104 protein-coding genes and 2 tRNA genes (1 of these 106 only partly in view) are annotated in these 112,963 nt (G+C 57.4%); 64 read left to right on the top strand and 42 right to left on the bottom strand.

The features are described from left to right. The 6 genes from PJL69_RS02745 to PJL69_RS02770 form a co-directional block, all read left to right on the top strand. Positions 1–346 carry the final stretch of a DUF808 domain-containing protein gene (locus tag PJL69_RS02745; RefSeq protein WP_271308285.1) on the top strand. It extends 641 nt beyond the left edge of the window, so only the last 346 of its 987 coding nucleotides appear in the window; its start codon lies beyond the left edge, outside the window; it ends in the stop codon at positions 344–346. Continuing rightward, entirely contained in the window at positions 347–775 is a 429-nt protein-coding gene (locus PJL69_RS02750) for a hypothetical protein (RefSeq protein ID WP_271308286.1), read from the top strand. A gap of 261 nt (positions 776–1,036) precedes the next feature. After that, complete coding sequence (locus tag PJL69_RS02755) at positions 1,037–2,089, top strand: hemin-degrading factor (protein WP_271308287.1); 1,053 nt, start codon at positions 1,037–1,039, stop codon at positions 2,087–2,089. Then, positions 2,086–2,955: a heme/hemin ABC transporter substrate-binding protein gene (locus PJL69_RS02760; protein ID WP_271308288.1), complete on the top strand. Its 870-nt coding sequence runs from the start codon at positions 2,086–2,088 to the stop codon at positions 2,953–2,955. The genes PJL69_RS02755 and PJL69_RS02760 overlap by 4 nt, the downstream gene beginning before the upstream one ends. Continuing rightward, positions 2,955–4,031: a FecCD family ABC transporter permease gene (locus tag PJL69_RS02765; RefSeq protein WP_271308289.1), complete on the top strand. Its 1,077-nt coding sequence runs from the start codon at positions 2,955–2,957 to the stop codon at positions 4,029–4,031. The genes PJL69_RS02760 and PJL69_RS02765 overlap by 1 nt, the downstream gene beginning before the upstream one ends. A gap of 3 nt (positions 4,032–4,034) precedes the next feature. Beyond that, positions 4,035–4,820 (top strand): heme ABC transporter ATP-binding protein, encoded by a 786-nt coding sequence (locus PJL69_RS02770; protein WP_271308290.1) that lies wholly within the window; start codon positions 4,035–4,037, stop codon positions 4,818–4,820. A gap of 7 nt (positions 4,821–4,827) precedes the next feature. Here PJL69_RS02770 and PJL69_RS02775 read toward each other — a convergent pair whose 3' ends face one another. Then, the gene (locus PJL69_RS02775) at positions 4,828–5,067 is read right to left on the bottom strand and encodes a sulfurtransferase TusA family protein (RefSeq protein WP_271308291.1); all 240 of its coding nucleotides are present in this window, start codon (positions 5,065–5,067) and stop codon (positions 4,828–4,830) included. 92 nt (positions 5,068–5,159) lie between these two features. On the opposite strand from PJL69_RS02775, the gene PJL69_RS02780 reads away from it, so the two are divergent. The 3 genes from PJL69_RS02780 to PJL69_RS02790 are packed head-to-tail and all read left to right on the top strand — an operon-like array spanning position 5,160 to position 8,531. Continuing rightward, positions 5,160–5,912 carry a cytochrome c biogenesis CcdA family protein gene (locus tag PJL69_RS02780; protein ID WP_209095519.1) on the top strand — a complete coding sequence of 251 codons (753 nt, stop codon included), beginning with the start codon at positions 5,160–5,162 and terminating at the stop codon, positions 5,910–5,912. A gap of 55 nt (positions 5,913–5,967) precedes the next feature. Further along, complete coding sequence (locus PJL69_RS02785; RefSeq protein ID WP_271308292.1) at positions 5,968–7,188, top strand: hypothetical protein; 1,221 nt, start codon at positions 5,968–5,970, stop codon at positions 7,186–7,188. Continuing rightward, positions 7,185–8,531, top strand: a complete 1,347-nt coding sequence (locus PJL69_RS02790) for a cytochrome P450 (protein ID WP_271308293.1) — start codon at positions 7,185–7,187, stop codon at positions 8,529–8,531. The genes PJL69_RS02785 and PJL69_RS02790 overlap by 4 nt, the downstream gene beginning before the upstream one ends. Before the next feature lie 160 nt (positions 8,532–8,691). Here PJL69_RS02790 and PJL69_RS02795 read toward each other — a convergent pair whose 3' ends face one another. After that, complete coding sequence (locus PJL69_RS02795) at positions 8,692–10,512, bottom strand: extracellular solute-binding protein (protein WP_441347448.1); 1,821 nt, start codon at positions 10,510–10,512, stop codon at positions 8,692–8,694. Positions 10,513–10,864: 352 nt separating this feature from the next. On the opposite strand from PJL69_RS02795, the gene PJL69_RS02800 reads away from it, so the two are divergent. From PJL69_RS02800 to PJL69_RS02815, 4 genes are all read left to right on the top strand, one after another. Next, on the top strand, positions 10,865–11,638 hold the full coding sequence (locus tag PJL69_RS02800; RefSeq protein WP_209095526.1) for a 3-hydroxybutyrate dehydrogenase: 774 nt from the start codon (positions 10,865–10,867) through the stop codon (positions 11,636–11,638). Positions 11,639–11,672: 34 nt separating this feature from the next. Beyond that, the gene (locus PJL69_RS02805; protein WP_271308294.1) at positions 11,673–12,701 is read left to right on the top strand and encodes a patatin-like phospholipase family protein; all 1,029 of its coding nucleotides are present in this window, start codon (positions 11,673–11,675) and stop codon (positions 12,699–12,701) included. Positions 12,702–12,718: 17 nt separating this feature from the next. Next, entirely contained in the window at positions 12,719–13,393 is a 675-nt protein-coding gene (locus PJL69_RS02810) for a pyridoxamine 5'-phosphate oxidase family protein (RefSeq protein ID WP_271308295.1), read from the top strand. 402 nt (positions 13,394–13,795) lie between these two features. Then, complete coding sequence (locus PJL69_RS02815; RefSeq protein WP_271308296.1) at positions 13,796–15,313, top strand: CARDB domain-containing protein; 1,518 nt, start codon at positions 13,796–13,798, stop codon at positions 15,311–15,313. A 293-nt stretch (positions 15,314–15,606) separates the two neighbouring features. Here the strand turns inward: PJL69_RS02815 and PJL69_RS02820 are convergent, their stop codons facing one another. From PJL69_RS02820 to PJL69_RS02835, 4 genes are all read right to left on the bottom strand, one after another. Beyond that, positions 15,607–16,290 (bottom strand): DUF502 domain-containing protein, encoded by a 684-nt coding sequence (locus PJL69_RS02820; protein ID WP_271308297.1) that lies wholly within the window; start codon positions 16,288–16,290, stop codon positions 15,607–15,609. A 142-nt stretch (positions 16,291–16,432) separates the two neighbouring features. Then, complete coding sequence (locus tag PJL69_RS02825) at positions 16,433–17,335, bottom strand: pseudouridine-5'-phosphate glycosidase (protein ID WP_271308298.1); 903 nt, start codon at positions 17,333–17,335, stop codon at positions 16,433–16,435. Then, on the bottom strand, positions 17,332–18,225 hold the full coding sequence (locus tag PJL69_RS02830) for a PfkB family carbohydrate kinase (protein ID WP_271308299.1): 894 nt from the start codon (positions 18,223–18,225) through the stop codon (positions 17,332–17,334). The genes PJL69_RS02825 and PJL69_RS02830 overlap by 4 nt, the downstream gene beginning before the upstream one ends. A 26-nt stretch (positions 18,226–18,251) precedes the next feature. Continuing rightward, a complete protein-coding gene (locus PJL69_RS02835) occupies positions 18,252–18,875 on the bottom strand; it encodes a thiamine phosphate synthase (protein WP_271308300.1) in 624 nt (207 codons plus the stop codon). Positions 18,876–19,073: 198 nt separating this feature from the next. On the opposite strand from PJL69_RS02835, the gene PJL69_RS02840 reads away from it, so the two are divergent. The 3 genes from PJL69_RS02840 to PJL69_RS02850 all read left to right on the top strand — a co-directional run bounded on the left by PJL69_RS02840 (position 19,074) and on the right by PJL69_RS02850 (position 22,580). Continuing rightward, positions 19,074–19,817: an RNA methyltransferase gene (locus tag PJL69_RS02840; RefSeq protein WP_271308301.1), complete on the top strand. Its 744-nt coding sequence runs from the start codon at positions 19,074–19,076 to the stop codon at positions 19,815–19,817. 106 nt (positions 19,818–19,923) lie between these two features. Continuing rightward, complete coding sequence (gene ctaA, locus PJL69_RS02845) at positions 19,924–21,075, top strand: heme A synthase (RefSeq protein WP_271308302.1); 1,152 nt, start codon at positions 19,924–19,926, stop codon at positions 21,073–21,075. 29 nt (positions 21,076–21,104) lie between these two features. Continuing rightward, positions 21,105–22,580 (top strand): carboxypeptidase M32, encoded by a 1,476-nt coding sequence (locus tag PJL69_RS02850; RefSeq protein ID WP_271308303.1) that lies wholly within the window; start codon positions 21,105–21,107, stop codon positions 22,578–22,580. 126 nt (positions 22,581–22,706) lie between these two features. Here the strand turns inward: PJL69_RS02850 and PJL69_RS02855 are convergent, their stop codons facing one another. Continuing rightward, a complete protein-coding gene (locus PJL69_RS02855) occupies positions 22,707–24,248 on the bottom strand; it encodes a YARHG domain-containing protein (protein ID WP_271308304.1) in 1,542 nt (513 codons plus the stop codon). 311 nt (positions 24,249–24,559) lie between these two features. Here PJL69_RS02855 and PJL69_RS02860 point away from each other — a divergent pair, with 311 nt between their 5' ends. Continuing rightward, complete coding sequence (locus PJL69_RS02860) at positions 24,560–25,009, top strand: hypothetical protein (protein WP_271308305.1); 450 nt, start codon at positions 24,560–24,562, stop codon at positions 25,007–25,009. 180 nt (positions 25,010–25,189) lie between these two features. On the opposite strand, the gene gyrA is transcribed toward PJL69_RS02860, so the two are convergent. Then, complete coding sequence (gyrA, locus tag PJL69_RS02865) at positions 25,190–27,928, bottom strand: DNA gyrase subunit A (RefSeq protein ID WP_271308306.1); 2,739 nt, start codon at positions 27,926–27,928, stop codon at positions 25,190–25,192. 246 nt (positions 27,929–28,174) lie between these two features. Here gyrA and PJL69_RS02870 point away from each other — a divergent pair, with 246 nt between their 5' ends. Next, positions 28,175–28,915, top strand: a complete 741-nt coding sequence (locus tag PJL69_RS02870; protein ID WP_271308307.1) for a hypothetical protein — start codon at positions 28,175–28,177, stop codon at positions 28,913–28,915. A gap of 49 nt (positions 28,916–28,964) precedes the next feature. On the opposite strand, the gene PJL69_RS02875 is transcribed toward PJL69_RS02870, so the two are convergent. Then, on the bottom strand, positions 28,965–29,906 hold the full coding sequence (locus tag PJL69_RS02875) for a radical SAM protein (RefSeq protein WP_271308308.1): 942 nt from the start codon (positions 29,904–29,906) through the stop codon (positions 28,965–28,967). Positions 29,907–30,100: 194 nt separating this feature from the next. Between PJL69_RS02875 and zwf the strand changes: the two genes are divergently transcribed. Genes zwf through pgi form a run of 3 tightly spaced genes read left to right on the top strand, consistent with a single transcriptional unit; the run spans position 30,101 to position 33,830 of the window. Then, a complete protein-coding gene (gene zwf, locus PJL69_RS02880; protein WP_271308309.1) occupies positions 30,101–31,555 on the top strand; it encodes a glucose-6-phosphate dehydrogenase in 1,455 nt (484 codons plus the stop codon). After that, the gene (pgl, locus tag PJL69_RS02885) at positions 31,552–32,223 is read left to right on the top strand and encodes a 6-phosphogluconolactonase (protein ID WP_271308310.1); all 672 of its coding nucleotides are present in this window, start codon (positions 31,552–31,554) and stop codon (positions 32,221–32,223) included. The genes zwf and pgl overlap by 4 nt, the downstream gene beginning before the upstream one ends. Before the next feature lie 5 nt (positions 32,224–32,228). Beyond that, positions 32,229–33,830, top strand: coding sequence for a glucose-6-phosphate isomerase (pgi, locus tag PJL69_RS02890; RefSeq protein WP_271308311.1), 1,602 nt, complete (start codon positions 32,229–32,231; stop codon positions 33,828–33,830). 2 nt (positions 33,831–33,832) lie between these two features. On the opposite strand, the gene PJL69_RS02895 is transcribed toward pgi, so the two are convergent. Both PJL69_RS02895 and PJL69_RS02900 read right to left on the bottom strand, forming a co-directional pair. After that, positions 33,833–34,546, bottom strand: coding sequence for an enoyl-CoA hydratase/isomerase family protein (locus PJL69_RS02895; RefSeq protein WP_271308312.1), 714 nt, complete (start codon positions 34,544–34,546; stop codon positions 33,833–33,835). 132 nt (positions 34,547–34,678) lie between these two features. Beyond that, positions 34,679–34,752 (bottom strand) — tRNA-Gly (locus PJL69_RS02900). 111 nt (positions 34,753–34,863) lie between these two features. Here PJL69_RS02900 and PJL69_RS02905 point away from each other — a divergent pair. Next, positions 34,864–35,367: a nucleotidyltransferase domain-containing protein gene (locus PJL69_RS02905; protein ID WP_271308313.1), complete on the top strand. Its 504-nt coding sequence runs from the start codon at positions 34,864–34,866 to the stop codon at positions 35,365–35,367. Here PJL69_RS02905 and PJL69_RS02910 read toward each other — a convergent pair. Beyond that, positions 35,364–37,409, bottom strand: coding sequence for an ASKHA domain-containing protein (locus tag PJL69_RS02910; RefSeq protein WP_271308314.1), 2,046 nt, complete (start codon positions 37,407–37,409; stop codon positions 35,364–35,366). The two genes, PJL69_RS02905 and PJL69_RS02910, sit on opposite strands and share 4 nt — an antisense overlap. A 328-nt stretch (positions 37,410–37,737) precedes the next feature. Between PJL69_RS02910 and guaB the strand changes: the two genes are divergently transcribed. The 3 genes from guaB (at position 37,738) to PJL69_RS02925 (ending at position 42,733) form a co-directional block, all read left to right on the top strand. After that, positions 37,738–39,186, top strand: coding sequence for an IMP dehydrogenase (gene guaB / locus PJL69_RS02915; RefSeq protein WP_271308315.1), 1,449 nt, complete (start codon positions 37,738–37,740; stop codon positions 39,184–39,186). Beyond that, positions 39,186–40,343, top strand: coding sequence for an RsmB/NOP family class I SAM-dependent RNA methyltransferase (locus PJL69_RS02920; RefSeq protein WP_271308316.1), 1,158 nt, complete (start codon positions 39,186–39,188; stop codon positions 40,341–40,343). Before guaB ends, PJL69_RS02920 begins: the two co-directional genes overlap by 1 nt. An 89-nt stretch (positions 40,344–40,432) precedes the next feature. Continuing rightward, positions 40,433–42,733, top strand: coding sequence for an ATP-binding response regulator (locus PJL69_RS02925; RefSeq protein WP_271308317.1), 2,301 nt, complete (start codon positions 40,433–40,435; stop codon positions 42,731–42,733). Here PJL69_RS02925 and PJL69_RS02930 read toward each other — a convergent pair. Further along, positions 42,730–43,329 (bottom strand): sulfotransferase family 2 domain-containing protein, encoded by a 600-nt coding sequence (locus tag PJL69_RS02930; RefSeq protein ID WP_271308318.1) that lies wholly within the window; start codon positions 43,327–43,329, stop codon positions 42,730–42,732. The two genes, PJL69_RS02925 and PJL69_RS02930, sit on opposite strands and share 4 nt — an antisense overlap. A gap of 196 nt (positions 43,330–43,525) precedes the next feature. Between PJL69_RS02930 and recA the strand changes: the two genes are divergently transcribed. The 6 genes from recA (at position 43,526) to PJL69_RS02960 (ending at position 49,620) form a co-directional block, all read left to right on the top strand. Then, entirely contained in the window at positions 43,526–44,599 is a 1,074-nt protein-coding gene (gene recA, locus PJL69_RS02935; protein ID WP_271308319.1) for a recombinase RecA, read from the top strand. A gap of 20 nt (positions 44,600–44,619) precedes the next feature. Beyond that, on the top strand, positions 44,620–45,150 hold the full coding sequence (locus PJL69_RS02940) for a hypothetical protein (protein ID WP_271308320.1): 531 nt from the start codon (positions 44,620–44,622) through the stop codon (positions 45,148–45,150). Positions 45,151–45,246: 96 nt separating this feature from the next. Continuing rightward, positions 45,247–47,919, top strand: a complete 2,673-nt coding sequence (gene alaS / locus PJL69_RS02945) for an alanine--tRNA ligase (RefSeq protein ID WP_271308321.1) — start codon at positions 45,247–45,249, stop codon at positions 47,917–47,919. A gap of 78 nt (positions 47,920–47,997) precedes the next feature. Then, positions 47,998–48,285: a DUF1330 domain-containing protein gene (locus PJL69_RS02950; RefSeq protein ID WP_209095567.1), complete on the top strand. Its 288-nt coding sequence runs from the start codon at positions 47,998–48,000 to the stop codon at positions 48,283–48,285. Positions 48,286–48,304: 19 nt separating this feature from the next. Continuing rightward, positions 48,305–49,087 carry a class II glutamine amidotransferase gene (locus PJL69_RS02955; protein ID WP_271308322.1) on the top strand — a complete coding sequence of 261 codons (783 nt, stop codon included), beginning with the start codon at positions 48,305–48,307 and terminating at the stop codon, positions 49,085–49,087. A gap of 47 nt (positions 49,088–49,134) precedes the next feature. Next, entirely contained in the window at positions 49,135–49,620 is a 486-nt protein-coding gene (locus tag PJL69_RS02960) for a hypothetical protein (RefSeq protein ID WP_271308323.1), read from the top strand. Positions 49,621–49,627: 7 nt separating this feature from the next. Here the strand turns inward: PJL69_RS02960 and PJL69_RS02965 are convergent, their stop codons facing one another. From PJL69_RS02965 to PJL69_RS02985, 5 genes are all read right to left on the bottom strand, one after another. Then, positions 49,628–50,686: a hypothetical protein gene (locus tag PJL69_RS02965; RefSeq protein WP_271308324.1), complete on the bottom strand. Its 1,059-nt coding sequence runs from the start codon at positions 50,684–50,686 to the stop codon at positions 49,628–49,630. A gap of 208 nt (positions 50,687–50,894) precedes the next feature. Continuing rightward, the gene (gene typA / locus PJL69_RS02970) at positions 50,895–52,715 is read right to left on the bottom strand and encodes a translational GTPase TypA (RefSeq protein WP_271308325.1); all 1,821 of its coding nucleotides are present in this window, start codon (positions 52,713–52,715) and stop codon (positions 50,895–50,897) included. A gap of 70 nt (positions 52,716–52,785) precedes the next feature. After that, a complete protein-coding gene (locus PJL69_RS02975) occupies positions 52,786–53,121 on the bottom strand; it encodes a DMT family transporter (protein WP_209095575.1) in 336 nt (111 codons plus the stop codon). 15 nt (positions 53,122–53,136) lie between these two features. Further along, positions 53,137–53,781 carry a YitT family protein gene (locus PJL69_RS02980; RefSeq protein ID WP_271308326.1) on the bottom strand — a complete coding sequence of 215 codons (645 nt, stop codon included), beginning with the start codon at positions 53,779–53,781 and terminating at the stop codon, positions 53,137–53,139. A 134-nt stretch (positions 53,782–53,915) separates the two neighbouring features. Beyond that, positions 53,916–55,130, bottom strand: a complete 1,215-nt coding sequence (locus PJL69_RS02985) for an NADP-dependent isocitrate dehydrogenase (protein WP_271308327.1) — start codon at positions 55,128–55,130, stop codon at positions 53,916–53,918. Between the two features lie 326 nt (positions 55,131–55,456). On the opposite strand from PJL69_RS02985, the gene PJL69_RS02990 reads away from it, so the two are divergent. Together PJL69_RS02990 and PJL69_RS02995 are read left to right on the top strand one after the other, a co-directional pair. Continuing rightward, positions 55,457–57,220 carry a glycerophosphodiester phosphodiesterase gene (locus PJL69_RS02990; protein ID WP_271308328.1) on the top strand — a complete coding sequence of 588 codons (1,764 nt, stop codon included), beginning with the start codon at positions 55,457–55,459 and terminating at the stop codon, positions 57,218–57,220. Further along, the gene (locus tag PJL69_RS02995; RefSeq protein WP_271308329.1) at positions 57,213–57,776 is read left to right on the top strand and encodes a hypothetical protein; all 564 of its coding nucleotides are present in this window, start codon (positions 57,213–57,215) and stop codon (positions 57,774–57,776) included. Before PJL69_RS02990 ends, PJL69_RS02995 begins: the two co-directional genes overlap by 8 nt. A gap of 7 nt (positions 57,777–57,783) precedes the next feature. On the opposite strand, the gene PJL69_RS03000 is transcribed toward PJL69_RS02995, so the two are convergent. The 3 genes from PJL69_RS03000 to PJL69_RS03010 are packed head-to-tail and all read right to left on the bottom strand — an operon-like array spanning position 57,784 to position 59,269. Continuing rightward, on the bottom strand, positions 57,784–58,365 hold the full coding sequence (locus tag PJL69_RS03000; RefSeq protein ID WP_271308330.1) for an HD domain-containing protein: 582 nt from the start codon (positions 58,363–58,365) through the stop codon (positions 57,784–57,786). Between the two features lie 5 nt (positions 58,366–58,370). After that, positions 58,371–58,613: a hypothetical protein gene (locus PJL69_RS03005; protein WP_209095585.1), complete on the bottom strand. Its 243-nt coding sequence runs from the start codon at positions 58,611–58,613 to the stop codon at positions 58,371–58,373. Next, positions 58,613–59,269, bottom strand: coding sequence for an alpha/beta hydrolase (locus PJL69_RS03010; RefSeq protein WP_209095587.1), 657 nt, complete (start codon positions 59,267–59,269; stop codon positions 58,613–58,615). Before PJL69_RS03010 ends, PJL69_RS03005 begins: the two co-directional genes overlap by 1 nt. A gap of 161 nt (positions 59,270–59,430) precedes the next feature. Here PJL69_RS03010 and PJL69_RS03015 point away from each other — a divergent pair, with 161 nt between their 5' ends. From PJL69_RS03015 to PJL69_RS03080, 14 genes are all read left to right on the top strand, one after another. Beyond that, entirely contained in the window at positions 59,431–59,919 is a 489-nt protein-coding gene (locus tag PJL69_RS03015) for an Rrf2 family transcriptional regulator (RefSeq protein ID WP_271308331.1), read from the top strand. Beyond that, a complete protein-coding gene (locus PJL69_RS03020; protein ID WP_271308968.1) occupies positions 59,916–60,959 on the top strand; it encodes a cysteine desulfurase family protein in 1,044 nt (347 codons plus the stop codon). Before PJL69_RS03015 ends, PJL69_RS03020 begins: the two co-directional genes overlap by 4 nt. Before the next feature lie 36 nt (positions 60,960–60,995). Beyond that, on the top strand, positions 60,996–62,519 hold the full coding sequence (gene sufB / locus PJL69_RS03025; protein ID WP_271308332.1) for a Fe-S cluster assembly protein SufB: 1,524 nt from the start codon (positions 60,996–60,998) through the stop codon (positions 62,517–62,519). A gap of 28 nt (positions 62,520–62,547) precedes the next feature. Continuing rightward, positions 62,548–62,862 carry a heavy metal-binding domain-containing protein gene (locus PJL69_RS03030; RefSeq protein ID WP_271308333.1) on the top strand — a complete coding sequence of 105 codons (315 nt, stop codon included), beginning with the start codon at positions 62,548–62,550 and terminating at the stop codon, positions 62,860–62,862. A gap of 57 nt (positions 62,863–62,919) precedes the next feature. Then, on the top strand, positions 62,920–63,675 hold the full coding sequence (gene sufC / locus PJL69_RS03035) for a Fe-S cluster assembly ATPase SufC (protein WP_271308334.1): 756 nt from the start codon (positions 62,920–62,922) through the stop codon (positions 63,673–63,675). Next, a complete protein-coding gene (locus PJL69_RS03040; RefSeq protein ID WP_271308335.1) occupies positions 63,675–64,961 on the top strand; it encodes a SufB/SufD family protein in 1,287 nt (428 codons plus the stop codon). Before sufC ends, PJL69_RS03040 begins: the two co-directional genes overlap by 1 nt. Continuing rightward, on the top strand, positions 64,961–65,446 hold the full coding sequence (locus tag PJL69_RS03045) for a YIP1 family protein (protein ID WP_271308336.1): 486 nt from the start codon (positions 64,961–64,963) through the stop codon (positions 65,444–65,446). The genes PJL69_RS03040 and PJL69_RS03045 overlap by 1 nt, the downstream gene beginning before the upstream one ends. Then, positions 65,443–66,024, top strand: coding sequence for a YIP1 family protein (locus tag PJL69_RS03050; protein ID WP_271308337.1), 582 nt, complete (start codon positions 65,443–65,445; stop codon positions 66,022–66,024). Before PJL69_RS03045 ends, PJL69_RS03050 begins: the two co-directional genes overlap by 4 nt. Position 66,025: 1 nt before the next feature. Then, complete coding sequence (locus PJL69_RS03055) at positions 66,026–67,246, top strand: cysteine desulfurase (protein WP_271308338.1); 1,221 nt, start codon at positions 66,026–66,028, stop codon at positions 67,244–67,246. 54 nt (positions 67,247–67,300) lie between these two features. Continuing rightward, positions 67,301–67,377: transfer RNA gene (locus tag PJL69_RS03060), tRNA-Arg, on the top strand. Positions 67,378–67,677: 300 nt separating this feature from the next. Next, positions 67,678–67,950 (top strand): spike base protein, RCAP_Rcc01079 family, encoded by a 273-nt coding sequence (locus PJL69_RS03065; protein ID WP_271308339.1) that lies wholly within the window; start codon positions 67,678–67,680, stop codon positions 67,948–67,950. Next, positions 67,950–68,108: a hypothetical protein gene (locus tag PJL69_RS03070; RefSeq protein WP_271308340.1), complete on the top strand. Its 159-nt coding sequence runs from the start codon at positions 67,950–67,952 to the stop codon at positions 68,106–68,108. The genes PJL69_RS03065 and PJL69_RS03070 overlap by 1 nt, the downstream gene beginning before the upstream one ends. Continuing rightward, entirely contained in the window at positions 68,109–70,142 is a 2,034-nt protein-coding gene (locus PJL69_RS03075) for a sialate O-acetylesterase (protein ID WP_271308341.1), read from the top strand. It abuts the gene before it with no gap. Between the two features lie 546 nt (positions 70,143–70,688). Further along, on the top strand, positions 70,689–73,838 hold the full coding sequence (locus PJL69_RS03080) for a calcium-binding protein (RefSeq protein ID WP_271308342.1): 3,150 nt from the start codon (positions 70,689–70,691) through the stop codon (positions 73,836–73,838). A gap of 13 nt (positions 73,839–73,851) precedes the next feature. Here PJL69_RS03080 and PJL69_RS03085 read toward each other — a convergent pair whose 3' ends face one another. The 7 genes from PJL69_RS03085 to PJL69_RS03115 all read right to left on the bottom strand — a co-directional run bounded on the left by PJL69_RS03085 (position 73,852) and on the right by PJL69_RS03115 (position 81,389). Beyond that, positions 73,852–74,448, bottom strand: a complete 597-nt coding sequence (locus PJL69_RS03085; protein WP_271308343.1) for a nucleotidyltransferase family protein — start codon at positions 74,446–74,448, stop codon at positions 73,852–73,854. Between the two features lie 62 nt (positions 74,449–74,510). Beyond that, on the bottom strand, positions 74,511–76,928 hold the full coding sequence (locus PJL69_RS03090; protein WP_271308344.1) for a GcvT family protein: 2,418 nt from the start codon (positions 76,926–76,928) through the stop codon (positions 74,511–74,513). Positions 76,929–77,157: 229 nt separating this feature from the next. Further along, entirely contained in the window at positions 77,158–77,568 is a 411-nt protein-coding gene (locus tag PJL69_RS03095) for a Fur family transcriptional regulator (RefSeq protein WP_209095612.1), read from the bottom strand. A 103-nt stretch (positions 77,569–77,671) separates the two neighbouring features. Then, entirely contained in the window at positions 77,672–78,514 is an 843-nt protein-coding gene (locus PJL69_RS03100) for a PhzF family phenazine biosynthesis protein (protein WP_271308345.1), read from the bottom strand. A gap of 26 nt (positions 78,515–78,540) precedes the next feature. Continuing rightward, the gene (locus tag PJL69_RS03105; RefSeq protein WP_271308346.1) at positions 78,541–79,953 is read right to left on the bottom strand and encodes a protein adenylyltransferase SelO; all 1,413 of its coding nucleotides are present in this window, start codon (positions 79,951–79,953) and stop codon (positions 78,541–78,543) included. Positions 79,954–79,998: 45 nt separating this feature from the next. Next, positions 79,999–80,451 carry a GNAT family N-acetyltransferase gene (locus PJL69_RS03110; RefSeq protein ID WP_271308347.1) on the bottom strand — a complete coding sequence of 151 codons (453 nt, stop codon included), beginning with the start codon at positions 80,449–80,451 and terminating at the stop codon, positions 79,999–80,001. Next, positions 80,448–81,389 (bottom strand): nucleoside hydrolase, encoded by a 942-nt coding sequence (locus tag PJL69_RS03115; protein ID WP_271308348.1) that lies wholly within the window; start codon positions 81,387–81,389, stop codon positions 80,448–80,450. The genes PJL69_RS03110 and PJL69_RS03115 overlap by 4 nt, the downstream gene beginning before the upstream one ends. Before the next feature lie 297 nt (positions 81,390–81,686). On the opposite strand from PJL69_RS03115, the gene selD reads away from it, so the two are divergent. Further along, positions 81,687–83,882: a selenide, water dikinase SelD gene (gene selD, locus PJL69_RS03120; RefSeq protein ID WP_271308349.1), complete on the top strand. Its 2,196-nt coding sequence runs from the start codon at positions 81,687–81,689 to the stop codon at positions 83,880–83,882. Here selD and mnmH read toward each other — a convergent pair whose 3' ends face one another. After that, entirely contained in the window at positions 83,883–84,923 is a 1,041-nt protein-coding gene (gene mnmH / locus PJL69_RS03125) for a tRNA 2-selenouridine(34) synthase MnmH (protein ID WP_271308350.1), read from the bottom strand. A 230-nt stretch (positions 84,924–85,153) separates the two neighbouring features. Next, complete coding sequence (paaZ, locus tag PJL69_RS03130) at positions 85,154–87,169, bottom strand: phenylacetic acid degradation bifunctional protein PaaZ (RefSeq protein WP_271308351.1); 2,016 nt, start codon at positions 87,167–87,169, stop codon at positions 85,154–85,156. Positions 87,170–87,275: 106 nt separating this feature from the next. On the opposite strand from paaZ, the gene paaI reads away from it, so the two are divergent. The 4 genes from paaI to PJL69_RS03150 all read left to right on the top strand — a co-directional run bounded on the left by paaI (position 87,276) and on the right by PJL69_RS03150 (position 90,107). Continuing rightward, entirely contained in the window at positions 87,276–87,701 is a 426-nt protein-coding gene (paaI, locus tag PJL69_RS03135; RefSeq protein WP_271308969.1) for a hydroxyphenylacetyl-CoA thioesterase PaaI, read from the top strand. 22 nt (positions 87,702–87,723) lie between these two features. Then, the gene (gene paaK, locus PJL69_RS03140; RefSeq protein ID WP_271308352.1) at positions 87,724–89,028 is read left to right on the top strand and encodes a phenylacetate--CoA ligase PaaK; all 1,305 of its coding nucleotides are present in this window, start codon (positions 87,724–87,726) and stop codon (positions 89,026–89,028) included. Between the two features lie 4 nt (positions 89,029–89,032). Next, complete coding sequence (locus PJL69_RS03145) at positions 89,033–89,635, top strand: TetR/AcrR family transcriptional regulator (RefSeq protein WP_271308353.1); 603 nt, start codon at positions 89,033–89,035, stop codon at positions 89,633–89,635. Between the two features lie 97 nt (positions 89,636–89,732). Then, positions 89,733–90,107 carry a hypothetical protein gene (locus PJL69_RS03150; RefSeq protein ID WP_271308354.1) on the top strand — a complete coding sequence of 125 codons (375 nt, stop codon included), beginning with the start codon at positions 89,733–89,735 and terminating at the stop codon, positions 90,105–90,107. 13 nt (positions 90,108–90,120) lie between these two features. On the opposite strand, the gene PJL69_RS03155 is transcribed toward PJL69_RS03150, so the two are convergent. The 6 genes from PJL69_RS03155 to pcaF form a co-directional block, all read right to left on the bottom strand. Further along, a complete protein-coding gene (locus PJL69_RS03155; protein WP_271308355.1) occupies positions 90,121–91,191 on the bottom strand; it encodes a 2Fe-2S iron-sulfur cluster-binding protein in 1,071 nt (356 codons plus the stop codon). 10 nt (positions 91,192–91,201) lie between these two features. After that, positions 91,202–91,678 (bottom strand): 1,2-phenylacetyl-CoA epoxidase subunit PaaD, encoded by a 477-nt coding sequence (gene paaD, locus PJL69_RS03160; RefSeq protein ID WP_271308356.1) that lies wholly within the window; start codon positions 91,676–91,678, stop codon positions 91,202–91,204. A gap of 82 nt (positions 91,679–91,760) precedes the next feature. After that, a complete protein-coding gene (paaC, locus tag PJL69_RS03165) occupies positions 91,761–92,525 on the bottom strand; it encodes a 1,2-phenylacetyl-CoA epoxidase subunit PaaC (RefSeq protein ID WP_271308357.1) in 765 nt (254 codons plus the stop codon). Next, the gene (gene paaB / locus PJL69_RS03170) at positions 92,525–92,809 is read right to left on the bottom strand and encodes a 1,2-phenylacetyl-CoA epoxidase subunit PaaB (protein WP_271308358.1); all 285 of its coding nucleotides are present in this window, start codon (positions 92,807–92,809) and stop codon (positions 92,525–92,527) included. Before paaB ends, paaC begins: the two co-directional genes overlap by 1 nt. Positions 92,810–92,818: 9 nt before the next feature. Beyond that, complete coding sequence (gene paaA, locus PJL69_RS03175) at positions 92,819–93,796, bottom strand: 1,2-phenylacetyl-CoA epoxidase subunit PaaA (RefSeq protein WP_271308359.1); 978 nt, start codon at positions 93,794–93,796, stop codon at positions 92,819–92,821. 38 nt (positions 93,797–93,834) lie between these two features. After that, the gene (pcaF, locus tag PJL69_RS03180) at positions 93,835–95,040 is read right to left on the bottom strand and encodes a 3-oxoadipyl-CoA thiolase (RefSeq protein ID WP_271308360.1); all 1,206 of its coding nucleotides are present in this window, start codon (positions 95,038–95,040) and stop codon (positions 93,835–93,837) included. Between the two features lie 583 nt (positions 95,041–95,623). Between pcaF and PJL69_RS03185 the strand changes: the two genes are divergently transcribed. From PJL69_RS03185 to PJL69_RS03215, 7 genes are all read left to right on the top strand, one after another. Beyond that, complete coding sequence (locus tag PJL69_RS03185; RefSeq protein ID WP_271308361.1) at positions 95,624–96,160, top strand: ferredoxin-type protein NapF; 537 nt, start codon at positions 95,624–95,626, stop codon at positions 96,158–96,160. Between the two features lie 16 nt (positions 96,161–96,176). After that, positions 96,177–96,383 (top strand): chaperone NapD, encoded by a 207-nt coding sequence (locus PJL69_RS03190; RefSeq protein WP_271308362.1) that lies wholly within the window; start codon positions 96,177–96,179, stop codon positions 96,381–96,383. Positions 96,384–96,396: 13 nt separating this feature from the next. Beyond that, the gene (gene napA / locus PJL69_RS03195; RefSeq protein WP_271308363.1) at positions 96,397–98,886 is read left to right on the top strand and encodes a nitrate reductase catalytic subunit NapA; all 2,490 of its coding nucleotides are present in this window, start codon (positions 96,397–96,399) and stop codon (positions 98,884–98,886) included. Between the two features lie 69 nt (positions 98,887–98,955). Continuing rightward, complete coding sequence (locus tag PJL69_RS03200; RefSeq protein ID WP_271308364.1) at positions 98,956–99,390, top strand: nitrate reductase cytochrome c-type subunit; 435 nt, start codon at positions 98,956–98,958, stop codon at positions 99,388–99,390. A 23-nt stretch (positions 99,391–99,413) separates the two neighbouring features. Continuing rightward, positions 99,414–100,115, top strand: a complete 702-nt coding sequence (locus PJL69_RS03205) for a NapC/NirT family cytochrome c (RefSeq protein ID WP_271308365.1) — start codon at positions 99,414–99,416, stop codon at positions 100,113–100,115. A gap of 378 nt (positions 100,116–100,493) precedes the next feature. Continuing rightward, on the top strand, positions 100,494–101,414 hold the full coding sequence (locus tag PJL69_RS03210) for a YihY/virulence factor BrkB family protein (RefSeq protein WP_271308970.1): 921 nt from the start codon (positions 100,494–100,496) through the stop codon (positions 101,412–101,414). A 71-nt stretch (positions 101,415–101,485) separates the two neighbouring features. Continuing rightward, positions 101,486–103,087: an AMP-binding protein gene (locus PJL69_RS03215; RefSeq protein ID WP_271308366.1), complete on the top strand. Its 1,602-nt coding sequence runs from the start codon at positions 101,486–101,488 to the stop codon at positions 103,085–103,087. A 67-nt stretch (positions 103,088–103,154) separates the two neighbouring features. On the opposite strand, the gene PJL69_RS03220 is transcribed toward PJL69_RS03215, so the two are convergent. The 3 genes from PJL69_RS03220 to PJL69_RS03230 are packed head-to-tail and all read right to left on the bottom strand — an operon-like array spanning position 103,155 to position 105,495. Then, positions 103,155–104,222, bottom strand: coding sequence for a methyltetrahydrofolate cobalamin methyltransferase (locus PJL69_RS03220; RefSeq protein WP_209095652.1), 1,068 nt, complete (start codon positions 104,220–104,222; stop codon positions 103,155–103,157). An 11-nt stretch (positions 104,223–104,233) separates the two neighbouring features. Continuing rightward, positions 104,234–105,172 (bottom strand): methylenetetrahydrofolate reductase, encoded by a 939-nt coding sequence (locus PJL69_RS03225; protein ID WP_271308367.1) that lies wholly within the window; start codon positions 105,170–105,172, stop codon positions 104,234–104,236. 26 nt (positions 105,173–105,198) lie between these two features. Continuing rightward, positions 105,199–105,495, bottom strand: coding sequence for a virulence factor (locus PJL69_RS03230; RefSeq protein WP_209095654.1), 297 nt, complete (start codon positions 105,493–105,495; stop codon positions 105,199–105,201). A 310-nt stretch (positions 105,496–105,805) separates the two neighbouring features. Here PJL69_RS03230 and PJL69_RS03235 point away from each other — a divergent pair, with 310 nt between their 5' ends. After that, the gene (locus PJL69_RS03235) at positions 105,806–106,918 is read left to right on the top strand and encodes a Ppx/GppA phosphatase family protein (protein WP_209096714.1); all 1,113 of its coding nucleotides are present in this window, start codon (positions 105,806–105,808) and stop codon (positions 106,916–106,918) included. Between the two features lie 72 nt (positions 106,919–106,990). Beyond that, on the top strand, positions 106,991–107,707 hold the full coding sequence (locus PJL69_RS03240; protein WP_271308368.1) for an RlmE family RNA methyltransferase: 717 nt from the start codon (positions 106,991–106,993) through the stop codon (positions 107,705–107,707). Positions 107,708–107,715: 8 nt separating this feature from the next. On the opposite strand, the gene PJL69_RS03245 is transcribed toward PJL69_RS03240, so the two are convergent. Next, complete coding sequence (locus PJL69_RS03245) at positions 107,716–108,081, bottom strand: hypothetical protein (protein ID WP_271308369.1); 366 nt, start codon at positions 108,079–108,081, stop codon at positions 107,716–107,718. Continuing rightward, a complete protein-coding gene (locus PJL69_RS03250) occupies positions 108,044–108,952 on the bottom strand; it encodes a lysophospholipid acyltransferase family protein (RefSeq protein WP_271308370.1) in 909 nt (302 codons plus the stop codon). Before PJL69_RS03250 ends, PJL69_RS03245 begins: the two co-directional genes overlap by 38 nt. A 186-nt stretch (positions 108,953–109,138) precedes the next feature. Here PJL69_RS03250 and PJL69_RS03255 point away from each other — a divergent pair, with 186 nt between their 5' ends. From PJL69_RS03255 to PJL69_RS03265, 3 genes are read left to right on the top strand one after another with little or no spacing between them, the layout of a single operon-like run. Then, on the top strand, positions 109,139–109,843 hold the full coding sequence (locus tag PJL69_RS03255; RefSeq protein ID WP_271308371.1) for an acylneuraminate cytidylyltransferase family protein: 705 nt from the start codon (positions 109,139–109,141) through the stop codon (positions 109,841–109,843). A 13-nt stretch (positions 109,844–109,856) separates the two neighbouring features. Beyond that, positions 109,857–110,648 (top strand): SDR family NAD(P)-dependent oxidoreductase, encoded by a 792-nt coding sequence (locus PJL69_RS03260; RefSeq protein ID WP_271308372.1) that lies wholly within the window; start codon positions 109,857–109,859, stop codon positions 110,646–110,648. Next, entirely contained in the window at positions 110,642–111,577 is a 936-nt protein-coding gene (locus PJL69_RS03265) for a Gfo/Idh/MocA family protein (protein ID WP_271308373.1), read from the top strand. The genes PJL69_RS03260 and PJL69_RS03265 overlap by 7 nt, the downstream gene beginning before the upstream one ends. A 13-nt stretch (positions 111,578–111,590) precedes the next feature. Here the strand turns inward: PJL69_RS03265 and neuC are convergent, their stop codons facing one another. Then, positions 111,591–112,712 carry a UDP-N-acetylglucosamine 2-epimerase gene (gene neuC, locus PJL69_RS03270; protein ID WP_271308374.1) on the bottom strand — a complete coding sequence of 374 codons (1,122 nt, stop codon included), beginning with the start codon at positions 112,710–112,712 and terminating at the stop codon, positions 111,591–111,593. Positions 112,713–112,963 lie beyond the last annotated feature (251 nt).

Here is a 112,963-nt window from a genome sequence, read left to right on the forward strand (position 1 = left end):
GCGCGCGCTGGGGCGCAGCCTTGTTCGGGGCATGCCCTATTTCATGAAGCTGCTGACGCTGGTGGGAACGGCCGCCATGCTTTGGGTTGGCGGCTCTATCGTTGTGCATGGTCTGGAGGAGCTGGGGTTTGGCTGGCTTGGGCATCACATTCACGACTGGGCTTATGCGGTGGGGCATATGGTGCCTGCCGCCTATGAAGGCTTTGCGGAGTGGACAGCAAAGGCTGCGATGGATGGTGTCTTTGGAGTGCTTTTGGGTGCGGCATTGATCCCTGTGGCCACAAAGGTCATTGGGCCGATTTGGGGGCGCCTGTTTGGGAGCGCGGGCGCAGAAGGATCGCACTGAGTGTCGGAGGATGACACGCGTCCCGTTATTCGGGAAGTGCGCCCTTGGTACCGATGGATGAAGCTAAAAGAGGGTGTATACCCTGAGTTGAACGCACGGCTGCTGCGTGTTCAGTCGACGCGGTTTCGGTTTGGCGAGCGCATGACATCGCAGACGCGTTCGCTGCCCGAAATAGACGTCATCTTGCGTGTACGGCTGGCAATAGGTGAGGCCGCCATTATTCGGTCGCGGCATTGGCCCGGACGTTTGTACAATGCTGTTGTCGGTGAAAGCGCGCGGTACAGCCGTTTTAATGGGCATGAGGTGCGTGATGTCCTCAGCGTGATTGGCGCTGAGACGGAAGGTTTGGTTGATCCGAATGGGACGTATGATCTTCGCCTGGATTTTCTGCGTGACATTCTTTTGCGGATTGCTGAAGAGAGAGGTTAGGGTGCCTTTCTCATCCTATGGATGACTGTCCTTTGCTTTTGCGGCACTTGCATTCGACGGGCTAAGTTCAAAACAGGTTCGTTGCGCTGTTTGGTCTCGTTTGTGAGATGGCAGAGCCACTTGCACTCCCCTTGAAAGGTGACTAATTTTGTCGACAATGTGATTCAGTGGAGTCACGAATGTCAGCAAAGCCTTCCTCTGTGAATGCTAGCCAGAACGTTCTTCCGATACCGATACTTCGACGACGAATAGGAGAGCCGAATGGCCACCATAGCTGCTGTTTCCCCGCAGGACATCAGGGACGCCCGCAAGGAGCATGACAAACTGCGCGAGCGCGATCTGGCGGACAAGCTTGGCATTTCCGAAGCGCATCTGGTTGCCGCGCATGTTGGACAGGGTGTGACCCGCCTGCAGGCGGATATTGATGCGTTGTTTGCATCGTTTGAGCGGTTGGGAGAAGTGATGGCGCTGACCCGCAACCCATCCTGTGTGATTGAAAAAGTTGGTCAATACGCCAATTACACGCCGGGGCCACATGCCTCTATGGTGCTGAACGAAGAGATTGACCTGCGGATGTTTGGCAGCCACTGGGTGCATGCCTTTGCGGTTGAGAAAGTGACCGACAAGGGCACAAAGCGGTCTATTCAGGTGTTTGATGCGGCGGGTGATGCTGTGCACAAAGTGCATTTGCGCGATGCCTCTGTTCTGGAAGAATGGCACAGCATCGTCGATGCGCTGAAAAGTGCAGATCAGGGTGACGAGATCACCACAGAGGCGCGCAAGCCAGTGGACGGCCCCAAAGGCGACCCTGAGAAAGCTGATAAGCTGCGCACGGAGTGGGACAAGATGTCAGACACCCATCAGTTTCTGATCATGACCCGCAAGATGAAGATGAACCGGCTTGGGGCCTATCGCATTGCGGGCGCGCCTTATGCCCGTCGTATTGCACCAAAATCGGTGGAAACGCTGCTGCACCGTGCGGCAGAGAAGACCGTGCCGATCATGATTTTTGTCGGCAATGCGGGCTGTATCGAAATTCACACTGGCCCCGTGTCTCGGATTGTCGACATGGGCCCTTGGATCAATGTTCTGGATCCTGGCCACGATCTGCACCTGCGCAAGGATCACATTGCGGAGGTCTATGCTGTCACCAAGAGCACGCGGCGTGGGCCGGCGATTTCGGTTGAGGCGTTTGACGCAGAAGGCATGTTGATTGCGCAGTTCTTCGGGGTGACCAAAGACCCAGAGGCGGCAGCGGCATGGGCGGCGTTGATTGCAGAGCTTGAAGCCGATTTTGCGGAGCTTGCAGCATGATGAAACTGAGTGGGATTTCCATCACGCAGGGCGCAATGGCGGGGGCTTTGGCTCTGCTGCTGAGCACAACTTTGCGGGCAGATGAGCCCGCGCAGCGGATTGTCTCTGTTGGCGGTGCGGTGACAGAAATTGTCTATGCGCTGGACGAAGGCGACCGGCTGGTTGCGCGCGACACCACCTCCAACTACCCGGCAGAGGCACGCGATTTGCCCAATGTGGGCTATATCCGCCGCTTGTCAGCGGAGGGTGTGCTGTCGGTCAACCCTGACCTGATCCTGAGCGAAGCGGGCGCGGGCCCGCTGGAAACCATGGAGTTGCTGCGCGAGGCGGCGATCCCGGTGGCCGAAATCAACGAAGGCTTCACGCGTGAGGCGGTCAGCCAGAAGATCATGACCGTGGCTGACGTGCTTGGCGTGCCTGAGAAAGGTGCGGCGCTGGCGCAAGAAACCGATGCGGCAATTGCTGAGGCGCTGGCCAAGGTGGATACCGCGAACCGGCCGAAAGTGTTGTTCATTCTGTCCACCGCCGGTGGGCGCGTGATGGCGGCAGGCACCAACACAAGCGCGGGCGCGATCATTGAGCTGGCTGGCGGCGAAAACGCAGCGAGCGGGTTTGAGGGCTTTAAGCCGATGACCGATGAGGCGATTGCCACGAGTGGGGCGGAAGTGATCCTGATGATGGATCGGCGCGATGATCACGGGGCCTCTAACGATCAGCTGCGTGCCCATCCGGCGATTGGTCAGACCCCTGCGGCGCTGAACGATGCCATCGTGCGGATGGACGGTATGTTGCTGCTGGGCTTCTCTGTGCGCACCGGGCAGGCGATCTCTGAGCTTGCGGACGCGTTGGTGGATGTCCAGAGCTGATGGCTTATGCAGGAGTTTCATCCGTAGCTGACACCACGGAGGGGGACCGCAGTCAGACCGCGCATCGGCTGACCTATGTGTTACTTGGGGTGCTTGCGGTTGCCATGCTGGCCTCGCTGGCAATTGGTGCCTCTGGCACGTCGTTGTGGCAGGCGTTGTGGGATGTGGCACGTGGGGCGGAGCTGTCGCTGCGCGACCGTGTGGTGCTGTTTGATATTCGCCTGCCGCGCACGCTGATGGCGGCGGCGGTGGGCGCGGCGCTGGCAGTCTCAGGCGCGATGATGCAGGGGTTGTTTCGCAACCCATTGGCGGATCCGGGACTGATTGGCGTGAGCGCCGGTGCCGGGTTTGGTGCCATTGTTGCGATCGTGCTGGGCGGCATGCTGCCGTTGGCGCTGAGTGACGCGCTGGGATATTATCTGGTGCCGCTGGCAGCGTTTCTGGGCAGTTGGGCCACAACACTCATTCTCTATCGCGTGTCCACCCGCAAGGGGCGTACATCGGTGGCCACCATGCTGCTGGCCGGGATTGGTCTGGGCGCGCTGACCGGGGCGGTATCTGGCATTCTGATCTACATCGCAGATGATGCGCAGCTGCGTACTCTGACCTTCTGGGGCATGGGCTCGGTAGCGGGGGCGACCTGGTCCAAGTTCTGGACGGCCGTGCCGTTGATTGCGGTGGCGATGCTCACCATTCCCTTTATTGCCAAAGGGTTGAACGGGCTGGCGCTGGGTGAGGCGGCGGCGAGCCATATGGGCATTGATGTGCAGCGCACCAAAAATGTGGCAATCCTTGCTGTGGCGGCGGCGGTTGGCGCTGCGGTGGCAGCGAGCGGCGGCATTGGTTTTGTTGGCATTGTGGTGCCGCATCTGCTGCGCCTCGCGGTGGGGCCGGACCACACCTATCTGCTGCGCAATTCGGCGCTACTGGGGGCGGCACTGCTGCTGGTGGCGGATATTATCAGCCGGATGATTATTGCGCCTGCGGAATTGCCGATTGGCATTATCATGGCCGTCATCGGTGGGCCTTTCTTCCTTTGGATTTTGCTGCGCCGTCGTGGCATTGTGGATATGTGAGCCATGTTGAAAGCCGAAAATATCACTGTGTCGTTTGGCCGCCGTGAGGTGCTGCATGACGTGTCCTTTGCGGCCAAGCCCGGCGCGTTGACGGCCATTGTGGGCCCCAATGGGTCCGGCAAGACCACATTGCTCAAAGCGATGATTGGCGAAGTGGCACATGGTGGCACGGTGCGGCTCAATGACGTGGATATTGCGCGTGCCAAACCCTGGGAGCTTGCGGCCATGCGTGGCGTGCTGCCGCAGGCGACGCCGCTGGCCTTTCCCTTCACTGTGGCCGAGGTTGTACGCCTTGGGCTGATGAATGGCACATCCGGTGGGAAAAATCAGCTGGTGCCCGCTGCGCTCGCGCGTGTGGGGTTGGGGGGCTATGCGGCGCGCTATTATCAGGAACTGTCAGGGGGCGAGCAGCAACGTGTGCAGCTCGCTCGTGTGCTGACGCAGGTGTGGGAGTCAACACAGGATGGCGTGCCGCGCTGGCTGTTTCTGGATGAGCCGGTGTCTGCGCTCGATATTGGTCATCAGCTTCTGGTGATGCAGATTGCCCGTGACTTTGCAGATGCGGGGGGCGGCGTGGTGGCGGTGATGCATGATCTGAACCTCACCGCAATGTATGCTGATGAGGTTGCACTGATCAGTGATGGCCGCGTTCTGGCGCAGGGCGCGTCTGAGGCAGTGTTTACTGACGATTTGCTAAGCAAAGCCTACCACTGCCGGGTGCAGGTCAACACCACACCACCGTCAGGTACGTTTTTGTTGCCGCATGTGGCACAGGCTGGGGCGGCCTGATTTCGGGTTATGCCTCTGATGCGGCGGCACCTTTTTGAATGGTGAAAAACAGGGTGCCGTCTGTTTCACTCATGCCAAGAAACTGGTGTCCCGCTTCATTGCAGAAATGCGGCACGTCCACGATGGCGGCAGGGTCATCCGCGATGAGCTGCACTTTGGCGCCATCTTTGAGAGGTTCCATACGTTTGCGCAGGCGCAAGACGGGCAGGGGGCACAAGAGGCCGAGAGCGTCGATTTCCAAATCCATAAAATCACATAAGCGCGATGTTTCGGTGTGTCCACAAGGTTGTTACCGAAGCATGGGTGACCTTGGGCGAGAGATGACCTAAGTGTGGCAGCATGTTTGGAATTGATATCATCGACGCAGGGCTGCTCCCTGCCATGTTCGTGGCGCTGATGGCGGGGACCATCTCGTTTCTGAGCCCCTGTGTGCTGCCGATTGTGCCGCCCTATCTTGCCTATATGAGCGGCATGAGTATGTCGGAGATGACGACGCAGCAGGAAGCGCGGCGCAAAGTGATCCTGACGGCGCTGTTCTTTGTGCTGGGGCTTTCCACTGTGTTCCTGTTCCTTGGGTTCACGGCCTCTGCATTTGGGGCGTTTTTCCTGCAAAATCAGGAGCTTTTCAGCAAGATCGCGGGCGGCATCGTGATTGTATTTGGCCTGCACTTCCTGAATGTGTTCCGCATTCCATTTCTGGATCGTGAGGCGCGGATTGAGACCGGAGATTCCGGCGGATCGGCCTTTGGCGCTTATGTTCTTGGGTTGGCCTTTGCCTTTGGCTGGACGCCCTGCATTGGGCCACAGCTGGGTGCGATTCTGTCGATTGCGGCGAGCGAAGCCTCGATCACGCGTGGGACCGTGCTGTTGGGTGTTTATGCCGCAGGCTTGGGTATTCCATTCCTGCTGGCGGCGGTGTTCCTCAATCGGGCTATGGGCGTGATGAACAAAATCAAGCCGCATATGGGTACAATTGAGAAAGTGATGGGCGGACTGCTGTTGTTTGTTGGCGTGATGCTGGTGACCGGTGCATTCTCCACCTTCTCTTTCTGGTTGCTGGAAACCTTCCCGGCACTTGCAACACTCGGATAAGACTTAATTTTGCCGAAGTGACGGGCTATGCTCTCTTCAAAGGAGAGAGCAGCCCATGGGTGAGACCCCCCAACACCAGAGCGTGCGCAAGCGCCGTGTGTTTTACATTCCCGGATATGACCCGATCCACCCGCGCCGCTATCGCGAGCTTTATCGCAAAGAGGGCGCGGCGCAGGCGGGTATTTCGGGCTATGCGCTGACGCTTTCTCCAAAAAAACCAGGGGCTGGGCCGTTCGGCTGGCATGTGACTGGGTGCTTTCAAGGCGTTGAAAGCGAAGCAGATTTTGAGGTTTTGATCTGGTCCGATATTGTCAAGGACAGCATGGATCAGGGGATTGCGGCAACTTACGTGCAACTCGTGCGCACCGCCTGGGTCTATATCGGCAGTGGGGCGCTGTGGCGGCTGATGAAACTGCGCAAAGGCCCGGTGATTGCCGCGCTTTATCCGGTGATCTTCCTGATTTTGCAGCTGATGTTTGCTTTGGCCGTGGCCTGGGGCATTGGGGCGCTGCTCGCGCTTGTGCTGCCGTGGTGGAGCAAGCTGTTTGGCCTTTTGGTGGTGGTGCCAATCCTCAAGTGGTTTCAAAAGCACGACGGGAAGGTCTTTGCCTATTACTTGATGCATGACTACGCCTATTCGGCGGCCACGAAAGGCGCGAATGCGCCAGAGCTTGAGGCGCGAATGACGACGTTTAAAGACCGCATCGCAGAAGCGCTTAGAAGTGATTGTGAGGAAGTTCTGGTGGTGGGCCATTCCAGCGGGGCGCATCTGGCAGTATCGGTGTTGTCCGATCTGATCCGCGACGGTCTGTTGCCCCAAGATGGGCCGAGGTTGGCGTTTCTGTCGCTTGGACAGGTTGTGCCGATGGTGTCATTTTTGCGTGATTCCAATCGGTTGCGGGGGGATCTTTCATATCTGTGTCAGCGGGAGGACATCACTTGGGTGGATGTGACCGCGCCGGGAGATGGCTGTGCCTTTGCCCTGTGCGATCCTGTGTCAGTGACAGGGGTTGCGCCAGAGAGCGGCAAGCGCTGGCCGCTTGTTGTGTCAGCGGCATTTACGCAGACGTTGAGTGAGGCGCGGTGGAAAGAGCTGCGCTGGCGGTTTTTTCGCCTGCACTTTCAATATCTTTGTGCCTTTGATCGGCCGGGAGACTATGACTATTTCCAAATCACGGCTGGGCCGATGAGCTTGGCAGGGCGGTATGAGGGGCGACAGCCGTCGAAATCGCGGATTGAGACGCCGGTGAACCGATACACACAGGGGGCGCAATGATCCCGCCCAAACCCACACCGCGGCCGGATAGAGTCTCGCTGCGTCAGTATGTTAGACTGTTTCGGCAGGATCTGTTGTCTGCGCAGCCACAGCGGCTGTATCGTGCGTGGATGGCAGAGTTCCGCACGCCGTTTTTCCGCTCCTATATGATCAATCAACCCTCGCTGATCCAGACGGTGCTGAAAGAGCGGCCGGATGATTTCCCAAAGTCGGAGCGGGTGAGCGAGGGCTTGCGGCCGTTGCTGGGGCAATCTGTGTTTTTGACCAATGGCGAGACGTGGAAGCGGCAGCGGCGGATTATTGACCCGGCGTTTGAAGGGGGGCGGCTGCGTGACACCTTTCCGGCGATGTGGGCGGCAGCGGAGTCTGCGGTGGCGCGGATCGACAAGCGCGTTGATCAAGATATTGAAATAGAAGAAGAAACCAGCCATGCGGCGGCGGATGTGATTTTTCGCACGCTGTTTTCGATCCCGATCGAACATGAGGTGGCGGGACGTGTGTTCAGCGAATTTCGCAGCTATCAGCGCAGTGCGCCGATCGTGAATCTGGGGGCATTTTTGCCGCTGCCGCGTTGGTTTCCAAGGTTTTTTCGCAAAGATACCAAACGCACCGCTGCCAGCATTCGGGCTTTGATTACGGGGCTGACTGAGGCGCGTATGGCAGCGATTGCGGCCGGGACGGCGCCCAATGATCTGGCCACCAAGATCATGACAACGGTAGATCCGGAAACGGGAAAACCGTTTGATACCAATGAGATGGTGGATCAGGTGGCGATCTTCTTTCTGGCTGGGCATGAGACCAGCGCCTCTGCTTTGGCCTGGGCGCTGTATTTATGTGCGCTGTATCCGGAGTGGCAGGAGATGATTGCAGAGGAAGCACAGGGATTGGAGGCAGATTTTGCTGCGATCAGCCGTCTGAAAATCAGTCGGGATGTGTTTCGCGAAACCCTGCGGCTCTATCCGCCGGTGCCGATGATGGTGCGGGAGGCAACCTGCCCGGAGCAGTTTCGGGATCGGGAGATTCGTGAAGGATCTCAGATTGTTATCTCCCCCTGGCATTTGCACCGGCAGGAGCGGATTTGGGACAATCCGGACGGGTTTGACCCAACGCGCTGGCAGACGGAGAACGGCAAACACTGCGCGCGGGAGGCTTATGTGCCTTTCTCGGCGGGGGCACGGGTTTGTACCGGTGCGGGCTTTGCCATGGTGGAAGGGGTGTTGATGCTCTCTATGATCTTGAAGCATTTTAAGCTGACTCCCGTGGGCGCGCCGCCCGTGCCGATTGCCCATCTGACGGTGCGGTCGCGCGATGGTATTAACCTTCGGATTGAGCAGCGCAGGTGAATCGGGAGAGAGGGGCGCTGCCCCTGACACCGCAAGCGGTGTCCACCCCGGGATATTTCAAGAATGAGAAACCGGGGTGTGTTTTGTGCTTAGCCCGTTCGCTCTGGCCCGGTATCGCTGGTCAGTCACGCTGCGGGCGCAGGGGGAGGCGCGCCTGTGATCACTTGCTCTCTTCATACCACCAGACGCTCGGCAACCATTCGACGCCGTCGCCGTAGATGGGGAGCGTGTCTGGGAAATGCAGGTTTTTGTCATGCGCGACGCGGCCCACGGCATAGTTCCAGATCGGGATCACATAGCGGCCGGTGCTGAGCACGCGATCCAGTGCGCGGGTGGCGGCGATGAAATCTTCCTGAGAACCGGCGGTCAGCATTTCGGTGATCATCGCGTCAATGGCCGGGGACTGCACGCCCATGAAGTTGCGCGAGCCGTTCTGCTCTGCTGCGTCAGAGCCCCAATAGAGGCGCTGTTCATTGCCCGGGCTGAGCGAGAGCGCGCGGCGGTAGTTGGTGATGTCAAAATCAAAAGCGCCGGTGCGCTGTTTGTATTGTGCGCCATCCACCAGTGTGACGGCGACATCAATGCCGAGCGCCTCCAGCGCCTTTTTGTAGATGTCGATGATGGCTTTGTTCTCGGTGTCGCCTTGCGTGAGCAGGATCTCCAAGGTGAGGTCTTCGCCAGCGCTGTTTTGCATTTTGCCGTCGACCACGCTGTAGCCTGCGGCCTCCATCAGCGACATGGCCTTGCGCAGGTTTTTGCGGTTGCGCACAGAGCCATCTGATTGGGGCAGGCTGTAACCCTCCAGCGCCTCAGCAGGCAGATCTGCGGCGAAAGGTGCCAACAGTTCGGCAACGCGGCCTGTGGCCGGGCCGTCTTGCATACCAAGCTGAGAGCCGGAGAAGAAGGAGGTGATGCGCGGCTGACGCCCGCCTGTCATGGTGTCGTTGATGAATTCAAAGTTGAACACATGCATCAGCGCGTCCCGCACGCGGATGTCATCGAGCGGCGCGCGGCGGGTGTTGAGCACCAGACCGGTGATGCCGGACGGTTTTTCATGCGGGATTTCTGATTTCACCACATCGCCGGACTGGGCCAGCGGAAAGTCGTAGGCCGCTGCCCATTTTTCGGCGTTGAACTCGCGCACATAGGAAATTTCACCCGCTTTGAAGGCTTCAAACATCACAGAGGTATCGCCGAAGAAATCAATTTTGATTTCGTCAAAGTTGTGTGTGCCATTGCGGAAAGGCAGGTCTGCGCCCCAGTAATTGTCATCACGACTGAGCGTGACAAAGCGGCCTGCCTCAAAATCCGAAACCACATAGGGGGCCGTGCCCAAAGGGATTTCCTGCAAAGTGGTGTCTTCGAAAGATTTCCCGTCAAATTGCGCCTTCTTCAGAATGGGGCGCAGACCGGCGATAAGGGCGAGCTCACGATCGTCGGTGTTGAAGGTGATGCGCACAGAACGCGGGCCTGTGGCTTTGATGCTGTCAACCTGTTGCCAGAACCCGAGATAGCGGGGGTGCCCGACGGTGCCGAGAGTTTCGTAAGACCAGATCACATCTGCGACAGTGACCGGGGATCCATCAGAGAATCGCGCCTCTTCGCGCAGGGTAAATTCCACCCATGAGCGATCTTCGGGTGTCTCAATCGATTCGGCCAGGAGCCCGTAAAGGGCGAATGGTTCGTCCCAGTTGCGCCCCATGAGAGATTCGTAAGCAAAGAAGCGTAGCTGCCAGGGCACAGTGCCTTTGCGCACAAATGGGTTGAGGGAATCAAAGCTGCCGCCATTGCCGGTGACCACACGCCCGCCCTTTGGGGCCTCTGGGTTGGCATATGGGAGGGACACAAAATCCTGTGGCAGGGCTGGGTCGCCATACATAGCGATGCCATGACCTGGCTCCGCATGGCTGGAAACCCCAATAAAAGAGAGCGCAAGCACAGTGGCTGCGTGAGTGACTTTGGGGAAACTGATTGGTGCCATCGCCTGAACAATCCTATGGGTGGTTTCTTGTGGTTGTTCAAAAAGTAACGAGGGATTTGAGGCTTATCAAACTTTTAGCTTGGAGGTCGGCGCGAGAACGCTTATAACAAGATCACTGCTCGATAGGTTTCTTGCCTGTATGAAACCTGCCTCAATAACTTCACGCCCGCTTCGCGCGGGCGTTTTTTTTGGCTTACTGCCCGCCGTTTGAGCATGCAAATCACAAGGTCCGGAATGGGCGGTCTGCCGCCTACGTAAGACTACGGTGCAAGGTGGAATTCCCTTATTTTGCGAGTGCAGCATGGTATGGTGCGGCCAAGATTTTGACAGTCGCAGAGGGAAGGGCTGAGGCATGACTATGAAAGGCAAGAGCGCAATCATCACCGGATCCAATTCGGGAATCGGTTTGGGTGTTGCGCGGGAGCTGGCGCGAGTCGGTGCGGATGTGGTGCTCAATTCATTCACGGATCGGGAGGAAGATCACGCGTTGGCGGCGGATATCGCAGCCGAGTTTGGCGTGTCTGCGCGCTATATTGCGGCAGATATGTCACAAGGCGATCAGTGCCGGGCCTTGATTGAGGAGGCTGGCGGTTGTGACGTGTTGGTCAACAATGCGGGCATTCAGCATGTCGCTCCGATTGATGAATTCCCGACCGAAAAATGGGATGCGATCATTGCGATCAATATGAACTCGGCGTTTCACACCACGGCGGCGGCGTTGCCGCACATGCGCAAACGGGGCTGGGGCCGGGTGATCAATATCGCCAGCGCTCATGGGCTGACGGCCTCGCCCTATAAAGCGGCGTATGTGGCGGCCAAACATGGCGTGGTGGGCATGACCAAGACTGTGGCGCTGGAAACCGCAGAGGAGCCGATCACATGTAATGCGATTTGTCCGGGTTATGTGCTGACCCCATTGGTAGAGGCGCAGATTCCTGACACCATGGAGAAATACAACATGGGCCGCGAAGAGGTGATCAAGAAGGTGATGCTGGAGCGTCAGCCGAGCCGGGAATTTGCCACGGTGGAGCAGCTGGGCGGCACGGTGGCCTTTCTGGCGAGTGACGCCGCCGCGCAGATCACCGGCACCACAATCAGCGTAGATGGCGGTTGGACTGCTTTGTAATTTTTCAATTATTTCAATTTTTTAGGAGGGTTTCATGAAGCGCATCAATCTGGCCTTGCAGGGCGGAGGCGCGCATGGGGCCTTCACCTGGGGTGTTTTGGACGCCTTGTTGCAGGACGAAGAGATCGAGATTGCCGGGATCACCGGCACCTCGGCGGGGGCGATGAATGGCGCGGCGTTGAAAGCGGGCATGCTGAAAGGTGGTCGGGAGGGCGCGCGCGCAAATCTTGACTGGTTCTGGAGCCAGCTGGGCGCGGCACAGGTGCCAGGGCTGGATATGTGGTTCGCCGCTGTTCCGCCCGGTATGGTCAGCCGCAGCATGGAATACAGCTGGCCGTTTATGGCGGCGGATATGATGCAGCAGATGACCTCGCCTTATGCGATGGGGCCGTTTTATGCCCATCCGCTGCGCGACATTGTGGATGAGATGAGCTTTGATCTGATCTGTGCAGATGAAGGACCGGCGCTGTTTGTCTGTGCGACCAATGTGCGCTCTGGCAAGGCGCGGGTGTTTTCGGGATCTGAGATCAGCACCGATGCGCTTTTGGCCTCGGCCTGTCTGCCGACGATGTTTCAGGCGGTGGATGTGGAGGACCCCAAGACCGGGCGGACGGAGGCCTATTGGGATGGGGGCTACACGGGCAACCCCTCGCTCTGGCCGTTGTTTGACCGGCAGTTTCCGGATGATGTGGTGATTGTGAACATCAACCCGCTTAGGCGCGAAACCCTGCCGGTGACGCCGCAGCAGATTGCCAACCGGATCAATGAGATCAGCTTTAACGCCTCGCTGATGAGCGAATTGCGGGCGGTGGCGTTCGTGCAGCGCTTGATTGCGCAAGGCGCGCTGAAGCAGGAAGAGAAACGCGATGTGAAGGTGCATATGATTGCCGATGATGCCTTGATGAACAGCCTGTCGGTGATGACCAAAAGCTGGCCGGTGAGCTCGGTGCTGTTGCAGTTGAAAGAAGCGGGGCAGGCGGCGGCGAAATCCTTCCTGAGTGCCCATAAGGACGATCTGAACACGCGGGGCACGGTGGATCTGGCGGCGATGTATAGCGGCTGACACGCAAAGCTTGCATCATGGCGGCAGACACGCTTCAAGAGCGAGGAGGTGCAGTGGTGGACGCTGTGCTCTGGGCGAAGGGAGAGACCGGCATGATGACACCTGAGAAACTGAGAGAGATCTACGGGGATGTGTCGCCACATGCGGCGCAGAAGGTGATTGCGCAGTTTGATGCGCACTGCAGAAATTTCATCGCCCACGCGCCGTTTCTGGTGCTTGTGACCTCTGATGGTCAGAATCTGGATGCATCGCCCAAAGGCGACCCGGCGGGGTTTGTGGAAGTGGAAAGCGACACCACGCTGTTGATCCCTGACCGGCCGGGCAACAACCGGATTGACGGGCTGCTCAACATTCTGGCGCATCCGAAGGTGTCGGTGCTGTTTATGATCCCCGGCGTGGCGGAAACACTGCGGGTGAACGGGGTGGCGGAGATCAGCGATGATGCGGACCTTTGCGCGCGGTTCGCCATCAAGGGGCGGTCTCCCAAAACCGTGCTGCGGGTGACGGCAGAAGAGGTGTTTTTGCATTGCGGCAAGGCCCATGTGCGCTCTGGACTTTGGAAGCCTGAGACCTGGCCAACAGAGCGCCCGGTGCCCTCGCTTTATGCGATGATTAAGGATCATGCGGAGATGGAGGTGCCGTCAACAGAGCAGTCTTATGCCGAGCAGCGGTATCGTGAGACGTTGTATTGAGAAAGGGGCCGTGAGGGTGCGTGGCACCTGTGGTGGTCAGACTGTGCGCGCGGTAAGGACTCGATGGGAAAGTTGACACGTTTGTGGAGTGAAGAAGAGTGGCTGCTGTGAGCCCTCTTCGACCGATGCTGCGATGTGCATGAATGCCGACTCTTATCTAATGGCGACCATTATTTGGCCTGACTTTTCCGACATGAGTGCGAGTGACAGCCTTGGAATGTGACTTGAACAACTCATCGGAGTAGGCTCGACCGATTTAAGTTGTCGAAAATAAGACGCACAAACTTCCTGACAGTTAAATTTGGCAGGGTTCGGTTAACTCGAAATTAACCCGCATGACTAATGTAGGTCGCAAATAATTCAATCATAAGTACAATTGAAACTGCATATGGAGACTGCCGAATGGCAACAACAAATTCCGACCTGGCCACTTACAAATACGAAATCAAACTGCTCGGCAACAGAGTGACCAACGGTGTTCATGAGGCCGATCTGCAATTTAGGGTCGACAACACTGGCAACGATGCCGCCGAAGCATCTCGCTACAAGATTGTTGTACTCAACCCTTTTGACCGCAACAGCGAAATTGTCGTTGCCGAAGGGGACATCCCAACTCTCGGACAGTACCGCTCGGCAACCATTACCGCACGTGATGTCACTGCTGTCCTGCAAGAAAGCTATCCCGAATTGATGGGATTAGACTTGGAATTTCAGGTCATTGTCGACAGCGACAATATCATCGTTGAGAGCAACGAAAACAACAACACCGCATCCCGGGTATTCGACATCCCTCATCTCGATCCGGACCTGGCCACTTACAAATACGAAATCAAACTGCTCGGCAACAGAGTGACCAACGGTGTTCATGAGGCCGATCTGCAATTCAGGGTCGGCAACACTGGAAACGATGCCGCCGAAGCATCTCGCTACAAGATTGTCGTACTCAACCCCTTTGACCGCAACAGCGAAATTGTCGTTGCCGAAGGGGATATCCCAGCTATCGGACAAAACCGCTCAGTAACCATTACCGCACGCGATGTAACTGCTGTCCTGCAAGAGAGTTATCCCGAATTGATGGGATTAGACTTGCAATTTAAGATCACTGTCGACAGCGACGATATCATCGTTGAGAGCAACGAAAACAACAATACCGCATCCCGGGTTTTCGACATCCCTGAAATTCGGCCCGACTTGTCAGTTAAAAACCTCGCACTTATAGGAGGTGAGGTTATCGACGGCATAAAGAACTTCGACCTAGAGTTTGACTATACGCTAAACGGCGTATTTGAGCGACATGGGGATATTGGCTACAAAGTCGTCGTCTACTCAACCAACACCCCAGATGCGGAGTTTGTCATCAGTGAGGGTCAAATCCCCTACACACAATCTGTTGTGGCAGGAAACATCGTGATCGAGGATGTTGGACGAAGTATTTACACGGGTTCGGGTTTTGATCTCGGTGATGACTTTGAGTTCCGAGTTGAAATCGACCACGATCAACTCGTTTCAGAATCAAACGAAAACAACAACTTCGACACCTTGGAAGAATTTCTTCCTAACATTATCACGGATGCGTATGTAACCGGTGCAAGTGTTTCCGACCTGTCTGAAGGAGATTCATTTGTATTTACAGCGACGTTGGGGGGTAACAATAATCTCAGCACAACAATTGATTACGATGTTGTGGCTGTTGACCAGACTACAGGCGAAATCTATTCGATTGCTTCCGCTACTTCTGGCTTAGATACAGCGGGAGAAAGCGAAGTCATCGAAATTCAGAACCTGAGAGCGCTGCTCGACGATGCTGGTGCGCCAGATGGTCCTCGAGACTACGTAATCACTGCGATTTTGGATCCAGAGAATTTGATCGTGGAATCCTTCGAATTCAACAACTCAGGATCTGCACTATATGACTTGTAGTGTAACTGGGTTTTGGTGTGATCCTCTGAGGAACATCTGATCTTTCTGAGGCCCGCACAAACGAAACAGTATAGATCGCTTGGATAAGAGAGGGTTTCTGTCACATCGCAACTGCCAACGAGTGGAGATGAGACGGAAACCCGGTATCAAGTAGAGGCATGGCGAAAGGCCATCCAGCACACCCGCAGCGAATGGGGGCTCTGTCCCGCACAGTTGCTCTTGGGCACAAAATGTTTCTCTCGGGCTTCCTCCAGCGCATCAATTGAATGTCGCTCTGAAAAACCCGCGACGTGTTAGCTGCCCTCAGGCACGCTCGGGTCTTTGGGGTTTGGGTAAACCAGACCGGCGGAGATCACCAGTTTGGCGGCATCCTCAACCGACATCTCAAGTTCGATGATGTCGTCTTTGGGGAAGAACAGCAGGAAACCTGAGGTTGGGTTGGGTGTTGTCGGGACAAACACACTGACCAGACCATTTGTGGTGGCCGCAGACTCGGCGACCTCACCTTTGGCGGTGGTGGAGATAAAGCCAATCGCCCAGATGCCGCGACGGGGGTATTCGATCAGGCAGGCTTTTTCAAAGCTGCGCTCGCTTTGGGCAAAGACGGTTTCGGCGATCTGTTTCACGCCGGAATAGATCGAGCGCACCACCGGCATGCGGTCGACCAGATCTTCGGCAAAGCGCAGCAGAGAGCGGCCAATCAGACCTTTGGCGATCCAGCCAACAAGCACGGTGAACACCAGAAAGATGATCAGGCCGACGCCGCGCAGATTGATGCCGATGTATTTTTCCGGCTGAATGGTGCTGGGCACCAGAGGCAGGACAAAGCCGTCCACCCAGCCGATCAACGTCCAGACGAGCCAGATGGTCAGCGCGATGGGCAGAATGACGACAATGCCAGTGAAGAAGCTGGAGCGGAGGCCGCCCAAAAAACCAACACGGTGTTTGTTTGGGTCTTCGTCAAATGGGGTCGTCATGCGTGGGTCCTGCGAAAGTCTGATACCTAGTTAGGCATTTGTGGCAGGCGCTGCAATGACGTTTACGCTAGGGCGGCGTGAGAGGGGCCGCTGTGTGATACAGCGGCCCGGTGTCTGCACGCTGAGCAGGCAGTTTTAGGGGTCACACCAGTGCCGCGGCGATGTCGGCAGCCAAACGGGCGTTGTTGCGCACCAGCGCGATGTTGGCCACGAGCGAGCGGCCTTCGGTCAACTCAAAGATGCGCTGCAGTAGGAAGGGGGTGACGCCCTTGCCAGTGACGCCCTGTTCCTCGGCTTCGCGGGTGGCTTGCGCGATCACTGGGGCCAGATCTTCGGCGGGGATTTCATCAGACGCCGGGATTGGATTGGCGACCAGCTGGCCACCGGGAAGGCCCATGGCACCACGCATTTTGTGGGCGGCGGCAATTGCGGCGGCGTCATCCATGCGCAGCGGCGCGGTGAGGTCAGACTGTGCTGACCAGAAGGCCGGGAAGCTGTCCTGACCATAGGCGATCACCGGTACGCCGTTGGTTTCCAGCACTTCGAGTGTTTTGGGCACATCGAGGATGGCTTTGGCGCCTGCGGCGACAACGGTGACGGGTGTGTGGCCCAGCTCGGTGAGGTCGGCGGAGATGTCAAAGCTCTCCTCTGCGCCTTTGTGCACTCCACCGATGCCGCCGGTGGCAAAGACGGAAATGCCAGCCAGATCGGCGGCGATCATGGTGGCGGCGACGGTGGTGGCACCGGTGCGGCCCTGCGCCATGATCACGGCCATATCGGCGCGGCTGACCTTGGCCACGTCTTTGGCTTGTGCCAGTGCTTCGAGCTGCTCATCTGTCAGACCTGCGTGCAGGGTGCCGTCGATCACTGCCATGGTGGCCGGGACAGCGCCTTTTTCACGGATGTCGTTTTCCACCTGACGCGCGACTTCGAGGTTTTGCGGGTAAGGCATGCCGTGGGTGATGATGGTGCTTTCCAGCGCCACGATGGGTGTGCCGTTTTTCTTGGCCTCAGACACTTCGGGGGACAGAGTGATCAGGGTCATGTGGCGTGTTCTCCAGAAACGTATTTGGCGGCAGCGTTGAGGGCGCGGGACAGCGCCTCGTCACGGCTGGCGCCTTGGGATTCGGCCACGATGTGCGCGGCCATGAAAGTGTCGCCTGCGCCGGTGACGCGAGTCACCAGAACGGCAGGCGGTTGTTGGGTGATGATGCCTGCGGCGGTGCCGTCAGAGGCAGAGTTTCCGCCATCGGTGACGAGGGCGCGGGCGGCGCCGCGGGCCAGCAGGCCCTCGGCGGCGGCTTCGGACGAAGTAAACTCGGTCTGACAAAGGTAGCCGGCTTCCTCAAGGTTCACATAGAGCACCGCGCGGGAGTGCATCAGGAACGGCATCAGACGCTCGGCCTTGCCCGGAGAGGCGGGCGCGACGCGCAGGTCGGCGGCAGAAAACAGCGGGCTGCGGGCGATCTGATCGAGCAGGCGCTGGGTGAGGTTGCCATCCAGAGCAATGAGCCCGCCATAGGGCGCCGCCTCTGAGCCGAGGGTGCCATCCTCAAGCGGGATCAGTATTTTGTCGCCTGCCGCCTCAAGCGAATGGGCATCGGCGATGGCGGCGATGAGGCCGTTTTTGCCTTCGACCGCCATATAGGTGTCGGTGGGCAGATCGGCGGAGCGATAGACGTGATCCATGATCGCGCCCATTTCACGGCAGGCGGTCATCAGCTCGTCGCCTTCTGCGTCGCGACCAATGGCCGAAAGCGCCGCAGGTCGCAGGCCAAAGCGCGCGAGCGTCATGGCGATGTTCCAGGCGACGCCGCCGGGCAGGCGGGAGATGCGGCCTGGAACGTCCGAGCCCTGTCGCATGTGGCTGGGCGCGCGGCCAATGATGTCCCAGAGGACGGAGCCGATGCAGAGAATGTCAGGCGTGGCGGTCATGAGAACCTCACGGAGATGGGGGCGGATCAGGCGGTGAAGGCGGCTTCGAACTCTTTGAGTTTGGCGGCCGGATTTTCGGCGCGCCAGATTTCCTCGCCGATGCCAAAGAAATCGGTGTAGGGCGCAAGGGTGCGAATGATATCCGTGTCGAGCGCGCCTTCGGCGACAACCGGCACTTCGATCATCTGAGACCACCATTCAAACAGGTCTTTTTCCGCCAATGTGCCATCCCCCAGAGGGGTGGTGCCGACCGGACCGAAGCTCACGTAGTCCGCCCCGTTTTCACCGGCGGTCATGCCCTCGTGAGAGGAGGCGCCACAGAAAGCGCCAACAATGGCGTCTTTGCCAAGTTCCTTGCGGGTTTTGGCAACCGAGCGCGCGGCATCTGTGAGGTGCACACCATCAAGGCCGAGGCGTTCGGAAAGAAGGACATGTTCGTCAATCACGATGGCCACATCTCGGGCGTGGGCCACTTCGCGCAGCGCGTCCGCGGCGCGGGACAGGCGGTCTTCGTCACGGGTGGCGAGGGCGAGGCGCACGCAGGCGATGTCGCTGGCGTCCAGAACAGAGGCCAGTTGATCAGGAAACTGGGAGAGTTCGATCTCTGGCGGGGTGATCAGATAGATCTGGGGCAGCTCTGTCTCGGCCATGCGCGTGTTCCTCGTGTCTAGATCGCGCCGCTATAGCGCGGTTTTTTTGGTTTGGCTATCGGGAGTTTGGCCAGCAGGCCGGCGGTGTAAAAGAGATTTCGAGCCTCCGGCGGGGATATTTGCGGCAAGAGGAAGGCGCATGGCTTGTTTTGAGCGCGGCGCGCGGGTATGAGCAGGCGGATTTTTCAGGAGAAAGCCATGACATCCGCCACACCGCAACCTGCCTTTGTTCTTGTGCGCCCACAGATGGGGGAAAACATCGGTGGCGCAGCGCGGGCGATGCTGAATTTTGGGCTTGATAAGATGCGGGTGGTGGACCCGCGCGATGGCTGGCCCAATGAGCGCGCGGTGGCGATGGCCTCTGGTGCGGGGCGGGTGCTGGATGCGGCGTTCCTGACTGAGACCACCGAGGCGGCGCTTGAGGATTGTCACTATGTCTTTGCCACCACGGCGCGGGCACGTGGGTTGACCAAACCGGTGGTGACGCCGGAAGTGGCGATGAAACAGGCGGCAGAGATGATTGCGCGCGGCGAGAAAGTGGCGGTGTTGTTTGGGCCGGAGCGGTCTGGCCTGGAAAACGAAGACATTGCGCGCGCCAATGCGATCATCAATGTGCCGGTGAACCCGGAATATGCCTCGCTGAACCTTGCGCAATGTGTGCTGCTGACCGCCTATGAGTGGCGGCGTCAGAGCGCGGACATTGTGCACGAGCGCGTGGACATGACCAAGACCGACTGGGCCACGCACGCGGAGATGGAGGCGCTGGAGCGCCACTACGAAGAGCGGCTGGATGATGCTGGGTTCTTCTTTCCGCCTGAGAAGGCAGAAGGCATGAAGATCAATCTGCGCAATATGTGGAGCCGGATGCGGCTGACACGTGCGGATGTGCAGATGTTGCACGGGGTCATGCGACAGATGGTCCGCTGGAAAGAAAAAGGGTGATTTTTCGCCTATTTTCAACGTCTGAGGCGGGTTTGCATCCGTAGTCTTGAGTGGTTGCAGCGCGTGGATCGCCAGATTAGGCTCCCGCGCAATACAGGAGCGAGCGATGAGCCAGAAACGCAGCATTTTCGAAGAGGTTGGCAGCGAAGGCCCCAAAGAGGCGCCGAAAGCTGTTGGGGTGATTGACGCGGGCACCAAAGGCGCGCGGCGGGGCATCCGCATCTGGCTGATGATCCTGTTTGCACTGGTGGTGGTGATGATCGCCGTGGGCGGCCTTACACGGCTGACTGACAGCGGCTTGTCGATCACCGAATGGCGCCCTGTGACCGGGGCTGTGCCGCCGATGAACGCGGCGGACTGGCAGAGCGAGTTTGAGAAATACCAGCAGATCGACCAATGGGCGATTGAGAACAACTGGATGACGCTGGAGGACTTCAAGACCATCTATTGGTGGGAATGGGGGCATCGCCAGCTGGGGCGTGTGATTGGCCTCGTCTGGGCGGTGGGTTTTGCTGGGTTTGCACTGGCGCGCCAGATCCCGACAGGCTGGACCGGGCGGCTATTGCTGATCGGCGCCTTGGGCGGGCTGCAGGGTGCGATTGGCTGGTGGATGGTGGCCTCTGGCGTGACATCCGGCGAAGGTGTGACCACGGTTGCGAGCTATCGACTGGCCACGCATCTGGGGCTGGCGTTTCTGATCCTGGCCTTCATCACCTGGTACATTCTGATGCTGGGGCGCAGTGAGCGTGACCTGATGCAGGCACGGCGCGGCAAAGAAGCCAAACAGTTTTCCATGTCCACCGGGCTGTTGCATATGACATTTGTGCAGATCCTTCTGGGCGCGCTGGTGGCGGGCATTGATGCGGGGCGGTCCTACAATGACTGGCCGTTGATGGCGGGGCAGATCTTTCCGGCGGAAGCCTTTGATCTGGAGCCGCTGTGGCGCAATTTCTTTGAGAACGCGGGGCTTGTGCAGTTCATTCACCGCAGCTGGGGCTATCTGCTCTTGATCTTTGCGGTTGTGGTATGGCGGCGCGGGCAGGGCTCTGCCCATAAATCGACCCGTTTTGCCTTCAATATGGCGTTGGCGGCGATGTTCCTGCAGATCGTGCTGGGCATTGTGACGGTGCTGACATTTGCGCATATGCATGTGGCGATCACCCATCAGGTGATGGCGGTGATTGTTGTTGTGCTGATCCTGCGGGCGCGGTTCCTGAGCAACTATCCTATTGCCACGTCGGTGCGCGACGCAGCCTGAAGACTTCATCCTGAGAGAGGGACCAAATTATGTCTGCATATGAGCAGTTGATGGCGTTCAGCCACACCACAGAGGCGCTGGGTCAGGTGGCCGGGCGTCTGGGCTGGGATCAGGAAGCGATCATGCCGGAAGGGGCTGCGCCGCAGCGGGCCGAGGAAATGGCGGCGATGGAAAGCGTATTGCACGCGCGTCGCACCGACCCCAAAGTGGGTGCCTGGCTGGCGGAGATTGATCCGGCCACGCTGGATGAGGTGGGCCGTGCGCAGCTGCGTCACATCAAAAAGAGCTTTGAGCGGACCTCCAAAGTGCCCGCCGATCTGGCGGCAGAGATTGCCAAAGTCACCAGCCGCGCGCAGGGGATCTGGGCGCAGGCGCGTTCTGACGAGGATGTGGCGGCGTTTCTGCCAACACTGAAGGAAGTTGTGAACCTCAAGCGTCAGGAAGGGCAGGCGCTGGCAGCCGGTGGCGATGTCTATGACGCCATGATTGACGACTATGAGCCGGAGATGACGGCAGCAGAGATTGCGGCGATGTTTGACGCGATGCGGCCGCGGCTGGTGGCGTTGCGTGCTGCTGTGCTGGCAGCGGAAGCTCCGGCGAAGCTGAGCGGCACCTTTGCCAGCGACACGCAGATGGCGCTGACCGCCAAACTGGCAAAATCCTTTGGCTATGATTTTGACCACGGTCGCATTGATTGTGTGACCCATCCGTTCTGCTCGGGCAGCGGGCTGGATGTGCGCATCACCACACGTACGAGCGAGCGCGATCCGTTCAACTGTTTTTACTCCACGATTCATGAGGTGGGCCATGCGGCTTATGAGCAGGGCATTCACCGCGACTATCTGCTGACGCCGATCGGGCATGGGGTTTCCATGGGGGTGCATGAGAGCCAGAGCCGGATTTATGAGAACCAACTGGGGCGCGGGCGGGCCTACACGGGCTGGCTGTTTGAGCAGATGAAGGCGGAATTTGGCGATTTTGGCATTGAGAGTGCTGAGGCGTTTTATGGCACCGTGAATCGGGTGAATGACGGCTATATCCGCACCGAGGCGGATGAGGTGCAGTACAATCTGCACATCATGCTGCGCTTTGATCTGGAGCGCGCACTGATGCAGGGTGATCTGGCGGTGGATGATCTGGAAGCGGCCTGGAATGAACGCTTTGCCGCTGATTTTGGCTATGCGGTGGACAAGCCGTCCAACGGGGTGTTGCAGGATGTGCATTGGTCGGTGGGGCTGTTTGGCTATTTCCCGACTTACTCGCTGGGCAACGTCTATGCGGGTTGCCTGAATGAGGCGCTGCGCAAGGCTGTGCCGGATCTGGATGCGCAGCTGGCGCAGGGCGATACCTCGGCGGCGACAGGCTGGCTGCGGGAAAATCTGCAGCAGCATGGCGGTTTGCGTGAACCGGCGGCAACGATTGCACATGCCACGGGCGCTGCGCCAAGCGGGGAGCCGCTGCTGGCTTATCTGGAAGAGAAGTTTGGCGGCATCTACAAGCTCTGAGGGCTTGGGGAGATGTTGGATGAATAAAGGGGACGCGGTGGCGTCCCCTTTGTTTTTGGATATTTGAAGAAGGAGAAAGCGGGGTGCGCGTTTTAGGGTGAGAGCGTGTCCAACGCCCTTAGCGGATCAGCACCCGAGTTCTTTTTCGCCAGCTTTGATGATTGCCATAAGCTCTGCATCCCGGCCGGAGAGTTCGGGGGATTTGGTGAAACAGCCCTCGTTGCCGAAGGTGTCGATGCCGCGACCAGAGGCGAAACAATAGCCGTTTTCATGGAAGATGCGGTTGCGATGGAACCAGAGATCGTCGCAGGAGAGCGTTTGCGTGTGCGGGGTTTCTGTTGTTTGCGTTGGGGCCGGGGCGCGGGGCAGATCGGCAAGCGGCAGGCCCATGGGGAAGAGCATCAGGGTTGGATAGCTGTGCAAGGCGCTGTCGCTGTTTGCATTTTCATACTGCCAGTAGCTGTAGGGCATGGCCACGTGATCCGGTTCCGGCAGGCTGTGGGGGCCGCGGGGCGTCTGGGCGCCGATGCGGATTTCGATGTCAGGGCTGATGCGGGTGTCCCAAGCGTTTCGAATGGTGCCAAAGCTTGTTTGCTCCCCAACCTCTGCAGAAGTGGGCAGACGGACGAGGCAGTCTTCGGCGTAGTAAGGCCCGCCCACGGGGTAGCCGCGTTGTACTCCATAGATGGCCCCGTCTCTTTGCTCGATCTGAACATCGGTATGGTAGGCTGGCGCCGCTGGATCCTGCGTGGCGCGGATGATCTCGGCAAAGGCGGGCCAGAACTCTGCCACTGAGGCGAGGCTGTGGGGCTTCCAGGTTGGTGCAAAGGACCAGCTGAATGCGCCGTCATCCATCATAAACACATTGTGGCAGATTGTTGTGATCAAGTTGGCGTTGAGTGTGACCTCATAGGAGACACCTGTGACAGGGATTTGTGAGAACAGCGCATCGGCCACTGTGTCGACATAATACATATCAAAATCAGGTGTTTCGATGTTGCGGGCATGGAGATAGGGCGTGAGGTAAGGCGTGCCTTCGTCATCCTTGGTTTGTGCAAACCGATGGATGCGTGCCGATGTGCGGATCGCGCGCGCATAGAAGGCGGAGATGTCTTCGGATGAATAGCGGGCGTATGGATCCAGTCCTGCCAGACGTGGCGCATGAACCCCGAGTTTCGCGCTGGGAGCTAAGGCGCGCATGGCGATGGTTTCATAACTTTCGCCCTCAAACGTGTGAGCACCGGACAAAAACAGCAGCGCGCAGGCAGACGCGCAAAGATCATCGTCAGCCACATAGGTTTGCAGATCGGCGTAAATATCGCGAAGAAATTCGGTGATTTTGAGCGCCTCGTTCATATTGCCACCGGGGCTGTTGAGGCAGAGCCGAGCACCTTCTGGCAGAGGTTCGGAAAAGCTGTCTCCGTCATAGTCAAACAGTGTGTGGAAGGCGTTCAGGTCGCCCTCAACGACTTTGCCGTCATAGAGCAGGGTGCAGTCCGCGTATTTTTCAAAGAGCTGTTCGGCCCTGACAGCGCCACCAAATCGGGTGTCGAGGGCGTCTTGGCTTTCTGTTGTGTTGTAAATCAGGGTCGCGGCCTGCGCGGGTAGGCTTGTCGTGAGGCTGAGGCAGGCGCTGAACATCGCTGCGCCGGAAAAGTATTTGATCATAGGTATTTATGTGTCGTCTAAAGTCAGTGATACGCTTTGTGGACTTCGACACATAAATTTAGGTGAGGCAAGAAAAAGCTTGTCAGGTGCAGACCGGAGCGAGCCGGTGCTGGTTCATTTTCGAGAGCAAGTTTGGCGGTCTCTAATAGCTGCACCACCTAAACAGATACCCAAGGCAAAAGGGACGCTTTGGAGACCCTTCGTTGTTGAAAACCGAAGAAGAATAAGAACCGGAAGACAAGAGAGAAAAACTTTACTTTTTAAATGGGTGCCGCAAGTCTTTCTCAAAGGGATTGTTGGGGAGATATGCGTTGATCTGTGATCTGATCTGGAACGAATATGAGCTACTTTATCAAACCTACGAGAGTTTCAACGGGTTTGCGCTGACCATTAAAGGGTGGTCAGTGACCGTAGGGTTGGCAGCGATTTTTGCGGTTTATTTCGAAAAGCTGGGGGCGTCGGGCAAAGCTGTGTTGTGGGGCGCTGCCCTGTCATCGCTGCCATTCTGGATCCTGGACGCGATTTGGAAGAGCCACCAGAAGGCGTTTTTGCCGAGGTTGGAAGTGTTGGAGCGCTCTACTTTTTCAGGAAAGGACTGCAAGGATGGCGCGGTGTCTCATAGCTTTGATATCGTGGGATCTTGGGATAAGACACATGATTGGTTTGGATGGATCACAACCTTGCCAATCACTGCATTTCCGCATGTTTTTGTTATTCTTTTGGGGGTGTATTTGGTCATCAAACACCCACCAAAGGCGTAGTGCCAAGGCTTTTTATGGCGGATTGTTAGTGTCCTGAAACGCTTGATGGTTGCCGCTCTTGTTCGGTCGAAGGTGAAACGCGATCCGCTTGGTTCATTTAAAACGCATAGGTTTCTCGGATAAAATAAAGGGCAGCGCGGCGGGTGCCGGCTGCCCTTTGTCTGTCACTCGCAGAGATGATTAGCTTTCGCTTTCGACCTCTTCTTCATCCTGTTCAGCGATCCAGGCCACGGAGACCACCTCTTCGCCTTTGCCGGTGTTGAACACCCGCACGCCGCCCGCAGAGCGGGAGCGGAAGGAGATGCCATCCACGGGCACGCGGATCGACTGGCCTTTGGAAGTGGCGAGCATGATCTGATCGCCCATCTCTACGGGGAAGGAGGCCACAAGTTCGCCGCCACGCATGGCTTTGTCCATCGCAGTCACCCCCATGCCGCCACGGCCACGCACCGGATAGTCATGCGACGAGCTGAGCTTGCCTGCGCCACCAGCGGTGATCGTGAGGATCAAGTTTTCGGCAGCAGACATTTCTGCGTAGCGCTCCTGAGACAGCTCGCCCGCTGGGGTTGCGTCTTCGTCATCGCCGCCATCATCGGTGAGACCAGCGACAGCGCGGCGCATTTTGAGGTAGGCGGCGCGTTCCTCGCTTTCGGCGCGGAAGTGGCGGATGACGGACATGGAGACCACCTCGTCATCGCCATTGAGCTTGATGCCGCGCACACCGGTGGAGGCGCGGGAGTTGAACACGCGGACCTCGGTGGTGGGGAAGCGGATTGCCCGGCCCGAGTTGGTCACCAGCATCACATCGTCCTCGTCAGTACAGATCCGGGCGTTGATTAGCTTGGTGTCGGCGTGATCATCCTCAAATTTCATGGCGATCTTGCCGTTGGCTTTCACATTTGTGAAATCGGACAAGCGGTTGCGGCGCACGGTGCCCGCAGAGGTCGCAAACATGATTTGCAGATCGTCCCATTCATCCTCTGGGCGGTCCACCGGCATGATCGCGGCAATGGAGACACCGGACGGGATGGGCAGGATATTCACAATCGCCTTGCCTTTGGCGGTGCGGCCACCCAGCGGCAGGCGCCAGGTCTTGAGCTTGTAGGCCATGCCATCGGTGGTGAAGAACAGAAGCTGCGTGTGGGTGTTGGCCACAAAGAGGGTGGTGACCACATCCTCTTCTTTGGTCTGCATGCCCGAGATGCCTTTGCCGCCGCGTTTCTGGGCGCGGAAATCGGCCAGCGGGGTGCGCTTGATGTAGCCGCCAGAGGTGACGGTCACGACCATGTCTTCACGCTCGATCAGATCTTCGTCGTCCATGTCACCGGACCAGTCGACGATTTCAGTGCGGCGATCGACAGCGAAGTTTTCACGGACTTCGCGCAGCTCGTCACCGATGATGGACATGATGCGCTCACGCGAGCCCAGGATTTCAAGGTATTCCTTGATCTTGGCGGCGAGTTCTTCGAGCTCGTCGGTGACTTCTTTCACCCCAATCTGGGTGAGGCGCTGCAGGCGCAGTTCCAGGATGGCGCGGGCCTGCGTTTCTGACAGGTTATAGGTGCCATCGTCGTTCATGGTGTGGGTCGGATCGTCGATCAGACGGATGTATCCGGCGATTTCCGCCGCAGGCCAGCGACGGGTCATCAGCTTTTCACGGGCCTCTGCGGCGTCAGCAGAGCTGCGGATGGTGGCAACCACTTCATCCACATTGGTCACAGCCACGGCCAGACCACAGAGGATGTGGCTGCGCTCACGGGCCTTGCGCAACAGATATGCGGTGCGGCGGGCAACCACGTCTTCGCGGAAGTCGATGAAGGAGGTCAGGAAGCGGCGCAGGGTGAGCTGCTCCGGGCGACCGCCGTTCAGGGCCAGCATGTTACAGCCAAAGTGGGTCTGCATCGGGGTGAAGCGGAAGAGCTGATTGAGCACCACTTCGGCGGTGGCGTCGCGTTTCAGCTCGACCACCACGCGCACGCCATCACGGTCGGATTCATCCTGCACGTGGGCGATGCCTTCGATGCGTTTGTCGCGCGCAGCCTCGGCGATCTTTTCGATCATCGCGGCTTTGTTCACCTGATAGGGGATTTCGTCGATGACGATGGCGTAGCGGTCCTTTCGGATTTCCTCGACGCGGGTTTTGGAGCGGATCACGACGCTGCCGCGGCCCTCAAGATAGGCTTTGCGCGCGCCAGAACGGCCCAGAAGGATGCCGCCGGTCGGGAAATCCGGGCCGGGGACATAGTCGATGAGTTGTTCAGAAGTGAGATCCGGATCTTCAATCAGCGCCAGAGTGGCGTCGATCACTTCGCCCAGATTGTGCGGCGGAATGTTGGTGGCCATACCCACCGCGATACCGCCCGCGCCGTTGACAAGCATGTTGGGGAAGCGCGCAGGCAGCACGGTTGGCTCCTGGTCTTTGCCATCATAGTTGTCTTGGAAATCAACGGTTTCTTTGTCGATGTCGGCCAGCAGGGAGGCGGCGGGCTTGTCCATGCGGACTTCGGTGTATCTCATGGCTGCCGGGTTGTCGCCGTCCATGGAGCCGAAGTTGCCCTGACCGTCCAGAAGCGGCAGCGACATGGAGAAATCCTGTGCCATCCGCACCAAAGCGTCATAGATCGCGCCGTCGCCGTGGGGGTGGTATTTACCCATCACGTCACCCACAGGACGGGCCGACTTGCGGTAGGCTTTATCGTGGGTGTTGCCGGTTTCATGCATCGCGTAAAGAATGCGGCGGTGCACCGGTTTGAGGCCATCACGCAGGTCTGGAATGGCGCGGCTGACGATCACGCTCATGGCATAATCGAGATAGCTGGCGCGCATTTCCTCCTCGATGGTCACAGAAGGACCGTCGTGGATCATCCGCTGTTGCGTGTTTTCGTCTTCGTTTTCAGGGGTTTCCGGCGTGTCGCTCAAGTCCCGATCTCGCTTCTTTTTGGCGGTCCATATCTTGTTGGGATGCTTATATCAGAGGCGACAGTTAGGGTGCAATGGGGCTGTGGTGATCCTGTTGGTTTTCCCTATAAAAAACCATAATCCGTTGTGATGCGTAGAGATTTCAAAGCTTTGCTGCCGAAATGGCCGATTTGGGTCTCCTGAGGGGTTTTTGTCTCAAGGTGAGGCTGATATTGCGGAGCGCAAAACTATTTAAAGGAGAAATTTATGAGACAAAATATTGCGACAGTCGTGGTGTCTTTGGCGCTTGGTTTGGGGGTTACTGAGGTTTCAGCAGAGAAGCTCTTGGACAAAATCAAGAAAGGGGCGGAGACCGCTGGAGAGGCAATTGGCGAGGGCCTTGACGCGACAGGTCACGCCATTGAAAGCGGAGCGGACGCGGTTGGTGGTGCTGTTGAAAAGGGTGCCGAGGCTGTGGAGAACACCGTGACCTCAACAGATGAACTTTTGTCCAATGAGGAGACTGCAGATCAGACGCGGGCGCGATTGGACACTATGGCGGATGAGATTTTGGCACGTCTGCTGGCAGAAAACCCTGAGGCGTCGCGGCTATATGAGCAAAGCGCGGGCTACGCCGTGTTTGATGCGCGCAAGGTGACGATTTTTCCGGTCACCACTGGCTACGGGCGTGGTGTGGCGATGGCCAAAAATGGTTCCGGACGTGTTTATATGAATATGGGTACCGGCGGGCTTGGCGGGGCGATTGGCATTGGCGGTTTTACCAACCAGTTTGTGATCCTGTTTGAAACCGCTGAGGATCTGAACACATTTGTCACCCATGGCTATGATGCGGGTGCTAGTGGCGGGGCGCAGTCAGGATCGGATGGGGACACCGAGCAGACCAGTTTTCGCGATGGACGGTCGGTGTTTTTGCTCGACAAAAACCGCTGGCGGGTGAATGCCAGTCTGGAAGGTACGAAATACTGGCGCTCGCCGGAGTTGAATTAAGCCTGATTGTAGGTGCGCCTCATGTTGGGAGCCCCTTCCTTGTGATGGCTCAGGCGGAGCAGCTGGCGCCGCCGAGCACGCAGAATTTGGCGCAGTGGGCGTGATTGAGCAACACGGGTTTCTCTGCGTCTTTGAGGGTTGGACCGAGCTCAAACTCTTCGACATAGGGCAGCAGAGTGCAGGCGATGACTGCGGGGGCATCAGAGCCTTTGCGGCGGACCACCATGCGGGAGTTGGAGCACATGACTTCTGTTGGGGATTTGTTGAGAATGCCCCAGCATTCCGTTGTAATTTCAGGGACTTCGACGGTTTCGTCCATTTCCGGGAAGAGCATGGTCTGGCCTGGATTATGCGCATCGATGGGAAAGTCGTGGGCGTCAAAGAGCGCGGCGTAACCGGCGCGGGAGTCCGCGTCTGACTCACCCCAGAGAGTGCGGCCTGCGACCTTCATCTGGAAGCCTTCGTCGCGCAGCCAATGCATGCCCTCCAGCATCTTGGCAAAAGATCCTTCGCCGCGTTCGCGATCGTGGTTTTTCGGGTTCCAGTGGTCAATGGAAATGCGGAAGGTGAGCGTGTCGCGGTAGGTTTCGCGCAGGGCCAAAAGGCCATCGCGCACCCGTTTGCGCATCAGAGGCTGCATGGCGTTTGTGAGGATAAGCACCTCATAGCCACGTTCCAGCGCGCGGCGGGTTATCTCGATCATTTCCGGATTCATGAACGGCTCACCGCCCGTGAAGCCTATTTCGCGCACGTTCCATTTGCGCGCCTCAAGTTGATCCAAATAGTCGCTCACCTCATCGGCTGTGATGTAAAGCAGATCATCATTCGTGGGCGAGGAGAAAATATAGCAGTTTTCGCACTGGATGTTGCAGAGGGTGCCTGTGTTGAACCACAGAGTTTCAGGATTGCTGAGTTTCACATGAGCGCGGTTTTCGCCCTTTGCTGTGATGAAAGGATCCTGAAACTTGCCGAGATTTGCGTGATCTTTCATGATGCTGCCATTTATGGAACGTATTCATCTCCTAACCAAACCTGAGAGGCTTGACCATCCGTTGTGGATCGCATCTGACACAGTTGTGATGCGTGCTTGTGGTGATAGAGTGGCGGTGATAGACAGGCCTTTGAATTCGTTAGCGCTAACGTTGCGTGTATGATCAGGGCAGAACGACAAGGAAACAGGGCCTTATGGTGTCTCGAATTATTCCGGTGGAGCCTTTTGATCTGGTGGTGTTTGGTGGCACAGGGGATCTGGCGCGGCGTAAGATTTTGCCTGCGTTGTTTCGCCGTTTCTGTTCAGGACAGATGCCGGATGGCAGCCGGGTGTTGGGCGCGGCGCGCAGTGGCTTGACCTCACAAGAATATCGCGCGGTTGTCAGTGATGCGCTCAGTGAGTTTGCTGGGGAACTGGCGCTTGATGCGGCGCAGGTGGCGGCGTTTTGTGAACATGTGGATTATGTGGCGGTGGACGCGCGGGGCGAGGGCGGCTGGCCTGAGCTTGCCGCCCTGCTGACGCCGGGGTCTGTGCGGGCGTTTTATTTTTCCGTGGGGCCGGGTGTGTTTTCTGATCTTGCCAAAGGTCTGAAACGACACGGGCTGGTCGAGGATGACACGCGGATCGTGGTGGAAAAGCCCTTTGGCCATGATCTGGAGAGTGCGCAGGCGCTCAACCGCGAGCTGGCGCAGTATTTCGACGAGGGACAGATTTACCGGATCGACCATTACCTTGGCAAAGAAACGGTGCAAAACCTGATGGCGGTGCGCTTTGGCAATATGCTGTTTGAGCCGCTGTGGAATGCGCAATACATCGACCATATTCAGATCACCGTGGCCGAAACGGTCGGTGTGGCCGGGCGCGGGGATTACTATGAAAAATCCGGCGCGATGCGTGACATGGTGCAGAACCACCTGATGCAGCTGTTGTGTCTGATCGCGATGGAGCCCCCGGCGCAGTTTGAGCCGGATGCGGTGCGCGACGAGAAACTGAAGGTGATCCGCGCATTGGATGCGGTGCAGCCACATCATATTGTACGTGGGCAATATACCGCAGCTGATGGCGTTGCGGCCTATCGCGAAGATGTGGACCATGCCCGTTCCAAGACCGAGAGTTTTGTTGCGCTGAAGTGTCAGATCAACAATTGGCGGTGGGCGGGCACCCCGTTTTACCTGCGCACCGGCAAACGGCTGAGCGCGCGAGACAGTGAGATTACGGTGGTCTTCAAAGACACGCCGCACTCTATTTTTGGGCCCGAAGCCGGGCGGCATCGCAACGAGCTCAACATTCAGCTGCAACCCAATGAGGGCATCACGTTGAATGTGACCATCAAGGAGCCGGGCCCGGGCGGCATGCGGCTGGTGGATGTGCCGCTGGATATGAGTTTTGCAGAGGCGCTGGGGCCGACCGCGGAGAACACGCCAGATGCCTATGAGCGGCTGATCATGGATGTGATCCGGGGCAATCAGACCTTGTTTATGCGGGATGATGAGGTGGAGGCCGCCTGGGCGTGGACCGATCCGATCATTCGCGGCTGGGAAGCGCGGGGCGATGTGCCGAAACCGTATGATGCCTATTCCGATGGGCCTGATGATGCAGATTTGATGATGCGCCGCGACGGGCGTGAATGGAGAGGCTTAGACAGATGAACTTCAAGACCTACCCAGATGCTGACATGCTGGCGATGGATGTGGCCCAAGCGCTGGCGGAAGACCTGACCGACGCATTGGCGCAAAAAGAGCGCGTGGTTCTGGCGGTGCCGGGTGGCACGACACCGGGGCCGATTTTTGATGTGTTGAGCGCGGCGGATCTGGACTGGGAGCGGGTTGATGTGATCCTGACAGATGAACGCTGGGTGCCTGAGCATCATGAGCGGTCCAACTCCGCTTTGGTCAAAGCGCGGCTTTTGACAAATCGCGCGATGGCGGCCCGCTATCTGCCGCTTTATGCGCCAGCAGAGGTGCCTGAGGATGTGTTACCAGAGCTTGAAGCGGGCATTGCCGCATCGCTGCCTGTGGATGTGGCGGTGATGGGCATGGGCGCGGATATGCACACGGCCTCACTGTTTCCCAATGCCGAGGGGCTTGAGGCGGCGTTGGCTGCAGATGCGCCGATCCTGATCCCGGTGCGGCGTGACGATTTGCCAGATATTCGCATCACCCTGAGCGCGCGCGTGCTGAACGGGGCGTTGCGCAAGCACATCCTGATCAAAGGGGCAGACAAGCGCGCGGCGTTGACCGCTGCGCAAAACCTGCCAGAGGTGGACGCTCCGATCCGCGCGGTGTGCGCGGGTGCAGATGTGCATTGGACGGAGTGAGCCAGATGTGGACCGATCTTGAAGACCTGAAAGCTGCAGCGCAGAGCACCCAAATTGAAGATCTGTTTGCCGCAGATCCGGCGCGTGCAGAGCGGTTTGCCCTGACAGTTGATGGGCTGTTTTTTGACTATAGCAAGACCAGCATTGATGACACGGCCAAGGCGGCATTGATGGCGCTGGCGGAAGCGGCGGGCGTTGCGGACAAGCGCGCGGCGATGTTTGGCGGAGCAAAGATCAACGAAACCGAAGAGCGCGCCGTGCTGCACACGGCGTTGCGCAATCTGGATGGTGCGCCGGTTTTGGTGGACGGCGAAGACGTGTTGCCGGAGATCAACGAGACCCGTGCGCGCATGGCGAGACTGGCCGCTGCGGTGCGCGATGGCAGCTTTCCGGGGCAGGGGCAGCGGATCACGGATGTGGTCAACATTGGCATTGGCGGCTCCGACCTTGGGCCGCTGATGGCGGTGATGGCGCTGGCGCCGTATCATGACGGGCCAAAATGCCATTTCATTTCCAATGTAGATGGTGCGGATGCCACCGATACGCTGGATGGGCTCGACCCGGACACCACGCTGGTGATTGTGGCCTCCAAGACCTTTACCACGCAGGAAACCCTGATGAACGCGCGCACCGTGCTGAATTGGGCGGGCGGCGACGCGGCGCTTGAGCGCTTTGTGGCGATTTCCTCGGCAGTGGACAAATGCGCAGAGTTCGGCATTCCGGCGGAGCGGGTGTTTGGCTTTGAGGATTGGGTTGGCGGCCGCTACTCGGTTTGGGGGCCGATTGGTTTTTCCTTGATGCTGGCGATTGGACCGACGGCCTTTGAAGGATTCCTTGAAGGCGGGCAGGCGATGGATCGTCATTTCTGTGCTGCAGCTTTTGAAGAGAACCTGCCTGTTATGCTCGCCTTGGTTGGGATCTGGCATCAGCAGATCTGTGGCCATGGCACGCGGGCTGTGCTGCCCTATGAACAGCGATTGGCGCGGCTGCCGGCCTATCTGCAGCAGCTTGAGATGGAGAGCAACGGCAAGAGTGTTGCGGTGGATGGCAGCGCATTGTCACGTGTTGCGGGGCCGATTGTCTGGGGGGAGCCTGGCACCAATGGGCAGCATGCGTTTTATCAGTTGATCCATCAGGGCAAACAGGTGGTGCCGTGTGAATTTCTGGTGGGGGCTGAGGGGCATGAGCCTGCGCTGCGCAACCATCAGCGGGCGCTTGTGGCTAACTGTCTGGCGCAGTCTGAGGCGCTTTTGAAAGGGCGTAGTGAAGCGGACGCACGGGCGCAGCTGGAAGACCAAGGCGTGTCAGGTGCAAAGCTGGATCAATTGGCCAAGCACCGTGTCTTTGCTGGCAATCGCCCGTCGACAACGCTGGTCTATCCACGTCTGACACCCTTTGTTCTGGGGCAGATTGTGGCGCTGTATGAGCACCGCGTGTTTGTCGAAGGGGTGATTTACGGGATCAACTCTTACGATCAGTGGGGCGTGGAGCTGGGCAAAGAGCTGGCGAGTGGTTTGCTGGATGCGGTGACGTCGGGGGATGTGCCGGAGGCGGCCTCCGCGTCAACCAAAGCGTTGATTGCGCGGATCCGCAGTTTTCACAGCTGAGGTTAGGCTGTCAATTGCAGCGCCTCGATCAGGGGCGCGTCGTCGCGGGCCATGATCTCCAGAATATCTTTGTGCATGCGGCGCTTGTGCTCGCCAAAGATGCCGCGGCCTTTGGAAAAGGTCGCGGCATAGTCAAGCGCAGCGGCCAATGTGGCCTCCGCATCTGGTGCGGCGGTCAGCACATGATCTGCCTCAAGCTCTGTGGCGGTGACACGGCGGCCCGATAGCTTCATTTCGTTGAAGCGGTATTCGGGCATGGCCTTGCGCACATAGGCGATCATGGAGGGCAGGAACGGGATGTTGATGTCCACCTCTGGAAAGCAGAAATAGCCGCGATCCGCGCGCATGAAGCGGAAGTCGCAAGCGCAGGCCAGCATGGCCCCGTTGCCAAAGGCGTGGCCGGTGATGGCGGCGATCACAGGCATTGGGAAGGTCAGAATGCGGGCAAAAACTTCGTTCATTTCGATCATGAAGGCGCGCATGTCATCTTCGCGGCCTGCCTGACGTGCGGCCATGAGCCAGTTCAGATCAACACCCTGCGACCAGTTCTTTTCATCATTTGAGGTGATCACTACCGAGCGAATGGTTTTGTCGTCTTCGGCCTGTTGCAGCGCGGCGAGCATGGCGGCGGCAAAGGCGCGGTTTTGGCGGTTTTCGCCGTTGTTCAGCGTGAGGATCGCGGTTTTACCACGGGTTTTATAGGTCACAAGAGACATGGGAAGCTCATCGTTTTTGCGTGTTGAGCGCGACCTTAGCTGTGGGTTTTGGGGGCGGCAAACATGACCTTACGCAACATGGCGCGCTGTGTGCTGGCCTTGCTGGGGAATTTTAGAACTGTCTGGAAGAGGTGGAGCGGGTAGCGGGAATCGAACCCGCACCTTAAGCTTGGGAAGCTCGCATGATACCATTTCACCATACCCGCAACGCTGCCCTAGGTAGTGGAGCGTTACGGTAGGGTCAAGCGGGTTTTCTAAGAGCCGTCATATGGGTTCTTGTCTGACTACAGCGGCGGCAACTCATCAGGATTGGGCGCATGGCATCAGCCAAATTTGTGAAGGATCTTTTGGAAGACATCCAGCAACTTGGCTGCCGGGTTTGGCTGGATGGTGGATGGGGTGTGGACGCTTTGTTGAGACAACAGACGCGCGCGCATGGCGATGTTGATATTGTTTTGGAGGCGCGCTGTGTGGGGCGCGTCTGTGATAGGCTGCGCTCCAATGGCTTTGCTCCAGCGCCGACGGTGGATGCCTGCGATTGGAATTTTGTTTTTGCGCGCGAACACTCGGAACGCGTCGATTTTCACGTCGTCACCTTTGATGCCACAGGTCGCGGGATCTACGGCCCGCCAGAGAATGGCGCATTTTACCCGGCGGACGCCTTTACTGGGCAGGGGAGTGTTGGCGGTGTTCCGGTGGCGTGTATGTCAGCCACGTTTCAGGTGGCAAACCGGGTTGGATACCCGTTGCGCCCTCAGGATTATCATGATCTGAGGGCGCTTCGATCTGCGTTTGGCATATGTCCTGATGCGCGGGGTTAGCCCCGACGGCGTCTGCGTCGCCCACCTCCAGCACTGCTGCCTTCTCCGCCGCCTGTATTGAAGCTGACCTCTGGGAGGGCCACAACATCGCGCAGGATTGGGAAAGGGTCAGACGAATTCGGCAAGGCAGAGGCATTGACGAAATGCTCCTGAAAGCGTGGTTCAACGGCGGTTTCGATTTTCTCGATCTGGCGCACCAGGGTTTCGATTTCACCGCGTGCCTTGCTGTTCAGAAGCGCAATGCGGGCGCCGGTGCCCGCCGCGTTGCCCGCAGAGGTGACTTTGTCCAGCGGGCAGTCAGGGATCATGCCCAAAACCATAGCGTGTTTGGCAGAAATATGCGCGCCAAAAGCCCCGGCGAGCACAACGCGATCCACCTGATCCACGCCGCGTTTGTCCATCAGCAGGCGCGCGCCGGAATAGAGCGCGGCCTTCGCCATCTGAATGGCGCGGATGTCGGCATTGGTGACGGTGATGGCTTTCTGGTCAGCGTCGCCTTCCCACAGCGTGTAGGAGTTGGTGCGCCCGTCAAGGAAACAGCGGTTGGTGCCGGTTTGCTCGGCTGAGCCGATGAGGCCGGAGGCATCCACCAGACCAGCGATGCGCATTTCAGCGATCACTTCGATGATGCCAGAGCCGCAGATGCCGGTGATGCCAGTGTTTGCCACAGCAGCGGCAAAGCCCTCATCGTCGGACCAAAGCTCACACCCGATGACACGGAAGCGCGGCTCTTTGGTGACTGGGTCAATTTCCACGCGTTCGATGGCGCCGGGGGCAGCACGCTGGCCTGCGCTGATCTGCGCCCCTTCGAAAGCCGGGCCTGTCGGGGAGGAGCAGGCGAGCACGCCTTCTTTGTCACCGAGCAGGATTTCCGCGTTAGTGCCCACGTCGACAACCAGAACAAGGTCTTCGGATTTGTCTGGGGCTTCTGAGAGTGCAACGCCTGCGGCGTCTGCGCCCACGTGGCCTGCGATGCAGGGCAGGAGGTAGGCTTGGGTGCCGGGCGCTATGTCGAGGCCAAGCTCGGAGGCGGGCAGTTCAAGGGCGTCGGACGTCGCGAGCGCAAAAGGCGCTTGGCCAAGTTCGAACGGGTCGATGCCAAGGAAGAGGTGGTGCATGACCGGGTTCATCACAAAGACCGCATCCAGAATTTGGCTTTTGTCGATCTCGGCTTCTTTGGCGATATCTATCACCAGCTGGTTGAGCCCGGCGCGCACGGCGTCGGTCATTTCCAGATCGCCGCCTTTGTTCATCATGGCATAGCTGACGCGGCTCATGAGGTCTTCGCCAAAGCGGATCTGGGGGTTCATCAGACCGGAGGAGGCCACCACTTCGCCGGTGGCGAGGTTGCAGAGGTGGCCGGCGATGGTGGTGGAGCCAAGGTCAACCGCGAGGCCAAAGAGCGGTTCCTCATAATAGCCGGGCCAGAGGGCGACGACGCGCGGGGCGCTGTCTTTGTGTCCCTGATGCAGGGCTGCGGTGACAGCCCAGTTGCCCTTGCGCAAGATCGGCTGCAGCGGGCGCAGCAGATGGGTGTCTATGGTGATTTCAGCGTGACCGGTGGCCTCTTTCAGCGCGGTCATCAGCCGCTCCAGATCGCCGGAGGGCTTGTGCATGTCGGGCTCTTCGACCTCAACATAGACGCGCGAAATGGTTGCGTTCAGCGTGATGTCGCGCACCTCAGCGCGTTTGCGCACCACCTGTTTGTGCACCTGACTTTCGGCGGGCACATCAATCACGATATCGCCCTGCACTGTGGCCTGACAGCCGAGGCGGCGGCCGGGGGTCAGGCCGCGCTTGTCGTCATAGCGCTGCTCTACGGCGTTCCATTCTGACAGCGCATCCTCTGCAACCGTCACGCCATGTTTGGGAAACTCGCCGTAGGAGGGCGTCACCTGACATTTGGAGCAAATGCCGCGCCCGCCACAGGCGGAGTCGAGATCAACACCGAGTTGCCGTGCGGCGGTGAGGATGGGAGTGCCTACCGGAAAGGTGCCGCGCTTGCCGGAGGGCGTGAAAATCACAAGTGGATCGCTGCTCATTTGAGGGCCTTGGGTCTGTTCGCTTACCTGCGACCATATCTGGCCTGTGTTGGGCTGAATGACAATAAGCGGCGTAGAAGTGTCGCGGGGCGGCATTGTCGTAAAGAAAACGTCATCTGGGTGGCGTGCTCCGCGGAACGGATGGGGGTGAGCCAATGTGGGCGGCAATCGGCGGTCAGCGTTGCGCCGCACGTTTTGCTGTGCAGATTGCGCGCGTTGGCGCAGCAATCGACGCAATAAAAGGGGCAAAGCAGGATTAGGGGTTTTCCACAACAAAAGGGCATGCGATAGGGACGTGCCAAACGAGGTTCCCCAAAGGAGATTTGCGATGGAGATTCGTGAGGCGCTGACCTTCGATGATGTTCTACTTGTTCCAGCTGCGTCGGCGGTGTTGCCCGCCACGGCGGATACGCGCACTCGGGTCACAAAAAGCATTGATCTGAACATTCCGTTGCTGAGCTCCGCGATGGACACAGTGACCGAAAGCCGGATGGCCATCGCCATGGCACAAGCGGGCGGCATGGGCGTGATCCATAAGAACCTTGATGCGGAAGCGCAGGCGCGCGAAGTGCGCCGGGTGAAACGCTTTGAGAGCGGGATTGTTTATAACCCTGTGACGCTGACCCCGAACCAGACACTGGCAGATGCCAAGGCGCTGATTGAGCGCTATCGCTTTACCGGTTTCCCTGTGGTGGACGAAGAAGGCCGTGTGGTGGGCATCGTGACCAACCGCGACATGCGCTTTGCCCAGAGCGATGACACGCCTGTTCATGCGATGATGACCACCAATGATCTGGCGATGCTGGCAGAGCCTGCGGATCTGGAAGAGGCCAAGAGCCTGATGCGGGCGCGCCGGATTGAGAAACTGTTGGTGCATGACGGGCAGGGCAAGCTGACCGGTTTGCTGACGCTGAAGGATACCGAGCAGGCTGTGCTGAACCCAACCGCCTGTAAAGATGATCTGGGCCGTTTGCGGGTTGCGGCGGCGTCCTCTGTGGGCGACAGCGGCTTTGCGCGCTCTGAGATGCTGATTGACGCAGGGGTTGATATTGTTGTTGTTGACACGGCGCACGGCCACTCTGAAGGTGTGATTGAGGCGGTGAAACGTATCAAGGCGCAGAGCAATGCGGTGCAGGTGATTGCGGGCAACGTGGCCACGGGCGACGCGACACGTGCATTGATTGACGCGGGTGCGGATGCGGTGAAAGTGGGCATCGGGCCGGGTTCGATCTGTACCACACGGATGGTGGCCGGTGTGGGTGTGCCCCAGCTGACAGCGATTGATGATTGTGCCACGGCGGCAGGCGATGTGCCCGTGATCGCGGATGGCGGCATCAAATTCTCTGGTGATTTTGCCAAGGCGATTGCCGCAGGCGCAAGCTGCGCCATGGTCGGCTCAATGATTGCGGGCACGGATGAAAGCCCCGGTGAGGTGATCCTCTATCAGGGCCGTTCGTTCAAATCCTATCGCGGTATGGGCAGCCTTGGCGCGATGGCGCGTGGCTCGGCCGATCGCTATTTCCAGAAAGACGCTGCCAGCGACAAGCTGGTGCCGGAGGGAATTGAGGGGCAGGTGCCTTACAAAGGTCCGGCAGGCACGGTGATCCACCAGCTGGTGGGCGGTTTGCGCGCGGCGATGGGCTACACCGGCAATGCCACCGTCGATGCGATGCGCAAGAACTGCAAATTTGTGAAAATCACCGGTGCGGGGCTGAAAGAGAGCCACGTGCATGACGTGCAGATCACCCGCGAAGCCCCTAACTATCGGATCGGCTGATGATACCTGCGGCGCGCGTTCAGGCGGCGATTGAGGTTCTGGATCAGATCCTTGAAGGCGCGCCAGCGGAAAAAGCACTGACCGGCTGGGCGCGGCGCAGCCGGTTCGCCGGGTCCAAGGACCGGGCAGCCATTCGCGATCATGTGTTTGATGCCTTGCGTCAGCGCAACTCTGCGGCCCATTTGGGCGGCGGACTAAGCGGGCGCGCCTTGATGATTGGTGTTCTTCGGGCACAAGAGGTGGATCTGGACGATCTGTTTTCTGGGGCTGCCTATGCGCCCAATGCCTTGAGTACGGCAGAGATCGCTGCGTCCACTACGCCGCAGGGAACACTGCCTGCCGATGTGCCTGAGTGGTTGATTGCGCCACTGAAAGACAGCCTTGGCGCGGCGTATGAGACCACTTTGACGCAGATGCGCGCACGGGCGCCTGTGTTTTTGCGAGTCAATCTGGCGCAATCCTCGGTGGCGGATGCACAGGCGGTGCTCACGGCGGCAGGAATTGAAACACGGCCTGTTGGTCTTGTGGAGACAGCACTTGAGGTCACGCAGGGGGCACGTCGTATTCGGCAAGCTGCGCCTTATCTGAGCGGCGCGGTCGAGTTGCAGGATGCTGCGAGCCAGGCCATGGTTTCTGCGTTGCCCTTGAACAAAGGCATGAAAGTCCTAGACTATTGCGCCGGCGGTGGCGGCAAAACCTTGGCCATGGCAGGACGTGTGGCTGGCCAGTTTTATGCCCATGATGCTGCCCCGCGCCGGATGGCGGATTTGCTTGAACGCGCGCAACGGGCAGGTGTGAAGGTAACACTTACCAATGCGCCGCAGAAAGACGCGCCGTATGATTTGGTGCTGTGTGATGCGCCTTGTTCGGGCAGTGGCACATGGCGGCGCACACCGGATGCAAAATGGCGTTTTCAGCAGAGTGATCTGGACTCGCTGCTGAAAACCCAAGCTGACATTTTGGACAAGGCGCAGGCGTTGGTCGCAGAGGGCGGCGTTCTGGCCTATGCAACATGTTCCTTTCTGAAAGCGGAAAACCAAGCACAGGTTGCAGCATTTCATCAGCGCCACCCCGGCTGGGAAACAGAGTGGGTGCGCCAATTTGGGTTTGAAGATGGCGGCGATGGTTTCTTTGGCGCGGTTCTTCGCAAAAAATAGCGAAACAGCGTCAGTTTACGATCACCATTAATCTGCGATTAAGGTTAATATATTCATATTAACCACAACAAATGACTATAGGTGTTCACGTGTCCACTCAGACCGATGCCGCGAAGGTGCATTCCCCCTCAAAAGCGGCCCCGTCTCACCATGCTGGAATTTTAGCGATCGCAGCGGTCGCGATGGTGGGGACAGCGTTCCTTTTGGACGACGGTTTGCTGCGTCTGAGCATGATCTTGGCGAGTGGATTGACCGGTTTTGCCTGTGGTGTGACGATGCTTGTCTCGGTGCAGCGGAGGTCTGCTCGACGTGCGGCGGTGGACCTGTTGGCGCAGTTGTATGCACAGGACACTGATCAGATCTATGTGTCAGATATGCGTGGCGGCGTGCTTTATGCCAATGAGGCGGCACAGGCGGGCTCTCAGACACGTCCGACCATTGAAGATGCGCTGGCCGGCTATGTGCTGGATGCGGAACATAAGGCGCAGGAAGCCATTTCAAAGTGTCTGGAAGACGGATCTTTTGAAGGTGATTTGATAATTCGTGACAATACGTTAAGTCTTAAAGTTCAGGTGGTCTCGTCGGGATTGCTGCTTTGGGTTTTGCAAAAAACGCATCCAGCGAAAGAAGGCGCTGCCGCGACAGGCATGCCGAAACTGCCAATGCTGACGGCTGGACGTACTGGAACGATTTTGTTCATGAATGCGGCTGCGCGTGGTTTGCTTGGCGAACGCAAAAAAACGCTGGTTGATGTGTTTGGACCGGAGGTGAAGCATCCGCGTGACGCGAGCGTTGTGTACACATCCAATGGTGAACAGCAGTGTATGGTGGCCCAGTTCGATGCCACTGCCGGGCGCCGCGAAATTTATCTGCTTCCAAGCGACACGCCTGTGACACGTGATGGCACGATGCAGTTTGAAGAACTGCCCGTGCCGATTTTGAAGATTGAGCCTGAAGGCCGTGTTGTTCTGGCCAACCGGGCTGCGCGGGGGCTCATTCATCTTGAGATCACCTCTGAAACTGTGATGAGCGATTTGATGGAGGGGCTCGGCCGCTCAATACGTGACTGGCTGGTGGAGACCGCTCAGGGCAAAACGGTTAAGAAAAGCGAATTCCTGCGTCTTAAGCGCGACGACAAAGAGGTGATTGTGCAGGTCAGCCTCAACCGGATTGCGGAAGGGGGGGTGGGGTCACTTATCGCGGTGCTGAGCGATGCCACGGAGCTCAAGTCTTTGGAGGCGCAGTTTGTGCAAAGCCAGAAGATGCAGGCCATTGGCCAGCTGGCGGGTGGTGTTGCACATGACTTTAACAATCTTTTAACTGCAATTTCAGGGCATTGCGATCTGTTGTTGTTGCGCCATGATCAAGGGGATGCGGACTATGCTGACCTTATACAGATCAATCAGAATGCCAATCGCGCCGCTGCGCTGGTTGGGCAGCTGTTGGCCTTTTCGCGCAAGCAGAACCTGCGGCCTGAAGTGCTTGATTTGCGTAACATACTCGCGGATTTGACCCATCTTCTCAATAGGTTGGTGGGCGAACGTGTGGCGCTGTCGCTGAGCAATGACCCCGTTCTGCCATCCATCCGCGCGGACAAACGCCAATTGGAACAGGTTTTGATGAACCTCGTTGTCAATGCGCGTGATGCGATGCCGGATGGCGGTGAAATCCTGGTCACAACGGAAGAAGTGACACTGGACCAACCACTGGAGCGTGACCGCGTTGTCGTGCCTGTCGGCAAATATGTGACGGTGAAGGTTGCTGATCAAGGCATTGGAATTGCACAAGATAAATTGCAAAAAGTGTTTGAACCCTTCTTCACCACCAAGCGTACGGGGGAAGGTACGGGGCTCGGGTTGAGCACTGCCTATGGCATCATGAAGCAGACCGGCGGCTTTATCTTTGTGGACAGTACAGAAGGCGTGGGGACGACATTTACACTGATGTTCCCGGCGTTTGGATCCGCCGAAGAGTTTGTTCCGGAGCTTGACGATGCGCGCCCGGACTTGCCCGTTGTTGAGCACAGCGGTGTTGTTCTTCTGGTGGAAGACGAAGCGCCGGTGCGCTCTTTTGCGACGCGGGCGCTGAAGATGCGCGGCTTTACTGTGCTTGAAGCGGCGAGCGGGGAAGAAGCGCTTGAGCTGCTTGCGGCAGAGCAGCCCAAGGTGGATGTGTTTGTCAGCGACGTGATCATGCCGGGCATTGATGGCCCAACCTGGGTGCGTCAGGCGCGATCAGAATACCCTGATGTGCCCGTGATTTTTGTCTCTGGCTACGCCGAAGACAGTTTTTCCGATGATCAATCGCGCATTGAAAACTCAAGCTTCCTGCCCAAGCCGTTTTCGCTTGGAGATCTGACGGAAGCTGTGCAAGCGCGGATCAACAGCTAGGAAAGGCTTTCGTAGAGTTCAAACTCTGCGGCACACTTGCGGCGCAGTTTTGCGAGCGTCTTCTCCGGCAGATCCAGTGGCATCGCCGGAGAGCTGTTGCGCTGCTCCAGTGTGATTTTTTGGCCCAGCCGTTCCTCTAGAAAGGTAAGCAATTTGGCTTGATCTTCGTAGCGGAAAAGGTGGTCCACCTGCACGCCATTGGGGCGCGGCTCCAGAAATTTGGCCTGGCTTCCGACATTTGCAAAGGAGGCTTTCTTGTCGCCCTTCATGTATTCCTGCACAAATTCGTCAAAGCTCACATCATGTGTAGAGTTGCGATGGCCCCGCATACTGTCGCGGCGGCGGTATCTGTACCAACTGGAGAGCCAGCTGACAGGCTCGCGCATGACGGCCATAAGTTCCATGTCATCGCGGTTGCAGGCGCGTTCAAACATTGGGCGGAAGAAGCGGTTGTAGCGATAAATAGGCGCATGCTTCAGCTCTGGGGGATTCGAAATCACCATGTCCGCAACAGGGGCCAAGGCCGCCTCGATCGCGGTTGTGCCGGTTTTGGGCACCGATAGGAACACAAGTTTTTTGTTCCAGAAAACAAGCATCTGCGCGGCCTCGCTGTGGTTTGTCTCAACTTATTATTGATCCGTAAACTAGTTGTTAACCAGCTTCTACGGAAGATGTTCTCATTCTTTTCTATTGATTTGTTCTCCTTTTGATCTCATAAGGTGTTGGAACAAGAGGTGAACACAGGCAGTGATTGCCGCCCGCGTGCGGGTGTGGAATAAGGAACCAAGCAAAATGGCAACGGCAGATCTTTTGACAATGACTTCCAAGAAATCCTCATCCCCGGATAAACAGAAGGCGCTCGACAGCGCTTTGGCACAGATCGAGCGGCAGTTCGGCAAAGGCTCCATCATGAAGCTGGGCGCCGACAACCCTGCACAAGAGATCGAGGCGACCTCGACAGGGTCCCTGAGCCTCGACATTGCGTTGGGCATCGGCGGTCTGCCTAAGGGCCGTATTATCGAGATTTATGGTCCGGAAAGCTCCGGTAAGACCACGCTGACGCTGCACTGCATTGCAGAAGAGCAGAAAAAGGGCGGCGTCTGCGCCTTTGTGGATGCGGAACATGCGCTTGACCCGCAGTATGCCAAGAAGCTTGGCGTCAATCTGGACGAGCTGCTGATTTCGCAGCCCGACACCGGGGAGCAGGCGCTTGAGATTACAGACACGCTGGTGCGGTCTGGGGCTGTAAACATGGTTGTGGTCGATTCGGTTGCGGCGCTGACGCCAAAGTCCGAACTTGAAGGCGACATGGGTGACAGCAACGTGGGTGTGCAGGCGCGTTTGATGAGCCAAGCGATGCGGAAACTGACCGGCTCTATTTCGCGCTCCAACTGCATGGTGATCTTCATCAACCAGATCCGGATGAAAATCGGCGTGATGTTTGGCAGCCCGGAAACCACAACCGGTGGTAACGCGCTGAAATTCTACAGCTCTGTGCGTCTGGACATCCGCCGCATTGGCGCGCTGAAAGACCGCGACGAGGTGGTTGGCAACGCGACCCGCGTGAAAGTGGTGAAAAACAAAGTGGCGCCGCCTTTCAAGCAGGTCGAATTCGACATCATGTATGGCGAAGGCATCTCCAAAATGGGGGAACTGCTGGATCTGGGCGTGAAAGCCGGCGTGGTGGAGAAATCTGGCAGCTGGTTCAGCTATGGTGATGAGCGGATCGGGCAGGGGCGTGAGAACGCCAAGACCTTCCTGAAGGAAAACACACGTATGGCGCTGGAGATCGAAGATAAGATCCGCGCGGCACATGGGTTGGATTTTGACATGCCACCTGTTGATGATGAGCTGTTGGAAGATTGATCCCGTCATGTGAAGATTTGATGCGGGCTTTGCCGCATGTTTTGGCCGCTCCCAAAGACGGGGCGGCCATTTCGCATTTGTGCCTGCGCCCCGAACGTAACACGCGCAAATTTGTGGATGAAATCACCCTGACCAAGGCACAGGGCATTCCCGGTGAGCGGTGGATGACACAGCCGTGGATCCGCACCGAGGCAGGTGATCCCCATCCGGGCATTCAAGTCTGTGTGATCCCCAAGCGGGTGCTCGATCTTGTGTGGTCGCCAGATGAGGACGTGCTTCATCCCGGAGACACTTTTGCCGTCGATCTGGACATGACCGAAGCGAACCTGCCGGAGGGGCAGCTTTTGTCGGTGGGCACCGCTGTGTTGCGGGTGTCTGAGGTGTTCAATGATGGCTGCGTGAAGTGGAAGGCGCGATACGGGAGCGATGTGTATGACTGGGTGCGCGCGCCGGAACATCGCAAATACCGTTTGCGCAGCATTTTGTGCAGCATTGAACAGGACGGTGTTGTGCGGACTGGTGATGTGATGCGGAAAATCGACCAGATATGAGTCCAATTCCGCCAAGCGGGCTTTGACATGTGGACAGGCGGGCGTGGGGGTTATAAACCCGCTTCGATATCGAAACGCACAGGTTGAGAGACCCCCATGGCCAGCTTAAACGACATTCGGTCGACCTTTTTGAATTACTTCGCCAAACAGGGCCATGAGATTGTAGACTCAAGCCCGTTGGTGCCACGCAATGACCCGACGTTGATGTTCACCAACTCCGGCATGGTGCAGTTTAAAAATCTGTTCACCGGTGTGGAAAAACGCGACTATCAGCGCGCGACCACGTCGCAAAAATGTGTGCGCGCTGGAGGCAAGCACAACGATCTGGACAACGTGGGTTATACCGCGCGCCACCACACCTTCTTTGAGATGCTCGGCAACTTTTCGTTTGGCGACTACTTCAAAGATGACGCTATTCCGTTTGCCTGGGAGCTGATTACCAAAGAGTTCGGCATTCCGAAGGATAAGCTCTACACCACCGTCTATCACACCGATGACGAGGCTTTTAAGATCTGGAAGAAGCTGGGCGTGGCAGAAGAGCGGATCATCCGCATCGCCACCTCTGATAACTTCTGGCAGATGGGGCCAACTGGCCCCTGTGGTCCGTGCACGGAAATCTTCTATGATCACGGCGATCACATCTGGGGTGGCCCTCCCGGCTCCCCTGAGGAAGATGGCGACCGTTTCATCGAGATCTGGAACGTGGTGTTCATGCAGAACGAGCAGTTTGAAGACGGCTCGATGAAGGCGCTGGACATGCAGTCGATCGACACCGGCATGGGGCTGGAGCGGATCGGCGCGTTGCTGCAGGGCAGCCACGACAACTATGACACCGATCTGTTCAAGGCACTGATCGAGGCTTCCGCCAATGTGACCTCGACCGATCCTTATGGCGACCAAAACGTGCATCACCGCGTGATCGCAGACCATTTGCGTTCCACCTCCTTCCTGATGGCGGATGGTGTGATGCCGTCTAATGATGGCCGTGGTTATGTGCTGCGTCGTATTATGCGCCGCGCGATGCGCCATGCGCACCTGCTCGGGGCGAAAGATCCTGTGATGCATCAGCTGGTGCCGTCGCTGGTGCAGCAGATGGGCCAAGCCTACCCGGAGCTGGGACAGGCGCAGGCGTTGATTGAAGAGACGCTGAAGCAGGAAGAGACCAAGTTCAAAGCGACATTGGACCGTGGTCTGAAGCTGCTGGATGATGAACTTGGTGGTCTTGAGGAAGGCGCACCGCTGTCTGGTGCAGCGGCCTTCAAACTCTATGATACTTACGGCTTCCCGCTCGACCTGACGCAGGATGCGCTGCGCGAGAAGGGCCGTGAGGTTGACACCGACGGGTTTGACGCCGCGATGGCGGAGCAGAAAGCCAAAGCGCGAGCGGCCCACGTGGGCTCCGGCGATGTGGCCGAAGATGCGATCTGGTTTGATATTGCCGAGGACAACGGGGCTTCCGAGTTCCTGGGCTACGACACCGAGACCGCCGAAGGTCAGGTGCAGGCCGTGCTGAAAGACGGCGCGCTTGTGGAGGCGCTGGCGGATGGCGAAGAAGGCTGGCTGGTGATGAACCAGACGCCGTTTTATGCCGAAAGCGGTGGTCAGGTTGCGGACCATGGATTGGTCGAGCGTCTGGAAAACCGTGATCACCTTGCCCATGTCACCGATGTTCAGAAGTTTGCTGATGGCAAGTTGATTGCCCATAAGGTGAAAGTCGCGCGTGGTGCGATTTCCAAGGGTGATCCTGTGGCGATGATCGTGGATCATGCGCGCCGCACGTCGATCCGTGCCAACCACTCGGCGACCCACCTGTTGCATGAAGCCCTGCGCAATGCGCTTGGCGAACATGTGGCGCAGCGTGGCTCGCTCAACGCGGATGACCGTCTGCGCTTTGATTTCAGCCACAACAAAGCACTGAGCCAGGAAGAGCTGGCCAAAGTTGGCCTCGAGGTGAACGCCTATATCCGTCAGAACACCGCGGTGGAAACCCGGATCATGACCCCGGATGATGCCCGAGAAATGGGCGCGCAGGCGCTGTTTGGCGAAAAATATGGCGATGAGGTGCGTGTTGTTTCCATGGGCCGTGCCAACACCGGAAAAGGTCTCAATGGCGATACCTATTCGCTTGAGCTTTGCGGCGGCACCCATGTGAAACAGACCGGCGATATCGGTGTGTTTGTGTTGTTGTCTGACAGCGCGTCCTCTGCGGGTGTGCGTCGGATCGAGGCGCTGACAGGGGAAGTGGCCTTTGCGCATCTGGAGCGTGAAGCCAAACGTGTGGCCGAAGTGGCCGGTACGCTGAAGGCGCAGCCGGCTGACATCGTGGATCGTGTGAAAGCGCTTCTGGATGAGCGTAAGGCGCTGCAAAACGAGGTGGCCACTCTGCGTCGTGAGCTGGCCATGTCTGGCGGTTCAGGGCAGGGCGCGGGCCCGGAAGCCAAAGAGATCAACGGTGTGAAATTCTTTGCACAGGTGCTTTCAGGTGTGTCCGGCAAAGATCTGCCGCCGCTGATTGACGAGCATAAGGCGCGTCTGGAAAGCGGTGCGGTGCTGTTGATTGCGGACACCGATGGCAAAGTGGCTGTGGCTGCGGGCGTTACGGACGATCTGAAAGGCGACCTGAGCGCTGTGGATCTGGTGCGCGCCGCCGTGGGCGCATTGGGCGGCAAGGGCGGCGGCGGTCGCCCGGATATGGCGCAGGGCGGTGCCAAAGATGCCTCCAAAGCAGACGAAGCCTTTGCGGCTGCTGAAGCGGTGATCGCAGGTTGACCATTTGGTCAAATTCTATTTGGACTGCCCGGCAATTCGCTTAGAGTGTCGGGCAGAACAACAGGATTGGAGAGCCAGATGGGCGCACTTTGGATTGCACATGTCACCGTGACCGACGCGGAGGCCTATGGAAAATACGCAGAGCTGGCAGGCCCTGCGATTGCCAAACATGGCGGCGAGTTCATCGCGCGTGGCGGCAAATTTGTGCAGCTTGAGGGCAAAGAGCGCCCCCGCAATGTGGTGGCGAAGTTCCCCGATGTGGACGCGGCGGTGGCCTGTTATCACAGCCCGGAATATCAAGAAGCACTGAACCATGCGCGCGGCGCAAGTGAGCGCGAATTGATGGTGGTTGAGACCACCGACTGACAGTAAGGAGACTGGCCAGATGTGTCGTTGGGCCGCCTATATTGGGCACCCCTGTTATCTTGAAGATCTCGTCACGCGGCCAGATCACTCGCTGATCCAGCAAAGTATGCAGGCAACGGAATGCAAACCCCAGACCAATGGCGATGGCGTTGGTCTGGCGTGGTATGGGAGCCGCCCGGAACCGGGGCTGTATCGCGATACACATCCGGCCTGGTCTGATCCCAATCTGCGCTCGCTGACCGCGCAGGTGCAATCGGCGCTGTTTCTGGCCCATGTGCGGGCTTCCACCGGCACTGCCACCAGCCGCAACAATTGCCACCCTTTTGCGGTGGGCAAATGGTCCTTCATGCACAATGGGCAGATCGGGGGATTTGAGAATTTCCGCCGCCGTGCGGATATGCTGATCCCGGATGAACTGTATCAGGAACGCAAAGGCGCAACGGACAGCGAAGTGCTGTTTCTCCTCGGGCTGACCGAAGGCTTGCAGGACAATCCACGCGAGGCGATGGAAATTGCTGTGGGCATTTTGGAACGGATGAGCCGCGAACGGGGCAGCACGCCACACATGCGGCTGGCCACAGCGTTTTCCGATGGTGAGACGCTTTACGCGATCCGCTACGCTTCAGACGATCGCGCCCCCACAGTCTATCACAAAATCAGCGACAGCCGCAGTGGCCGCGCTGTGGTGAGTGAGCCTTTGGTGCCCGCCGAAGACGGCTGGGAAGCGGTGCCGCCGGGCAGCTTCTGCAGCTTTCACAAAGATGGCAGCTATGAGATCGTGCCGTTTTCGCCGCTGAGCTGATTTTTTACTCAAGCTTCTTTTTCAAATCGTCTCAGAGAACCAGAAAGATGCGTTTAGTGTTTGCTTCTGCCTTTAAGAAACATTTGTGCACTTTGTTCAAAGTTGCGGTTTTCAGCGTTACTTGTACGAAAGGCCACGCAGATGAAGGCAGCGATTTCCCGCGTGCGTTTGAGTTTACCCGAATAGTTCGTGATGGCGAAATTCTGACGTCGCTGACGTTTGGCTCTGACGCGCTCACGATTTTAGAGCAATACAATAGGCACTGCTACTCGGATGGTCAGGCTAAGGTGGTCGAAATGGCTATTCCCTATGAGTTCATAAAGAATTTGGATGCGGATGAACGGCAGGGAGAGCACTCTATAATGATCGAGCTTGTCAGAACAAGCGAGGAAACCCGCCAGAGCTTTGTGACCAGCGCAAAAAGCTGCGACGGCACTGACTACGGCAACTATATGGGCTCGACACAATTCGTTTTCTTGCATGAGCAAGACGTAGAGACGGTTGTGGAATTTTATCGCGCCAACGTGGACTGAGCTGACCTTAGATCAAAAAGAACTTCACGGCCCAGAACAGGAAGATGCCGTGCAGGATGGGGTAGACCCAGATCACCAGATAGGTGTCGATCTTGCGCGCCAGGGCTTCGCGGCCGGTGGTTTTCATGCGTCGGAGCATGATGTTCACAAGCACTGTTGAGCCGGTGATGACAAACATTCCTGCGAGCAGGGAATCCATGAACGTGAGATAACCGAGCTTTGGCAGCATGGTGGAGATTGCAAAGTTGAAGGCGACAAACACCAGCAGGTTGGCGGAGGCCATGTCGATGCGGCGGCGGTATTCTTCCAGAAAGAAAGTGGCCCAAGTTACAAAGAGGATGATGATCAAGGGTAGCATGATCCGCAGCATGTAATATTGAACATGGCGCTTGCCCGTGAAGCGCAGTGCCACCATCGAGGTATCCCGTTCGCCAATCCCGGCGACAGTGCTGGCGGCGATGCTGGGGTTGGCCAGAATCCATTCTTCTTCGCCCAGAAGATCCCCCATGCCTGTTTTTTCTTCCAGCGGGTAAAACTCTACAAATTCACTGGGGAGAAGAGAGGAGACTTCGATAAAAAATACCTGTTTGTCAAAGGGGTATCTGCGAAAGTTGAAATGTGGGGCCTGGAAGGTTGCGGTGAACCGTTCGGCGTAATGTGTGGTGCCTGTTGCGGAGACCACGATTGTTGATTGCTGCGTGAAGCGGCGTCCCTGTTGATTTCGGAAGATGAAATAGGGCGGGAAAGTTTCGGTTTCTAAAATGGCTTCGGCGAAGTCTTCTGCGCTGTATACTTTGTATTCAGCCCCATGTTCTTCCGGATCAAAAGCCAGTTCGGGATAGTCCACCTGTAGAAACAATGTGCCGACAACGCCGAAATTTTCGGCCTGTTGGTCCACAAAGGTGATTTGATCGATGAAAACGCCAACGCCAACTTCTTTGGGAGCCTCTTGAGAGGTGATGCTTTGAAGGGCTCGGAGTTTTCCGAAGGCTTCCGACTGCGCATGGAGCGCGGCTGTGAAGGCCAAGAGGCTGATGAGAATAGCCGCAATTCTTTGAAACAACATGAGCTGTCAATGACCATAGAAATTCAATTGAGCTTAGCGTCAAACAAATTGCGGTTTTTCTCAAGCCCTAAGTCGAATGAACAATGATTTGGTTGGCCTAGGTTGTCTCCGGTGTTGCGCGCGCAGGCGCAGTGCTGCGAAAAGCAAACGCCAAAAAGAAAAAGCCCCGACGTTGGTCGGGGCTTTTTGTGAAGGTATCGTAGTCGGCTTACTGCGCCGATTTGGACATCCGCTTACGCTCGTGTGGGTCCAGATAGCGTTTGCGCAGACGCACGTTGTTGGGGGTCACTTCCACCAGCTCGTCGTCGTTGATGTATGCAATCGCCTCTTCCAGAGAGAGCACCATTGGCGTGGTCAGGCGCACCGCTTCGTCGGAACCTGAGGCGCGGACGTTGGTGAGCTTCTTGCCTTTGAGCGGGTTCACTTCCAGATCGTTGTCGCGGGAGTGTTCGCCGATGATCATGCCTGTGTAGACGTCAGCCTGTGCGCCGATCATCATCTTGCCGCGATCTTCGAGGTTCCAGAGGGCGTAGGCCACAGACTGGCCGTTCTCCATGGAGATCAGAACACCTGCGCGACGGCCCGGGATGGCGCCTTTGTATTCGGTCCAGCCGTGGAACACACGGTTCAGAACGCCGGTGCCGCGGGTGTCGGTGAGGAATTCGCCGTGGTAGCCGATCAGGCCACGGGAGGGGACATGCGCGATGATGCGGGTTTTGCCTGCGCCTGCGGGGCGCATTTCAACCAGCTCACCTTTGCGCGCACCGGTGAGTTTTTCAATCACCGCACCGGAGTATTCGTCATCCACGTCGATGGTGGCCTCTTCGACCGGCTCCATGCGGACGCCGTTTTCTTCGCGCATGATCACCTGTGGACGGGAGATCGACAGCTCAAAGCCTTCGCGGCGCATGTTTTCGATCAGAACGCCCATCTGAAGTTCGCCACGACCGGAGACTTCGAAAGCCTCGCCGCCGGGGGTGTCTTCGATTTTGATTGCGACGTTGGATTCGGCTTCTTTGTAGAGACGGTCACGGATCACACGGGACTGCACTTTTTTGCCGTCACGACCGGCCAGCGGGCTGTCGTTGATGCCAAAGGTCACGGTGATGGTGGGCGGATCGATGGGCTGTGCCTCAAGCGGCTCATCTACAGCCAGCGCACAGATGGTGTCTGCCACGGTGGCTTTCGCCATGCCCGCGATAGAAACGATGTCGCCTGCCTGCGCTTCTTCGATGTCCTGCTGGGCAAGGCCACGGAAGGCTTGGATTTTGGTGACGCGGAACTGTTCGATTTTCTGGCCGATGCGGGAGATCGCCTGAACGGTGGCGCCCACTTTCAGGGTGCCGGATTCCACACGACCGGTGAGGATGCGGCCCACAAAGGGGTCAGAGCCCAGTGTGGTGGCCAGCATGCGGAAGTCATCGTCCTGACGGGCAACCTGTTTGGGGGCAGGAACGTGGTTCACGATCAGGTTGAAAAGCGCGTGCAGGTCTTTGCGTGGGCCATCAAGCTCTGCATCTGCCCAGCCGTTGCGGCCAGAGGCATACATGTGCGGGAAGTCGAGCTGATCGTCGTTGGCGTCCAGCGAGGCAAAGAGGTCAAAACACTCGTCCAGCGCGCGGTCAGGCTCGGCGTCTGGTTTGTCCACTTTGTTCAGCACCACAATCGGGCGCAGACCCAGAGCGAGCGCTTTGGAAGTCACAAATTTGGTCTGCGGCATTGGGCCTTCGGCGGCGTCCACCAGCAGGACCACACCGTCCACCATGCTCAGGATACGCTCCACTTCGCCGCCAAAGTCGGCGTGGCCGGGGGTGTCCACGATGTTGATGCGGGTGCCTTTCCATTCCACGGAAGTTGGCTTTGCAAAGATCGTGATTCCGCGTTCGCGCTCCAGATCGTTGCTGTCCATGGCGCGCTCCGCCACTTCTTGGTTTTCCCGGAATGCGCCCGACTGTTTCAGCAATTCGTCCACAAGTGTGGTTTTGCCGTGGTCAACGTGAGCGATGATGGCGATGTTGCGAAGATCCATAAGGGCAGCCTTTTCTGTTCGCGCCCGCCCTAACGCGGGTTGGTGCAAAAGGCCAGCCCTTTAATGCGGTTTAGTGCACGGCGGTCTTGGAAAACAGGTTGATGACGAGGATGCCGGCAACAATGAGGCCCAGACCAAGGACGGCGGGCAGGTCGAGCTTTTGGCCGAAAGCAAAATAGGCGATCACAGAGATCGAGATGATGCCAAGGCCGGACCAGACCGCATAGGTGATGCCCACTGGCAGAAATTTAAGGGTCAGTGCCATCATGTAAAAGGCCAGACCGTAGCCGATCACCACAATGATGGAGGGGATCGGTTTGGTGAACTGCTGGCTTGCCTGAAGCGCTGCGGTGCCGATGGTTTCAAATACAACGGCGATCATGAGGATCAGATAGGCTTTGGGCATGGTGCGTCCTGAGTGTCAGCGCGCGATGTAGCGATCGCGCCGGTGGTTGGTTGCGATCATTATATTGGTGATTGCAGCACCGATCATAGAGAAGGCGACAGCGTTTAGGTCAAAAAACGACAGGGCGAGCGCGAATACGCAAAAATCAAACCCTAGTTGAACCCAGCCAGCTTTGATGCCTTTGGTGTCTTGTAGCCAAACAGCGACAATACCAACGCCACCAAGTGTCGCGCCATGGCGGAACAGGGCGATCAGGCCAGAGCCTGCGGTGATGCCTGCGAGGACCGCGGCCACCAGACTGTTGAGGTTACTGATGGTGAAGAAGCTCGGCAGCACATAAGACCAGAGTGAGAGCAGCCCGACAGCCATGAAGGTTTTGATTGTAAACTTTGCGCCCATTCGAAGGTAGGCGATCACATAGAATGGCAGGTTGAAGGCAAAGAACAGCAGCGCAAATGGCACGCCAACGGCTTTGCCGGCCACCAATGCGAGCCCCGCGATCTGCCCGGTGAACAAACCACTGTTTTGCAAAAATGTGACCGACAAAGCGACCAACAAGGTGCCAACGATGAGCCCCTGAAAATCATCAAAGAGGCTGTGTTGTTCGGGGTGCGGGGACTCTAGAAAGCTAACCATGGTCGGGATGTGCGACAAGGGCATGCATCTGTCCAGTGGTCTGGGCGCATAGCCGCTATGAGACAGGCTCAAAGCTTTGACTTTGCACGATGTTTGGGCAGTTGGCGGATTTGGGAGGCGCCCGCTTGGGGCGCCTCGCATGACGTGTGACGATAGGATTAGCCCGCGAGCGCCTTGTTGAGGTTTTCATCGACCTTTTCAAGGAAGCCCATGGTGGTGAGCCAGCCCTGATCTGGGCCAACCAGAAGCGCGAGGTCTTTGGTCATGTGGCCGCTCTCTACGGTTTCGATGATCACGCGCTCCAGTGTCTCGGCAAAGGCGCGCAGGGCGATGTTGTTGTCGAGTTTGGCGCGGTGCTTCAGGCCGCCAGTCCACGCGTAGATTGAGGCAATCGAGTTGGTGGAGGTGGCTTCGCCTTTCTGGTGTTGGCGATAGTGGCGGGTGACGGTGCCGTGGGCCGCCTCTGCCTCCACGATTTTTCCATCCGGGGTCATCAGTTGGCTGGTCATCAGCCCCAGCGAGCCAAAGCCCTGTGCCACGGTGTCAGATTGGACGTCGCCATCGTAGTTTTTGCAGGCCCAGACAAATTTGCCGTTCCATTTCATGGCGCAGGCGACCATGTCGTCGATCAGGCGGTGCTCATACCAGATACCGGCAGCTTTGAATTTCTCTTCAAACTCCTCTTCATAGACCTTTTGGAAGAGATCTTTGAAGCGGCCATCATAGGCTTTCAGAATGGTGTTCTTGGTGGAGAGATAGACCGGCCAGCCTAGGTTGAGGCCATAGTTGAGCGAGGCGCGCGCGAAGTCGATGATCGAGCTGTCGAGGTTGTACATCGCCTGATAGACGCCAGCGGATGGGGCGTCATAGACTTCTTTTTCGATCACGGTGCCGTCTTCGCCGACAAACTTCATGGACAGCTTGCCTGCACCAGGGAAGGTGAAATCGGTGGCTTTGTACTGATCGCCGAAGGCATGGCGGCCCACCACGATGGGGGAGGTCCAGCCGGGCACGAGGCGGGGCACATTGCGGCAGATGATCGGCTGACGGAAAACCACACCACCAAGAATGTTGCGGATGGTGCCATTTGGGCTGCGCCACATTTTTTTGAGGCCAAACTCCTCGACACGCTGTTCATCCGGGGTGATGGTCGCGCATTTGATGGCGACGCCCACCTCTTTGGTTTTCTCAGCAGCGTCGATGGTGATCTGATCTTCGGTGCGGTCACGCTCCTCGATGCCCAGATCATAATAGAGCAAATCGAGATCGAGGTAGGGCAGGATCAGTTTGTCTTTGATGAACTGCCACATGATGCGGGTCATCTCATCGCCGTCCATTTCGACGATCGGGTTTTCAACTTTGATCTTGGTCATGGGGGTCTCCTGTGAGCCGAGTCATTTGCCGCCTGCTTAGAGCAAGATGGGTTTGGTTGAAAGGGTTGTATGCAATAGTATACTAAAATTTCGTAACGCTTAGCGTGATTGAAAGAAGCGGGAAAGAGGCGTCGCGTTGAGGTAACTTTACCCCACTTGCCCCCTGAGTGCGACCTGTGGGTCGGGCGCATAAGGCGGCTCGACCATTTGCGCGGCGGTCGCTACGATCACTCTATTGATTTGAGCGATTGGGGGTGCCGATGCGGCATGTAACGTCAGAAGTCTTAAGGCATTATGCTATGTCCTGGCATTTACGGGTGCCTTTTGTGAAATCTCATCTGGTTTTCAATCTGTTGCTTGCAGCTGTGTTTGCGCCATTGATGGCGGGAACTGTTTTTCTGGCGCTGAAGTTTTCGGGCAAGCCAGCATTGGCGGATTTCGACATTGCCTACTTCCTGCTGTCGCCAATTGGTTTTCTGGCTGGGGTGTTGCTGGCGGGCATGGCGATGGTGCTCTTGACCCTCAACCTTTCGTTTATGATGGCGGTGGCGCTGCGTGATCAGGTTGGGAAGTCTCATGGGTTGTGGGACGGAATCGATCTGGTGATGCCACGGCTGCCCGCTGTTTTGAGACTGGCTGTGCAGATTGCAGTGCGTCTGTTGCTGATTGCGGCGCCGTTTCTGGCATTGGCGGGGGCCGCGTTTTGGTATTGGTTGAGCGCCTATGACATCAACTATTACCTGAGCACACGTCCACCGGAGTTTCAGACTGCCGTTGCTGTGATTGGGGTGACACTGGCGGTGATGCTCGCTGTGCTGTTGTGGCGCAGTCTTGCCTGGGTTCTTTCGCTGCCCCTGGTGCTGTTTGAAGAGGCCCCGGCATTGGCCGCACTCCGGAAGAGCCGGCGCTTGATGGCGGGGCGGCGCTTAGAGTTTGTGGCGCATGTTCTGGTTTGGGCGGCGGTTGGCGCCGTGGTCAGCGTGATCCTATTGGGGGTCGTTGGGTTTGGCCTGCAACTTGGATTGGATGTCTTGGCAGACAATCTTCGCGCAGCGGCCACCTTCCTCATTGTTGCTGTGGTTTGCTGGTCGATTCTGAACTTATTTCTAACCTCATGGACAACAGGAACGCTGGCGTTGACGTTCCTTGATGCGGCGGACTGGCCTGAACAGGTCGCGCAACGCAAGGCGCTGGCGCCCCGTGGGCTTTTGATCGCAGTGGTGGCTGTTGCGGGCCTTTTTGCGGGTGTCGGTGGCGTAGGTGTGGCGGGACTGGCGCAGGTGGATGAAACCCTCCCTGTAGAGGTGATCGCGCATCGGGGGGCGGCGGGCGCGCGCCCTGAAAACACGATGGCCTCAATTCTGAAAGCGATTGAAGATCAGGCGGACTGGGTTGAAATCGACGTGCAAGAAACGGTGGATGGCGCTGTGGTGGTGATGCACGACAGCGATTTCATGAAACTTGCTGGCAATCCGCTGAAGATCTGGGATGCGTCGCTTGCCGATCTGGAAGAGATCGACATCGGCAGCTGGTATGACCCGGCCTATGCAGAAGAGCGCGTTCCGCTGTTGCGCGACGTGCTGCTTGCGGCAAAGGATAAGGCTGGCGTGATCATCGAGTTGAAATACTATGGTCACGATCAGATGCTTGAGACGCGTGTCGCGGCAATTGTCGAGGAAACAGGCATGGCAGATCAGGTTCAGCTGATGTCACTGAAATATGATGCGGTGCAAAAAATGCATGCGCTGCGCCCGGATTGGTCGGTGGGTCTATTGGCGTCTGCGGCGCTTGGCAAAATGTGGGAGCTTGATGCGGATTTTCTGGCAGTGAACAGCGCAACAGTGTCTTTGAATCTGGTGAAATCGGCCCAGGCTGCGGGCAAGCGGGTTTATGTCTGGACAGTGAATGACGCGTTGTCGATGTCTGGCATGTTGTCGTTGGGGGTGGACGGGTTGATCACCGATGAGCCGGCACTGGCGCGAGAGGTTCTGGCAGATCGCAAAACGCTCTCTGGTATTGAGCGGATGATACTGGGGCTTGCCGGGCGGATTGGTCTGGATGTGCAGGGGGGCAGCGACGCCGATGCTTGAACATATCAGGCTGGGGCTGCTGGTTGCGCTGTTTCCGGTGCAAGTGGGCGTTGCGGCGGCTGAGGAGGACGCGCGGGTGTCTGTGCCGGCAAAGGTCGAGATCTGGCGGCACAGTCGCTTGGAGCAAGTGCGGCGGGCGACGCCGGATGCGTTGCTGCCTTTCACCACGGATGGCTGCTCTGGCGGGATGTCAGCCGCTTGGGAGGCGTTGGCTGAACAATCGCCTTGGTTCTTTGAGGTTTTTGAGACGCGCGCGCCTTGGCATGACTGTTGCGTGACCCATGATGAGGCTTATCATCTTGGGGGCGCGGACCCTGCTCCTGAAGCGGGATATTGGGCTCGGGTCAGCGCCGATGAGGCGTTGCGTGCCTGTGTTCAAGAGGTTGGCCGCACACAAAGCGATGCGCTGGCTGCGCAATATGGGCGCGATGCGGAGGAAGTGGCCGCGATTATCACCTTTGTCAGTCAGCGGATGTATGAAGCTGTGCGCCTTGGTGGATGGCCGTGTTCGGGGCTGAGCTGGCGCTGGGGCTATGGCTGGCCGCAGTGTTGGTGAGCTGCGCTTAGGCGCGACCGTCAAACCACGCGGCAATCCGGGCCTTCAGGTGATCCCAGATCGCAGGTGCGCCTTTGGCGACTTTCCAGCCGACGCGGTCTTCAAGCTGTTCGCGGGTGACGTTGTATTCGGGCCACGTGCCGCCATCGGTTTCAAGATTGCCGATCACCGGCTGCACACGGTCAATGCTTTTGGCAAAAACAGCGTCGTCTGTTTCCGCCGCTTCGAATTCATCCCAGAGGGCACGCAATTCGGTGGCTTGATCGGCTGGCAATAGGCCAAAGATGCGATCTGCGGCAGCGCTTTCAGCGGCTTCCATCGCGGCAATGTCATGGTCGCCGTGAATAGGGCTGTCGCCCACGTCGATTTCCACAAGATCATGGATCAGCAACATGCGGATCACGCGGTCAATGTTGATGTCGCGGTTTGCGTGTTCGCCGAGGATCAGCGCATAGAGCGCGATGTGCCAGCTGTGGCTGCCGCTGTCTTCGTGACGATGCCCATCCAGCACCTTGGTGGCGCGATACACAGATTTGAGTTTGTCCACCTCAGTCAGGAAGGCAATTTGCTGGCTGAGGCGATCGCTCATGTGCTTTAATTTTCTGCAGCTGCTTTGGCCGCGCGGGCGGCTTTGACTTTGTTAATCAGAAAGGCGCGGGCCTTTTCTTCGGACATGCGCACGCGCACTTCGGTCAGAAAGGCCTCTTCGAGGGTCTGTGAAGACGCCGCCAGAACATTGCCTACCTCTACAAAGATACGATCATCACCGAGCTCTTTCTGGGCTTTGAGCGTGTCTTCGGCGAGTTTGGCGGCCAGCGTCTCCAGAGACGAACTCATCAGCGGCTACTTTCCGTCAGGCGCCGTTTCACATAGTCGGTCACATTACCGGTGAGCTGATCCATATACTCATCGGTTTCAAAGAAGTGACCGGCACCGTCGATTTCGGTGTGTGTGATGGTGATGCCTTTTTGCTCGTGCAGTTTGTTCACAAGGCCATGTGTCTCTGCCGGGGGCGCAACACGGTCATTTTTGCCGTTGATGATCAAGCCAGAGCTCGGGCAGGGCGCGAGGAAGGAGAAATCATACATGTTGGCAGGCGGAGCCACGGAGATGAAGCCGGTGATTTCTGGGCGGCGCATCAGCAGTTGCATGCCGATCCATGCACCAAAAGAGAACCCAGCCACCCAGCAGTGCTTGGAGTTGTTGTTCATCGACTGCAGGTAGTCGAGTGCGGAGGCCGCATCAGACAACTCACCCACGCCTTGGTCGTATTCGCCCTGTGAGCGGCCCACACCACGGAAGTTGAACCGCAGAACGGTGAAACCCATGTTGTAGAAGGCATAGTGCAGATTGTAGACGACCTTGTTGTTCATCGTGCCGCCAAATTGCGGATGCGGATGCAAAACGATGGCGATGGGAGCGTCTTTTTCTTTCTGCGGGTGGTAGCGGCCTTCGAGGCGGCCCTCTGGTCCTGGAAAAATCACCTCAGGCATGTTTCTCGTCAATCTCCCTCAGAAAGGTTGCCGGCAATTCTTGACGAATTACCTCTGCTACCTTAGAACGCTTCTAAATCGTGTGGCGCTTGTGCGCCATGCAGGTTCTAGCGACTTAAGCTCAGATGCGGCTGAGGTCAATCAGTTCGAGGGAGTCTGATATGAAACTGTCGACAAAAGGGCGCTATGCGGTCGTTGCATTGGCTGATATTGCGTTGCAGCCCGCCGAAAACCTCGTGAGTTTGAATGAGATTTCGAAGCGTCAGGACATTTCATTGCCGTATCTGGAGCAGTTGTTTGTGAAGCTGCGGCGTGCTGGGCTTGTGGAATCTGTGAGAGGGCCGGGTGGCGGCTATCGCCTTGCACGTCCCAGCTCAGAGATTCGGACTGCAGATATTTTGGCGGCGGTGGATGAAACCGTTTCTGCCTTGCACACCGGGGCAGGGGCCAGCGGAGGCTCCAGCGGGTCGCGTGCGCAATCCATGGCAAACCGCCTTTGGGAAGGGCTTTCCGCACACGTGTATGTGTTTCTGCATCAGACACGGCTGTCTGACATAGTGCAGAACGACCTCGCGCCATGTCCGGCTGTGCCGACGCTGTTTTCAGTTGTGGATGAAGGCGCAGATGCTGCGGAGGCTGAACAAGCCTGATGCGCGCCTATCTGGACCATAACGCCACCACGCCCCTGCGCGATGAGGCGAAAGACGCGATGATCGCGGCGATGGATGTGGTGGGAAACCCATCCTCCGTGCATGGCGAAGGACGCAAGGCCAAGAGCCTACTTGAGCGCGCGAGGGCTGAGGTGGCCTCGGCTTTTGGAGCGGATGGGGCGGATGTGATCTTCACCTCCAGCGCGACCGAGGCTGCGGCTTTGGCGCTGCGCGGGCGCGATTTGCTGGGTGCGGATGTGGAACATGACGCGGTTGCGGCGTGGACTTCTGGCACCTTGTCTGTCGACCACGATGGTCGTGTCTCAATTGACGATCCGGCGAACAGCTGTGTGCAATTGGCCAATTCGGAAACCGGTGTGGTGCAGACATTGCCAGAAGGATTGGCGGTCAGCGACATGACGCAGGCATTTGGCAAGCTGCCCGTTGCTTTTAATTGGAGCGGCGCGCAGATGGCCCTGATCTCAGCACACAAACTGGGTGGACCGAAAGGCATCGGTGCACTGGTCGTGAAGCGCGGCACAGATGTGCCTGCGCAGCTTTTGGGCGGTGGGCAGGAAATGGGCCGTCGTGCGGGCACAGAAAACATCATTGGCGCAGCTGGCTTTGCGGCTGCGGCCAGTGCAGCGGCAAGGGATCTGGCGAATGGTGTCTGGGATCGTGTTGCAGAACTGCGCGATTTGTTGGAGGCACGCCTTGAGAGTGAGGCGCCCGGCACCATCTTTGTTGGGAAGGGCGTCAAGCGCCTGCCCAACACAAGCTGTATTGCCACCCCCGGTTGGAAAGGGGAAACGCAGGTGATGCAGATGGATTTGGCAGGCTATGCGGTGTCTGCCGGATCAGCCTGTTCGTCGGGCAAAGTTCGGGCGAGCAAAGTGCTGACCGCAATGGGCTATGACACGCCCACAGCCGCAGGAGCAATCCGGGTCAGCTTGGGGCCCGTAACAACAGAAAACGATGTGATGGGGTTTGCTGATGCCTGGCTCTCCATCCAGAAGAAACACCTTGCCCGTTCCGCTTAGAGATTTGGCAAGGCAGCGAACACATAGGAGTAGCAGATGGCGGCAATCGACCAGACGCAAGTAAAAGAAGGTGTCGATCAGGAGACCGTAGATGCCGTGCGCGAAATGGCGGGCAAATACAAATACGGTTGGGAAACCGAGATCGAGATGGAATATGCCCCCAAAGGGCTGACACCGGATATCGTTCGCCTGATTTCAGAGAAAAACGAAGAGCCAGAGTGGATGACCGAATGGCGTCTGCAGGCTTATGAGCGCTGGCTGACACGCGAAGAGCCAGAGTGGGCGATGCTGGACTATCCGAAAGTCGACTTTCAGGATCAGTATTACTATGCGCGCCCAAAGAGCATGGAGCAAAAGCCCAAGTCGCTGGATGAAGTCGATCCAAAGCTGCTCGCCACCTATGAAAAGCTGGGTATTCCACTGAAAGAGCAGATGATCCTCGCGGGTGTTGAAGGTGCTGAGGATGCGCCTGCAGAAGGTCGTAAAGTGGCTGTGGACGCGGTGTTTGACTCCGTTTCTGTAGGCACGACCTTCCAAAAAGAGCTGAAAGAGGCGGGCGTGATCTTCTGCTCGATTTCTGAGGCGATCCGCGAGCATCCTGAACTGGTCAAGAAATACCTCGGCAGCGTGGTTCCGGTGAGCGACAACTATTACGCCACACTGAACAGCGCAGTGTTCTCTGATGGTTCGTTTGTTTATGTGCCGCCAGGTGTGCGCTGCCCAATGGAGCTGTCCACCTATTTCCGTATCAACGCGGAAAACACCGGCCAGTTTGAGCGCACGCTGATCATCGCGGACAAAGGCTCTTACGTGTCTTATCTGGAAGGCTGTACCGCGCCACAGCGTGACACTAGCCAGCTGCACGCCGCCGTGGTGGAAATCATCATCGAAGAAGATGCAGAGGTCAAATACTCCACCGTTCAGAACTGGTTCCCCGGTGATGAGAACGGCAAAGGCGGCATCTACAACTTTGTGACCAAGCGTGCGGATTGCCGCGGCGACCGCTCCAAAGTGATGTGGACACAGGTGGAAACAGGCTCTGCGGTGACCTGGAAATACCCGTCCTGCATTCTGCGCGGCGATGACAGCCAGGGCGAGTTCTACTCGATTGCGATCACCAACAACCACCAGCAGGCCGACACTGGCACAAAGATGGTGCATCTGGGCAAAAACACCAAATCGCGCATTGTCTCTAAAGGCATCAGTGCGGGTGTGGCGCAGAACACCTATCGCGGTCTGGTGTCCATGCACCCGAAAGCCAAGAACAGCCGGAACTACACGCAATGTGACAGCCTGCTGATTGGCGACAAATGCGGGGCGCATACGGTGCCGTATATCGAGGTGAAGAACAACTCTTCCCGTGTGGAGCATGAGGCGACAACCTCCAAGGTGGATGATGAACAGATGTTCTACTGCCGCCAGCGGGGCATGGACGAGGAAGAGGCCGTGGCGCTGATCGTGAATGGCTTTGCCAAGGAAGTGCTTCAGGCGCTGCCGATGGAATTTGCCATGGAAGCGCAGCAGCTTGTGGCGATCTCGCTGGAAGGCTCTGTGGGCTGATACCAGTCACCAGACGGAGTTTAGAACCATGATCGTAACCACCACCCAGTCTATTGAGGGCCGCACCATCACTGCCTATCAGGGCATTGTTGTAGGTGAGGCCATCATGGGGGCGAATGTGTTTCGCGACTTTTTCGCCTCTATCACCGATGTCGTTGGTGGGCGCTCTGGAGCTTATGAAAGCAAGCTCCAAGATGCCCGCGAAACGGCACTGTCGGAGCTGGAACAGCGTGCTGCGGCCAAAGGTGCAAATGCCGTGGTCGGTGTGGATCTGGACTACGAAGTGGTTGGCGACTCGATGCTCATGGTGTCGGCGAGCGGCACTGCTGTGACTGTCGCCTGACCAAGACTAAGAATATGACCGGGCGCTTGCGCCTGAGGAAACGCGAAGGAATAGAAAATGTTGGAAATCAAAGGCCTGAAGGTCAAACTGGAAGAAGAAGACAAGCAGATCCTGAAAGGTGTGGATCTGAAAGTGGAAGCGGGCAAGGTGCATGCGATCATGGGCCCGAACGGCTCCGGCAAATCCACCCTGTCCTATGTTCTGTCCGGCAAAGACGGCTATGAAGTCACCGACGGTGAAGCGGCTCTTGAGGGCGAAGACCTGTTGGAAATGGAAGCGGAAGAGCGCGCGGCGGCAGGTCTGTTCCTGGCGTTCCAATATCCGGTAGAAATCCCCGGTGTGGGCAACATGACCTTTCTGCGCACCGCGGTAAACGCACAGCGCAAGGCGCGTGGCGAAGAAGAGCTTTCTGCGGCGGACTTCCTGAAAGAAGTGCGTGCCAAAGCCAAGACCCTGAAAATCGACGCCGATATGCTGAAGCGACCGGTGAACGTGGGCTTCTCCGGTGGTGAGAAGAAGCGTAACGAGATCCTTCAGATGGCGATGCTTGCACCAAAGATGTGCATCTTGGATGAGACCGACTCTGGTCTGGACGTGGACGCGATGAAGCTGGTGTCTGAGGGCGTGAACGCGCTGCGTGACGAAGGCCGTGGTTTCCTTGTGATCACCCACTACCAGCGTCTGCTGGACCACATCAAACCAGACGTTGTGCACATCATGGCGGATGGCCGTATTGTGAAAACCGGCGGCCCAGAGCTGGCGCTGGAAGTTGAAAAGAATGGCTATGCCGACATTCTGGCGGAGGTGGCATAATGGCCGCTTTGGCAAAGAAGCAAGAGGCAACGGCGGCCCGACTGGACGGGCTGAGCCTGCCAGCGGGTGGCCAGTGGGCCGCAGAGGCGCGTGAGGCGGCGCTGAGCCGTCTCAAAGAGATGGGCCTGCCGGATCGTCGGGATGAATACTGGAAGTTCACGCGCCCGGACACGCTGACCCAAGCAGAGGCGCCTGAGGCGGCTGTGTTTGAGACCGGCGAAGCGCCACTGTTTGATGATTTCGACCGCATCAAGATCGTGTTTGTCGACGGTGTGTTTGACGCCGAAGCTTCTGACGATCTGGTGGGCGAAGCGGTGACAATCGAGCGGCTGGCGGATGTGGCCTCCAAAGATATCCATTGGGCCAAAGAGCTTTATGGTCAGTTGGAAGCCAAGGGGCAGACCCCGGTTGAGCGGCCGCTTGCGGCGATGAACACGGCCTTTGCCACCGATGGCGTGGTGATCCATGCGACCGGTAAGGCAACAAAGCCGATCAACCTGATCTACCGTCACAAAGAAACCACGTCGGATGCGATTCTGCACCATGTTGTGAAACTGGATGCGGGCGCGGAGGTGACCATTCTGGAGAACGGTCCAGCGGCGGCGCGTTTCAACAAATCCATGGAAGTGGATGTGGCTGATGGGGCGGCGTTCCATCATGTGCGGGCGCAGGGGCTTGATCATGAACGTCGCGCGGTCACACATCTGTTTGGGCGTCTGGGCACCGAAAGCGTGTTCAAATCTTTCACGCTGACCGTGAACGGCCGACTGACCCGCAACGAAGCGGTGCTTGAGCTGACCGGAGACGATGCAATGGCACATGTGGCGGGCGCGTGTCTTGGGGATGGGGATTTCCATCACGATGACACGGTGTTTGTCACCCATGACGCAGTGAACTGTGAAAGCCGTCAGGTGTTCAAAAAAGTGCTGCGCAATGGTGCGGTTGGCACATTCCAAGGTAAGATCCTGGTACAGCCGGGCGCGCAGAAAACCGATGGCTATCAGATCAGCCAGTCGCTTCTGCTGGATGAGGATGCACAGTTCCTCGCAAAGCCAGAGCTTGAAATCTACGCTGATGATGTGGCCTGTTCGCATGGCTCGACTTCCGGTGCCATTGACGAAGATGCGCTGTTCTATCTGCGCGCGCGTGGTGTGCCCAAAGACATCGCAACAGATCTTCTGGTGCTGTCCTTTGTGGCAGAAGCAGTGGATGAGATCGAAAGCGAAGAGCTGAGAGACGCTATGCTTGTACGCCTTGAAGGCTGGCTGGAGCGTCGGCGCGGCTGATGTCGGTGACGCAAGACATTGTCGCCAGTTACCGCGCGCCGCGTCAGGTGATGCGGCGGTTGCTTGCGATGGGAGAACGTGAGGATCGCGCCTTTGCGATCCTCATGGCCGCCTGTGCGGTCATTTTTGTTTCGCGCTGGCCTGCGTTGGCGCGGCAGGCACATTTTGAACAGATTGAGCTGAACCCATTGCTTGGTGGCAGCCTGTTTGCCCTGTTGTTTATGTTGCCTTTGTGCGCCTACATCATCGCCTTTGTGACGCATTTGGTGCTTAAGGTGGTCGGGCGCAAACAAAGTGCTTTTGGCGCGCGGATTTCCTTGTTTTGGGCGATGATCGCGACCGGGCCTTTGTATTTGCTTGTGGGGCTTGTGGAAGGCTTCATGGGCGAAGGGGTCGCATTGACCATAGTGGGGGCAGTGTGGTTTGCGGTGTTCATGTGGATTTGGATTTCCGGATTGATTGAAGCGGGCAGAGTGAACGCATGAAAGAACAACTAGGCGCTTTGTTTTGGCTCACGATACGTGACCCGGCCGAGGCGGCACTGGCGATTATGAGCCGACCCGTCGCCCGCCAGATTGGCTGGATGATTTTGACGCTTGGCATCATTTTAAATGTGCTGGCACATTTTCTGACGTTGGCGGTTTTTCCAGCCCCTGCAGATCTGTATGTGCCCATGCTACAGACGCCCTTCCTCTATGCAGGGGTGATGGGCAGTGGTCTGGTGATTTTGGTTTATGCGTTTTTCTGGGGCGGTCATGCGATTGGTGGCCGGGGCCGGTTTGACGATCTTTTGCTGGCGTTGGGTTGGCTGCAGTACATGCGCTTTGTTGTGCAGCTGCTTGTGCTGGTTCTGATGGTTGTTTTGCCCGGGCTGGCGTTGCTCGTGTCACTGGGCGTCGGGCTGTATTCGATTTGGATCGTCTTGCATTTTGTCAATGTGATCCACGGGTTTGGCAGCCTTGGGAAGACCTTTGTGCTGCTATTGTTTACCTCGATGGGTCTTGTGCTCGCTATGTCATTGCTGTTGTCAATCACAGCTACAACTTCGATAGGGATCTCCTGAAATGTATGATGTTGAGCAAATCCGCGCTGATTTTCCGATCCTGAGCCGAGAGGTGAACGGCAAGCCACTGGTCTATCTGGACAATGGGGCTTCGGCGCAGAAGCCCAAAGTGGTGATCGACGCCATCACGCAGGCCTATGCTTCGGAATATGCTAATGTTCACCGTGGGTTGCACTATCTCTCAAATCTGGCGACCGACAAATATGAGGCGGTGCGGGGCATCATTGCCAAATTTCTGAACGCCAAGAGCGAAGACGAAATCGTGCTGAACTCTGGCACCACTGAGGGCATCAATATGGTGGCCTATGGGTGGGCCATGCCGCGCATGGAAGCAGGCGACGAGATCGTGCTGTCGGTGATGGAACACCACGCCAATATCGTGCCGTGGCATTTTCTGCGGGAACGGCAGGGCGTAGTCATCAAGTGGGTAGATGTGGACGCCACTGGCGCTCTGGATCCGCAAGCGGTGATTGACGCGATTGGCCCCAAAACCAAATTGGTGGCGATCACGCAGTGCTCCAATGTTCTGGGCACCATGGTTGATGTGAAAACCATCACTGCGGCGGCTCATGAAAAAGGCGTGCCAGTGCTGGTGGATGGCTCGCAGGGATCTGTACACGCACCTGTGGACGTGCAGGACATCGACTGCGACTTCTACGCGATCACCGGGCACAAACTTTATGGGCCCTCCGGGTCCGGCGCGATCTACTGCAAGGCAGAGCGCATGGCCGAGATGCGCCCCTTTATCGGGGGCGGTGATATGATCAAGGAAGTCAGCAAAGAAGCTGTCATCTACAATGATCCGCCGATGAAGTTTGAAGCAGGCACGCCGGGCATTGTGCAGACCATCGGTCTGGGCGTCGCGCTGGAATATATGATGGATCTCGGCATGGAAAACATCGCTGCGCATGAGGCGGGTTTGCGGGACTATGCGGTACAAAAACTCGCTGGCCTGAACTGGCTGCAGATACAGGGCACGACGGCCAACAAAGCGGCGATTTTCAGCTTCACGCTGGACGGCGCAGCGCATGCGCATGACATTTCCACCATTCTGGATAAGAAAGGTGTGGCCGTGCGGGCAGGGCACCATTGTGCCGGACCGCTGATGGATCATCTGGGTGTGTCGGCGACATGCCGGGCCAGCTTTGGCCTTTATAACACCACCGAAGAGGTGGACGTGTTGGTGGACGCGCTGGAACTCGCCCACGAACTCTTTGCATAAGCACGCATTTTGCGATTGCGGGGCGTAGCCACACTGGCTATACCCCGCACTTAGGCACCTGTAGCTCAGCTGGATAGAGCGCTGCCCTCCGAAGGCAGAGGCCAGAGGTTCGAATCCTCTCAGGTGCGCCATTTTCCCTAAATTTTAAATTTCGCCCGAGCGTTTGACGCTTGCATTCCATCTCATGGGTGCGATCACGCATTCGTTTGGGGCAAAGACACGCGACTTGGGGTGTTGCGTGTCAGGCAGGCTGCGTGCGGGCGCTTAAAGGCTCCTCAATGCGGGCGCTTCATTGCTTAGGCGCACTGCGGATTTGATCGAACAGACCAGCGGCACGTTTGGTTTGTCGTGGCTGCGCGGCACAGGTTTCAACATGCAATGGCGTGGTGTTGGCACAGCGGACACCTCCAATCGAGTGAAGGAGAACCCCCATGGGCAAAGACCGATTTTTGGGCATTACCAGCACGACAGGGCCAATCAGCTATGGCTTCGCGGTTAGCCCGAGCGACGGCACGGATCTGGAAGAGGTGACACGCAGTTTGATGGTGGGCACGACTGGCGATGTACGGGTCACTTTGATGGATCAAGCTGAAGGAGACTCTTTGACATTGCCTGCGTTGCAGCCTGGGGCGCTCTATCCCTTTCGCGTGAAACGGATCTGGGCCAGTGGCAGCTCCGCCGGCGGCATCATTGGATTGGTGTGATGATTGGTGTTGGGATTTCAATTACGGCGCTCTTTCCGGTGCTTGGGCGGCAGACCAGTCTGCGGCGCGAACAGACAGGCGACGTGACGGTTCTGTCGATTGGCGTGTGGGAGCCACGGGTGACACGTGAAGAAAACGGCAATGTAGTGGTGGGTTAAATGGTTGATTTTGAATATAGAATTAACGGCGGCGCGTGGCAGTTGGTGGCGGGGCAAACCCTGCCGTATACAATTACGGCGTCCGGGGATGATGCTGTTGATGTACGCGGTATCGGTGAGATTGTGCAAGCAGGCGCCTACCAAGATCCGGTGGTCACACCGCCGGACCCTGATGCGGATGCAATGCTTCTGTTCGTTACGGGGCAGTCCAACAGTCGTGTAGCGGGGACGTCCTCTGCGACACCGCCTGCGCGGTATACGGACGGATCCTTGGGGGCGATGTTTTCTTTTGTGGATGGTGCAAGTGAAACTGACGGACAGTTTCAACCCTACGATGTCACAACCAACGCCGACCCTGACAACAGTGGAACGGCCTGGGGGGCGGAGGCTGAGTTTGTGTTTCAGATGCGCGAAGCGGGAGACACACGCCCCGTATATGTTGTGAAACGTGCCCGAAATGGGCAGAATTTATACGACCAATGGCACCCGGATACCGCTGGAGGGCAATTTGACAGCCTGCGGGCGAAAATCGCGCGTGCACGTGCCTTACTGGCCGATGCGGGCGTGACGATAGGGCCGGAGGTGCTGATCTGGAACCAAGGTGAAGCGGACGCCAGCCAAGATTTTTCCGCGGCCTCTTATGAAGCAAATTTGTCGGACTGGTTCGCCGCCGTGCGAGCTGAGATCACAACCGGTTTGATTGTTGTGCAACGCATTCGTCCATTGGGATACGGGGGGAGTGATGGGGTCGCAACCGAGGCGGGCTGGCCGCGTGCCTGGACTGTGAGAGAGGCGCAGATATCTGTTGTGGCTGCCGACGCCAATGCGATCGCTGTTGATACTGATTTTATCCCTTCCAACTTTGGCAATATCCATCCCAACGAGCCTTGGATCGAAGGATTGGGGGAGCGGTCATACGCGGCTTACGCTGGCACGTATACTGCGTCCTTTGGGTCCCTAAGCGATGCTGTTCCCGCTGCCTTTGATTTTGCCGATGTGCAAGATGTTGCAGCAGGGCAGATCATTACGTCGAACGCTGTATTGCTGACCGGCTTTGAGCGTCGGACAGCTGTTTCTGTGACCGGGGGGGCGTTTCGCACATTGAACAGCCTGAACGGTGACAGTGTCGTTTCTGATTGGGGGTCTGTTGGGGTTATCGATACCTTCCAGAAGATCCAGCTGCGTGCCACATCTGGGGGGCTGGGTAGCACTGTGACTGTCTCTGTAGATGTGGGTGGCATTGCAGCGGAGTGGGCTGTCTCCACGGCGTCTGGGACGGCATCGTTTGAACCGGAGACAGATGCCTTTGCCGCGCAAGCCGTGGCGAACGGAGGGGTCACCCTGTCCGGCGCGCAGAAAGATGCGTTGGATGCGTTTTATGTCGCCGCGAAGGCGAGCACATGGTGGCCCAAGATGCGCAGGCTTTATGTGTCGCTTGCGGATGTGGTGTCTTCTGGCATGGATCTGAAGGAGCCGTCGGTGTCGCTTGCTCAGGTAGGCAATCTAGCTTCAGACCATTGGGTGTGGGCAGCGGGACAGGGTTGGAGCGGGTTGTCATCTTCAAATGGGGGTCTTGATATGGGTTTTGCCCCGGCATCAGAGCCTGACTTGCGCGACAATATGAGCATCGGTGTCTTTTGTTCCTCGTTTTCGACCAACTCTGCGCCCCTCTTGTTGTCCAAGCCCGGACAGGAGAATTATTTGCGCGCCACTACCAATGGGCAAGCGCGGGGACGGGTCAATCAGGGGAGCAACACAACATCGGGGTCCGTACTTGGAGCCAATGGATGGGTGGCTGCGGTGCGCACAGATGCGGGCAGCCTTCGCCTGTATCACAAGAGTGCGACGCCAATTGATACGGAACCAGATGTATCTGTTTTGCCTTCTGACGGTGCCTTTGAGATCGGCAACTCTTCTGGAACATACGGAAACGGATCGGTTCTTGGTGCGTTTATTGGCGAAGCAATGAGAGGTGCTGAGCTGGTGGATTTGGCCAGCGCGGTGGACACGCTCCATGGGGCGTTTGGGCACTGACCCGAATGCCGCACTGGCGCGTTAGGGTCGTAAGTTGATTCCTTTCGATGGAAAATCCGTCTCCAATCAATTTGAAAGCTCTCCTTAAGGGAGAGTTTTTCAATTTGGAGATTTAATTATGTCAGCCATTTAGTGGCGCCGCGTCCAAACTGTGGTTCAAATGTGGCAGGAATGGGGCGATCAGAATCTTCTTAAAATTTTGAAAACGTCGAGAGGAAATTCCGCAAATGTGTTGATGTGAAAATATATAAATATATCAGCAGGTTATATTTTTCATTGGTTGGTGTTGAGTAGTTTTTTTAAATTTGAAGTAAGTTGAATTTTCAATCTTTTAGCTTCCTTAATTGAAAAGTCCTACCAATGAACGTGGGATTTGTAACGGCCTTTGGGGGCCTTATCGTGGGGATGCAGTCATGTTTCTCAGACAGAATAGTTTTGCCGAGCCTAAGGTGCTTTGTTTTTGGGGTGTTCCGCCAAATGGGCGGTCGACCTTGCGCGTGGAAGTGAGCCACCACGTAACCTAACACCCTTTCTGAGGACAGTTTGATGCCTATCACCATTACTGTGGATCGCAGTAGTGCACCGGTAGAGGTGCGCGCGGACATGTTCGGGGCCAACCTTTTGGGGACAACCAACGAGGTGGATGGGGTTCCGACCGAACAATATGTAGAAGCGATCGACGCCATCGGGTCGACACGGCTTCGGTATCCTGGTGGTCGCGCGGTAAGTGAGAATATCATCGAACTAGATCGCTCTGAGAGCGGCACAGAGCAGCTGCGCGAAGATCTGAGAAACTACCTGGACTGGATCAAGGAAACCGGTCACCGCACAACGCTCGTGGTGCCTGCGCTGGCGCCGGAACACGCCAACCAGCAGGATGTGCGTGACTGGGCAAATCTCGTTCTGCGTTACATGGGTGACAAAGCCGAGCAGATTGTCGGCTATGAGATTGGCAATGAATTCTGGCAGAACATTGATGAAAAACAATACGGTGAATATGCACATGACATTGCAAATGCGCTGAGCGGGGCAACCTTTGGCGGCTATCAGCCTGAGATCTGGGTTCAGAGCTCAAATATTGTTGGCGATGGGTCCAACTACAAAGGTGGCAGCTTTGGGTCGGTCAGTGACGCTGATGCAATTGCAGCGATGCAGCATTGGGACAGAGATGTGCGCCCTGATGACTGGTCTGACAGTCAAACTGCTGAAGAGTACTATAAGAGCCTCAATGGGTTTGAAAAACGCATTGTCAAAGGCAATCTTGAGCTCATCGAACAACTGGATGCCGATCGCGATATCACCAATGGATTTCAAACCGACAAGGCTTCAGGCGCCATTGATGGGGTGATTGCACACTACTACTTTGATGATGACGTAGATGGCTATGACTTGAGTGAAAATTCAAGCCGATCGGAGCTTAAGAATCTTGATCTGCGTCTGGCCACTTGGGAAGGGATGATTCAGACGGATCTGGACCTTCAGATCACCGAATGGAATGTCGAAATTGGCCATTGGTCGTTCCTGGGTTTGCGTGCCGCTGGGGCGCTTACGGAACAGTTCCACAGCATGGTGGAATTGGGCGTAGATGCGGCTGATTTTTGGACCATTCGTCACAACACGGCCTCTGCGATTGCAGGCGGCAACAACGATGCCGGACCCGTTGAACTGACACCTGCTGGGGTCGTCTTGTCGATGATGACAGAGTCGTTGCATCCCAAAAATGGCGAGATGTATGCGGTTTCGTTGTCTGGGTTTGATCCGCGTGAGTTGGAGGTGAACGCCTTCACCAACGGCTATCGCAGCGTGATCTATGTGACCTCTCACAGCCAGGAGTTCGGCAAAGACTTTGTATTGGACCTGTCTGATTTGGCTGCTGTTGCAGAAAATTGGAGTGGACGGATCGTTGGCATAGCCGATGGGGCTGCCGATGGTTTGAGCGACAATGCTGCTTATGATGAGAATGGCAAGCTGGTTTCGCGCAATCCACGTCGTTCAATCGATCAGAATGAACTGGACGAGCTGAAAGACGTGCTTGGCAACGCTTGGGATGACAGTTTGATCAAGGTCGTCGGTGGGGACGTTAAAACCTATCTGCCGCAACCAGAGTATATTCTGCTTCGACCGGGCGTGAAGACGCCAACGAGCCTGAGTGATTTCTATTTTGCCACTGAGACAGACATTGCAGGCAAGATCACAAATGTGTCGCAGGCTGAGCTTGGCAGGAATGTTTCGTCCCTGACGGCGACGCTCAATCCCTATGAAGTGATCGAGATAGTTATTGAGCATGAAAACATTGTCGCGGGTACGAATTCTGCTGAAGTCTTGGAAGGCGGGGACGGCGAAGACGCCTTTGATGGCAACGGTGGGAATGACTATCTGAATGGGCGCGACGGCAACGACAATCTGATTGGCGGCACGGGGGACGACACCGTAATTGGGGGTCGTAACAACGACAATCTGGAAGGTAAGGCCGGCAAAGATCGTCTGTATGGTGGCAGTGGTGATGATCGCTTGGTTGGTGGTGACGGCGATGATTATCTGCGGGATGAAAACGGCCGCGATACATTCATTGGCGGTGCAGGCAATGACACGGCATCCTATTGGGGGCACCACTATGGCGTTTATGTCGACCTGCACACCGGCAAAAACAACAGCAAGGACACCTACAGCAGTATTGAAAACCTGTGGGGATCGAATGAAGCCAATGACACGCTGATTGGAAGCCGTGGCGACAACTTGCTGTATGGTGCCGCGGGGGATGATCGGATCTACGGCCGGGCAGGGGATGATACGCTGCAGGGCGGTGATGGCGACGACTATCTTCGTGATGAGAATGGCCGCGACGTGTTTGAAGGTGGTGCTGGCCAGGACACCGTGTCTTACTGGGGGCACAAGTATGGCGTGGCAGCGAGCTTGACGACCGGGAAAAACACCAGCGGGGACCGCTATGAGAGCATCGAGCATTTGCTTGGGTCCAACATTGCGGATGACCGGTTCTATGGCAACCATATTGCAAACCGCCTTGATGGGGCAGGTGGCAATGACAGTTTGCATGGGTATGCGGGCAACGACACGCTGATAGGCGGCGACGGCACCGACCGGCTTTATGGTGGTGATGGCAACGACCGGCTGGAAGGCGGCGCGGGGGATGACTATCTGCGCGACGACGACGGTAAAGATGTTTTTGATGGTGGCGCTGGGTTTGATACGGCCAGCTATTGGGGACACAAAAGCGGAGTGACAGTTAACCTGCAAACGGGCAAAAACTCAAGCTCTGACACCTATGTCAGCATCGAAGGTGTGGTTGGATCGCAAGAGGCCAACGACCATCTTACGGGGGACTCTGGCGACAACTACATTCGCGGGGCCGCAGGTCATGACACTCTGATCGGTGCGGGCGGAGAGGACACGCTGCGCGGTGATGCAGGCAATGACCGCATGTCAGGCGGTGCTGGCGCAGATGTTTTTGAGTTCCACAATGGTTTTGGCCGCGATGTGATCACAGATTTTGCTTTAACAGGCGCCGCGGATGTGCTGGACTTCTCGGAAGTGACGGAGATCAAGAGCTTTTCTGATCTGATGTCCAATCACGCCAGTCAAAACGGAGATGATGTGATCATTTCTATGGGCAGCCATCGCATCACCTTGCAGGATGTCGATCTCGACGCTCTCAATGGTGATCATTTCATGTTCTGATCACCAGAACGGCTTAGGTGTTATAGCGTTCTGCGCGCCAGCTTTCCCATTGCTCGGGCGTGTCCAAATCGACCAACGCATGATTGTCCGGTAGGGGAACCAATGTGGTGGACTGTTTGTTTGCCTTCAGAACATCGCGTGCGCCCTTGTCCCCTGAGAGACGGACAAGTTTGGGAAAGAAGCGCCGTGGGAATAACACGGGATGGCCGGGAACTTGCGCGGCTGTTGCGCCGCGCAGAATGGCCTCAGGCGTCGCTTTATGCACGTTGATCATCGTCTGAAGGTCAGATTCCTCGATTTCGGGCATATCAGCAGGCAAAATCATCACCGCTGTTGTTTCATCTGAAAGCGCCGCGACCCCGGCGCGCAAACTATGCGCCATTCCGTTGTCTGCATCTGGCACAAAGACACTTTGCACAGAAAGACCTGCGAGCGCTTCCACACGTTTGGGTTTGTCCAACGGCAGAGCCACCATCACGTTGGCACTTGCGGCCAAGGCGCGGCTGGTGATGATGCGCAACAGGGGGGCGCCCTCAATGTCTTCCAGAAGTTTGTCACCGCCGCGCATGCGGGAGGATGACCCAGCGGCCAGCACGAGAATTGTCAGCATGGTGCCTCTATTTTGATCCGGGCGGGGTCACCGACGTTGCCGCCCCGTGATGTGGAGGAACTCTACCCGCGCATGCGCGTGCCGTCTGCATCAAATAATGGGGCGGTGAGGATCTTGGCCGGACACCTCGTGCCAAGGATTTCGATTTCGACTTCCAGGTCAGCCGTGATCTGTTGGCTGGGTACAAAACCGATGGCGATGGATTTCTGTGCGTGATGCGAGAAGCCGCCGGAGGTGCAAAAGCCCACCACGTCACCATTTAGCCAGATCGGCTCATAGGCGTGCACATCCGCGTCTTGCGTTTTCACCTCAAAGACGCAGAGCTTGCGGGCTGTGCCGTTTGCTTTTTCGTATTCAGCGGCCTTGCGTCCGATGAAATCTCCCTCTTTCTGAAACGCGATGAAGCGATCAAGGCCGGTTTCTGCGGCGGTATAATCCGGCCCGTATTCTGAAAGCCAGGAGCCAAAAAATTTGTCGAGCCGCAGTGACATCATGGCGCGCATGCCAAAGGGGCGCATGCCATGCGGGGCGCCAGCGCCCCAAAGGATTTTCCAGAGTGCGCGTTGCCCCATTGGATCGCAGTAGATTTCAAACCCCAGATCACCGGTATAGCTGACCCGCTGGACGATACAGTCAACCATACCAATGGTGACAGGGCGGACATCCATAAATTTCATGTCAGACACATCGCTTCGGGTACAAGCTGTCAGGACTTCGCGGGCTTTGGGGCCAGCGATCTGGAAACCTGTGAGCCGGTCTGACACGTTTTTGACGAGCACCCCGTTTGCTTCATTCTGTTCAAACCAGCGCATGTGATATGCTTGGGCGCCGTAAGACGCAGTAAGCTGGAACGCGTCCTCTGACAGACAGGACACGGTGAAGTCGCCGATCAGGCGGCCTTTGTGGGACAGCATCGGTGTGAGGCTGAGGCGACCAGGCTGCGGGAGGCGGCCTGCCATTATTCTGTTGAGCCACTGGCGCGCATTTGGACCGGTGACCATGTACTTTCCAAAATTGTGGACTTCGTTGATGCCTACAGCCTCGCGCACGGCCTTGACCTCTCGGGCGGTCGCGGCGAAGGCGTTTGAACGCCGGAAAGACGGGGTTTCATAGCGGGGTTCATCGTCGGCTGCGAAGTAGTTGACAACTTCCAGCCCAAATTGGTGCCCCCAAACAGCGCCCATTTGGTCAAACACGTCAAACATAGGTGTCTGGCGGAAGGGGCGGGCGGCTGGAAGCTCTTCATTCGGGTAGGAAACGGAAAATCGTTTCTGGTAGTTTTCAATCACTTTGGGGCGGGTGTAGCCCGGTGTGATCCAGTCGCCAAAGCGGGCGCAATCCATTGCGAAGGTGTCGCGCTCACACTCGCCTTCGACCATCCATTGCGCCAGCATCAGGCCAACGCCACCGCCTTGGCTGAAACCCGCCATCACTGCACAAGCGGACCAGTAATTGCGCATGCCGGGCACGGGGCCGACCAGCGGGTTGCCGTCGGGTGCGAACGTGAAGGGGCCGTGTATGACGGATTTCACACCCGCAGACTGCAATGCTGGAAAGCGCTCGTAGGCGAGATTGATGCTGTCTTCGATCTTGTCGAAATCATCTGGCAGCAGCTCATGGCCAAAGTCCCATGGGGTGCCGTCAACTGCCCAGGGGCGGCAAGGCTGCTCGTAAAAACCGATGCAGAGGCCGCGCCCTTCTTGGCGTAGATAACTTTCCCCTGCCGGGTCCATCACATGGGGGTGTTCTTTGCCGTCGGTCATCATGTCGACGATCAGTGGTACATCTTCGGTGACAATGTACTGGTGTTCCATCGGGTGCAGCGGGAAATAGACGCCTGCCATGGCCCCGACTTCGCGCGCCCACAGGCCCGCCGCGTTGACCACATGCTCGGCATGAATGGTGCCTTTGTCGGTTATCACATCCCAGCTGCCATCTGGACGTTGTTTGGTGGCAAGTACTTTTGTGTGGGTTTTTATGGTCGCTCCGCCAAGGCGGGCTGCCTTGGCATAGGCGTGGGTTGTGCCTGAAGGGTCAAGATGGCCATCAAGCGGGTCATAGAGCGCCCCGATGATGCCCTCAATATTGGTGGCTGGTGCGAATTTTTGCACCTCGTCCGGAGTGAGGATTTCGGTTTCTAATCCCATAAAGCGGTGTTTGGCGCGCTCAGCCACCAACATATCAAAACGATCGCGATTGTCGGCAAGTGTCACCCCGCCTACATGGTGCAGGCCGCACGACATGCCGGTCAGCTCTTCGAGCTCTCGGTAGAGTTTGATTGTATAGCCCTGCAGCGCAGCCATGTTTGTGTCGCCGTTGAGTGTGTGAAATCCCCCGGCGGCATGCCACGTAGAGCCTGAGGTGAGTTCGTTGCGCTCAACCAACATCACATCTGACCAGCCCAGTTTGGTCAGATGATAGAGAACGGAACAGCCAACAACGCCACCGCCGATAACCGCCACACGTGTTGTCATCTGCATGCCGTACTCCATCCTGTTTGTGTCCTATGAAACGAACAAGTCACTGGTTGCGGCATGTCGAAAAACGACGAAAATAGTCGTATTTGGATGCCCTGAAGTGCGTGACGTGACCACAGATGCGCCACCCGGCTTGGACACAAATCGCTTTGCAACAAAAAGACCCACTGTGGTGCAGCGGGCCTGTTTGATGATCATCCAACGATGTTGGCTGTGCCCGGCACACCCTTTGTTACTTTTTTATTGGCACTCCGTAGAGTTCCAGACGGTGCCCTTTCAGTGTGTAGCCCAGCTTTTGTGCGATTTTTTCCTGCAAAGCTTCGATTTCTGGATCAACAAACTCAATGACTTCACCAGAATTTATGTCGATCAGATGGTCGTGGTGCGCCCGCTCTGCATCCTCATAACGCGCGCGTCCGTCTCCAAATTCATGTTTGTCGAGGATTCCAGCCTCTTCGAAGAGCTTCACCGTGCGATAGACTGTTGCAAGCGAGATTCCTGAGTCTCTTGCGGAGGCGCGCGCATAGAGTTCTTCGACATCAGGATGATCGTCGCAGTCCTGCAAAACAGCAGCAATGGTTCTGCGTTGTCCTGTCATGCGCAAGCCTTTGGCTTCGCAGCGTTCTATGATGGTATCGCCCATGATCGCTCGTTTTAGATGCGTTGTTTTTCTGGCTTTCCTGTCTATCCAAAGACATATTCAATTTCTACAGCAATTTGCCAAGATATCTGGGGAAAACTGCGGTTTATAGGGTCAGTTGGCCTGACATGACACGTACAGCACTTCCCGCGACTGTAACGCCGGTTTCATCCGCCCTTACATGGATCTTGCTGGGGCGCCCCATATCCTCTCCCTGTGTGATGGTAAGAGTGACAGGTGCGTTTTCAATCCTGTGCAGCAATGCGCCGAGTGTGGCGCAGGCGCTGCCCGTTGCGGGATCTTCGGGGATGTTGTCCAGCGGGGCAAACATACGGGCATCCACTTGGTTGCCGTCACGCACATAGGCGAACTGCGCAAAATCCAGACCAGAGGGATATTTGGCATGGCCTTTTCGGAAGGCAGCGACATCTGTGGACAGTTTGGCGAGCACGTCACGGGATTTGACCTGAGTGATCGTAAAGGGCAATCCAAGGGATGCCATGACAGGCGGGTGCGTCGCAAAGACGATGTTGTCGGTGCGTGTGCCAAGTGCGGCGGCGACCAAAGCAGGGTCTGGCTCCGCCTGTAGGTCCAATGCGGTGGTTGTGACAAATTCGGCCTGCCGGCCATCTATCTTGCACGATATTGGCCCAACGCCCAGTTCGAATGTGAGAGCGTTACCCGCGCCTTCGTCAAAGAGGGCAAGCGCAGTGCCAATCACGGGGTGCCCCGCGAAAGGGATCTCCATTGTCGGCGTGAATATGCGCACTTTTGCTGTATGTTTCGGGGCCACTGGAGGAAAGACAAAGGTGGTTTCAGAGAAGTTGAACTCGCGTGCGATTTTTTGCAGCTGTTCCTCCGGCACCGCGGTAGCATCCGGGATGACGGCAAGTGGGTTGCCGCCAAACGCAGCCTCGGTAAAGACATCATAGACAAAATAGTTGGTCATGTTTGGCCCCTCGGCTGTTTGTTGCGTCATGTGCCGCAGAAGGTTTGTTTGACAACTTCGTCGGGCTTGGGGGGCGCCATGAATGTCGCAAAGCTTTCGTCTTTTGCATAGGGATGTTCTAGGGCGGCGAGGAGTGTGTGAAACGGGGCATGGTCGCCTGTCAGTGCGGCTTGGATCATTGCCTCGACTTGATGGTTTCGTGGAATACGCACGGGGTTGGCTTTGGCCATGATTTCTTGAGGATCCGCCGTTTCCGTTTCCAAGCGGGTTTGCCATCTGTGGTGCCAGTCTTGGTAATCTTCGTGATGAGACAGCGCGGTTTCGCTGATGGCGCCGTCTGTTAACGCATTGAAGGTGTTCGTGAAATCTGCCTTGGTCGCCGTCATGATCTCCAAGAGATCTGCAATCAGCGTTTCGTCTTCAGCGACCATTGCAGAAATGCCAAGTTTGGCGGCAAAGCGAGTGCGCCATTCTGTGCGGATCAACTCTGGCATGGCGTGTACCAGTTTGGTGAACTCTTGCACCGCCGCGTCTGAATTGTCTTCCAATGGCAGCAAGGATGTCGCCAACTGAGCCATGTTCCAAGCTGAGATTTCGGGTTGGTTTCCATAGGCGTAGCGCCCGTAGTGGTCGATTGAGGAAAACACCATGCCGGGATGGAAGGTATCCATAAACGCGCAGGGGCCATAGTCGATGGTTTCGCCAGAAATTGTGCAGTTGTCGGTATTCATCACTCCGTGAATGAAGCCGACAGCCATCCAATGGGCCACGAGCTTTGCTTGGCGCGCAATCACGGCCTCAAGCAGCTCTGCTGAAGAGGATGCATGTGGGTAATGGCGTGCACAGGCATATTCCACAAGGGCTTGAAGCCCTTCTGTGTCCTGCCGGGCGGCGAGGATTTGAAAGGTGCCGACGCGCATGTGACTGCTGGCGACGCGGGTGAGGATTCCGCCGGGTTGCGGGCGTTCGCGAAACACGGTTTCGCCCGTCTCTACGGCGGCGAGTGCGCGGGTGGTGGGCACGCCCATCGCATGCATCGCTTCTGAGACGATGTATTCGCGCAAAACTGGGCCAAGCCAGGAGCGCCCGTCACCGCGCCGTGAGAATGGGGTTACGCCAGACCCTTTAAGTTGAATGTCATAACCCTCTGATTCCCCTAATAAAACGGCTCTTCCGTCGCCAAGTTGTGGGTTCCAGTTGCCAAATTGATGGCCGGCATAGAGTTGCGCGATGGGATCAGAGCCGTCCGCAAGAGAGCTGCCGGAAAACACCTGTGCAAGCTCTGCGTCGTCTGAGGCATTGGTGATCCCCAGCTGCGTCCCCAAAGCCGCATTGTATGCGATCAGCTTTGGCGCGCGAACTGGGGTGGGTTTCTGGCGGGCAAACAGGCGATCGGGTAAGTCGACGTAACTGTTTTCAAAGGGAATATGCAGGCTCATATAGGCAAGATAATCTGCCCGCCCCAGAAATCCAGAGGCGATGTCTCAGCGTTTGAGGCGACACATCAGTGCAAACTGATCGCGCCGCTTGAAACCGGCTTTCGCGTAAAACTTCTGAGACGCTGGACTGTCGCGTTCTACAGTGAGGTGAAAGGCGGTAATTCCACTGTTTTCAAGGGCTTGACAAATGTTGTGCAACGCGCTCGACGCCATGCCACGCCTGCGAACGCTGGGCCGGACATATATTTCATCGATGGCGGCATCCATGCCTGCAAATTCCACCGACCAGCTGAATGTCACGGCCAGATAGCCCACCGGAGCGCGGCGCGGCCCGATGAGATAGGCGCTGCCATATGGCGAACCATTGAGCAGCGGGATAAGCGCATCAGCGCGTTTCTCTGGCGAGCTGGCAATGTGCATCTCGGCATGAAAGGCCGATACAAGCGCGTCCAAGCGATGAAAATCTGCCTCTGTGGCGAGGTGAACTGCACCGCTCATAGTCGCGCAAGTCTTTCTGAAAGAAGGGAAAAGAACCCATCAGCATCGAGATCGCCGATGAACAGCGCATTGGGCGCGCGGTCTGTGACGCCCCACCAATCGGCAACTGTCATACCCATTGTGAGCTCAGATTGGGTTTCGATTTCCACGTTGATGTGGCGACCAGAGAACAGTTCGGGGTTGATCAGATAGGCTGTGACGCAGGGATCATGCAGCGGTGCACCGTCTGATCCGTACTTCTCACGGTCAAAACGTTCAAAGAAATCAGTCATTTCGGCGACTGCAACACCTGCCTTGGTGCCGAGAGCGCGGAAGGCCTCATTGCGGGGCTTTGTCACCAGCGCTTTGTGAGTCACATCGAGCGGCATGACCACAAGCGGAACACCGGATTTGAAGACGATGTCAGCAGCTTGTGGATCCACGTAAATATTGAATTCAGCGGCTGGTGTAATGTTGCCCACCTCAAAATAGGCGCCGCCCATCAGGACGATTTCCTGAACCTTTTCAATGATATCAGGGGCTTTCTCAAACGCGGTTGCGATGTTTGTGAGGGGGCCAAGTGGGCAGAGGGTGACTGTGCCAGCCTCATGCGCGCGCAGGGTGTCGATGATGAAGTCAACGCCATGCTGCTCTTGCAGAGCCATCTGAGGCTCAGGCAACACAGGACCGTTCAGGCCGGTTTCCCCATGCACATGCTCCGCTGTCACCAGCATACGGCCCATTGGACGGTCGCATCCAGCAAAGACCTTAACGTTTGGTTTACCGGCTAACTCACAGACAATAAGTGCATTTTTCGCAGTCAAAGAGAGCGGAACATTGCCTGCCACGGCAGTGATGCCAAGCACGTCGATCTCTTCTGGACTGGCCAGCGCCAAGAGAATAGCGACTGCATCGTCCTGACCTGGATCCGTGTCGATGATGATCTTGCGCGCGCTCATGGCTGTCCTCTTTGCTGGTTGAATGCGCACACTTACAATGTGCAGAGATGATGTCTAGCAAGCATTTCTTAGGACTTCTTAATTCTTTACCGTTCGGTTGAAATCCGCTCATTTCGCACGTCGGTATCGCGTCTGTATTGCGGAGGTATTGCGACGGTGCGTTTTGCGGTGGCGTGACCGCGCAACGCTGCGCAACAGCGGTTTGTAAATCACGTTTTGGTAGAAGGCTGTTTCAAGACGCGCGCTTGGGGTATCCAAGTGCAAAGACTCACGATGAGGCGCAGAAACAGAATGGTCATGACTGCTGACAGGATGCTGACCCGCGATCTGGTGTTGGTGGGGGGCGGTCATGCCCATGCGTTGATGCTCCGGATGTGGGGTATGGCGCCGGTGGCCGGTGTGCGGGTGACATTGATAAATCCGGGGCCGACTGCACCTTACTCTGGGATGTTGCCAGGTCATATTGCGGGACACTATAGCCGGGAGGCTTTGGACATTGATCTTGTCAGGCTGGCGCAATGGGCTGGCGTGCGCCTGATCAATGGGGCGGCGACGGCGATTGATCCGGTTGCGCGTGTTGTGACCGTTGAAGATGCGATCCTTGGGGCGCGCGAGATTGCCTACGATGTTGCCTCTTTGGATGTGGGATTGCATGCCGTCACGTCGCATATTGCAGGGTTTGCCAAGTACGGAGTTGGGGCAAAGCCGCTGGGGGTATATGCGGATCGTTGGGCCGGGTTCCTGAAACAAGTGGAAATGGGGCAAGCGGAAGGTCAGGTGGCCGTCATCGGTGGCGGCGTCGCTGGATCTGAGCTGGCGATGGCCATGGCGCATAAGTTGCGCAGCATGGGAAAGCGCGACGGTGTTACGTTGATCGAAACCAGCGCGGCGCTTGGCAATGGGGTGCCCGGTGCGGATAGGGCCTTGCGGGCCGAGATGGCTGAGCTTGGGGTGCGCGTTCGGTTGAATGCGAAAGTAAGTCAGGTGCGCGCGCATGCCGTTGCTTTGAAAGGCGCGGTAGAGGTGGCCTCTGAGTTCACCGTGGCCACGGCGGGCGGGTTTGCGCACAGTTGGCTGGCTGCATCGGGATTGCCCTGTGACGATGATGGCTTTGTGCATGTGGATGATCGGCTGGTTGTGGAAGGTCATGAAGGGCTCTTTGCGGTGGGCGATTGTGCGCATCTTTTGGCGTCGCCGCGCCCGAAAGCCGGGGTGTTTGCGGTGCGTGCGGCACCGGTCTTGCTGGCCAACATTCGCGCGGCGCTGACCGGCAGTGCCTATGAGAGCTTTCGGCCGCAGGGAGATTATCTGAAGCTGATCTCTTTGGGCGGAAAAGAAGCCATGGCCGCGAAATGGGGGCGTGTGCTGCGCGGTCCTGCGGTGATGCTCTGGCGGATGAAGGATGGCATCGATCAGAAATTCATGCGTCAGTTCGAGGACTTGCCGCAAATGGCCAAACCTGAGGCCGCGGAATGGGTAGCGGATGGTGGCCCGACACAGGACGATGATCAGATGCTCTGCGGTGGGTGCGGGGCCAAAGTGGCGCCCGGACAGTTGGCGACGGCGTTGGACGCGTTGCCAGATCGACGGCGGACTGATGTGTTGAGCGGGCCCGGGGATGATGCGGCGGTGCTTGAAATCGGTGGTGTCCGTCAGGTGATTTCGGTTGATCATCTGCGTGGCTTTGTGACCGATCCGGCAGTTATGGCGCGGATTGCAGCTGTGCATGCGTTGGGCGATGTCTGGGCCATGGGGGCTGCGGCGCAATCTGCGCTTTTGTCGGTGACTTTGCCGCGCATGACCCCGGCCTTGCAAGCGCGTGCGATGACTGAGATTTTGCAGGCCACAAGCGATGTGGTGCAAGGCGCGGGCGCTGAGATTGTTGGTGGGCATTCCACCATGGGTGCGGAGCTGAGCCTTGGGCTGACGGTGACGGGCTTGGCGGAGGGTGCGCCGATCACGGTGGCAGGAGCACAAGAGGGCGATCGGTTGATCCTGACGCGGCCGATTGGCTCTGGCACGATTTTGGCGGCGATGATGCAGGGCAAGGCCCGTGGGGCCGATGTGGCGGCGCTGCTTTCACAGATGGCGCAGCCGCAGGGGGACGCGGCAGCGATCCTGCGAGGTGCGCATGCGATGACCGATGTGACGGGCTTTGGCCTTGCGGGACATTTGATGGCGATTTGCCGAGCATCAGATGTGGCGGCTGCTTTGGATCTGGCGGCGGTGCCGTTCTATGCAGGGGCGGAGGCCTTGGCCGAAGCGGGGCACCGCAGCACGATTTACGCGGACAATGCAGCCCATGCGCCGGTGTTTGGCCCAGAGAGTGCGCGCGCCGCATTGTTGCATGATCCGCAAACGGCCGGCGGACTTTTGGCGGCGGTGCAGCCTGAGGAGGCTGCGGGGTTGGTTGTGCAATTGCGGGCGCTTGGCCATGCCGCGGCGGTGATCGGCACAGTGCAAAAAGGCGCGCCGTCGATCAGTCTGATCTGATTATTCTGCAGCGATCAGTTTTGCGGCGGTGGCGGCGAGAGTGTTCTCAGAAAGATCAGGGAGCGCGTGCTCTTCGGCGGCGGGCGCATGGGCGCGGCTGATGCGGGCATAGCGCGGATCATAGTGCGTCTGCACAAGCGCGCGGATCAGTGGGGCAAAGTCACGTGTCTGCGCGAGGGCCTGCCACTGCGCGACGGTGTCATGGCCGTGATAGCGGGTCAGCTGAGCCAGCACATCGGCAAGTTTGGCGCTGTCTGCAAGCAGATCTGGATAGGCGCTCATCAGATGGCTGACACGGGCCTCAAGCGGCGCAGTAAGGCGCAGGTTTGGCGCGGCAATCATTGCCTGCCACAGGGCTGGCGGAATGATGAGGCGGCCAATTTTGGAGCTTTCAGCCTCCACATAGACCGGACGATCTGGCGCGAGCGCCGCGATGCCCATGGCAAGTTGGCTTTCAAAGGCTTTCTGGCTGGGCTGGCTGTCTGACACGGGGCCAAAAAGAGAGCCGCGATGGGCTGCCATGGCTTCCAGATCCAGCGTTTGCGCGCCCTGATCTGCGAGGTGGTGCAAGAGGCGGGTTTTGGCGGTGCCCGTGCCGCCGTCAATCACCACCACAGGGCAGGGCATGGTGCCGTCATAAAGCGCTTTGGAGACAAGCCGTCGGTAGGCTTGATAGCCGCCTTCTACCGTGTCGGCGCGCCAGCCGATTTGCTTGAGGATGATGGCAACAGAGCCTGAGCGTTGCCCGCCACGCCAGCAGTAGACCAAGGGTTTGTAGCAGCCTTCGCGATCCGCCAGTGGGCCTTCAAGATGGGCGGCCATGTTGCGTGACACCAGCGCGGCCCCAATTTTGCGGGCTTTGAACGGGTCTTCCTGCACATAAATGGTGCCGACGCGGGCGCGCTCCTCGTTAGAAAGAGCTGGCAGGTTGATCGCGCCCGGCATGTGATCTTCGGCAAATTCCGCCGGGGAGCGCACGTCGATGATCTCGTCAAAGGGCAGGGTGGCGAGATCGGCAAGCTGGGTGAGCGCGAGGGGCATGGGCGGATCCGGGTTGGTGTGCTGGGCAATGGGTAGCGCGCCAAGGGGCCTGGAACAAGCGGCTTTGCATCGCGGTGTTTGAACATCGTTGATAAATCCGGGACCGCAATATGGGAACATAGACCAGCCCGCGACCCTGGGTGGGGGTGAAGCCCCCTCCCGTGGGGAGGGTCGGGGGCTGGTCGGCTTCGCCTCCTGCAATACGGAGTTCAAGGTTTCTTTCCCACGCGCTAAAACGCAACCATTGTCAGAAGCACATATTCGGCCACCGCGTCATCATCCTGATTGGTGAGGTGCACATGCCAGCGGACTTCGCCATAATCTTCATTGCGTTTGGTTTTCTGTTTGACCGTGAGGGCGACCTTGATGCTGTCGCCGGGCACAACCGGCTTCATGAAGCGCAGGTTGTCGAGACCGGTGTTGGCGAGAACCGGGCCTTCGTTTGGCTCAACAAACAGACCGGCAGCGAAGGACAGCAGGAGATAGCCGTGGGCGACGCGACCGGGGAAGAACGGGTTTCGCGCGGCGGCGGCTTCATCCATGTGGGCATAGAAGGTGTCGCCGGTGAAATGCGCGAAGTGCTCAACATCCTCAAGCGTCACTTCGCGAGATGGGGTGTGCAGGGTTTCCCCAATCTGCAACTCCCCAAAGCGGCGGGTGAACGGGTGTGCGGGCGCTGGTTCTTGCATCGTGCCGGGCAGCCATTTGCCCGTGATGCTGGACAGCATGTCCGGGCTGCCCTGAATGGCGGTGCGTTGCATATAGTGTTTGACGGCGCGGATGCCGCCGAGCTCTTCGCCGCCGCCAGCCCGGCCGGGCCCGCCGTGGGTCATATGGGGCAGGGGCGCGCCGTGACCTGTGGCCTCGGCCATGCTGTCGCGGTTGTTGATGTAGATCCTGCCATTGAAGGCGGCGCAGCCCAGCGCGATGTGGCGGGCGACCTCTGTGTCATGGGTGATGAGCGATGTGACCAATGAGCCCTGACCTTTGTTTGCGAGCGCGATGGCGTGATCAATGTCGCGGTAGCCCATGAGAGTGGAAACCGGGCCGAAAGCCTCTGTCTCATGGGCGTGAATGGCGGTGTCGGGCGATGTGCAGTGAAACAGCATGGGCGCAACAAAGGCACCTTTTGCGTCATTGAAGGCATCAAATGTGTCCAACAGCGTGTCACATTCGGTGGCAAGCAGAGCGGCTTTGGCGAGCACATCGGCTTTTTGTGCGCCAGAGACCAATGCGCCCATTTGCGTCTCTTTCGCGCGAGGGTCGCCGATCTTAATGTTGGAAAGCCGCTGGCGCAGGGCCTCTCCCACGGCCTCGAGATGGCTTTCAGGGGCAAGGATACGACGGATTGCCGTGCATTTCTGGCCTGCTTTGGTGCTGATTTCCTGCGTGACCTCGGTGATGAAGAGGTCAAATTCCGGCGTGCCGGGAGCGGCGTCTGGGCCAAGGATGGAGGCGTTCAGACTGTCGGCTTCTGCGGTGAAACGCACGGCGTTTTGCAAAATTGCCGGGGTGGAGCGCAGTTTCAGTGCCGTGTTGGCAGAGCCTGTGAAGCTGACGGCATCCTGACAGGTGAGGTGGTCGAGCATGTCGCCAAGCCCGCCAGACACCAGTTGTAGCGCGCCGTCGGGCAAGAGGCCACTGTCCAGCATTAGACGCACGCAGTGTTCGGTCACATAGCAGCTGGATGTGGCGGGTTTCACAATCGCGGGGACACCCGCAAGCAGGGTGGGGGCGAGCTTTTCCAGCATGCCCCAGACCGGAAAGTTGAATGCGTTGATGTGAACTGCCACGCCTTGAAGCGGGGTGCATATATGCTGCCCCAGAAAGCTATCATTGCGAGAGAGCTGCTCTGGATCGCCATCGGGATAGACTGTGCTGTCGGGCATTTCGCGCCGGCCCTTTGAGGCATAGACCAGCATGGTGCCGATGCCGCCGTCGATGTCGATCAGATGATCGGTTTGTGTGGCGCCGGTGTGAAAGGACAGATCATAGAGAGCTTGACGGTGCGCGCGCAGGTGTAGGGCCAGAGCCTTTAGTAGGCGCGCGCGGTCATGAAAGGTCATCTGACGCAGAGCCGGGGCGCCTTTGGTGCGCGCATAATCCAGCATGGCCTGCACATTCAGCGTATCGTTGCCAGCCTGCGCAAACAGTGCCCCAGTGATGGCGCAATCAATGCGGCGCGCAGATGCATTTGGCGCAATCCATTGGCCTGCGGCGAAACTCGCCACCTGAAGTATGGACATGGCTGCCCCTCCCTGAATGTCTCCTCTGGTTATTTATTGACCAACCGTTCGGTTTATGCAAGCTGAGTGAAGGGAACATCACGCAAGGGAGGGCGGGATGGGAGCATTGACACCGAAGGCGCGCGCAGAAAAGGCGACGGCTGCCTTGTGGGCTGAAGATCGCGCGAGCCAGACTATCGGCATGGAGATTGCCGAGGTCGATGCGGGGCGCGCGGTGCTGACATTGACGGTGCAGCCTGAGCATTGCAACGGGCATGGGATTTGCCATGGCGGTATCACATTCATGCTCGCAGACAGCGCGTTTGCCTTTGCCTGCAACAGCCGCAATCAAATGACGGTCGCTCAGCACAACAGCATCAGTTACCTCGCGCCGGGCCATATGGGAGACACCTTACGCGCTGAAGCGAGTGAGGTCAGTTTGCGGGGGCGGAGCGGGCTTTATGATGTCACGGTGACCAATCAGAACGGGCAGATGATCGCCGCCTTTCGGGGCGCATCGCGTGCACTCAAAGGCACAGTTTTTGAAGAATAAAAGAGAACTGGGGAGGGTTTTCATGAACGATCTGTCACCGCGCCGCGAAGAGCTGGAGCCGATAGAGATTGCCTCTATTGATGAAATTCGCGCTTTGCAGTTTGAGCGCCTGCAATGGTCACTGCGGCATGCCTATGACAACGTGCCGATGTATCGGGCGCGGTTTGAGGCGGCTGGGGTGCATCCCGACGATTTGAAATCACTGGAAGATTTGGCGAAATTTCCGTTCACCTACAAAGATGATCTGCGCGATCACTATCCGTATGGCATGTTTGCGGTGCCAAGAGAGCAGATCGCGCGTCTACATGCCTCTTCCGGCACCACGGGCAAGCCAACGGTTGTGGGCTATACGCAAAACGACATTGATACCTGGGCAGATTTGATGGCGCGGAGTTTGCGGGCCTCAGGATTGCGCGCGGGGGATCTGATCCACAATGCCTATGGATATGGGCTGTTCACCGGGGGGCTTGGTGCGCACTACGGCATTGAACGTTTGGGGGCGACGGTGGTGCCCATGAGCGGAGGGCAAACTGAAAAGCAGGTTGGTTTGATCAACGATTTTCGCCCCGATGGGATCATGGTGACGCCAAGTTACATGCTCAACATTCTGGAAGCGTTTCATGCGGAGGGACTGGATCCGCGCGCGTGTTCACTGAGTGTCGGCGTTTTTGGGGCAGAGCCCTGGACGGATGCCATGCGCAAGGAGGTAGAAGACGCGTTTGCGATGCATGCCGTTGATATTTATGGGCTTTCGGAAATTATGGGGCCTGGCGTTGCCAATGAATGTGTGGAGACCAAAGACGGGCCTGTGATCTGGGAAGATCATTTTTATCCTGAGGTCATCAACCCAGAAACCGGTGAGGTAGTGCAGGATGGCGAGCTGGGAGAGCTGGTGTTTACGACGCTCACCAAAGAAGGGCTGCCGATGATCCGCTACCGCACGCGGGATCTGACCCGGTTGCTGCCGGGCACGGCGCGCAGCATGCGTCGGATGCAGAAAATCACCGGGCGCAGCGATGACATGATGATTTTGTGCGGGGTGAATGTGTTTCCGTCTCAGATCGAAGAACAGGTACTGGCCACCAACGGGCTTGCGCCCTATTACCAGATCGAACTTTACAAAGACGGACCGATGGACGCGATGCGGGTGCATGTGGAAGCGTTGAGTGGCGCAGGCTCTGGTACAGATGAGATGGCGAGAAATTTGGCGCGCCATATCAAGTCAATGGTCGGTGTGTCAGCGCATATTGTGGTGGGGGCTCCAGGGGCGGTGGAACGTTCGCAGGGGAAGGCGCGCCGGGTGATTGATCGCCGGAGCGAAGGGTAAGCATATGGCGCGTACCATTGCCAAAGATCACGATCAGAAACGTGCGCATATCCTGAAGGTGGCGGCGCAGGTTTTCGCCGCTGAGGGGTTTGACCGCGCCTCTATGACGGTTTTGGCAAAGGCGTGCGGGATCTCAAAGGCGAACATCTATCACTATTACAGTGGCAAAGATGCGTTGCTGTTTGATGTGCTCGACAGTTACTTGCGGGCGCTGCGGGATCGGATTTGTGGTCTGGCACTTGACGGCCTGTCCCCAGAGGCGCAGCTGCGCGCGTTGTTGCGGGAAATTTTGCTGGCCTATCAGGGCGCAGATGACGAACACCGTGTGCAGAGCAGCGCCATCTCAGCCTTGCCACAGAGCGAACAGGCGGTTTTGCGCGGATATCAACGCGAGATGGTTGCGGTGATGAAAACGGTTGTCGCCGCAAATGCACCAGAGGTGTTTGACGCGGATGCAATGCGATTGCATGAGGTCACCATGTCAGTCTTTGGCATGTTGAACTGGTATTACATGTGGCAAAGCGAGGCGGATGCGCAGGCGCGGCTGCGCTATGCCGATGTGGTCACCGATCTTGTGCTTGGCGGGATCGCGGGCCAGACACAATGATCTCATGCACCGTTGAATCTATGCGGCATCTAATAATTGCGCGGTGCGGTGCCGGTGCTATTATTGGATGAATGGTATTCTGGTGTGAGGGATTTTTATGAAACGTTTTGTGACTCCTTTGGCGTTGTCCGCGGCCCTGGCAGCTCCGATGGCTGCGCAGGCTGAGCCGTCTTTTGGGTTTGGTGTGACCTTTGTTTTTGGCGGTGATGTGGCCGCAGGCATCCGTATTTTCAGCGATGATGAACCAGAGAGTGCGGTTTTGGCCCTTGGTGCCGATTATAAATTCGGCTCAGGGTCGTTACGGCCCACGGTTGGTGCCGCCTATCTGGATGAAGATTTTTACGTCGATTTCAGCCTTGGCTATGACGTGGGCATTGGCGCGTTGGATTACGGTGTGGGTATTGGTGGTGCGTTTGACACGGAAGAGGACAGCTCTGGCTCATCAGCGCCGTCCACAGATGGGCCCACCTGATCCCAACACGTCCTTATTCGTCATATGACACCACCACGCGGTCACTGAGCGGGTAGGATTGGCACGACAGCACGTAACCTTTCTCCACCTCATAGTCTTCAAGCGCGTGGTTGGTGTGCATGTTGACCTCACCTTCAAGCACGCGGCAGCGGCAGGTGGCGCAGACGCCTGCCTTGCAGGCGTAGGGTACGTCCAGAGACTGGGCGCGCGCGGCGTCAAGGATGGCTGTGTCCGGGTCCATGGTGATGGTCTGCGTTGCGCCATCTAGCGTGATTGTCGCGGTGACGGTCTGTGCCGTAGCCGAAGCGCTGGCGGCTTTTTTGCGCGCGCGGCCGGGTTGGCTGCTGGCGAAGAGTTCGAATTTGATTTGAGATTTGAGCAGGCCGTGATCCTGCAGCGCTTTTGCGATGCCAAGCATCATCGGTTCCGGCCCACAAATGAAGGCGGTGTCAACGCTGTTGATGTCGATCCAGCCGGAGCGGAACAGCTGCGCGCATTTCTCCTCTGTCACAAGCCCGGTGAAGAGGTCGATTTCCTGACTGTCGCTTTCCAGCACGTGGATCACGTTGAAACGGCCCATGTAGAGGTTTTTGAGGTCTTCGAGTTCCTCACGGAACATGATCGTGGTGACGCCTTTGTTGGCGTAGATCAGGGTGAAGTTGGCGCGCGGTTCGTGGCTGAGGGTGGTTTTGATCAGCGAAAGCACCGGCGTGATGCCGGAGCCGCCTGCAAAACCGAGGTAGGATTTGTCCGTGTCTGCGTCGAGGTCTGTGAAAAAGGTGCCCATGGGTGGCATGGCAGAGAGCGTGTCGCCGATCTTCAGATCGGTGTTGGCCCAGGTGGAAAAGGCGCCACCATCCACCCGTTTGATGCCCACCTGCAGCACGCCGTCGTCTTTGCCCGCGCAGATCGAATAGGAGCGGCGCAGCTCTTCGCCGTCAAAATCGCGCTTGAATGTCAGATACTGGCCTTGGATGAAATCAAAGGCCGCTGCGTCATCAGCAGCTGGGGCGAGGGTGACCACCACCGCGTCCCGGATGGTGTTTTGGATGTCTGTGACAGTGAGGTCATGAAAACGCGCCATGGGGGTCTCCTCAGATGCATTTGAAGTGGTCAAAGGGTTCCAGACAGCTCTTGCAACGCCAGAGAGACTTGCAAGGTGTGGAGCCAAATTGGCTTATCTTTTCAAGGTCTTCCGAGTTGCAATTCGGGCAAGATTGGGGGCTGCCAGAAGGGCTGGGAGGCGCGATGCCATAGGCTTTGAGATTGGCGCGGCCCTGATCTGTCATCCAGTCGGTGGTCCATGCAGGGCTGAGCTGGCTGCGCAGTTTGAGGTTGCTAACGCCGCGGTCGCGCAGAGCGGTTTCGATATCGAGGTTGATGATCGAGGTGGCGGGGCAGCCGGAATAGGTTGGTGTAACGGTGACGATGAGCGTTTCATCTTCGTAAGCCACATCGCGGATCACGCCGAGATCGGTGAGGGAGATCACGGGTATTTCCGGGTCAGGGATGGCGTGGAGCCAAGACCAGACAGTATCTGTCGACGGCAAAGGCATGGTATGGCCTATCATGTTTTGTCCAGCGCCCGCCCCGTGGGGTCGGTTCGGGCGCTGTTCAGGGCGAAGCCCTGAATTGGGTGGCAGTAAAACGGCATCACCATGTCGCCCCCGGATAGGCGCGCTGCAGCCATTGCATTTGGGTCAGCAAATGGCCGAGATGTTCGGTGTGCGTTTGACCTGTGCGGCCACCTTTATGCGCAAATGTACTTTCCGGGATGGTCAGCGTGGCCTCAGCGAGAACTCTGCCCACCAGAGCGTCATATTCGGTGCGCAGGCTCGCAGGATCGGGTGCGATGCCTGCCTCGGCCATGGCGGCATCCACCGGATCTGTGCCAAACATCTCGCCAACGTAAGGCCAGAGCCGATCGAGCGCGGCTTGCATGCGGGTGTGGCTTTCCTCGGTGCCATCGCCAAGACCAACCACCGTGTCAGCAGAGCGCTCCACGTGATAGGCGGCTTCTTTGCTGGCTTTCTCGGCAATCTCAGCCACGCGCCCATCTGAGGATTTGGCAAGGCGGGGCAGGTGGATCGACTGGTAGGCGTCAAAGAGGAATTGGCGCATCAGAGTCTGGCCAAAATCGCCATTAGGCAGCTCGACCAGCAGCAGGTTGCGAAAATCCCAGACGTCGCGCAGGAAGGCGAGGTCATCAGCGGTTTTGCCGTCGCCCATGACCTCTGCGGCATAGGTGAGCCAGAGTTGGGTCTGGCCGATCAGGTCGAGCGCTGTGTTGGCCAGCGCGATGTCTTCTTCCAGCACAGGCGCATGCCCGCACCATTCAGAGGTGCGATGGCCGAGGATCAGGGCATTGTCGCCCATGCGCAGCAAGAATTGGGCAAGGTGGGTGTTGTCCTGCGTCATCACATATGCCCCACGTCATCAGGAACGTCGTAGAAGGTGGGGTGGCGGTAGATCTTGCTTTCGGATGGCTCATATAGCGGGCCTTTCTCCGACGGGGCCGAAGCAGCGATGTGGTTGGCCTCCACCACCCAGATGGACACACCTTCGTTGCGGCGGGTGTAAACGTCGCGCGCGTTTTTGATCGCCATTTCCGCATCTGGTGCGTGCAGCGAGCCGACGTGGCGGTGGCTGAGGCCATGCTGACCACGGATGAAGATTTCCCAGAGGGGCCATTCTTTGGACATGTCTGCCTCCTATTCCGCAGCTGTTTTGCGGGCACGTTTCTTTTCTGCGTGGGCCAGCAAGCCCTCACGCACCCATGCGCCGTCGTCCCACGCCTTGTTGCGTGCCTCCAGCCGTTCGGTGTTGCAGGGGCCATTGCCTTTTAGAACGTCAAAGAACTCCGACCAGTCAGGCTCCGCGAAGTCGTAGCCGCCTTTTTCTTCGTTCCATGCGAGGGTGTCATCGGGCACGGTGAGACCGAGGAATTCGGCCTGTGGCACGGTTTGATCGACGAATTTCTGACGCAACTCGTCGTTGGTGTTCATCTTGATTTTCCACGCCATGTTCTGGGTGGAATGCACCGAGTCCGCATCGGAGGGGCCAAACATCATCAGTGAGGGATACCAGAACCGGTTGAGCGCATCCTGCGCCATGCGGCGCTGTGCCGCGCTGCCCTGTGCCATCTTCATCATGATGTCAAAGCCCTGACGCTGATGGAAGCTTTCCTCTTTGCAGATGCGGATCATGGCGCGGGAATAGGGGCCGTAGGAGGTGCGTTGCAGCGGCACCTGGTTCATGATCGCCGCCCCATCCACCAGCCAGCCCACCGCGCCGATGTCGGCCCATGTGAGGGTGGGGTAGTTGAAGATGGAGGAGTACTTCATCTTGCCGGACAGGAGTTGTTCGGTCAGGTCGTCGCGGCTCACACCCAGGGTTTCGGCGGCGCAGTAGAGGTAGAGGCCGTGGCCGGCCTCATCCTGAACTTTGGCGAGAAGGATCATCTTGCGCTCCAGCGTGGGCGCGCGGGTGATCCAGTTGCCCTCGGGCAGCTGGCCCACGATCTCGGAATGGGCGTGTTGCCCAATCTGTCGGATCAGGGTTTTTCTGTACCCTTCGGGCATCCAATCACGCGGCTCGATCTTGATGTCGGCATCAATGCGGGCCTGAAACTCCGCAAGTTTTTGCGGATCATCCTGGCTGGCTTCTGACTGGATCATCTGAGCGTACATGATTGGTATCCTCCTCAGGGATGCAGGTCTGGCGGTGGCTAGACCCTTTCGAGAATGAGTGCGGTGCCTTGGCCTACGCCCACGCACATGGTGCAAAGCGCGTAGCGGCCGCCGGTGCGTTTGAGTTGATAGGCGGCAGAGAGGACGAGACGCGCGCCAGACATGCCAAGCGGGTGGCCGATGGCAATAGCGCCGCCGTTCGGGTTCACATGGGGCGCATCGTCGGCCACGCCGAGTGCGCGCAGCGACGCGAGACCCTGTGCCGCAAAAGCCTCGTTCAATTCTATCACATCCATCTGGTCGATGGTGAGACCTGTGCGTTTCAATACTTTGCGCGTGGCAGGCACCGGGCCGATCCCCATCACACGTGGTTCAACGCCTGCGGCGGCCATACCCACGATGCGGGCCATCGGAGTGAGCCCGTTGGCGGCGGCAGCGGCTTCAGTCGCCATCAGGAGCGCGGCGGCGCCGTCGTTGACGCCGGAGGCATTGCCTGCGGTGACGGTGAGGTCAGTCCCGTTCACCCCGCGCAGTTTTGAGAGTTTGGCAGCATCGGTGCCGGGGCGGGGGTGTTCATCGGTGTCGACGATCAGCGGATCGCCTTTGCGCTGGGGAATGGTCACCGGGGTGATCTCTTCAGCGAAGTACCCGGCGTCATGAGCAGCCGCCCAGCGCGCCTGGGACCGGGCGGCAAATGCGTCCTGATCTGCGCGGTTGATGTTGTGGTCTGCGGCCACGTTATCGGCGGTTTGCGGCATGCTGTCGATACCGTAGAGCGCCTTCATCTTCGGGTTCACAAAGCGCCAGCCAATGGTTGTGTCAAACACCTCATTGGCGCGCGAAAACGCGGTGGTGGCTTTGGGCATCACGAACGGTGCGCGCGACATGCTTTCCACGCCGCCTGCGATCGCCATGTCGTAGTCGCCCGCGCGCAGACCGCGCGAGGCCATGCCAACCGCATCCATTCCCGAGGCGCAGAGACGGTTGATTGTGGTGCCGGGCACGTCGGTGGGCAGGCCCGCGAGCAGGGCGGCCATGCGCGCGACATTGCGGTTGTCTTCGCCTGCCTGATTGGCAGAGCCGAAAATCACGTCATCCAGTGCAGCCCAATCCACCTGCGGATTGCGGGCCATCAATGCGGCAATGGGGGCGGCGGCAAGATCGTCTGTGCGCACAGAAGAGAGCGCTCCGCCGTAGCGGCCAATTGGGGTGCGCGTTGCGTCACAGATAAAAGCGTCGGTCATGTATCCTCCCAGGATCACTGCTGTCGATTTTATGCTGCAACCCTCGTGTTTTCGTAGGCCGAGGTTTGATTCGTCGCAACATAAAGTTACCATAAATTTCAAGTATGCCATAAAACGTAACGTATTATGCTGCCCATTTTGGCCTGTTCAGGTCGAGTGAAACAAACAATTTTCGTGAGTTGAAGCGGGAATGTGAAAGGCGACCTTGCGTCGTATTGAGGCCTTGGGGCCGAATAAACCTTGGCGCCAGTTCGGTGCTGCGTGGGTTGGAACTGGCTCGGGGATGGCTAAACGGATCCGGAAAAATTAGGGCTGCTTGTGTGCGACCGTTTGACACACTTAAAGCCTGAGCTATAGTGAAGGGAGCGTTTCTTTAGCTGCTTGTTTTTGTTGGGATTGATGGATGTGATCTCGGGATGAACGCATGAATTCGAAGCCCCCCTGATCGGGGGGAGAAACGCAGGCCTCGTTGAGGCACAAGACCGGACTAACGAATTTTCGACCGATACAGTTTTTCTACGGTGGGTATGTGACGTCTGAACTGCAACATTCGCCTGAACGCAGAACCCTTCTCCGGGGGCGCATGATCTATGCGGATGTTTTGCGGCCACCGGGTGCTTTGGAAGCCGGGGCGTTTGAAGACACATGCACACATTGCGGTGACTGTGCGGCCTCTTGCCCGCAAGCGATCATCACAGCTGACCCAGATGGCTTTCCATCTGTTGATGTTTCTGCGCGTGGATGTGATTTTTGTAACGTGTGCGCAGATGTCTGTGCGGAAGACGCGATATTGCCTGCCCAGAGTTGGGATGTGCGTGCCGTTGTGGGCGACAGTTGTTTGTCCGTGCAAGGTATCATGTGCCGCACCTGTGAAGATCACTGTGATGCGGCGGCCATTCGGTTTCGCCCAATGACGGGCGGCAGAGCGCAGCCCTTGATTGATCTAAACGACTGCATCGGATGTGGGGCCTGTGTTGCGCCTTGTCCAGCCGATGCGCTGACGCTTCAAAAACCAGTGGCCACCTCGGCCACAGATGACATTTCATCAGCCAGCCTTTCTCAAGCCAGCGAGTTTCAAAATGTACAATATCTGCGGATGCCTCGTTCACGCGATACCTGAGCGCGTTTCACACATTATGGCCGAAATAGAGGCTCTGGAGGGGTGCGATGTGCATGCCGCAGAGGGGGGGCGCATTGTGACAACGGTTGAGGATACCGAGACCCAGCGCGCCTCTGAGATCATCATGGGCATGCATCAAATTCCGGGCGTGATCACGATCACGCTGACCTATCACCATTTCGAACAGGGCGGTGCAGCGACAGCAACCGCCCAAGCGCTCTGAAGGAGGGGTAGCCATGACATTGCCAACATCCCGACGTTCCTTTCTTAAGGCTTCGGCCGCGGCGGCGACAGCCTCCGCCGCTGGGATCACATTGCCCAAGGAGGCGCAGGCCCAGGTGGGTACGCCCGATATCCGATGGGACAAGGCAGCGTGCCGTTTTTGCGGCACGGGGTGCTCTGTGCTTGTTGGGGTTAAGGATGGTCGCGTGGTTGCCACTCAGGGCGATCCTAAGGCGGAGGTGAACCGGGGGCTGAACTGCATCAAGGGCTATTTCCTTTCCAAGATCATGTATGGGGAAGACCGCCTGACCCAGCCGATGCTACGCAAGACCAATGGGGTTTATGACAAAGATGGTGAGTTCACCCCAGTGGGGTGGGATGAAGCCTTCGACATCATGGAAGAAAAGTTCAAAGCCGCCCTGAAAGACAAAGGCCCGACTGGGGTCGGGATGTTTGGCTCTGGGCAATGGACGGTTTGGGAAGGCTATGCCGCTGCCAAGCTTATGAAGGCGGGCTTTCTGTCCAACAACATCGACCCGAATGCACGCCATTGTATGGCCTCTGCCGTTGTCGGGTTCATGCGGGCCTTTGGCATTGATGAGCCTATGGGCTGCTACGATGATTTTGAGGCGGCGGACACTTTTGTGCTTTGGGGCTCCAACATGGCGGAGATGCACCCCATTTTGTGGTCCCGCATCAGCGACACCCGCCTGACCAAGCCGGATGCGCAGGTGCATGTGCTCTCCACATTTGAGCATCGCTCCTTTGAGCTCGCGGACAATGGCATGATTTTCACGCCGCAGACCGATCTCGCGATCCTGAATTTCATAGCGCATTACATCATCGAAAACGACGCGGTGAACTGGGACTTTGTGAACAACCACACCAACTTCAAAAAAGCGACCACCGATATTGGCTATGGGCTGCGGGATGAAAACCCGTTGCAACAGGCGGCAGCCAATCCCAACAGCGGGAAGATGGAAGCGATCGATTTTGAAGCCTATAAAAAATATGTCAGCGACTACACGCTGGAGTCGGTGAGCGAACTGTCCGGTGTCCCAGAAAGCAACCTGTTGCGGCTGGCAGAGCAATATGCTGATCCCAATCGCAAGGTGATGAGTCTTTGGACCATGGGGTTCAACCAGCATACGCGCGGTTCTTGGGTGAACGGGCTGTGCTATAACGTGCATCTGTTGACGGGCAAAATCTCTGAGCCGGGCAATTCACCGTTTTCACTGACCGGGCAGCCGTCTGCCTGTGGTACGGCGCGAGAGGTTGGTACTTTTGCGCACCGTTTGCCTGCGGACATGGTGGTGAACAATGATGAGCACCGTGCGATTGCTGAGAAGAAGTGGAAGCTGCCAAGTGGCATTTTGAATGCCAAGCCTGGATCTCATGCGGTGCAGCAGAACCGTGATCTGAAAGACGGCAAGATCAACGCCTATTGGGTGCAGGTGAACAACAACATGCAAGCTGCGCCCAACATGAACGAAGAAGGGTATCCGGGATACCGCAATCCCGACAACTTTATTGTGGTGTCTGACCCTTATCCAACAGTCACGGCGATTGCCGCTGATCTGATCCTGCCCACCGCCATGTGGGTCGAGAAAGAAGGCGCCTTTGGCAACGCAGAGCGGCGCACGCAGTTCTGGCGGCAACAGGTGGATGCACCGGGGGAGGCAAAATCAGACCTCTGGCAGTTGATGGAATTCTCCAAACGCTTCACCACAGATGAGGTCTGGCCTGCGGAGACTTTGGCGGCGAACCCAGAGTATAAGGGCAAGACCCTGTTTGAGGTGCTCTTTGCCAATGGGCAGGTTGACAAATACCCGCTGTCTGAAACGGCGGAAGGCTTTGCCAATGCGGAATCTGAGGATTTTGGCTTTTACGTGCAGAAAGGTCTGTTTGAGGAATATGCCACCTTTGGACGTGGCCATGGCCACGATCTGGCAGAGTTTGAACGCTATCATGAAGTGCGCGGCATGCGCTGGCCCGTGGTGGATGGCAAGGAGACGCTGTACCGCTTCCGCGAAGGGTATGACCCCTATGTGAAAGAGGGCGAAGGCGTTCGGTTTTACGGCAACAAAGATGGCCGGGCCAACATCATCTTTGCGCCTTATGAGCCACCTGCGGAAAGCCCGGATGAAGAGTTCAATATGTGGCTTGTGACGGGCCGTGTGCTGGAGCATTGGCATTCAGGGTCAATGACGCGGCGGGTGCCAGAGCTGCACCGTGCCTATCCCCATGCGCAGGTGTTTATGCATCCTGATGATGCCAAAGATCGGGGTTTGCGACGCGGGCAGGAAATCACGATTTCCACCCGACGTGGCGAGATGCACAGCCGGGTGGAGACGCGTGGGCGCAACAAGATGCCACGCGGCGTGGTGTTTGTGCCTTGGTTTGACGAAGGCCAGTTGATCAACAAGCTGACGCTGGATGCGACCTGTCCACTGTCCAAGGAAACGGACTTCAAGAAATGTGCCTGCAAGGTGGAGCGCGCCTGACGTGTGCGCCCGCATAGCCAGCGCGGGGGCGGCCACGCGCCATCCCTCGCAAGCTACGGAGATTGTAAGATGAAAAAATACAATTATGTCAGCGCTTTGGCAGTCATTGCGGTGGTGGTGATCAGCGGCGTTGCGGTGGCGGATCAGGCCGGGACCGTGAAGGCGCTTCGCAATGATCCGCTGGACCACATCAACCGGATTGACGAGGTACTGCATCAGGAAACCCGCCGATTTGTGCGCAATTATCGCCAACAGCCGCCCCTGATCCCGCATTCGATTGATCAATACCAAATTGATTTGAGCGCAAACCAGTGTTTGGCCTGCCATGACTGGAGCAATGCAGGCGACCGTGGTGCGCCAACGCTTTCGATGACGCATTACCTTGATCGCGATGGGCAACAGCTGGATGCGGTCGCGGGCACACGCTGGTTCTGTAATCAGTGCCATGTGCCACAGGCCAACACGCCTCCGCTCGTGGAGAGCACCTTTGTGCCCTCGCAGTGACGCCAGAAAGAAGGAGTTGAGACATGTCTGATCATGGCAAGAAACCCGGCTTTTTCCGGCGCGCCTTTCGACTGCTGACCTCACCCGCCACAACGTTTTCGATGGGTGGGTTGCTGATTGGCGGCTTTGTGGGCGGGATCCTGTTCTGGGGCGGCTTTCATTGGGCGCTGGAGCTGACAAACACCGAAGAGTTCTGCATTTCCTGCCATGAGATGGAGCGGAACTTTGCGGAATACAAAGAGACGGTGCATTACAACAACCACTCCGGCGTGCGTGCCACCTGTCCGGATTGCCATGTGCCGAAAGAATGGCAACACAAGATTAAGGCGAAGGTTCTTGCCAGCAAAGACGTGTATCACACGCTGGTTGGTACAATTGACACGCAGGAAAAATATGATGCGCATCGCCTTGGCATGGCGTCGCAATCCTGGGTGAAGATGAAGAAATCTGACAGTCGCGAATGCCGCAACTGCCACAATTTCGAATATATGGATTTCACCATTCAGGAAAATCGTGCGGCGGCCAATCACCAGCAGGCGTTGGATGAGGGGCTGACCTGTATTGATTGCCATCAGGGGGTCGCGCACAACTTGCCTGAAAACTATCTGGAAACCTACCGCGCGCTGGTGGAAGAGTTGGCAGATGCCGGTGAAATCCCAGCACCAAAGGGCAGAGACATGGCGCAGACGCGGGGCGACATTAAGGCGTTTCTCAACGCGAATTGAGCAGCCTGCGCGCCGGTTAGGTCACACATGTTCAAAGAAAGGTGCCGGCTCCTGAAAAGGAACCGGCACATGCCTTGCTTTGTGAGTGGTCTGGCTTGGGCGCAGACATTGCAAAATCGCCAAGGCTGAGCGATCTTGCCCCAGCCAGCGCCACAGGGAGGGAGGGTGTGCGCCAGCTGATCGTGGCCACGCAGCGGTATTGGAGAGGGAGCTGTGTGGCGTCTTTGGAAAGAGTTGGCTGTTACCCCAGGCCGCATCTTTCGTGTGACACCACGGATAGACTCACTTTCTGAAAATATCCTTTTAGAATGTTCCCAGTTTTGAATGGTATTTGTCTAAAACTTTACACAATGACGAATGTTGACGACATCCTACACGATGCAGCGATCCAGTGTGCTGGAAAGTCCATTGAGTTCAGCCTATTATCCGAAATGTTTGATAAGCTATTTTTGGGTGACACCGGTGACGGTCTTGCAAAATTTTTTTGAAGCACTTCGCCGATTTGGGGCCAAGGGCGGCGCGATGCGCAGTTCGCATCTGGCTTTGTCGTTTTTGTTGGCCATTTTTCCGTTCTGCCTGTTTGCACTTTCCCTGGCGGGGGCTCTGAGCCCGGAAAGCCATATTGATGATGTCATTGCGTTTGCCATTGGTGCCTGGCCGGATGCGATTGCAAATTCGATCGAGAGTGAGTTGCGCGCGGTGCTACAGGCGGGCAGTTCGACGCTGACGTTTGGCGCTGTTCTGGCGATCTTTTTTGCGTCAAACGGTGTGCAGGCCATTCGACTGGTGATCACAGACGCCTATCGTGACACAGATCCACGCCCATTCTGGAAGACGCGCGCACTGTCGATTTTGTTCGTGCTTGCCGGGTCCTGCGTGATCGTTGTGGCAGGTTCCATCAATGTGGTGGTTCCGCTTGCGGTGCATTATTTCGATGATCTTGTGCCTTGGCTCAGTCAGTCGATCCTGAGCAATGAACAGTTTCGGCAGTTGGTCACCCTATCTATATCGGTGTTCTTTCTCTTTGCGTGTCACAAATGGTTGCCGGGTGTATCGCACAGCACGCGTGAGCTTGTGCCCGGAATTGTGCTGTGCATGTTTCTGTGGTGGGCGGTGTCCAAGGGCTTTGCTTTTTACCTCAGCAGCTTTGCCACCTATTCGGTCACCTATGCCGGGCTTGCCGGGATTATGTCGACCTTGGTCTATCTCTATTTGTTGTCAGCGATCTTTGTTCTTGGCGCTGAATTCAACGGCCAGTTGATGGATGCACAGAAATCCCGCGAGAGTGCTGCCGCGTAGGTGTTTCTACGGTGATTGCGCTCACAGTTTGCGCCGTTAAAGTCCCGCGTCACGAATAAGGAGGAGTTCCGATGAGCATGACGATCGGCGGGCTGTTTGCCGCGCGGGCAAAGACCTATGCGGACAAGCTATTTTTGCAGGTTCCAGCGAATTCTGAACGGGCCTATCACCCGGACGGCTATCTGTGCTCCTATGCTGAGGCGCGCGCGCAAGTTGATGCAATGGTGGCCACACTGAAAGCTGCGGGATATGGCCATAGGCACCGGATTGCGGCGCTTTTGGAAAACCGGCCGGAGATGCTCATTTTGAAGCTCGCTTTGGCAGAGCTTGGCATCAGCTGGGTGCCTGTGAACCCGGATTACCGCCCGGCCGAGGTGGCCTATCTATTGCAAGACAGCGGCGCGGAATTGGCACTTGTGGTGCGAGAGCAGCGCGCGCTGATGGAAGCGGGGATTGCGGAGAGCGGTCTGGATGTGCAGATCGTGGAAATGGGCACAACGCTGCCGGCTTTGCCCCAGAGCAAGACCGCTGCGCCCAAGGACGGCCCGATTACACAAGAGACCGAAGCCAGCCTGATCTACACCTCCGGCACCACAGGGCGGCCCAAGGGCTGTATGCTGAGCCATGGCTATGAGGTGGAGATGGGGCAGTGGTATGCCTCTCGTGGGGGGCTTATCCAATTTGAAGCGGGGGTGACCAAGGTTTATTGCCCGCTGCCGCTGTTTCATGTGAACGCCGCGATCCTGTTGTTCATGGCGGTGATTGAAACCGGCAGCGCGCAGATTACGCCTGAGCGGTTCCGGGCCAGTGCGTGGTGGCGCGAATTGGCGGAAACCGGCGCCACGGCCGCACATTATCTGGGGATCATCATTCCAGCCCTGATGAACCGCGCACCAGAGGACTGGGAGAAGAAACATAAGGTTCAGTTCGCTGTTGGGGCAGGGGTAGAGCCCACGCTGCACCGTCCGTTTGAAGAGCGCTTTGGATTTCCACTGATCGAGGTCTGGGGCATGACAGAGATGTGCCGCATTCTGGGCGACTATCAAGAGCCGCGTCGGATCGACACTCGCGCAATGGGTCGCCCGCAACCGGGGTTGGACGTGCGCGTCGTGGATGGTGACGATCAAGAGGTGCCACGCGGCACGGCGGGCGAAATGGTGCTGCGCTACAGTGCTGAGACCCCGCGGCGGGGGGCTTTCTCTGGCTATCTCAACCTTCCGGAGGCCACTGAGGAAGCCTGGCGTGGGGGATGGTTTCACACCGGCGATACGGTGGTGATGGATGAAACGGACATGATCACCTTTGTGGATCGAAAGAAAAATATCATCCGACGGTCTGGTGAAAACATTGCGGCGGCGGAGATTGAGGCTTGTCTGCAGGATCACCCGGCTGTTGAGCGTGTGGCGGTGGTGGCTGTGCCAGACGAGATGCGCGACGAAGAGGTCATGGCCTGCGTGCAGGTGGTTGGTACGCGGGGCGAGTCCCTGTCACAGGAGCTGTTTGATTGGTGCTTTGCACGACTGGCCTACTACAAGGCTCCGGGGTGGATACGGTTTGTTCAAGAGGTTCCGGTGACGGGCACCCAAAAGGTGCAGAAACACAGCCTGTTTGGCGAAGGTGACGATCCCACGGTGGGAGCTGACGACTATCGCAACCTTAAGAAGCGCGGATAAATCCTTCATATAAAACAAAAAAGCCCGCATCAAAGGATGCGGGCTTTTTCGTCATATTAAGGCGCGCTTAGGCGCGACGGCGACGGCGACCGCCCCGGCCACCTGCGGCTGCATCTGCAGGGGATTTGTTGAATTTGATCCACTCAGCACCACCTTCGTCGTTGTTGGTCAGGAAGTTGGCGGCGCGGATGGCCTCCATCTCTTTGCCGGCGCGGGCTTTGGTGGAGCCCAGACCGAAGGTTTCGCAGAAGGTCTCGTCATCCATGTCCTCTGGGATGATGATCCCTTTGGCGGCGATTTCGGCTTTCTTCTCGGCCAGCTTTTTGGGGCCAACAGGCAGTGCAACCGGGTTCATGATCGCGGAGGTCATGCCGGTCGCCATTGCCATTGGCAGGAAGGCGTTGTTGATGCCGTGACGGTTTGGCAGGCCGAAGGAGATGTTGGACGCACCACAGGTGGTGTTCACGCCCAGCTCGTTGCGCAGACGGTGGTTGAGTTCAAAGACCTGCAGGCCAGCAGTGCCCATGGCGCCGATTGGCATCACCAGTGGGTCGACCACGATGTCATGGGCCGGGATGCCGAAGTCAGCTGCGCGCTCAACGATCTTTTTGGCCACGGCAAAGCGGACCTCTGGGTCCTCGGAGATGCCGGTGTCGTCGTTGGAGATGGCCACCACAGGCACGTTGTATTTCTTGACCAGCGGCAGAACGATTTCCAGACGCTCTTCTTCGCCTGTCACGGAGTTCAGCAGCGGACGGCCTTTGGCGGCTTCCAGCCCGGCCTCAAGCGCGCCGGGAACCGAGCTGTCGATGCAGAGCGGGCAGTCGGTGACTTCCTGCACTTTTTCCACCAGCTGGCGCATCAGGTCAGGCTCAACAAAGTTGTTGTCCGCGTAGCGTGGGTCTTCGGCCATTTTGTTGGAGAAAACCGCGCCGGAGTTGATGTCCAGAACAGTGGCGCCTGCGGCCACCTGTGCCAGTGCATCTGCTTGCACGCGGGAGAAATCGCCCGCTTCCAGCTCTGCGTTCAGGATCTTGCGGCCGGTTGGGTTGATGCGCTCACCGATAACAGTGAACGGCTGATCAAAACCCATGATCGCTGTTTTTGTTTGTGATTCAATGATGGTCCGGGTCATGTTTTATCCTGTCAGACAGAGGTGCTTTGTGGGGCGGCTGGCTGCGTGGAGGCGCCGCCGTTTTCGATTGCCCAGTTGGCGTTGGTTTTAATGCCGCCAAGCGGGAAGAAGTGGACTTTCTCGATGTTGAAATCCGGGTTGGCCGCTTTGTGGGCCGCGAGACCTGCGAGAACTTCGGTTGGCTCATGCGGCAGCAGCAGTTTGGAAACGTCTTTGGCGCGCTTCTGAAGCACTTTCAAAGACGGACCAACGCCGCAGGCAATGGCGAATTTGATCATGGTCTGCAGTTTGGCAGGGCCCGCGATACCGATGTGGATCGGCAGGGTCATGCCGCGCTCTTTCAGGGTGTTGGCCCATTCGATCACCGGCTCTGCCTCAAAGCAGAACTGGGTGGCCAGTGCCATATCCGCGTCGGTGCGTTTGGAGAACTCGAGTTTCCAGTCCAGAGCGGCGTAGGTGTTGGCGCGACCACCGTCCGGGTCGATGTCCATGTTCGGCTCTGGGTGGCCAGCCACGTGCAGGTTGGTGAAACCGGCTTTGTCAAACAGACCCGTGTCTAGGAGCTGCATGGAATCGGAGAAATCGCCATGCGGGTTGGCAACGCCACCGGCCAGCAGAAGCGCCTGTTTCACATCAGCTTCGCCCTGATACATGGAGATCCAGTTTTCCAGCGTCGCCTTATCTTTGATGATGCGTGCCGGGAAGTGGGGCATCACATCGTAGCCTTCGCCTTTGATGCGCTTGGCAGTGGCAACCATATCCTCGATTGGTGTGCCTTCGATGTGGGCGATATAGACGCGGGTGCCTTCCGGCAGCAGCACGCGGAAATCGTCGACCTTTGCTGCGGTGCGGGGCATTACCTCGATAGAGTAGCCTTTCAGGAAAGCTTCCATCTCAGGTGAGGTGGTTTTGCCATCCTCGCTCTTACGTTTGAAATTCAACAAAGCCATTGCGGCCTCCCAAAACGAGGGGCGTGTCATGCCCAGCCTTCATTGGCGATCAGGGCTTTGATGCGCTCCTGATCGAATTCTGCCTCAAGCCGCGCGACCTCTTGTTCGACGATCGCTTGCGGCTCTCCTTCTACCGGGTAGGGATCAGCCTTACGCCATTCTGCAAGATAGGCATCCGTGTCAGATGCGCCAACTTTCATTGCCGCTCGGTCGATGGCTTGCTCAAACCGTTCTGCCAAAGGTTTTTTCGCGCCTCGGCGTCCTTTGCCAACGATCACTTGAGCAGGAATATCGCGCCAATAGACAATAGTGACATCAGGCATAGGTTTGATTCCTCCAGTATCAGTGGTTCCTTCGTAGGCCAGGGTTGCGTCTTGGTTTGTCTCAATTTCGACACGAAGACAGCATTCCGCGACCTAGGGGTTTGTTGTGGGCTTTGTTGTGGGGCGGTTGTAGCCAATTTTGCCTAGATATGGCTATGCACGTGGCTGTGAAATCTTTGCATGAAAAAGATGAAGGTGTCAGCCAATTGGTTTGGAACACACAAGCTTTGGAGGAGGGGCGCGCAGGAGGGATTGCGCGAAATGCACGGAGTGATTAGGTTAGAGGCAACACGAAATGGAGGGCGTGACGATGGCGCCCAAGCGTCCCAAAGGTGCGGGCGCATTCCCAAAACCGGTTGAGAGCCCCGCGCCGAAACCGCCTGATCCGAGTACGCTTTATGCGGCGCTGGATCTTGGCACAAACAGTTGCCGCATGCTGATTGCCCAGCCAAAGGGCAGTCAGATCCATGTGGTGGACAGCTTTAGCAAGTCTGTCCAGTTGGGGTCCGGGCTGGAAAGTACCGGACGTCTTTCGCGTGGCTCGATGAGACGCACCATTCAGGCCATGCGGATCTGCCAGCAGAAATTGAAGCGTCATAAGGTCAAACGCATGCGTTTGGTGGCGACAGAGGCCTGCCGCCGCGCCAAGAACGCACGGGATTTTGTCCGGCAGGTGCGGCGTGAGACAGGGTTGCAGCTGGAGATTATCAAAGCCGAAGAAGAAGCGCGTCTTGCGGTGATCAGCTGTGCGCCTTTGGTGTCCATGAAAACCGAGCAACTTTTGGTCGTGGATATTGGCGGTGGGTCAACGGAGCTTGTGTGGATTGATCTGTCCTCTGTGCCGCCGATCGAGCGGTCGCGCGCGATCATGCGTTTGCGTGGCGGGTTCCACACAGTTGACAGCCCATTCCCGGCCGCAAAGGTGGTGGACTGGATCAGTGTGCCCCTTGGGGTTGCGACACTGCGGGATCAGTTCCGCGATGTTGAGGATGATGCCGGGCGATTTGCGTTGATGAGTTGGTTCTTTGAAGAAAACCTGAGTGAATTTGCGCCTTATAAAGATGAGCCGCCGAGCGAAGGGTTCCAGATCATCGGGACCAGTGGCACGGTGACGACTGTGGCGGCGAGCCATCTGGGCTTGCGACGGTATGACCGCACCAAGGTGGACGGGCTGCGCATGACCAGCGAGCAAATCGACAAGGTCATTCGGGGCTATCTGGATCTTGGACCACGTGGCAGACGCAATGACCCGCGCATCGGACAGGATCGTCAGGCTTTGATCATGAGCGGGTCGGCGATTTTGCAGGCGCTTTTGCGGTGTTGGCCGACGGATCGGCTTTCTGTGGCAGATCGCGGTCTGCGTGAAGGGCTGCTTTATGCGCAGATGAGCGCGGATGGCGTGTTGGAAGACGGGCCTTTCTGAATAAGCAAGACCGCTTGAAGTGGCGGCAAAAATGACTAGAAGGCTTTGTTTCAAAGCGAAGTGGTGAGCAAGATGGCCAAGAAACCGACCGGCAAAAACACATCCGGGCGCGGACAGCGCGATTTGACCGTAAAGGTGAAGTCGGCACGTGGGCGCAAATTGTCGAGCACTCGCTGGCTGCAGCGCCAGTTGAATGACCCCTATGTGCTGCGCGCAAAGGCCGAGGGCTATCGTGGTCGCGCGGCATTTAAGATCATGGAACTGGATGACAAATACCGTTTTCTTGTGCCGGGCGCGCGGGTTGTGGATCTTGGCTGTGCGCCGGGCGGGTGGTGCCAGGTCGCTGTGCCACGCGTAAACGCGCTTGGCGAAAAATCAGGCAAAAAAGTTGGCACCATTCTGGGGGTCGACCTTCAGGAAGTTGAGGCCATTGCAGGCTGTGAGATTCATCAGCTCGACTTCATGGAAGACGATGCCGACGTGAAGGTGAAAGAGTGGCTGGGCGGCAAGGCTGATGTGGTGATGAGCGACATGGCTGCCGCAAGCTCTGGCCACAAGCAAACTGATCACCTGCGTATTATGTCGCTTTGCGAAGCGGCCGCCTACTTTGCCTTTGACGTGCTGGAAGAGGGCGGCACCTTTGTCGCCAAAGTTCTGGCGGGTGGTGCGGAAGGCGAGTTGCAAAAGCTGCTGAAGCAGAAGTTCACCAAAGTTGCCAACGTGAAACCCCCCAGCAGCCGCGCAGACAGCTCTGAGAAATTTGTGGTTGCGACCGGTTTCCGTGGATAACGCTGTTTTTAAGCGCTGCGGAGCAGGGAGTCAGTGGCGCTTTTCATCAAACGTTCTGCACGAAATTCAAAGTGGTCATCTTTGAAGAGTTCAACCGTTTGACGGGCGCGCATCTTCTTTTGATGCACTGCGAGGTTTTGTTGACGCAAAAGCTCAAACAAACGGGCATGGCGTGCAGAATTCGCGACTTCAAATGGGCGGACGTGGAACACAACTCTCTCCTGTAGCAACAAAATCCGGCCTCTTGATCTTTGGGCCATTCTCTTTGCTATCGCGACGCGGTGTTCAAAAAAGTGCGCAAATGGGATGATTTTGTGAAGAAATTGCAGCGTTTGCTCAGGAATTAGACCGAGCACGGTCTTCGCTCGTGTCATTGCCAGCGTCCCGCCAACGGTTGTGTGTCCACATCCATTGACCAGGGTAGGCACGAATGAGCGCTTCCAGGCTGTGATTGAGGGCTTCGGTCATTTCTTCAGCGGAGCTGTGCGGTACAGGCGCTTCTGTCTGTATGACATAAGTGCCATCCGGTTGGCGCACCCCATAGCAGGGGACAAGATCAAGTTTGAACTTAAGCGCCAATTCCGCGGCTGAGGTCGCCGTGCGGGCGGGTTTGCCCATGAAATCCATCACCGGGGCGTCATTGATACGCTGGTCTTGGACGATTCCGAGAAAGCCACCACTGCGCAGATGTTTGATCATGCCGGACATGCCGCGGCGGCCGCGTTCAAAGACGGGTTTTCCAAAATCTTCCATGGCGGCGACGTAGTGATCATTGAAGTATGGGTTGGACATTTTTTTATAGAGTCCCGCCACCTGAATGCCCTGGGCCAAAAGCGCGGCGCGCACGGCGAGGTAGTTGCCGAAATGTCCGGTCACCAGCATTGCGCCTTTGCCCTCTGCCTGCGCTGCTTTGAGAGCGTCAAGACCGGGGCCTGTGATAGGGTATGTGGCAACGCGCGCGGAAAACTCTTTTGCCGAGTACATTTCCATCAGCATGCGGCCCATGGTTTCGGGCACTTCGCGCACGATGGCCTCGCGCTCCTGCGCTGACAGCTCGGGCATCACCAGCGCGAGGTTTTCGCGGATGCGGCGGCGGTTGCCTGTGACAGGGGCGATCACTTTGGTCATGACTTTGCCACTCAGCGTGATGCGCGTCTCATAGGGCAGGCTGTGCATCGCGGACAAAAAGCCGCGAATGATGGCGTCGGTCAGCCAATGGGCAAAGGTGCGTTTGGAAGAAGCCATCAGTGGTGCAATCAATCTTTTTGCGTCATGAAGTTGGCCGATACATATGTTTTGTGCATTTGCCACGCAACCCGTTTGGCAGTTTCGCGTTGCGTGGTGAACGGGGCTTGCGTAACAAGCTGAGGGCAACTGCGCGCATGTGGTCATGCGCCCGCCCAGCAGGCTTGCTACAGAGGAGAGGCATTTATGATCCTTGGTCATATCGGAGCACGGAAAGGCTCCAAAGGGGTTGTTCGCAAGAACTTCAAAGACTTGTGTGGCAAGCCAATGATCGATTGGTCGCTGGATCAGCTGTTTGAACACCCGATGGTGGATGCGGTGGTCGTGTCGACAGATGATGAAGAAATGTATGAGCATGCCGTTGCCAAGGGGGCGCTTGAGGTTGGGCTGCGGCCTGCGCATCTCGCCACGGATGAGGCGCCCAAATGGGGGGTCTGGCAACATGCGATGGAGGCAGGGGAAGCTGCGGCGGGGAAGCCTGCCACCGCGTTTCTGGATCTGGATTGCACGTCTCCTATGCGCCAGCCTGAGGATATCACCGGTGCGCTGGAGCTTTTTCTGAAAGAGCAGCCAGACATGGTCATGAGTGTTTGTGAGGCGCGTAAGAATCCCTATTTCAATCTCGTGGAACCGGATGAAACTGGTGCGCTGCATGTCAGTAAGCCGCTGCCTGGTGGCGTCTGGGCCCGCCAAGCTGCACCGACGGTCTATGAGCACGCGGCGTCCACCTATGTTGTCGCGCCACACTATCTGCGCGATGCAAAAACAATTTACGAAGGGCGGGTGATCCCGTTTGAAATGCCGCCTGAGCGTTGCATTGATATCGATTCCCCCTTTGATTTCAGATTGGTAGAGATGCTTCTTCGCGAGTATCTTGAGAGCAAGGGCTGAAGGAGGCCGCGAGATGGACAAACAGTTGGACGGGCGCACGGTATTTATCACAGGCTCTGGCGGTGTCTTGGGCTCCACTTATGTGCGGCGTATGTTGGAGGTGGGTGCAAAGGTTGTGGCCACTGATCTGCCCGGCGCGCGGGCGGATGCGCTTAAGGAGACACATGGCGACAACCCGAACTTTGGCTACTACGATTTGAACGTCGGTGTTGAAGAAGAAGTTGTCGAGATCTTCAAACGTGTCATGGCGGATGGCTGGCAGCCCAATGTGGTGCTGAACAACGCGGCTATCACGGGTGAGATGCTGATGGGCGCTGGTAAGCCTTTCCCTGATTTTGCTGATACCAGCGTGGACGACTTTGAACGCACCATGCGCACCAATCTGACTGGCGCATTCATGATAGCGCGTCAGATGGATCGCGACATCGTGGGCAAATACCCAAGCGCGCTGATCAATGTGGCGTCAATGTATGCGCTCAATGGCGCGCATCATCCAATTTATGATGGTATGCCGTTCAAGAATTTCTCGGCTTATGGTGTTTCCAAAGCGGGCATTCACGGCATGACTGTTTGGCTGGCAGGGTACTGGGCCAAGCGTGATGCCACGGTGAACACAATTTCGCCGGGCGCGGTGTTCAACGGGCATTCCGAGGAGTTTCAGAAACGTGTCGGCGCGCTGATCATGCAAGATCGCATGGCGCAGCCCGATGAGATCGCGGATGTGATGCTGTTCCTTGCCAGCAAACACGCAGGCCACATGACCGGGCAGATGGTCAATGTGGATGGGGGCTTCTCCGCGTGGTGATCGCCGTCATCGGGGCAGGCTCCATAGGAAAACGTCATGCGGCCAATCTGGCCGCATTGGGGGAGGCTGTAGAGTTGATCGGCTGGCGCGGGTTTGACCGCGCTGCCTTTGAGGTGCGCCAAGATATCGAGGCGGTGGTGATTGCCACCTCCACCCCGATCCGGCTGGAGCTGATCCAGATGTGCGCCGCGCGGGATTGGCCGTTTTATGCGGAAAAGCCGCTTGCTTGGCGTGTCGAACAGGCAGACGCGATCCATGATGCAGCTGCACCAGTTGCGGCACGTTCGATGGTGGGCTTTATGATGCGCTATCACCCGGCTGTGCGGGCGCTGGCCGCGCTTGATCTGAGCCAGACCTATGGGTTTTCTTTTGAAATTGGCCATGACGTACGCCAGTGGCGCGAAAACTGGTCCTTTGCTGGGAGTTATGCTGCAGAGCCTGAGGGCGGCGGGGTTTTGATGGACCTGTGTCACGAAATGGATCTGGCGCTTGCGGTGATGGGACCGCTTGAGATTTCAGATGTGCGCGCGCTGGCGCATAAGGACTTTGCGCAGATTGATTTCGCCACACGTGTTGATGTGGTGGCAAAAAACGGAGCGGTGGGCACCATCTCCATGGATTATGTTTCGCCGGTATCCTTGCGCAAAGCAGCGCTGCGCGGGGCGGCGCGTATGGTCGATCTGGATTTCCTTGCACCAAGCTTGTCTGAGGATACAGGGCAGGGCGCAGAGGTCACGCCTTATGTGTTTGAACGCAATGACATGTTCATGGATATGATGCGAGATTTCCTTGCGCTTGCACGCGGTCAGGAGACATCAGGCAATCCGCTTATGCCGCGTTTTGACCGGATGAGGGACAGCAGCCTGTTGATTGCGCGCGCTTGGGAAGCCCGCCGCATGACGGGCTTTGTGAATATGGACATGTCCTGAAGCAGCGGGCCTTTTAGGTGTTGTCCTGAAAGGCCTTTTGCAGACCTTGCCCCCAGAACGTTTCATCGTTCAGAAGCGCGACAAAACGGTCGGCAGAATGGCCCTCGCCAAATCCTGTGTGTGGTGCATGTGGCTTGCCCCATTGGGTCGCCAAAAAGTCGCGAATGGCAGCGCTGTCTGAGGCGGCACAGGACACCACAGAGCTCGACTGCGCGCGATTGGTCTGACGGGTGCCGATATCCAATGAGGGCAAGCCGAGGAACGGCGCTTCGCGCACCCCGGCGGAGGAGTTGCCAATCATACAGGCGGCGTTTTTCATAAGTTCGGAGAAATGATTAAACCGCATGGATGGATATTGGCGAAAGCGATCTGTGGGCAGAGTTTCCAGCACTTTGAAGATGTCTTCTGATCCCGGGTCATTGTTGGGTGCGATCACAAGAAAGTTCTTGCCGGAGGCTTCCAGCTCGGCAAACAAATCCTGTGCCTGCGCACCCATTGTCGCCTGTTCAGAGGTGACTGGATGGAAGGTCACAAGGCCGAAGTCTTCAAACGGAATGTCGTAGTGCTCTTTGACCTGATAAAGTGTGACACCGGAGGGCCCGGCGTGAAAATCAAGCTCAGGTGAGCCGATCACATGCACGGCAGCCTCGGGCTCCCCCATCGCCATCACGCGGTTTTTTGCGGCATCAGAGCTCACAAAATGATGGCTGGAGAGCTTGGTGTTGCAGTGGCGATAAATCTCATCAATGGTGCCAGACACCTCACCACCTTCGATATGCGCGCAAGGAATGTAGTTCGTGGCGGCGACCAAAGCGCCTGCCAGCGCTTCGATGCGATCCCCATGCACCACAACCAGATCAGGTTTGGTTTCGGTGATGTAGTCCGAAAACCCAATCACGGTTTTTGCCAAGATGACATCTTGGGGATCCCCGGGACGCTGGTTGAGGAATTCGTGTTTGGTGACACCGGGCATACGGTGCACTTCGATCTTCGTCATACCGTAGCGCGCCAGCATATGCATGCCGGTGATGAAAAACGTCACCTTGAAACCTGCATCCCGTGCCGCGATGGCGAGCGGTTCCAGCTTGCCAAAATCGGCACGCGTTCCGGTGAGGAAGAGCAAGGAGCGGGTCATGGAAGTCTCAATTTTCTTTGTTCTTTCAGAAGAAAACACTAGTTGAGCTCTACGGGAAGCTCAAGCTGATGCCTGCACGCAATTTCACGTGTGTAGAGACTACAGACTGAAGTCTGCGGATGAATTAAATGCCATCTGAGAAGGTCTTTTTCGTTCTGTGCTGGACAACGAAATGCAGCGCGCGTAGCAGATGTGAACACGTTGCCGTGATGGATCGCGGCTTGTTTGGACGGTTTGGCTGGAGGTCGCTG

This window comes from Shimia sp. MMG029, from assembly GCF_027947445.1.
Classification (GTDB): domain Bacteria; phylum Pseudomonadota; class Alphaproteobacteria; order Rhodobacterales; family Rhodobacteraceae; genus Shimia.

What these genes read in the sequence shown, in the direction of transcription:
- PJL69_RS02755 (WP_271308287.1), top strand. Translation starts at nt 1,037, where the DNA reads ATGGCCACCATAGCTGCTGTTTCCCCGCAGGACATCAGGGACGCCCGC.
- PJL69_RS02760 (WP_271308288.1), top strand. Translation starts at nt 2,086, where the DNA reads ATGATGAAACTGAGTGGGATTTCCATCACGCAGGGCGCAATGGCGGGG.
- PJL69_RS02765 (WP_271308289.1), top strand. Translation starts at nt 2,955, where the DNA reads ATGGCTTATGCAGGAGTTTCATCCGTAGCTGACACCACGGAGGGGGAC.
- PJL69_RS02770 (WP_271308290.1), top strand. Translation starts at nt 4,035, where the DNA reads ATGTTGAAAGCCGAAAATATCACTGTGTCGTTTGGCCGCCGTGAGGTG.
- PJL69_RS02775 (WP_271308291.1), bottom strand. Translation starts at nt 5,067, where the DNA reads ATGGATTTGGAAATCGACGCTCTCGGCCTCTTGTGCCCCCTGCCCGTC.
- PJL69_RS02780 (WP_209095519.1), top strand. Translation starts at nt 5,160, where the DNA reads ATGTTTGGAATTGATATCATCGACGCAGGGCTGCTCCCTGCCATGTTC.
- PJL69_RS02785 (WP_271308292.1), top strand. Translation starts at nt 5,968, where the DNA reads ATGGGTGAGACCCCCCAACACCAGAGCGTGCGCAAGCGCCGTGTGTTT.
- PJL69_RS02790 (WP_271308293.1), top strand. Translation starts at nt 7,185, where the DNA reads ATGATCCCGCCCAAACCCACACCGCGGCCGGATAGAGTCTCGCTGCGT.
- PJL69_RS02795 (WP_441347448.1), bottom strand. Translation starts at nt 10,512, where the DNA reads ATGGCACCAATCAGTTTCCCCAAAGTCACTCACGCAGCCACTGTGCTT.
- PJL69_RS02800 (WP_209095526.1), top strand. Translation starts at nt 10,865, where the DNA reads ATGACTATGAAAGGCAAGAGCGCAATCATCACCGGATCCAATTCGGGA.
- PJL69_RS02805 (WP_271308294.1), top strand. Translation starts at nt 11,673, where the DNA reads ATGAAGCGCATCAATCTGGCCTTGCAGGGCGGAGGCGCGCATGGGGCC.
- PJL69_RS02810 (WP_271308295.1), top strand. Translation starts at nt 12,719, where the DNA reads ATGGCGGCAGACACGCTTCAAGAGCGAGGAGGTGCAGTGGTGGACGCT.
- PJL69_RS02815 (WP_271308296.1), top strand. Translation starts at nt 13,796, where the DNA reads ATGGCAACAACAAATTCCGACCTGGCCACTTACAAATACGAAATCAAA.
- PJL69_RS02820 (WP_271308297.1), bottom strand. Translation starts at nt 16,290, where the DNA reads ATGACGACCCCATTTGACGAAGACCCAAACAAACACCGTGTTGGTTTT.
- PJL69_RS02825 (WP_271308298.1), bottom strand. Translation starts at nt 17,335, where the DNA reads ATGACCCTGATCACTCTGTCCCCCGAAGTGTCTGAGGCCAAGAAAAAC.
- PJL69_RS02830 (WP_271308299.1), bottom strand. Translation starts at nt 18,225, where the DNA reads ATGACCGCCACGCCTGACATTCTCTGCATCGGCTCCGTCCTCTGGGAC.
- PJL69_RS02835 (WP_271308300.1), bottom strand. Translation starts at nt 18,875, where the DNA reads ATGGCCGAGACAGAGCTGCCCCAGATCTATCTGATCACCCCGCCAGAG.
- PJL69_RS02840 (WP_271308301.1), top strand. Translation starts at nt 19,074, where the DNA reads ATGACATCCGCCACACCGCAACCTGCCTTTGTTCTTGTGCGCCCACAG.
- ctaA (WP_271308302.1), top strand. Translation starts at nt 19,924, where the DNA reads ATGAGCCAGAAACGCAGCATTTTCGAAGAGGTTGGCAGCGAAGGCCCC.
- PJL69_RS02850 (WP_271308303.1), top strand. Translation starts at nt 21,105, where the DNA reads ATGTCTGCATATGAGCAGTTGATGGCGTTCAGCCACACCACAGAGGCG.
- PJL69_RS02855 (WP_271308304.1), bottom strand. Translation starts at nt 24,248, where the DNA reads ATGATCAAATACTTTTCCGGCGCAGCGATGTTCAGCGCCTGCCTCAGC.
- PJL69_RS02870 (WP_271308307.1), top strand. Translation starts at nt 28,175, where the DNA reads ATGAGACAAAATATTGCGACAGTCGTGGTGTCTTTGGCGCTTGGTTTG.
- PJL69_RS02875 (WP_271308308.1), bottom strand. Translation starts at nt 29,906, where the DNA reads ATGAAAGATCACGCAAATCTCGGCAAGTTTCAGGATCCTTTCATCACA.
- zwf (WP_271308309.1), top strand. Translation starts at nt 30,101, where the DNA reads ATGGTGTCTCGAATTATTCCGGTGGAGCCTTTTGATCTGGTGGTGTTT.
- pgl (WP_271308310.1), top strand. Translation starts at nt 31,552, where the DNA reads ATGAACTTCAAGACCTACCCAGATGCTGACATGCTGGCGATGGATGTG.
- pgi (WP_271308311.1), top strand. Translation starts at nt 32,229, where the DNA reads ATGTGGACCGATCTTGAAGACCTGAAAGCTGCAGCGCAGAGCACCCAA.
- PJL69_RS02895 (WP_271308312.1), bottom strand. Translation starts at nt 34,546, where the DNA reads ATGTCTCTTGTGACCTATAAAACCCGTGGTAAAACCGCGATCCTCACG.
- PJL69_RS02905 (WP_271308313.1), top strand. Translation starts at nt 34,864, where the DNA reads ATGGCATCAGCCAAATTTGTGAAGGATCTTTTGGAAGACATCCAGCAA.
- PJL69_RS02910 (WP_271308314.1), bottom strand. Translation starts at nt 37,409, where the DNA reads ATGAGCAGCGATCCACTTGTGATTTTCACGCCCTCCGGCAAGCGCGGC.
- guaB (WP_271308315.1), top strand. Translation starts at nt 37,738, where the DNA reads ATGGAGATTCGTGAGGCGCTGACCTTCGATGATGTTCTACTTGTTCCA.
- PJL69_RS02920 (WP_271308316.1), top strand. Translation starts at nt 39,186, where the DNA reads ATGATACCTGCGGCGCGCGTTCAGGCGGCGATTGAGGTTCTGGATCAG.
- PJL69_RS02930 (WP_271308318.1), bottom strand. Translation starts at nt 43,329, where the DNA reads ATGCTTGTTTTCTGGAACAAAAAACTTGTGTTCCTATCGGTGCCCAAA.
- recA (WP_271308319.1), top strand. Translation starts at nt 43,526, where the DNA reads ATGGCAACGGCAGATCTTTTGACAATGACTTCCAAGAAATCCTCATCC.
- PJL69_RS02940 (WP_271308320.1), top strand. Translation starts at nt 44,620, where the DNA reads ATGCGGGCTTTGCCGCATGTTTTGGCCGCTCCCAAAGACGGGGCGGCC.
- alaS (WP_271308321.1), top strand. Translation starts at nt 45,247, where the DNA reads ATGGCCAGCTTAAACGACATTCGGTCGACCTTTTTGAATTACTTCGCC.
- PJL69_RS02950 (WP_209095567.1), top strand. Translation starts at nt 47,998, where the DNA reads ATGGGCGCACTTTGGATTGCACATGTCACCGTGACCGACGCGGAGGCC.
- PJL69_RS02955 (WP_271308322.1), top strand. Translation starts at nt 48,305, where the DNA reads ATGTGTCGTTGGGCCGCCTATATTGGGCACCCCTGTTATCTTGAAGAT.
- PJL69_RS02960 (WP_271308323.1), top strand. Translation starts at nt 49,135, where the DNA reads ATGCGTTTAGTGTTTGCTTCTGCCTTTAAGAAACATTTGTGCACTTTG.
- PJL69_RS02965 (WP_271308324.1), bottom strand. Translation starts at nt 50,686, where the DNA reads ATGTTGTTTCAAAGAATTGCGGCTATTCTCATCAGCCTCTTGGCCTTC.
- typA (WP_271308325.1), bottom strand. Translation starts at nt 52,715, where the DNA reads ATGGATCTTCGCAACATCGCCATCATCGCTCACGTTGACCACGGCAAA.
- PJL69_RS02975 (WP_209095575.1), bottom strand. Translation starts at nt 53,121, where the DNA reads ATGCCCAAAGCCTATCTGATCCTCATGATCGCCGTTGTATTTGAAACC.
- PJL69_RS02980 (WP_271308326.1), bottom strand. Translation starts at nt 53,781, where the DNA reads ATGCCCTTGTCGCACATCCCGACCATGGTTAGCTTTCTAGAGTCCCCG.
- PJL69_RS02985 (WP_271308327.1), bottom strand. Translation starts at nt 55,130, where the DNA reads ATGACCAAGATCAAAGTTGAAAACCCGATCGTCGAAATGGACGGCGAT.
- PJL69_RS02995 (WP_271308329.1), top strand. Translation starts at nt 57,213, where the DNA reads ATGCTTGAACATATCAGGCTGGGGCTGCTGGTTGCGCTGTTTCCGGTG.
- PJL69_RS03000 (WP_271308330.1), bottom strand. Translation starts at nt 58,365, where the DNA reads ATGAGCGATCGCCTCAGCCAGCAAATTGCCTTCCTGACTGAGGTGGAC.
- PJL69_RS03005 (WP_209095585.1), bottom strand. Translation starts at nt 58,613, where the DNA reads ATGAGTTCGTCTCTGGAGACGCTGGCCGCCAAACTCGCCGAAGACACG.
- PJL69_RS03010 (WP_209095587.1), bottom strand. Translation starts at nt 59,269, where the DNA reads ATGCCTGAGGTGATTTTTCCAGGACCAGAGGGCCGCCTCGAAGGCCGC.
- PJL69_RS03015 (WP_271308331.1), top strand. Translation starts at nt 59,431, where the DNA reads ATGAAACTGTCGACAAAAGGGCGCTATGCGGTCGTTGCATTGGCTGAT.
- sufB (WP_271308332.1), top strand. Translation starts at nt 60,996, where the DNA reads ATGGCGGCAATCGACCAGACGCAAGTAAAAGAAGGTGTCGATCAGGAG.
- PJL69_RS03030 (WP_271308333.1), top strand. Translation starts at nt 62,548, where the DNA reads ATGATCGTAACCACCACCCAGTCTATTGAGGGCCGCACCATCACTGCC.
- sufC (WP_271308334.1), top strand. Translation starts at nt 62,920, where the DNA reads ATGTTGGAAATCAAAGGCCTGAAGGTCAAACTGGAAGAAGAAGACAAG.
- PJL69_RS03040 (WP_271308335.1), top strand. Translation starts at nt 63,675, where the DNA reads ATGGCCGCTTTGGCAAAGAAGCAAGAGGCAACGGCGGCCCGACTGGAC.
- PJL69_RS03045 (WP_271308336.1), top strand. Translation starts at nt 64,961, where the DNA reads ATGTCGGTGACGCAAGACATTGTCGCCAGTTACCGCGCGCCGCGTCAG.
- PJL69_RS03050 (WP_271308337.1), top strand. Translation starts at nt 65,443, where the DNA reads ATGAAAGAACAACTAGGCGCTTTGTTTTGGCTCACGATACGTGACCCG.
- PJL69_RS03055 (WP_271308338.1), top strand. Translation starts at nt 66,026, where the DNA reads ATGTATGATGTTGAGCAAATCCGCGCTGATTTTCCGATCCTGAGCCGA.
- PJL69_RS03065 (WP_271308339.1), top strand. Translation starts at nt 67,678, where the DNA reads ATGGGCAAAGACCGATTTTTGGGCATTACCAGCACGACAGGGCCAATC.
- PJL69_RS03070 (WP_271308340.1), top strand. Translation starts at nt 67,950, where the DNA reads ATGATTGGTGTTGGGATTTCAATTACGGCGCTCTTTCCGGTGCTTGGG.
- PJL69_RS03075 (WP_271308341.1), top strand. Translation starts at nt 68,109, where the DNA reads ATGGTTGATTTTGAATATAGAATTAACGGCGGCGCGTGGCAGTTGGTG.
- PJL69_RS03080 (WP_271308342.1), top strand. Translation starts at nt 70,689, where the DNA reads ATGCCTATCACCATTACTGTGGATCGCAGTAGTGCACCGGTAGAGGTG.
- PJL69_RS03085 (WP_271308343.1), bottom strand. Translation starts at nt 74,448, where the DNA reads ATGCTGACAATTCTCGTGCTGGCCGCTGGGTCATCCTCCCGCATGCGC.
- PJL69_RS03090 (WP_271308344.1), bottom strand. Translation starts at nt 76,928, where the DNA reads ATGCAGATGACAACACGTGTGGCGGTTATCGGCGGTGGCGTTGTTGGC.
- PJL69_RS03095 (WP_209095612.1), bottom strand. Translation starts at nt 77,568, where the DNA reads ATGGGCGATACCATCATAGAACGCTGCGAAGCCAAAGGCTTGCGCATG.
- PJL69_RS03100 (WP_271308345.1), bottom strand. Translation starts at nt 78,514, where the DNA reads ATGACCAACTATTTTGTCTATGATGTCTTTACCGAGGCTGCGTTTGGC.
- PJL69_RS03105 (WP_271308346.1), bottom strand. Translation starts at nt 79,953, where the DNA reads ATGAGCCTGCATATTCCCTTTGAAAACAGTTACGTCGACTTACCCGAT.
- PJL69_RS03110 (WP_271308347.1), bottom strand. Translation starts at nt 80,451, where the DNA reads ATGAGCGGTGCAGTTCACCTCGCCACAGAGGCAGATTTTCATCGCTTG.
- PJL69_RS03115 (WP_271308348.1), bottom strand. Translation starts at nt 81,389, where the DNA reads ATGAGCGCGCGCAAGATCATCATCGACACGGATCCAGGTCAGGACGAT.
- selD (WP_271308349.1), top strand. Translation starts at nt 81,687, where the DNA reads ATGACTGCTGACAGGATGCTGACCCGCGATCTGGTGTTGGTGGGGGGC.
- mnmH (WP_271308350.1), bottom strand. Translation starts at nt 84,923, where the DNA reads ATGCCCCTCGCGCTCACCCAGCTTGCCGATCTCGCCACCCTGCCCTTT.
- paaZ (WP_271308351.1), bottom strand. Translation starts at nt 87,169, where the DNA reads ATGTCCATACTTCAGGTGGCGAGTTTCGCCGCAGGCCAATGGATTGCG.
- paaK (WP_271308352.1), top strand. Translation starts at nt 87,724, where the DNA reads ATGAACGATCTGTCACCGCGCCGCGAAGAGCTGGAGCCGATAGAGATT.
- PJL69_RS03145 (WP_271308353.1), top strand. Translation starts at nt 89,033, where the DNA reads ATGGCGCGTACCATTGCCAAAGATCACGATCAGAAACGTGCGCATATC.
- PJL69_RS03150 (WP_271308354.1), top strand. Translation starts at nt 89,733, where the DNA reads ATGAAACGTTTTGTGACTCCTTTGGCGTTGTCCGCGGCCCTGGCAGCT.
- PJL69_RS03155 (WP_271308355.1), bottom strand. Translation starts at nt 91,191, where the DNA reads ATGGCGCGTTTTCATGACCTCACTGTCACAGACATCCAAAACACCATC.
- paaD (WP_271308356.1), bottom strand. Translation starts at nt 91,678, where the DNA reads ATGATAGGCCATACCATGCCTTTGCCGTCGACAGATACTGTCTGGTCT.
- paaC (WP_271308357.1), bottom strand. Translation starts at nt 92,525, where the DNA reads ATGACGCAGGACAACACCCACCTTGCCCAATTCTTGCTGCGCATGGGC.
- paaB (WP_271308358.1), bottom strand. Translation starts at nt 92,809, where the DNA reads ATGTCCAAAGAATGGCCCCTCTGGGAAATCTTCATCCGTGGTCAGCAT.
- paaA (WP_271308359.1), bottom strand. Translation starts at nt 93,796, where the DNA reads ATGTACGCTCAGATGATCCAGTCAGAAGCCAGCCAGGATGATCCGCAA.
- pcaF (WP_271308360.1), bottom strand. Translation starts at nt 95,040, where the DNA reads ATGACCGACGCTTTTATCTGTGACGCAACGCGCACCCCAATTGGCCGC.
- PJL69_RS03185 (WP_271308361.1), top strand. Translation starts at nt 95,624, where the DNA reads ATGATCTATGCGGATGTTTTGCGGCCACCGGGTGCTTTGGAAGCCGGG.
- PJL69_RS03190 (WP_271308362.1), top strand. Translation starts at nt 96,177, where the DNA reads ATGGCCGAAATAGAGGCTCTGGAGGGGTGCGATGTGCATGCCGCAGAG.
- napA (WP_271308363.1), top strand. Translation starts at nt 96,397, where the DNA reads ATGACATTGCCAACATCCCGACGTTCCTTTCTTAAGGCTTCGGCCGCG.
- PJL69_RS03200 (WP_271308364.1), top strand. Translation starts at nt 98,956, where the DNA reads ATGAAAAAATACAATTATGTCAGCGCTTTGGCAGTCATTGCGGTGGTG.
- PJL69_RS03205 (WP_271308365.1), top strand. Translation starts at nt 99,414, where the DNA reads ATGTCTGATCATGGCAAGAAACCCGGCTTTTTCCGGCGCGCCTTTCGA.
- PJL69_RS03210 (WP_271308970.1), top strand. Translation starts at nt 100,494, where the DNA reads ATGCAGCGATCCAGTGTGCTGGAAAGTCCATTGAGTTCAGCCTATTAT.
- PJL69_RS03215 (WP_271308366.1), top strand. Translation starts at nt 101,486, where the DNA reads ATGAGCATGACGATCGGCGGGCTGTTTGCCGCGCGGGCAAAGACCTAT.
- PJL69_RS03220 (WP_209095652.1), bottom strand. Translation starts at nt 104,222, where the DNA reads ATGACCCGGACCATCATTGAATCACAAACAAAAACAGCGATCATGGGT.
- PJL69_RS03225 (WP_271308367.1), bottom strand. Translation starts at nt 105,172, where the DNA reads ATGGCTTTGTTGAATTTCAAACGTAAGAGCGAGGATGGCAAAACCACC.
- PJL69_RS03230 (WP_209095654.1), bottom strand. Translation starts at nt 105,495, where the DNA reads ATGCCTGATGTCACTATTGTCTATTGGCGCGATATTCCTGCTCAAGTG.
- PJL69_RS03235 (WP_209096714.1), top strand. Translation starts at nt 105,806, where the DNA reads ATGGCGCCCAAGCGTCCCAAAGGTGCGGGCGCATTCCCAAAACCGGTT.
- PJL69_RS03240 (WP_271308368.1), top strand. Translation starts at nt 106,991, where the DNA reads ATGGCCAAGAAACCGACCGGCAAAAACACATCCGGGCGCGGACAGCGC.
- PJL69_RS03245 (WP_271308369.1), bottom strand. Translation starts at nt 108,081, where the DNA reads ATGACACGAGCGAAGACCGTGCTCGGTCTAATTCCTGAGCAAACGCTG.
- PJL69_RS03250 (WP_271308370.1), bottom strand. Translation starts at nt 108,952, where the DNA reads ATGGCTTCTTCCAAACGCACCTTTGCCCATTGGCTGACCGACGCCATC.
- PJL69_RS03255 (WP_271308371.1), top strand. Translation starts at nt 109,139, where the DNA reads ATGATCCTTGGTCATATCGGAGCACGGAAAGGCTCCAAAGGGGTTGTT.
- PJL69_RS03260 (WP_271308372.1), top strand. Translation starts at nt 109,857, where the DNA reads ATGGACAAACAGTTGGACGGGCGCACGGTATTTATCACAGGCTCTGGC.
- neuC (WP_271308374.1), bottom strand. Translation starts at nt 112,712, where the DNA reads ATGACCCGCTCCTTGCTCTTCCTCACCGGAACGCGTGCCGATTTTGGC.